The 113,844-nt window shown below is 69.1% G+C and carries 101 protein-coding genes (2 of these 101 only partly in view); 48 read left to right on the top strand and 53 right to left on the bottom strand.

Annotation, left to right across the window (positions count from 1 at the left end; all coding sequences use genetic code 11):
- Positions 1-507, bottom strand: the beginning of a protein-coding gene (gene holA / locus RIA68_12100) for a DNA polymerase III subunit delta (GenBank protein MEQ8318183.1). The gene continues 540 nt to the left of window position 1, outside the view; 507 of the gene's 1,047 nt are visible here — the first part of the coding sequence; it begins with the start codon at positions 505-507; its stop codon lies beyond the left edge, outside the window.
- 51 nt (positions 508-558) lie between these two features.
- Between holA and RIA68_12095 the strand changes: the two genes are divergently transcribed.
- Positions 559-2,235, top strand: a complete 1,677-nt coding sequence (locus RIA68_12095; protein ID MEQ8318182.1) for an ATP-binding protein — start codon at positions 559-561, stop codon at positions 2,233-2,235.
- Between the two features lie 3 nt (positions 2,236-2,238).
- Here the strand turns inward: RIA68_12095 and RIA68_12090 are convergent, their stop codons facing one another.
- Positions 2,239-2,940: a hypothetical protein gene (locus RIA68_12090; protein ID MEQ8318181.1), complete on the bottom strand. Its 702-nt coding sequence runs from the start codon at positions 2,938-2,940 to the stop codon at positions 2,239-2,241.
- 28 nt (positions 2,941-2,968) lie between these two features.
- Positions 2,969-3,883, bottom strand: coding sequence for a ParB/RepB/Spo0J family partition protein (locus RIA68_12085; GenBank protein ID MEQ8318180.1), 915 nt, complete (start codon positions 3,881-3,883; stop codon positions 2,969-2,971).
- 107 nt (positions 3,884-3,990) lie between these two features.
- Between RIA68_12085 and RIA68_12080 the strand changes: the two genes are divergently transcribed.
- A complete protein-coding gene (locus RIA68_12080; GenBank protein ID MEQ8318179.1) occupies positions 3,991-4,659 on the top strand; it encodes a HAMP domain-containing sensor histidine kinase in 669 nt (222 codons plus the stop codon).
- Here RIA68_12080 and RIA68_12075 read toward each other — a convergent pair.
- Entirely contained in the window at positions 4,656-5,726 is a 1,071-nt protein-coding gene (locus tag RIA68_12075) for an ABC transporter ATP-binding protein (protein MEQ8318178.1), read from the bottom strand. The two genes, RIA68_12080 and RIA68_12075, sit on opposite strands and share 4 nt — an antisense overlap.
- Before the next feature lie 116 nt (positions 5,727-5,842).
- Between RIA68_12075 and RIA68_12070 the strand changes: the two genes are divergently transcribed.
- A complete protein-coding gene (locus RIA68_12070; GenBank protein ID MEQ8318177.1) occupies positions 5,843-6,193 on the top strand; it encodes a hypothetical protein in 351 nt (116 codons plus the stop codon).
- Between the two features lie 9 nt (positions 6,194-6,202).
- On the opposite strand, the gene RIA68_12065 is transcribed toward RIA68_12070, so the two are convergent.
- Positions 6,203-7,723 (bottom strand): SLC13 family permease, encoded by a 1,521-nt coding sequence (locus RIA68_12065; protein ID MEQ8318176.1) that lies wholly within the window; start codon positions 7,721-7,723, stop codon positions 6,203-6,205.
- A 103-nt stretch (positions 7,724-7,826) separates the two neighbouring features.
- Between RIA68_12065 and RIA68_12060 the strand changes: the two genes are divergently transcribed.
- The 3 genes from RIA68_12060 to RIA68_12050 all read left to right on the top strand — a co-directional run bounded on the left by RIA68_12060 (position 7,827) and on the right by RIA68_12050 (position 12,808).
- Positions 7,827-10,172, top strand: coding sequence for a M14 family metallocarboxypeptidase (locus RIA68_12060; protein ID MEQ8318175.1), 2,346 nt, complete (start codon positions 7,827-7,829; stop codon positions 10,170-10,172).
- Positions 10,173-10,179: 7 nt separating this feature from the next.
- Positions 10,180-11,580: a M14 family metallocarboxypeptidase gene (locus tag RIA68_12055; GenBank protein MEQ8318174.1), complete on the top strand. Its 1,401-nt coding sequence runs from the start codon at positions 10,180-10,182 to the stop codon at positions 11,578-11,580.
- A 103-nt stretch (positions 11,581-11,683) separates the two neighbouring features.
- The gene (locus RIA68_12050) at positions 11,684-12,808 is read left to right on the top strand and encodes a GC-type dockerin domain-anchored protein (GenBank protein MEQ8318173.1); all 1,125 of its coding nucleotides are present in this window, start codon (positions 11,684-11,686) and stop codon (positions 12,806-12,808) included.
- Between the two features lie 80 nt (positions 12,809-12,888).
- Here RIA68_12050 and RIA68_12045 read toward each other — a convergent pair whose 3' ends face one another.
- The 3 genes from RIA68_12045 to RIA68_12035 all read right to left on the bottom strand — a co-directional run bounded on the left by RIA68_12045 (position 12,889) and on the right by RIA68_12035 (position 14,534).
- On the bottom strand, positions 12,889-13,107 hold the full coding sequence (locus tag RIA68_12045; GenBank protein MEQ8318172.1) for a GC-type dockerin domain-anchored protein: 219 nt from the start codon (positions 13,105-13,107) through the stop codon (positions 12,889-12,891).
- A gap of 624 nt (positions 13,108-13,731) precedes the next feature.
- A complete protein-coding gene (locus RIA68_12040; protein MEQ8318171.1) occupies positions 13,732-14,193 on the bottom strand; it encodes an STAS domain-containing protein in 462 nt (153 codons plus the stop codon).
- 53 nt (positions 14,194-14,246) lie between these two features.
- Positions 14,247-14,534, bottom strand: a complete 288-nt coding sequence (locus RIA68_12035) for a hypothetical protein (GenBank protein ID MEQ8318170.1) — start codon at positions 14,532-14,534, stop codon at positions 14,247-14,249.
- Positions 14,535-14,735: 201 nt separating this feature from the next.
- On the opposite strand from RIA68_12035, the gene RIA68_12030 reads away from it, so the two are divergent.
- Genes RIA68_12030 through argS form a run of 6 tightly spaced genes read left to right on the top strand, consistent with a single transcriptional unit; the run spans position 14,736 to position 21,464 of the window.
- A complete protein-coding gene (locus RIA68_12030) occupies positions 14,736-15,905 on the top strand; it encodes a hypothetical protein (GenBank protein MEQ8318169.1) in 1,170 nt (389 codons plus the stop codon).
- Positions 15,906-15,964: 59 nt separating this feature from the next.
- Positions 15,965-16,633, top strand: coding sequence for a hypothetical protein (locus RIA68_12025; protein MEQ8318168.1), 669 nt, complete (start codon positions 15,965-15,967; stop codon positions 16,631-16,633).
- A gap of 33 nt (positions 16,634-16,666) precedes the next feature.
- Entirely contained in the window at positions 16,667-17,392 is a 726-nt protein-coding gene (locus RIA68_12020; GenBank protein MEQ8318167.1) for a glycosyltransferase family 2 protein, read from the top strand.
- Positions 17,380-18,741, top strand: a complete 1,362-nt coding sequence (locus RIA68_12015; GenBank protein ID MEQ8318166.1) for a hypothetical protein — start codon at positions 17,380-17,382, stop codon at positions 18,739-18,741. Before RIA68_12020 ends, RIA68_12015 begins: the two co-directional genes overlap by 13 nt.
- Positions 18,738-19,574, top strand: a complete 837-nt coding sequence (locus RIA68_12010) for a hypothetical protein (protein ID MEQ8318165.1) — start codon at positions 18,738-18,740, stop codon at positions 19,572-19,574. The genes RIA68_12015 and RIA68_12010 overlap by 4 nt, the downstream gene beginning before the upstream one ends.
- Before the next feature lie 18 nt (positions 19,575-19,592).
- Complete coding sequence (gene argS, locus RIA68_12005) at positions 19,593-21,464, top strand: arginine--tRNA ligase (GenBank protein MEQ8318164.1); 1,872 nt, start codon at positions 19,593-19,595, stop codon at positions 21,462-21,464.
- 104 nt (positions 21,465-21,568) lie between these two features.
- On the opposite strand, the gene RIA68_12000 is transcribed toward argS, so the two are convergent.
- A complete protein-coding gene (locus RIA68_12000; protein ID MEQ8318163.1) occupies positions 21,569-22,777 on the bottom strand; it encodes a porin in 1,209 nt (402 codons plus the stop codon).
- A gap of 502 nt (positions 22,778-23,279) precedes the next feature.
- On the opposite strand from RIA68_12000, the gene RIA68_11995 reads away from it, so the two are divergent.
- Together RIA68_11995 and RIA68_11990 are read left to right on the top strand one after the other, a co-directional pair.
- Positions 23,280-24,074, top strand: a complete 795-nt coding sequence (locus RIA68_11995) for a response regulator transcription factor (protein MEQ8318162.1) — start codon at positions 23,280-23,282, stop codon at positions 24,072-24,074.
- Positions 24,055-25,419 (top strand): ATP-binding protein, encoded by a 1,365-nt coding sequence (locus RIA68_11990; GenBank protein MEQ8318161.1) that lies wholly within the window; start codon positions 24,055-24,057, stop codon positions 25,417-25,419. Before RIA68_11995 ends, RIA68_11990 begins: the two co-directional genes overlap by 20 nt.
- A gap of 3 nt (positions 25,420-25,422) precedes the next feature.
- Here RIA68_11990 and RIA68_11985 read toward each other — a convergent pair whose 3' ends face one another.
- Complete coding sequence (locus RIA68_11985; protein ID MEQ8318160.1) at positions 25,423-25,821, bottom strand: hypothetical protein; 399 nt, start codon at positions 25,819-25,821, stop codon at positions 25,423-25,425.
- A 42-nt stretch (positions 25,822-25,863) separates the two neighbouring features.
- Between RIA68_11985 and RIA68_11980 the strand changes: the two genes are divergently transcribed.
- Both RIA68_11980 and RIA68_11975 read left to right on the top strand, forming a co-directional pair.
- Positions 25,864-27,012, top strand: a complete 1,149-nt coding sequence (locus RIA68_11980; protein ID MEQ8318159.1) for a PhoH family protein — start codon at positions 25,864-25,866, stop codon at positions 27,010-27,012.
- The gene (locus RIA68_11975) at positions 27,012-29,399 is read left to right on the top strand and encodes an HDIG domain-containing protein (GenBank protein MEQ8318158.1); all 2,388 of its coding nucleotides are present in this window, start codon (positions 27,012-27,014) and stop codon (positions 29,397-29,399) included. The genes RIA68_11980 and RIA68_11975 overlap by 1 nt, the downstream gene beginning before the upstream one ends.
- 3 nt (positions 29,400-29,402) lie before the next feature.
- On the opposite strand, the gene RIA68_11970 is transcribed toward RIA68_11975, so the two are convergent.
- Together RIA68_11970 and RIA68_11965 are read right to left on the bottom strand one after the other, a co-directional pair.
- Complete coding sequence (locus tag RIA68_11970; GenBank protein MEQ8318157.1) at positions 29,403-29,969, bottom strand: DUF1572 family protein; 567 nt, start codon at positions 29,967-29,969, stop codon at positions 29,403-29,405.
- A complete protein-coding gene (locus RIA68_11965) occupies positions 29,966-31,192 on the bottom strand; it encodes a tRNA-dihydrouridine synthase family protein (protein ID MEQ8318156.1) in 1,227 nt (408 codons plus the stop codon). The genes RIA68_11970 and RIA68_11965 overlap by 4 nt, the downstream gene beginning before the upstream one ends.
- 50 nt (positions 31,193-31,242) lie before the next feature.
- Here RIA68_11965 and RIA68_11960 point away from each other — a divergent pair, with 50 nt between their 5' ends.
- A complete protein-coding gene (locus tag RIA68_11960) occupies positions 31,243-31,671 on the top strand; it encodes a hypothetical protein (protein MEQ8318155.1) in 429 nt (142 codons plus the stop codon).
- A 29-nt stretch (positions 31,672-31,700) separates the two neighbouring features.
- Positions 31,701-32,438 carry a PIG-L family deacetylase gene (locus RIA68_11955; protein MEQ8318154.1) on the top strand — a complete coding sequence of 246 codons (738 nt, stop codon included), beginning with the start codon at positions 31,701-31,703 and terminating at the stop codon, positions 32,436-32,438.
- On the opposite strand, the gene RIA68_11950 is transcribed toward RIA68_11955, so the two are convergent.
- Together RIA68_11950 and RIA68_11945 are read right to left on the bottom strand one after the other, a co-directional pair.
- Positions 32,435-32,740, bottom strand: a complete 306-nt coding sequence (locus tag RIA68_11950; protein ID MEQ8318153.1) for a hypothetical protein — start codon at positions 32,738-32,740, stop codon at positions 32,435-32,437. The genes RIA68_11955 and RIA68_11950 overlap by 4 nt on opposite strands.
- 8 nt (positions 32,741-32,748) lie before the next feature.
- Positions 32,749-34,161: a 3-deoxy-7-phosphoheptulonate synthase class II gene (locus RIA68_11945; protein ID MEQ8318152.1), complete on the bottom strand. Its 1,413-nt coding sequence runs from the start codon at positions 34,159-34,161 to the stop codon at positions 32,749-32,751.
- Between the two features lie 236 nt (positions 34,162-34,397).
- Here RIA68_11945 and RIA68_11940 point away from each other — a divergent pair, with 236 nt between their 5' ends.
- Positions 34,398-35,312, top strand: coding sequence for a hypothetical protein (locus tag RIA68_11940; protein MEQ8318151.1), 915 nt, complete (start codon positions 34,398-34,400; stop codon positions 35,310-35,312).
- Between the two features lie 189 nt (positions 35,313-35,501).
- Positions 35,502-36,050, top strand: coding sequence for a carboxymuconolactone decarboxylase family protein (locus tag RIA68_11935; protein MEQ8318150.1), 549 nt, complete (start codon positions 35,502-35,504; stop codon positions 36,048-36,050).
- Between the two features lie 7 nt (positions 36,051-36,057).
- Here RIA68_11935 and RIA68_11930 read toward each other — a convergent pair whose 3' ends face one another.
- Positions 36,058-36,300 carry a hypothetical protein gene (locus RIA68_11930; GenBank protein ID MEQ8318149.1) on the bottom strand — a complete coding sequence of 81 codons (243 nt, stop codon included), beginning with the start codon at positions 36,298-36,300 and terminating at the stop codon, positions 36,058-36,060.
- A gap of 126 nt (positions 36,301-36,426) precedes the next feature.
- On the opposite strand from RIA68_11930, the gene RIA68_11925 reads away from it, so the two are divergent.
- Entirely contained in the window at positions 36,427-37,386 is a 960-nt protein-coding gene (locus RIA68_11925) for a DNA methyltransferase (protein ID MEQ8318148.1), read from the top strand.
- A gap of 3 nt (positions 37,387-37,389) precedes the next feature.
- Here the strand turns inward: RIA68_11925 and RIA68_11920 are convergent, their stop codons facing one another.
- The gene (locus RIA68_11920; protein MEQ8318147.1) at positions 37,390-38,970 is read right to left on the bottom strand and encodes an FG-GAP-like repeat-containing protein; all 1,581 of its coding nucleotides are present in this window, start codon (positions 38,968-38,970) and stop codon (positions 37,390-37,392) included.
- 200 nt (positions 38,971-39,170) lie between these two features.
- Between RIA68_11920 and RIA68_11915 the strand changes: the two genes are divergently transcribed.
- Positions 39,171-40,418, top strand: a complete 1,248-nt coding sequence (locus RIA68_11915; GenBank protein ID MEQ8318146.1) for a hypothetical protein — start codon at positions 39,171-39,173, stop codon at positions 40,416-40,418.
- Positions 40,419-40,422: 4 nt separating this feature from the next.
- On the opposite strand, the gene RIA68_11910 is transcribed toward RIA68_11915, so the two are convergent.
- Together RIA68_11910 and rpsU are read right to left on the bottom strand one after the other, a co-directional pair.
- A complete protein-coding gene (locus RIA68_11910; GenBank protein MEQ8318145.1) occupies positions 40,423-40,698 on the bottom strand; it encodes a hypothetical protein in 276 nt (91 codons plus the stop codon).
- Positions 40,699-40,709: 11 nt separating this feature from the next.
- Positions 40,710-40,913 carry a 30S ribosomal protein S21 gene (gene rpsU / locus RIA68_11905; protein MEQ8318144.1) on the bottom strand — a complete coding sequence of 68 codons (204 nt, stop codon included), beginning with the start codon at positions 40,911-40,913 and terminating at the stop codon, positions 40,710-40,712.
- 294 nt (positions 40,914-41,207) lie between these two features.
- On the opposite strand from rpsU, the gene RIA68_11900 reads away from it, so the two are divergent.
- From RIA68_11900 to RIA68_11885, 4 genes are read left to right on the top strand one after another with little or no spacing between them, the layout of a single operon-like run.
- On the top strand, positions 41,208-41,792 hold the full coding sequence (locus RIA68_11900) for a hypothetical protein (GenBank protein ID MEQ8318143.1): 585 nt from the start codon (positions 41,208-41,210) through the stop codon (positions 41,790-41,792).
- A gap of 16 nt (positions 41,793-41,808) precedes the next feature.
- Positions 41,809-42,630, top strand: a complete 822-nt coding sequence (locus RIA68_11895) for a GIDE domain-containing protein (GenBank protein MEQ8318142.1) — start codon at positions 41,809-41,811, stop codon at positions 42,628-42,630.
- Between the two features lie 31 nt (positions 42,631-42,661).
- Positions 42,662-43,309, top strand: a complete 648-nt coding sequence (locus tag RIA68_11890; GenBank protein ID MEQ8318141.1) for a cyclase family protein — start codon at positions 42,662-42,664, stop codon at positions 43,307-43,309.
- A gap of 48 nt (positions 43,310-43,357) precedes the next feature.
- The gene (locus RIA68_11885) at positions 43,358-45,826 is read left to right on the top strand and encodes a hypothetical protein (protein ID MEQ8318140.1); all 2,469 of its coding nucleotides are present in this window, start codon (positions 43,358-43,360) and stop codon (positions 45,824-45,826) included.
- Here the strand turns inward: RIA68_11885 and lysS are convergent, their stop codons facing one another.
- From lysS to RIA68_11860, 5 genes are all read right to left on the bottom strand, one after another.
- Complete coding sequence (gene lysS / locus RIA68_11880) at positions 45,827-47,443, bottom strand: lysine--tRNA ligase (protein MEQ8318139.1); 1,617 nt, start codon at positions 47,441-47,443, stop codon at positions 45,827-45,829.
- Between the two features lie 25 nt (positions 47,444-47,468).
- Positions 47,469-48,299: a hypothetical protein gene (locus tag RIA68_11875; GenBank protein ID MEQ8318138.1), complete on the bottom strand. Its 831-nt coding sequence runs from the start codon at positions 48,297-48,299 to the stop codon at positions 47,469-47,471.
- A gap of 78 nt (positions 48,300-48,377) precedes the next feature.
- The gene (gene coaD / locus RIA68_11870; protein ID MEQ8318137.1) at positions 48,378-48,944 is read right to left on the bottom strand and encodes a pantetheine-phosphate adenylyltransferase; all 567 of its coding nucleotides are present in this window, start codon (positions 48,942-48,944) and stop codon (positions 48,378-48,380) included.
- Positions 48,945-49,173: 229 nt separating this feature from the next.
- Positions 49,174-49,623, bottom strand: a complete 450-nt coding sequence (locus RIA68_11865; protein ID MEQ8318136.1) for an SRPBCC family protein — start codon at positions 49,621-49,623, stop codon at positions 49,174-49,176.
- A 24-nt stretch (positions 49,624-49,647) separates the two neighbouring features.
- A complete protein-coding gene (locus tag RIA68_11860) occupies positions 49,648-50,799 on the bottom strand; it encodes a Nif3-like dinuclear metal center hexameric protein (GenBank protein MEQ8318135.1) in 1,152 nt (383 codons plus the stop codon).
- A 47-nt stretch (positions 50,800-50,846) separates the two neighbouring features.
- Here RIA68_11860 and RIA68_11855 point away from each other — a divergent pair, with 47 nt between their 5' ends.
- From RIA68_11855 to RIA68_11840, 4 genes are all read left to right on the top strand, one after another.
- The gene (locus tag RIA68_11855) at positions 50,847-51,722 is read left to right on the top strand and encodes a hypothetical protein (GenBank protein ID MEQ8318134.1); all 876 of its coding nucleotides are present in this window, start codon (positions 50,847-50,849) and stop codon (positions 51,720-51,722) included.
- Positions 51,719-52,633 carry an ROK family protein gene (locus RIA68_11850; protein MEQ8318133.1) on the top strand — a complete coding sequence of 305 codons (915 nt, stop codon included), beginning with the start codon at positions 51,719-51,721 and terminating at the stop codon, positions 52,631-52,633. The genes RIA68_11855 and RIA68_11850 overlap by 4 nt, the downstream gene beginning before the upstream one ends.
- Positions 52,630-53,859 carry an amidohydrolase gene (locus RIA68_11845; protein MEQ8318132.1) on the top strand — a complete coding sequence of 410 codons (1,230 nt, stop codon included), beginning with the start codon at positions 52,630-52,632 and terminating at the stop codon, positions 53,857-53,859. Before RIA68_11850 ends, RIA68_11845 begins: the two co-directional genes overlap by 4 nt.
- Positions 53,860-53,979: 120 nt before the next feature.
- Positions 53,980-54,684 carry a GC-type dockerin domain-anchored protein gene (locus RIA68_11840; GenBank protein MEQ8318131.1) on the top strand — a complete coding sequence of 235 codons (705 nt, stop codon included), beginning with the start codon at positions 53,980-53,982 and terminating at the stop codon, positions 54,682-54,684.
- A 4-nt stretch (positions 54,685-54,688) separates the two neighbouring features.
- On the opposite strand, the gene dnaE is transcribed toward RIA68_11840, so the two are convergent.
- A complete protein-coding gene (dnaE, locus tag RIA68_11835; GenBank protein ID MEQ8318130.1) occupies positions 54,689-58,774 on the bottom strand; it encodes a DNA polymerase III subunit alpha in 4,086 nt (1,361 codons plus the stop codon).
- 428 nt (positions 58,775-59,202) lie between these two features.
- On the opposite strand from dnaE, the gene RIA68_11830 reads away from it, so the two are divergent.
- From RIA68_11830 to RIA68_11820, 3 genes are all read left to right on the top strand, one after another.
- Positions 59,203-59,904 (top strand): hypothetical protein, encoded by a 702-nt coding sequence (locus tag RIA68_11830; protein ID MEQ8318129.1) that lies wholly within the window; start codon positions 59,203-59,205, stop codon positions 59,902-59,904.
- Between the two features lie 329 nt (positions 59,905-60,233).
- A complete protein-coding gene (locus RIA68_11825; GenBank protein MEQ8318128.1) occupies positions 60,234-60,935 on the top strand; it encodes a hypothetical protein in 702 nt (233 codons plus the stop codon).
- A 139-nt stretch (positions 60,936-61,074) separates the two neighbouring features.
- Positions 61,075-61,380, top strand: a complete 306-nt coding sequence (locus tag RIA68_11820; protein MEQ8318127.1) for a hypothetical protein — start codon at positions 61,075-61,077, stop codon at positions 61,378-61,380.
- A 3-nt stretch (positions 61,381-61,383) separates the two neighbouring features.
- Here RIA68_11820 and RIA68_11815 read toward each other — a convergent pair whose 3' ends face one another.
- Genes RIA68_11815 through RIA68_11800 form a run of 4 tightly spaced genes read right to left on the bottom strand, consistent with a single transcriptional unit; the run spans position 61,384 to position 66,601 of the window.
- Positions 61,384-62,322: an aminotransferase class IV gene (locus RIA68_11815; GenBank protein MEQ8318126.1), complete on the bottom strand. Its 939-nt coding sequence runs from the start codon at positions 62,320-62,322 to the stop codon at positions 61,384-61,386.
- Positions 62,279-63,172: a trypsin-like peptidase domain-containing protein gene (locus tag RIA68_11810; GenBank protein ID MEQ8318125.1), complete on the bottom strand. Its 894-nt coding sequence runs from the start codon at positions 63,170-63,172 to the stop codon at positions 62,279-62,281. The genes RIA68_11815 and RIA68_11810 overlap by 44 nt, the downstream gene beginning before the upstream one ends.
- Positions 63,169-64,908: a SpoIIE family protein phosphatase gene (locus RIA68_11805; GenBank protein ID MEQ8318124.1), complete on the bottom strand. Its 1,740-nt coding sequence runs from the start codon at positions 64,906-64,908 to the stop codon at positions 63,169-63,171. The genes RIA68_11810 and RIA68_11805 overlap by 4 nt, the downstream gene beginning before the upstream one ends.
- A 43-nt stretch (positions 64,909-64,951) precedes the next feature.
- Complete coding sequence (locus tag RIA68_11800) at positions 64,952-66,601, bottom strand: hypothetical protein (protein MEQ8318123.1); 1,650 nt, start codon at positions 66,599-66,601, stop codon at positions 64,952-64,954.
- Between the two features lie 373 nt (positions 66,602-66,974).
- Between RIA68_11800 and RIA68_11795 the strand changes: the two genes are divergently transcribed.
- The 3 genes from RIA68_11795 to RIA68_11785 all read left to right on the top strand — a co-directional run bounded on the left by RIA68_11795 (position 66,975) and on the right by RIA68_11785 (position 69,730).
- The gene (locus RIA68_11795) at positions 66,975-67,649 is read left to right on the top strand and encodes an OmpH family outer membrane protein (protein MEQ8318122.1); all 675 of its coding nucleotides are present in this window, start codon (positions 66,975-66,977) and stop codon (positions 67,647-67,649) included.
- A 75-nt stretch (positions 67,650-67,724) separates the two neighbouring features.
- Positions 67,725-68,831, top strand: a complete 1,107-nt coding sequence (lpxD, locus tag RIA68_11790) for a UDP-3-O-(3-hydroxymyristoyl)glucosamine N-acyltransferase (protein MEQ8318121.1) — start codon at positions 67,725-67,727, stop codon at positions 68,829-68,831.
- Complete coding sequence (locus RIA68_11785) at positions 68,828-69,730, top strand: UDP-3-O-acyl-N-acetylglucosamine deacetylase (GenBank protein ID MEQ8318120.1); 903 nt, start codon at positions 68,828-68,830, stop codon at positions 69,728-69,730. Before lpxD ends, RIA68_11785 begins: the two co-directional genes overlap by 4 nt.
- A gap of 12 nt (positions 69,731-69,742) precedes the next feature.
- Here the strand turns inward: RIA68_11785 and RIA68_11780 are convergent, their stop codons facing one another.
- The 5 genes from RIA68_11780 to dapA all read right to left on the bottom strand — a co-directional run bounded on the left by RIA68_11780 (position 69,743) and on the right by dapA (position 73,883).
- Entirely contained in the window at positions 69,743-70,462 is a 720-nt protein-coding gene (locus tag RIA68_11780) for an NAD(P)H-dependent oxidoreductase (GenBank protein MEQ8318119.1), read from the bottom strand.
- 67 nt (positions 70,463-70,529) lie between these two features.
- Positions 70,530-71,318 carry a hypothetical protein gene (locus RIA68_11775; protein MEQ8318118.1) on the bottom strand — a complete coding sequence of 263 codons (789 nt, stop codon included), beginning with the start codon at positions 71,316-71,318 and terminating at the stop codon, positions 70,530-70,532.
- Complete coding sequence (locus RIA68_11770) at positions 71,315-72,001, bottom strand: type II secretion system protein (protein ID MEQ8318117.1); 687 nt, start codon at positions 71,999-72,001, stop codon at positions 71,315-71,317. The genes RIA68_11775 and RIA68_11770 overlap by 4 nt, the downstream gene beginning before the upstream one ends.
- 22 nt (positions 72,002-72,023) lie before the next feature.
- Complete coding sequence (locus RIA68_11765; protein MEQ8318116.1) at positions 72,024-72,593, bottom strand: hypothetical protein; 570 nt, start codon at positions 72,591-72,593, stop codon at positions 72,024-72,026.
- A 369-nt stretch (positions 72,594-72,962) separates the two neighbouring features.
- Positions 72,963-73,883, bottom strand: a complete 921-nt coding sequence (gene dapA, locus RIA68_11760; GenBank protein MEQ8318115.1) for a 4-hydroxy-tetrahydrodipicolinate synthase — start codon at positions 73,881-73,883, stop codon at positions 72,963-72,965.
- Between the two features lie 160 nt (positions 73,884-74,043).
- Between dapA and gatA the strand changes: the two genes are divergently transcribed.
- Positions 74,044-75,519, top strand: coding sequence for an Asp-tRNA(Asn)/Glu-tRNA(Gln) amidotransferase subunit GatA (gatA, locus tag RIA68_11755; protein MEQ8318114.1), 1,476 nt, complete (start codon positions 74,044-74,046; stop codon positions 75,517-75,519).
- A 14-nt stretch (positions 75,520-75,533) separates the two neighbouring features.
- Here gatA and RIA68_11750 read toward each other — a convergent pair whose 3' ends face one another.
- Both RIA68_11750 and RIA68_11745 read right to left on the bottom strand, forming a co-directional pair.
- Positions 75,534-76,499, bottom strand: a complete 966-nt coding sequence (locus tag RIA68_11750; protein MEQ8318113.1) for a hypothetical protein — start codon at positions 76,497-76,499, stop codon at positions 75,534-75,536.
- Positions 76,500-76,638: 139 nt separating this feature from the next.
- Positions 76,639-77,232 carry a sigma-70 family RNA polymerase sigma factor gene (locus tag RIA68_11745; protein ID MEQ8318112.1) on the bottom strand — a complete coding sequence of 198 codons (594 nt, stop codon included), beginning with the start codon at positions 77,230-77,232 and terminating at the stop codon, positions 76,639-76,641.
- Positions 77,233-77,347: 115 nt separating this feature from the next.
- Here RIA68_11745 and mutM point away from each other — a divergent pair, with 115 nt between their 5' ends.
- Positions 77,348-78,295: a bifunctional DNA-formamidopyrimidine glycosylase/DNA-(apurinic or apyrimidinic site) lyase gene (gene mutM / locus RIA68_11740; GenBank protein MEQ8318111.1), complete on the top strand. Its 948-nt coding sequence runs from the start codon at positions 77,348-77,350 to the stop codon at positions 78,293-78,295.
- 314 nt (positions 78,296-78,609) lie between these two features.
- Here the strand turns inward: mutM and RIA68_11735 are convergent, their stop codons facing one another.
- Positions 78,610-79,419 carry a hypothetical protein gene (locus tag RIA68_11735; protein ID MEQ8318110.1) on the bottom strand — a complete coding sequence of 270 codons (810 nt, stop codon included), beginning with the start codon at positions 79,417-79,419 and terminating at the stop codon, positions 78,610-78,612.
- Between the two features lie 182 nt (positions 79,420-79,601).
- Positions 79,602-80,909, bottom strand: coding sequence for a Fic family protein (locus tag RIA68_11730; GenBank protein MEQ8318109.1), 1,308 nt, complete (start codon positions 80,907-80,909; stop codon positions 79,602-79,604).
- Positions 80,910-81,094: 185 nt separating this feature from the next.
- Here RIA68_11730 and mgtE point away from each other — a divergent pair, with 185 nt between their 5' ends.
- Positions 81,095-82,474, top strand: a complete 1,380-nt coding sequence (gene mgtE / locus RIA68_11725) for a magnesium transporter (protein ID MEQ8318108.1) — start codon at positions 81,095-81,097, stop codon at positions 82,472-82,474.
- On the opposite strand, the gene RIA68_11720 is transcribed toward mgtE, so the two are convergent.
- The 7 genes from RIA68_11720 to speA all read right to left on the bottom strand — a co-directional run bounded on the left by RIA68_11720 (position 82,471) and on the right by speA (position 89,204).
- Entirely contained in the window at positions 82,471-83,832 is a 1,362-nt protein-coding gene (locus RIA68_11720) for a GC-type dockerin domain-anchored protein (protein ID MEQ8318107.1), read from the bottom strand. The genes mgtE and RIA68_11720 overlap by 4 nt on opposite strands.
- A 169-nt stretch (positions 83,833-84,001) precedes the next feature.
- A complete protein-coding gene (locus RIA68_11715; GenBank protein MEQ8318106.1) occupies positions 84,002-84,445 on the bottom strand; it encodes a biopolymer transporter ExbD in 444 nt (147 codons plus the stop codon).
- 3 nt (positions 84,446-84,448) lie between these two features.
- A complete protein-coding gene (locus RIA68_11710) occupies positions 84,449-84,871 on the bottom strand; it encodes a biopolymer transporter ExbD (GenBank protein ID MEQ8318105.1) in 423 nt (140 codons plus the stop codon).
- The gene (locus tag RIA68_11705) at positions 84,868-85,581 is read right to left on the bottom strand and encodes a MotA/TolQ/ExbB proton channel family protein (protein ID MEQ8318104.1); all 714 of its coding nucleotides are present in this window, start codon (positions 85,579-85,581) and stop codon (positions 84,868-84,870) included. The genes RIA68_11710 and RIA68_11705 overlap by 4 nt, the downstream gene beginning before the upstream one ends.
- Before the next feature lie 85 nt (positions 85,582-85,666).
- The gene (tsaE, locus tag RIA68_11700; protein MEQ8318103.1) at positions 85,667-86,305 is read right to left on the bottom strand and encodes a tRNA (adenosine(37)-N6)-threonylcarbamoyltransferase complex ATPase subunit type 1 TsaE; all 639 of its coding nucleotides are present in this window, start codon (positions 86,303-86,305) and stop codon (positions 85,667-85,669) included.
- On the bottom strand, positions 86,298-87,185 hold the full coding sequence (gene thiL / locus RIA68_11695; protein MEQ8318102.1) for a thiamine-phosphate kinase: 888 nt from the start codon (positions 87,183-87,185) through the stop codon (positions 86,298-86,300). The genes tsaE and thiL overlap by 8 nt, the downstream gene beginning before the upstream one ends.
- A 30-nt stretch (positions 87,186-87,215) precedes the next feature.
- Complete coding sequence (speA, locus tag RIA68_11690) at positions 87,216-89,204, bottom strand: biosynthetic arginine decarboxylase (GenBank protein MEQ8318101.1); 1,989 nt, start codon at positions 89,202-89,204, stop codon at positions 87,216-87,218.
- 48 nt (positions 89,205-89,252) lie between these two features.
- On the opposite strand from speA, the gene RIA68_11685 reads away from it, so the two are divergent.
- Positions 89,253-90,566 carry a hypothetical protein gene (locus RIA68_11685; protein MEQ8318100.1) on the top strand — a complete coding sequence of 438 codons (1,314 nt, stop codon included), beginning with the start codon at positions 89,253-89,255 and terminating at the stop codon, positions 90,564-90,566.
- Here the strand turns inward: RIA68_11685 and RIA68_11680 are convergent.
- From RIA68_11680 to neuC, 5 genes are all read right to left on the bottom strand, one after another.
- Positions 90,563-91,276 carry an MBL fold metallo-hydrolase gene (locus tag RIA68_11680; protein MEQ8318099.1) on the bottom strand — a complete coding sequence of 238 codons (714 nt, stop codon included), beginning with the start codon at positions 91,274-91,276 and terminating at the stop codon, positions 90,563-90,565. The genes RIA68_11685 and RIA68_11680 overlap by 4 nt on opposite strands.
- On the bottom strand, positions 91,277-93,088 hold the full coding sequence (locus RIA68_11675; GenBank protein MEQ8318098.1) for a ComEC/Rec2 family competence protein: 1,812 nt from the start codon (positions 93,086-93,088) through the stop codon (positions 91,277-91,279). It abuts the gene before it with no gap.
- A 66-nt stretch (positions 93,089-93,154) separates the two neighbouring features.
- Complete coding sequence (locus tag RIA68_11670; protein MEQ8318097.1) at positions 93,155-94,210, bottom strand: prepilin-type N-terminal cleavage/methylation domain-containing protein; 1,056 nt, start codon at positions 94,208-94,210, stop codon at positions 93,155-93,157.
- 490 nt (positions 94,211-94,700) lie between these two features.
- Complete coding sequence (locus RIA68_11665) at positions 94,701-95,585, bottom strand: HDOD domain-containing protein (protein MEQ8318096.1); 885 nt, start codon at positions 95,583-95,585, stop codon at positions 94,701-94,703.
- A 114-nt stretch (positions 95,586-95,699) separates the two neighbouring features.
- On the bottom strand, positions 95,700-96,809 hold the full coding sequence (gene neuC, locus RIA68_11660; protein ID MEQ8318095.1) for a UDP-N-acetylglucosamine 2-epimerase: 1,110 nt from the start codon (positions 96,807-96,809) through the stop codon (positions 95,700-95,702).
- Between the two features lie 224 nt (positions 96,810-97,033).
- On the opposite strand from neuC, the gene dnaN reads away from it, so the two are divergent.
- Positions 97,034-98,200 (top strand): DNA polymerase III subunit beta, encoded by a 1,167-nt coding sequence (gene dnaN, locus RIA68_11655; protein ID MEQ8318094.1) that lies wholly within the window; start codon positions 97,034-97,036, stop codon positions 98,198-98,200.
- Positions 98,201-98,279: 79 nt separating this feature from the next.
- Entirely contained in the window at positions 98,280-99,533 is a 1,254-nt protein-coding gene (locus RIA68_11650) for a Fic family protein (protein MEQ8318093.1), read from the top strand.
- Here RIA68_11650 and RIA68_11645 read toward each other — a convergent pair whose 3' ends face one another.
- Entirely contained in the window at positions 99,534-100,205 is a 672-nt protein-coding gene (locus tag RIA68_11645) for a UbiX family flavin prenyltransferase (GenBank protein ID MEQ8318092.1), read from the bottom strand.
- Between the two features lie 164 nt (positions 100,206-100,369).
- On the opposite strand from RIA68_11645, the gene RIA68_11640 reads away from it, so the two are divergent.
- Positions 100,370-101,086 carry a hypothetical protein gene (locus RIA68_11640; protein MEQ8318091.1) on the top strand — a complete coding sequence of 239 codons (717 nt, stop codon included), beginning with the start codon at positions 100,370-100,372 and terminating at the stop codon, positions 101,084-101,086.
- A gap of 8 nt (positions 101,087-101,094) precedes the next feature.
- On the top strand, positions 101,095-102,114 hold the full coding sequence (locus RIA68_11635) for an aspartate carbamoyltransferase catalytic subunit (protein MEQ8318090.1): 1,020 nt from the start codon (positions 101,095-101,097) through the stop codon (positions 102,112-102,114).
- Here the strand turns inward: RIA68_11635 and RIA68_11630 are convergent.
- Complete coding sequence (locus RIA68_11630) at positions 102,098-102,625, bottom strand: DUF5658 family protein (protein ID MEQ8318089.1); 528 nt, start codon at positions 102,623-102,625, stop codon at positions 102,098-102,100. The two genes, RIA68_11635 and RIA68_11630, sit on opposite strands and share 17 nt — an antisense overlap.
- Before the next feature lie 181 nt (positions 102,626-102,806).
- Between RIA68_11630 and RIA68_11625 the strand changes: the two genes are divergently transcribed.
- Entirely contained in the window at positions 102,807-107,069 is a 4,263-nt protein-coding gene (locus tag RIA68_11625) for a PQQ-binding-like beta-propeller repeat protein (GenBank protein ID MEQ8318088.1), read from the top strand.
- 4 nt (positions 107,070-107,073) lie between these two features.
- Here the strand turns inward: RIA68_11625 and RIA68_11620 are convergent, their stop codons facing one another.
- Both RIA68_11620 and RIA68_11615 read right to left on the bottom strand, forming a co-directional pair.
- Positions 107,074-108,582: a potassium/proton antiporter gene (locus RIA68_11620; protein ID MEQ8318087.1), complete on the bottom strand. Its 1,509-nt coding sequence runs from the start codon at positions 108,580-108,582 to the stop codon at positions 107,074-107,076.
- A 3-nt stretch (positions 108,583-108,585) separates the two neighbouring features.
- Positions 108,586-109,314, bottom strand: coding sequence for an SDR family oxidoreductase (locus RIA68_11615; protein ID MEQ8318086.1), 729 nt, complete (start codon positions 109,312-109,314; stop codon positions 108,586-108,588).
- 22 nt (positions 109,315-109,336) lie between these two features.
- Here RIA68_11615 and RIA68_11610 point away from each other — a divergent pair, with 22 nt between their 5' ends.
- From RIA68_11610 to RIA68_11600, 3 genes are all read left to right on the top strand, one after another.
- Positions 109,337-110,893 (top strand): extracellular solute-binding protein, encoded by a 1,557-nt coding sequence (locus RIA68_11610; protein MEQ8318085.1) that lies wholly within the window; start codon positions 109,337-109,339, stop codon positions 110,891-110,893.
- Between the two features lie 21 nt (positions 110,894-110,914).
- Complete coding sequence (gene pyk / locus RIA68_11605; GenBank protein MEQ8318084.1) at positions 110,915-112,528, top strand: pyruvate kinase; 1,614 nt, start codon at positions 110,915-110,917, stop codon at positions 112,526-112,528.
- 240 nt (positions 112,529-112,768) lie between these two features.
- Positions 112,769-113,844, top strand: partial view of a S8 family serine peptidase gene (locus RIA68_11600; protein MEQ8318083.1) — the start only. Its footprint extends 1,159 nt past the window's final position; the window shows 1,076 of its 2,235 coding nt (coding positions 1-1,076); its start codon is at positions 112,769-112,771; its stop codon lies off the right edge, out of view.

The raw sequence follows: 113,844 nt of genomic DNA, 5'->3' as shown, positions 1-113,844 counted from the left end.
CAGCAGCCGCGCCGCGTCGGCCTGGAGGTTCACCTGATGGAAGCCCTTGGCCCGCGCCGTTGCCCACTGGGCCGCCTGCTGGGGCCCCACCGCCTCGCACGAGATGACCTTGCCGACCTTCTCGACGGCCTTGTCCAGCCGACCCGGCCGCCACGTCTCGGCCCGCAGCACCAGCGTCGCCCTTTCATCGGGCGCCTCGGCGTACTTCTCCAGGGCCGGCCGCGTCGCCTCCCGCACGAACTTGTCCGCGGCGTCGACCACGACCAGCTTGTGCACCGGCAGCAGCCCCGGGCTGCGACACTCGTCGAGCACATCCGCGAGCTCGGCCGATTCGCCGTCGAAGCGGATCGTGTGGACCTCCAGCCCTGTCGCCTCGCCCAGGGCCTCCCGGAGCTTGTCGAGGTAGTGCTGGCGCAGGAACGCCTCGCGGCCCTTGAGGATGGCCACCCGCTCGCTCCCGTCCGGGGCGGCGTGCTTGGCTGGCTTGCTCGTGGTTCGCTTGGCCATCGGCCGACACGATATGCGACCGGGCCGCCCCGGCGGGCGTATACCAAGGGCGTGCTGGTGCTGACCGTCATCGAGGGGCCCACCAAGGGCAAGCGATTCGAGCTGCCCGCCAACGAGCCGCAGATGCTCGGCCGCTCGAGCGAGGCCCTGCCCCTGGGCGACCAGGCCGTCAGCCGACGCCACGCGGAACTCACGCCCGACCGCGGCGAGTGGTACCTGCGAGACCTCGACAGCCAGAACGGCACGCTCGTCAACGGCAAGCAGATCGACGGCCGCATCCGCCTGCGCACGGGCGACACCATCACCGTGGGCCAGACCACCCTCGCCTTCGGGCGCTCGAGCATCGTCGACGAGTTCGACATGATCGAGCTGCTCAGGCCCGGCGAGATGGCCACGAGCGTCGACGCGACCCTCAAGCGACCGGCCGACGCCCCCACCGCCGCCAACGGCCAGAGCGGGCCCGCCGAGCAGCACGCGCTCGAGTACCTCCGCGTCGTCTACCAGATCACCGAGCTGGCGGCCAAGTCGGTCACGCGCGGCGCGCTCCTGCACGGCCTGCTCGAGCTCATCTTCGAGGAGTTCAAGCCCGAGCGGGGCGTCGTCATGCTCATTGATGAAAAGGGCAAGCTCGCGCCCGGCGCCGTCAAGAACCGCGCGCTCATCAAGGGCCGCGAAGACGATCGCATCCAGGTCAGCCGCACGATCCTGCTGCACGCCGTGCGCACGGGCGAGGCGGTGCTCTCGACCAATGCGATGATGGATCCGCGCTTCGCCGCGGGAGATTCGGTGCAGAACCTGCGCATCCGCAGCGCCATCTGCGTGCCCATCGAGCATCGCGCTACCGTGTTCGGCGCAATCTACATCGATACCTCGGCGACCGACCAGACCTTTACCGACGAGCAACTGCGATTGCTCCACGCCGTCGGGCAGCAGGCGGGCATCGCGCTCGCAAACCTGCAACTGCACCAGGGCAAGCTGCAGACCGAGCGCCTGGCCGCGATGGGCCAGACCGTTGCGAGCCTGAGCCACTCGATCAAGAACATCCTGCAGGGCCTCAGCGGCGGGGCCGACCTGGTCGAGATGGGCCTGGACCGCGAAGACCTCGCGATCTCGCGGCAGGGCTGGGGCATCCTCAGGCGCAACCTCGACCGCATCGCCGGACTGACGACCAACATGCTCGCCTTCAGCCGCCAGCGGCAGGTCGAGATCGAGTTCACGTTCCTACGGCCGCTGATCGAAGAGTGTGCGCAGCTCATCGAATCGGTGTGCGAGCAGCAGGGCGTGGCGCTGATCGTCGACGCCGAGGACGAGGTGCCCCCGGTGCCGATCGACGCCTCGCTCATCCACCAGGCGGTGATGAACCTGCTAACCAACGCGCTCGAAGCCGTCCCGCAGGGCAGCGGCTCCATCACCGTGCGCTTGCACTACGAAGAGCCCGACTCGCGCGGGCCGGGCAGCCCGGGAGAAGCGCACGTCATGGTGATCGACAACGGGCCGGGCATCCCCAAGGACCGCCACAAGTCGATCTTCGAGCCCTTCCAGACGAGCAAGGGCGTGCGCGGAACGGGCCTGGGACTGGCCGTGACCAAGCGCGTCGTCGAAGACCACCGCGGGCGCATCACGATCTCGAGCGAGCCCGGCAAGGGCTCGACCTTTACGATCGTGCTGCCAACGGATCCGGATCGAGACCACGATCCTGCGGCAACGCGCGGCCCGGCAGGACGCTGAGGACTACTTCGCGGTGTACTTGCCCCGGCTCTGCTTGGGGAAGGTCTTGGGGTGCTTGATCAGCGTCTGGTTGACGATGGTCCGGAAGTTCGGACTCGTCGTCTTGTAGCCCGCGGCCTGGACTGCCGCTGCGGCCTCGGTCACGCCCATCGTCTTGCCGCTGAGCACCTGCTGGAGCGCCTCGACGAGATTGGAATCGTTGCGATGGCGCTTCCGCGAGCCGCGCGGCTTGGTGGGCGCCTTGACGGTCGCCTTCTTCGCGGTCTTCCGAGTTGCCTTCTTCTTCGACGCCGTGCGCTTGCTCTTCTTCGTTGTGGTCCGCCCGCGACCGCCCCCGTGCGAGCGCGCCGAACCACTCTTGCTGGAACGTCCACGCGAGCGACCCGCACGCGGGGTCACGCCCAGCTCTGCGAGCAAGTCATCGATTTCGGCCACGCGCTCGACCAACTCGGCACGTTCTTCGGCGAGTTCGACCGCTTCTTCACGGCGGCGCTCAAGCTCGTCGTGGATGTCGGAGACCGAAATCTCTTGGAGCGAGGCGGCGGGCTTGCGGCTCACCGATCGCTTGGAGGTTTTCTTCTTACGTGGCATGCGTACTCCGAGGGAGGTCAATTCAAACAACGACGGCGGGCGCGGTACTGCCAGCCACAAATCCCCCGAGACGGAGATCTTATCAAGCAAATCGCGTGAAAGCGACAGACGCACGAATCAATGGTCTGGACTGGATCACGAGCTACGACGCCTCGAACCCCATCGAGCGCATCAACCCGTCGAAGTGCTCGAGATCGTAGAACTCGATGACGAGCTTTCCCTTATCACCCTTACCCGACACGTCGATGCGCACGCGTGTCTTCAGGTGCTCGCCGAGCTTGGTCTCGAGATCCCGGATGTTTGCGTCTCGATCGGTCGACTCCGTCGGGCTCGCGTCACTGCCGCCCTTCGCTCGTTGGGTAATCTCGCGCACGGCCTTCTCGGTCTGGCGGACCGAAAGGTGCTCGCCCATGATGCGCTCAACGAGCTCGCGCAGCCTTGCCTCGTCGGAAATGGAGGCCAGCATCTTACCATGACCGGCCGAAAGCACGCCATCGGAGATCATGTTGCGGACGTCTTCGGGCAACTCCAGCAGCCGCAAGAGATTGGCGACCGACGACCGATCGAGCCCCACGCGGTCGGCCACGTCGGACTGGGTCATCGAAAACTTGCCCATGAGCGCGCGGAACGCGTTGGCCCGCTCGATCGGATTGAGGTCCGAACGCTGGACGTTCTCGATGAGCGCGAGCTCCGCTGAATTGCGATCGTCGGCGACACGCACGATCGCAGGCACCGTCGCGAGCCCGGCCATGCGGCAGGCCCTCCACCGCCTCTCGCCGGCAATAAGCTCGAATGCACGATCGCCGACCTGGCGGACGACGATGGGTTGCATCAGCCCAGCGAGCTTGATCGACGCCGCGAGCTCGGCCAAGTGCCGATCGTCGAACTTGATCCTGGGCTGGAACGAGTTGGGCCTGATGTCGTCAATCGGGATTTCCCTGATTCTCTCCGCAGTGTCCGATAACTTTGTTCCCGGTGCGTCCACACGCTGGGGCGAAGCATCCTCGAGCAGGCTGGACAGTCCGCGGCCGAGCTTCCGGGGTCGTTGTGTTGCCATGGCAAAGTTTATCGGGCAAGCACGGGTGTTCCACGTGACACGGTTTGCTGGTACGACGTCACGAGGCAACCGATGCTACGTACATGGAGCGGGAACTGACGGAGCCGATGCGCGAAGCCGAAGCGGGCGAATGGATCGCCGCCGCGATCGCCCACGAGGTCAACAACCTGCTCACGCCCGTCGTCGGCCTGGCTGATCTACTCGAGCATACGGCTGGCGATGAGGAAGTACGAGATCAACTCATCGAGCGGGCCGTAGACCGATGCCAGCGGGCCGTTGCGATCTGCAGCCTCCTCGTCGATCTGACGAAGCACGGCCCCGGAGAGGAGCCGAAAGCATCACTCCAGGCCGCGCTGGACGCGGTCGTGGCTTCGGTCCAGGATCGAACGGTCGAAGAGGGCGTGTCGATACGCTCTTCGCATGATGGGCCTGGCCAGCTGGCCGTACCCGCCATCGTGGCCGAGCACATCGTACTGAATCTCGTACTGAATGCGATCTCGGCGTCGCCTCGAGGCTCCACGATCTCGATCTCGACCGGATACACGCCCGGATCGGCCTGGAGACCGTCGGCGTGGATGATCTGGGTCGAGGACCAGGGCCATGGTCTCGACGAGCGCAGCGTGGCCTCGATCAACCAGGGCGGTTTGCCGCACGGCTCGAAGGGCATCGGGCTGGTGGTCGTGCGGATGCTCTGCCAGCGGTGGGGCGGAAGGCTCCGGGTCTCTTCCGAGCCCGGTCGCGGCACCACGTTCCACGTGGAACTTCCGGCCGCCTAGTCCGCCAAGACGACGGCGTCCTGCGGCTCCACGTCGAGCCCCACATCGCCGGTAAAGGCACTCTGGGGCCCGGGCGCAAACTCCGAAACACTCAAGTACCCCCCACCGTTCGTCCGGACGCGGTGGTGGGCGACGTCGCCCAGATAGGTCGAGGCATCGACCGAGCCGCTGATGGCGCCCCGTTCTGCCGCACGCAGGCTCTCGGGGCGGATCGAAACCCTTACGCGTCGGCCGGCCTCCGCCACGGCGGACAGCGTCCCACGAATGCGCCCCACGTCGGTCGTGACCTCCACGATCGCGCCCGCCGCCCCGCCGCCCTCGAGCGTGCCTGCGATCAGATTGGTCTCGCCTAGGAACGCCGCGGCGAACGTCGTGGTGGGGCGACGGTAGAGTTCCATTGGCGAGCCCGCCTGCACCACGTTTCCGTCCTTCATGACGGCGATCCGGTCGGCCACGCTGAGTGCTTCCTTCTGGTCGTGCGTGACGTAGACGGTCGTGATGCCCGAGGACTTGCAGATGCGGCGGATCTCTTCACGCAGGTCGTTGCGGAGCCGAGCGTCAAGATTCGAGAGCGGCTCGTCGAGCAGGAGTACGTCGGGCCGGATGACCAGGGCCCGGGCCAAGGCCACGCGCTGCTGCTGGCCGCCGGAGAGCTCGCCGGGCTTGCGGTCGGCCAGGTGGGCGAGCTGCACGTCCTCCAGCGCCGCCTTCGCGCGCTCGAGCCGGTCCTCCTTCGAGATCTTCCGTACCTTGAGCCCGAACGCCACGTTCTCGGCGGCGGTCATGTGCGGCCAGAGGGCGTAGCTCTGGAACACCATTCCAGCATTGCGTTGGTTCGGGCTTCGTTTGGTAATATCTCGTTCGTTGAAGTGGATCGCGCCCGCAGTCGGCTCGATGAAGCCGGCGATCATCCGCAGCAGCGTCGTCTTGCCGCAGCCCGATGGGCCGAGCAGGAAGAAGATCTCGCCGGGCTCTATGACCAGATCGACCGCGTCGACGGCCTTGACCTGCCGGTCGGCCTTGCCGAAAGTCTTGGTCAGGCCCGCGATCGTGATTCGGGTAGGCATGGGCCGAGGATATGCCGGAGTGGTTCCCAGTTGGATTGGGACAAAAACCGGACAAAACAAGAATATTGTGCAGCCATGTCCGATCTTTGACCGAACATATGACCATGCAACCGAACATGAGCCACACAGAGAGCCTCGCCCAGATCGATCGCCTCCGCGGCTGGCGGACGCGATCGCCGCGGCTCGATCTCGAGAACGAGTTCCGGCAGGCAAGGCTCGGATTCGACGCCGTCGCACGGACGGGCCAGTCGATCCAGCAGGCCTGGGCGGGGCTGGCGCCGGGTGGACTTGGCGAGCGGGCAGCGGCCGACCGTGTGGCGCGCGGCGTGCTCGTGGTGCGAGTCTCGAGCGGGGCCGACCAGCATGCCGCAGCGCGGTGGCTGCGCAGTGGGGGAGCGCTCGAGCTCTCGCGGTCAGCGGGCGTGCCGATCCGCCGCTGGAAGTTCGAGCATCGGCCGCGCGCGTAATCGAGCCGCTCAGGTCAGCAGCCGCGGCGCGACGATCATCACCCACACCGTCACGACTCCGGCGAACAAGACGTTGAGCAGCACGCCCGTGCGCGCCATCTGCATGATGGTGGCGTGGCCGCTCGCGAAGGCGACCGCGTTCGGCGGCGTCGCCACCGGCAGCATGAATGCGCACGAGGCCGACACCGCCGCGGGCAGCAGCAGGTAAGCGTCGTCGATGCCCAGGGCCGGGCCGGCGGCCGCGAGCACGGGCAGGAGCGCGGTGGTCACGGCCGTGTTGCTGGTCAGCTCGGTCAGGAACGTCACGGTCAGGCACAGCCCCAGCACGATGAGCCAGATCGGCACGCCCTGCAGGCGAGCGAACTGCTGGCCGATGGCGGCGTCCAGGCCCGTCGCGCTGACGGCCGCGGCGAGGCTCAGCCCGCCACCGAACAGCAGCAGGATGCCGAAGGGCGCCTTACGCGCCGTTTCCCAGTCGAGGGCGAAGGTGGTCCACTGCTTATTGACTGGAACGACGAACAGGGCGACGGCCGCCAGCATCGCGATCTGGGCGTCGCTCAGGCTGATGCCCAGGTCCTCGAAGATCTGCAACCGAAGGACGAGGTCCTTGAAGATCCACAGGCTCGCAGTCACCGAGAAGATCGACAGCACCACCCATTCGCCCGGCTTCATCGGACCCAGGTCGCGCAGTTCGTCGCGCACGACGTCGCGGCTGCCGCCGATGGCGCCCTTGATGCGGAAGAGCGGGCCGACCAGCAGCAGGAAGGCGACCGGCAGCAGCACGGCGACGAGCGGCAATGCGTGCAGCATCCATCGACCGAAGCTGATGGTGTACTCCTCGCGGCCCTGCACGAAGCCGGCCAGCACGGCGTTGGGCGGCGTGCCGATGAGCGTGGCGATGCCGCCGATCGATGCGGCGTAGGCGATCGCGAGCACGAGGCACGTCGCGAAGCGGGCCCGGGCACCTTCGGGCGCATCAGGGTTCTCGGGTAGGGTCGCCAGCACGCTGGTGGCGATGGGGATGAGCATGATCACCGTCGCCGTGTTGGAGACGAAGGCGCTCAGCGCCGCCGTCGCCAGCATAAAGCCCGCGATGACCGAGCGCGGGCCCGTACCCACGGCCAGGATGGTGAGCAGCGCGATGCGCTTGTGCAGGCCCCACCTCTCCATGGCCAGGCCCAGCATGAAGCCGCCCAGGAAGAGGAAGATGACGGGCCGTGCATAGGGCGCCGTCGCCTCGCCGATGCTCGTGGCGCCGAGCATCGGCAGCAGCGCGATGGGCAAGAGGGCAGTGGCGCTCAGCGGCAGCGCCTCGGTGAGCCACCAGATGGCCATGAGCGACGCCACGGCGGCGGTGATGCGAGCCGCCCGGCCGAGCTCGATGGCGCCCTCGGCTCCGGGCACCGAGTCGGGCAGCAGCACGCCGACGAGGACGGCGACGACCGGGCCCAGCCCCAGACCGACCAGCGACGTCCACCGCTGGATGCCGCCGCCGGTGTCTCGATCGGGGATGCCCGCCTGCTCGGCCATGGTGGGCATGATACCGGCGGCTTGGGAAACGTCTGGAGCCACCCGGCCGTACCGATCTGCGGCGGGCGACCGGTCCGGCCTTCCCTATTAGGAGACGCTTCTCATGTCATTCGTTCCTGCCCGAGGTACACGCTCGCTCGTCGCATCGGTGTCGGCGCTCTCGCTGCTCACGGTTTCCGGACTGGCGATGGGCCAGGCCCTTACACCGGCGGCCGATGCCCTGGCCCAGCCCGAGCAGGGTGCCCGGCCGTACGTTGGTCACAAGCTCGTGCGGATCCCGGCGGCGACGCGCCGGGTGATGCAGGCGATCGAGCCGCTGGGCGTTGATGTCTGGACGCACACGATCATGCCGCTCCAGCCGGTCGAGCTGCGGCTGAGCCCGGACCAGTTCGCCCGCTTCGTCGATCTCGACCTGACGCATGAGGTGCTGGTCGACGACCTGCAGGTCGTGGTCGACGCCCAGATGGCGCGCATCCGCGATCGCAGCCAGCGCGACGACCTGACGTTCTACGACGAGTACCGCACGCTCGACGAGTTCTGGGTGCGCTGGCAGCAGATCTCGGACATCAATCCCGACGTCGCGGGCTTCCAGGTCATCGGCCAGTCGCTCGAGGGTCGCGACATGCCTGGGTTCGTGCTCAACGGCAACGGCGTCGACGGCAAGCCCGTCATGCTCATCAACGCCTGCCAGCACGCGCGAGAGTGGGTGAGCCCCGCCGCGGTGACGTACCTGATCGAGCAGCTCGTCGAGGGCTACGGCACCGATCCACGCATCACGAGCCTGCTGGACGACCTGGAGTGGGTCATCACGCCCATGGTGAACCCCGACGGCTTCGACTTCACGTGGACCGACGAGCGCTTCTGGCGCAAGAACCGCCGCGACATCGACGGCAGCGACGAGTTCGGCGTCGACCTCAACCGCAACTGGTCGGTCGCGTGGGGCGAGCCGGGCGCGAGCGCCGACCCGGGCAGCCAGACGTACCGCGGCACGGGCCCGTTCAGCGAGCCCGAACTGCAGGTCTTCACAGCGTTCGTGGGTGACCGCCGCGATCGAACCGTGATCCACCTCGACGTCCATACGTACGGCCAGCTCGTGCTGCACCCGCTGGGCTACACGTTCGATCCTTCCGAGGACGATTCGGTGTTCCAGGAGATCGGCGACACCATCGCCGGCGGCATCTTCGACACGTCGGGCGAGGTCTACACCGCGGCCCAGGGCAGCAGCGGGCTGTACCTGACCAGCGGATCAGCGAAGGACTGGGTGTACGGCGAGACCGCCGGCGAGGGCTTCGGCTGGACGATCGAGCTGCGGCCGGCCTCGCGCAGCGCGGGCGGATTCGACCCGGATCCGGACCAGATCCTGCCCACGGGCCGTGAGCTCCTCGAGGGCGTGCTTCGCGCCGCCGAGATGATGGCCCAGCCGCTGCGCTTCCACGTGGTGCCGCAGGTCGGGGGCGCGCCGGTGGGCGAGACCTCGATCCGGCTATTCGAAGTGCGCGACGGCCTGGACGAGCTCGACCCGGCCTCTGTCCGCGGCTTTGCCCGCGTGAACCCGGGCGATGACTTTGCCCCGGCATCGATCGTGAACGTCGACGGAGAGGACTACTCGATCGAGCTGCCCGCGCTGCAGTGCGGCCAGCTTGGTGAGTTCTACGTCGAGGCGGCCACGCTCGACGGCACGGTCTATCGCTATCCGGAGGCGGGCGTTTTCACCCAACGCTCGACCGATCCGACGGTCGTGTCGCGCGACGCGTGCGAAGTGGTGGGGGACTGGATCGCCGGCCTGCCGGACGACACCGCCAGCACGGGCCAATGGGCCAACGGCGATCCCGAAGAGACCAGCGCCCAGCCCGAGGACGACGCGTCGCCCGACGGCGTGAACGGCTGGTTCACCGATCCGCGCGCGGGCGACTCGGCGGGCACGTACGACGTTGATGATGGGTTCACATCGCTGGTGTCGCCGGTGTTCGATGCGACGGTCGTTGCGGGCAAGCCGAATCCCACGCCGTTCGTTTCGTTCGCGCTGTGGTACAGCAACAACCAGGGCGCCGCGGCGGGGCAGGACACGTTCGCCGTGTTCATCAGCAACGACGACGGCGTGTCGTGGGAGTTGCTCGACGCGACGAACCAGTCGACCAACGGCTGGGAGACGAGGCGCTATCGCATCGACGACGTCGTCGAGCCGACGGATCAGATGCGTCTGCTCTTCATCGCCGCCGACGAGGGCGACGGCTCGCTGGTCGAGGCAGGCATCGACGAGCTGGTGGTCGAGGTCGATTGCGGCCCGCCGCACCCGGCCGACTTCGATCGCGACGGCGCGTTGACCATCTTCGACTTCCTGCTGTTCCAGTCGCTGTGGGAAGCCGGCGATCCGACGGCGGACATCGACCGGGACGGCGCGTTCACGCTGTTCGACTTCCTCGCGTTCCAGACGCTGTTCGACGCGTGAGGCACGCGTGAGGCGACCGGCACTGGCAACGCTCGTCGTTCTCGCAACGCTGGGTGGTGCGCACGCGCAGGAGGGTGACGGGCCGTACGCCGGGCACAAGCACGTGCGCGTGCCGATGGCCACGCGTGCGGTGATGGAGGCCATCGAGCCGCTGTCGCCCGACGTCTGGACGCACCGGATCGTGCCGCTCGGCCCGGTGGACATGCGGCTCTCGCCCGAGCAGTACGCTCGCTTCCTCGAGCTGCGGATCGAGCACGACGTGCTCACGCCCGACCTGCAGGTGGTGGTCGACGCCGAGCGAGCCCGCATCGCGGCCCGATCGGAGCGCGACGACGTCGCGTGGTACGAGGAGTACCGCACGCTCGACGAGTATCGGGCGCGCTGGGCGGCGATCGCCCGTTCGGCACCGGGCGTGGCGACCATCGAGACCATCGGAACGTCGATCGAGGGCCGCGAGATACCGAGCATCGTGCTCGACGGAGACGGACGGCCCGACAAGCCCGTGTTCGTCATCAACGCCTGCCAGCACGCGCGCGAGTGGCTGAGCCCCGCGGCCACGACGTACGTGATCGAGAGCCTCGTCGAGGGGTATGGCGTCGATCCGCGCATCACGCACCTGCTCGACGAGCTCGAGTGGGTGTTCCTGCCGATGGTCAATCCCGACGGCTTCGACTACACCTGGACCGACCAGCGGTTTTGGCGGAAGAACAAACGTCGGATCAGCGATCGGCTCTTCGGCGTCGACCTGAATCGAAACTGGTCGTATGAGTGGGGCGGACGCGGCTCGAGCCCGGACCCCGGCAGCAGCAACTACCGCGGACCAGAGCCCTTCAGCGAGCCCGAGCTGATCGCGCTGACCGAGGCACTCGAGCCGATGCGCGATCGCATCGTCGGGCACCTCGACGTGCACACCTTCAGCCAGTTCGTGCTCAGCCCCTGGGGCTACACGCTCGAGGAACCGATCGATATCGCCGAGATGACCGAACTGGGCGACGCGTTCGCCGACGGCGTGCGCGAGGCGACCGGGGCCGAGTACGAGGTCGGCACGGGCGCGACCGTGCTCTACTTGTACAGCGGCAACGCGACCGACTGGTTCTACGGCGAACTCGATTCGCTGTCGTGGACCATCGAGCTCCGACCGACCGGGCCGATCACGCTGCCGGGCTTCGATCCGCCGCCCGACCAGATCCTGCTCGCGGGCGAAGAGCTGCTCGAGGGCACGCTGCGGCTGGCCGAAGAGTTCGTGCGTCATCCGGCCGACTTCGATCGCGATGGCTCATTGACCGTCTACGACTACCTGCGCTTCCAGTCCTTCTGGGAGGCGCGCGACCCTCGGGCCGACGTCGATCTCGACGGCGAGTTTACCCCGTTTGACTTGCTTTCCTTCCATGCACTCTTCAATGGCTAGATTCGCAAGAACTTGATGCTCAATGTCGGGACTTCGACGTGAGTCGCGTGGCAATCCTGCGCTTCCTGGTATGACTCCATTCTAAGCACGAAAGGACAGAGCTATGCGTACGCGCTCGTGGAAGAACGTTTTCATCGCGGCGGCCGCCACACTCGTGGCCGGCGTGGCCGCTCCCGCATTCGGACAGCCCGCCTGCCGGGCCGACCTCGATGGAGATGGGCAGCTGACCATCTTCGACTTCCTGGCGTTCCAGAACGCCTTCGTCACCGGCGATCCGGTCGCCGACTGGGACGGCGACGGCGTGCTGACGCTGTTCGACTTCCTCGCCTTCCAGAACGACTTCGATCGTGGCTGCGATCCGCTGCCGGGCTGCCGCGACTTTCAGGTGATCGATCCGGTCGAGGCCCAGTACGGCGAGAACATCGAGCTTGCCCTGTACAACCAGCTCCAGGTCGACGTGCCGGCGATCATTCCGCTCGGGCCCGACTTCACGCAGGTGCAGGCGCCGCGCAGCAGCCACCTGCCGTACCAGTACTTCGAGGACTTCCAGCTGGGCTTCTGCGGCGACCTGGGCGAGTTCCAGCTCGAGATCAACGAGCCGGGCGTGTACCACCTGGTGCGCTTCGGCCCGACGGGCCCGGACATTACCGCCGTGTTCGCCGGCGTCTCGGCCGAGGTCGAGAGCGATAAGGAGGCCAAGACTGGCACGAGCTCGACGCTCACGATCCACGAGCCCGATCTGGTGATTTCCGACAAGGTCGGCACGCACACGCTGCGGTGGAAGTACTACAAGGACCAGGAGGGCTACACCGTCGAGGAGGTCGACGACGTGTCCGACGCGACCATGGAGGTCTGCGACGCCAAGCCCGTGAAGAAGCTGATCATCGCCAACCACGGCACCGACGGCCAGATCTCGATGGGCGACGGCAACACCCGTCAGGACGGCAAGTGGATCGGCAAGGATGAGGACGGCGGCAAGCTCGGCGCCTACCAGACGTTCGTCGACGCGCTCAAGGAGGACGGCAAGTTCGCCAACGACGCGGAGATCTGCCTGATCGGCTGCAACGTGGGCGACGGCGACGAGGGCCAGCACCTGGTCGACTGCCTGGCCATGGACCTGGGCGTCAAGGTCCGCGCCACGAAGGGCACCGTGACCTACACCCAGCGAAAAGACGGCACGGTCGAGGTGAGCCAGTCGGGCGACGGGTGGGCGGAAGGCAACCCGTAACGCTCAACGCCAACCAGCCATGAAGCACGCCCGGGCGGCCTCGCCCGGGCGTGTTGCGTGTCGGCAGTCCGAGCACGAAGTCAGCAGCCCGCCTCGAACGCGTTCTGGAACGCCAGGAAGTCGAAGATCGTCAGCGTGCCGTCCTCGTCCAGGTCCGCCACCGGGCTGTCGCCCATGAAGAAGTTCTGGAACGCGAAGTAGTCGAAGAGGTCGAGCGCGCCGTTGCCGTCCTGGTCGGCAAGGCAGTCGGTGCGGACGACGATGGTGGCGATGCCGGGGTCGGGGGTTTGCCAGAACATGCGTCCGGTCAGGCCAGCCCAGCTGAAGCATCGCTCAGGCTCGGCGCGGATCTCGACGACGCGCGGCGTGAAGTCCGTGGTCGTCCATCGTGCAGTCCAGAGCGGCAGAGGGTTGTCAAGGCTCCCCGGAACAGAAGGCGGAAAGTGCAATTGCCCAGCACTGATTCCGGTAACCTCATCGCCCTGCGCTGACAGGACGCCATCGCTCCATGGGATACTTGTGCCGGACTCACATCGCGGTTGACCGTCGTAGCCACGCACGTAACTCGGATCCAGGAACGTCGAATGCGCGATGCCCAACGCCTTGACCCTGAATTCGCCGCCCTGATTAACCGCACGTTCGCCTGGGTGGGCAACGTGCCCGAGTAGAACTTCGATGCCAACCACGGGGTGCGACGGCGTGACAACGGCGGGTGCCCGGATCTCGAGAAAGAAATCATCTAGAACTGACTGGCCCGCCGCCTGCGAGCCCGTGATTAGACACGAGGTCAGTACGAGCGGCGGCGCGAGACTCGTGCAAAGGCGGTGCATGCGATCACCTCCCCGGGCCAGAAGAACCCCTAGGGAGAGTGTACACGAAACTTGGAGATATGCACGCCCGCCGGAGTGACGGACGGGTGGGCCCTACGCTGCGTGGCGTTCGACGGCCTCGATGGCGCGCATCACGTCGCGGCAGATGGGGAAGAGGCGGTCGAGGCGGGTGAGCTTGAAGAGGCACTCGACGTTGGCCGCGGCGTTGACCAGGGCCACGCGGCCGCCGGCCTTCTGCAGGCGGGTGAGCAGCTCGACGAGCACGCCGATGCAGGCCGAGTCCATGTACTCGACGTTCTGCAGGTCGAGCACGACGTGGCGCGCGGGCGTCTGCCCGGGGTCGGTGAGCTTGTCGGTGAGGGCGACGACCAGCGCGGCCGCCTCGTTGCCCGAGAGCGTGCGCTCGCGGAGCGTGGCGATGATGGTGCTGCCGAAGCGGTCGAACGTGGCCATGTCGGACGTGTCCGAAGCCTGGGCCGCCATCGATTCGACGTCGGGCCCCTGCTGGGGCTGCGGTCGCTTGGAGTTGTCCTTGCCGAAGAGGCGCGAGAGCATGGCGTCCCCCTTGTTGGCCGCGGTGCGGGTGCGGCGCGAGCGGTGCGTGGGGCTCAGCGAACCCAGCCGTGCGACGGCCCGGAATTCTCGGGGCGGTTGCGGCGGAGGGGCTTTGCCTTGAGTCGACCGGGCTGGGCCTCGGCCGGTTGATCGGAATCGGGGATCACGGCGGGCGCAGCCGGGACGGCCGGCGCGGGCGTGGGCTGCGGCGGCACGTGGGCCTGGGTGGGCGCGGGCGGCGTCGAGCCGTGCGTGCGCTTGTGCTGGGCCTCGTCGAGCGACCGATCGAGCTTCTTCAGGATGTTGCGGAGTTCTTCGAACTCCCGCTTGCCATTGTCCATAGTCGTGCCTCCCGCACCGTGGTTGCCTCTTGGCATCGGCGGGTTCCGGACGCCACTTTCTTCAAAGTGAAGATGGGCACGGAGTTTGAGCCCCATTCGTACCGAGGCGGCTCGGGGACGCCACGGACCGAAAAACGATTCGCGGGTTCGCGGACTCTCGGGTACCCTGATGGCGGAAGACCGACGCCGGGGGGTGCGGCCATGGGTGGTTTCCTCGACATTCGATGCCTCGGACGCGTGCTGGCGGGGGTTCTCGTGCTCGCGTGCTGTGCGTGCGTCCTGGGCCTGCAGCGTGAACCGGCGGCCGTGGTCTTGCACGTCCGGGTCGAAGGGCACGTCGATTCTGCGGCATTGGTCCGAGAACTCAAGACCCAGATCGACCGCGGGGCCGACCCGACGTACGCGGGCGTGCTGCTCGAGTTCAGCCCAGGCCGAGTACGCGACGACCTGGCGTGGGCGCTGGGCACGGCGATCGCGAACGCCCGGTCTCCCGTGTGGATCTGGTTGGCGGGGGACGGTGATGCCGCGGGCCCGGAGCAACTCGAGTTGGCCGTGCTTGGCTCTGGCGCGTGGATCGAACCCGGGCTCGCGACGTCGTGGGACGGGCCACCGGCGTTCTTGGAACTGATGCCCGAGGGAGTCGATCGAGATCGGATGTCGCGCGAGCGCTACTCGGCCCTGTGGGTGGCGCTCGAGCGTCGGGGGGCCAGCACGGGGCTGGCCGAGGGGCTGCTACGGCCGTCGAGGCCGGTCCGGGCGACGCGGCTGGTCGCCGGCGAGTGCGAGTTGATGACCGGGGCGGTGGCGCCCGGCGAGGATGCCGGGCTGCTGACCCTGGTCGAGCCTCGGGCCGACGGGGGGACGCGGGGGCGCGTGCCGGCGGACGTGGCGGCGGCCCTCAAGCTGGTCGACGGCGTCGAGGGGTCGGCCCGGCGCGTCCTGCGGCTCGCGCTCGGCGAGGACGCGGGACGCGGCGTTCGCACCGACCGCGTAAGCCTGAAGAGCGACCTGCCGGCCCAGATCGAAGAGGGGCATCGGCTGATGGGCGTGGCAAGGGCCGAGGCGGCGTTGGCCAAGGACCAACTCCGGGAACGCCTCGAGAGCGGCCTCGGGCGGGGTGCGTACGAGCGAGCCGTGCGGGAGCGTGCCCGCCGGGCCCTCGCGACGGTCGAGCGCGGCGAGAAGGCCCTGCGGGGGTTCGAGGCGATTGCAGCAAAGCATCCCGAGGTTCTGCGGACGCGGGCGCCGGTGCAGGCCGACCTGCCGGGCGTCGAAGAGACCTCGGCCCGGGCGTGGGCACGCGAGATCGAATACGTGCGGCGTGGACTGGCGGCGACGCGGGCCGAGGCGATGGCCGAGGCCGAGGGATAGTGACTACCCCGGAGGCGGGTGCCCGGCCGGCCTGATGCAAGGGTCGCTATTGTGCCTTGATGAGTGCGCAGAACGGAGAGAGGCCGCGGAGCGCCGGCGGAGACGTCGTGCACGGCGGAAGCCTGCGCGAGCGGCGGCAGGGCGGGTCGGTCCTCGGCTCGGCCAGCAGCGCCATAACGCTGCGCGAGGCGTTCTGGCACGACATGTGCCGCGAGATCCTGACCACGCTGTCGGCCGAAGGCATGCGGCGGCGAACGCAGTCGCCGGCGATGGAGCTGCCCGGTGGCGGCCAGCTCGTCAGCAGCGTGACGCCCACCGAGCCCGAACCAGAACTGTTCGACGGGCGGATGGCGGTGCTCACCCACGGCGGCGAGCGGATCGCCATCGGCGAGGTGCACCCGATGCTCGCGTGCGGCATCCAGGGCGACGAGGCGGACCGGGTCGTCTCGCAGGCGGTCGAGTGCAGCATCTTCCAGATCAAGACGCCCGCGGGCGAGTTGTACACCATTCCCGTGCACGAGATCCGGGCGTTCCACGCGCTCACGCCCGAGCTGATGCAGAAGATCGAGGAAGCCGGACGCCAGAACCGTTCGCAACGCCGGGGGAGCGAGGGGCGGGACATGCCCTTCGGCTTCGAGGCGTACACCTCGCTGGCTCGCGGCGAGCGCGAAGGCCAGGGCAGCGACCCGTACTACCCGGCCCCTGGAGCCGCGGCCGACGAGGAGTGATCGCTCCCCGAGAGCGACCGCGCAGGAGATTTCATGGCCCGGACGTTGCTTGCCATCCCCGTGTACAACGAAGAGAAGTACGTGCAGCGCGTGCTTGGCCGCGTGAGCGAGTACCTGCCCGACGTGCTCGTGCTCGACGACGGCTCGACCGACGCAACGCCCTCGCTGCTGGCGAAGTTCCCCGTCGAGGTGATCCGCCACGCGAACAACCGCGGGTACGGCCGGTCGCTGATGGATGCGTTCCGGTGGGCGGCAGTCGACAAGTTCGACTGGGTCATCACGATGGACTGCGACGAGCAGCACGAGCCCGCGTCGATCCCCGACTTCCTGCAGGCCATCGAGCGCGACGACCTGGACGTCGTCAGCGGCTCGAGATACCTCGACGTGCACCCCGAGAACGATGCACCGCCCGAAGAGCGCCGGCAGATCAACGGCCTCATTACCGAAGAGCTCAACCGTCGGTTGGGCCTGAAGCTCACAGACGCGTTCTGCGGCTTCAAGGCCTACCGCGTGTCGGCGCTGCAGCGGCTCGACCTGGACGTCGACGGCTACGCGTTCCCGATGCAGTTCTGGGTGCAGGCGGTCGCGGAGAACCTGCGCATCGGTGAGCTACCCGTGCGTTTGATCTACAACGACGCGACGCGCTCGTTCGGCGGACCGCTCGACGACCACGACCATCGGCTGGCGCACTACCGCGAGGTGCTCGCGCGCGAGCTGGCACGCTGCTCCGATCGGCTGGCGCGGCGATGTCCGGCGTGATGGAGCAGTTGCTCGCGTCGGTCACGGTGCGCGCCGAAGCAGGCACGGCGCTCGATACACTCGCGAAGCCTTCGGCGGCGAAGGCGGCGGCTCGGGCCGAACTCGGACTACCCATCGACAAGCCCATCGTGATGGTGGGGCACCAGGCCGAGGCGTGGCACGCGGGCATCCTCGCGAAGCTGATCGCGGCCGACGAGCTCGCGACGCGGCACGACGCGGCGCTCGTATGGCTGACGCCGGACCAGGACGCGAACGAGCCGACGATGATTCCCTATCCCGCGTGCACGCACGAGGGACGGCTGAAGCGGCGCGAGTGGCTGGTGGATGCCGGCGCATTCGTGCGGCCTGGCACGCCGACGGGCTCTCGGTTGACGATCGAGCCCGGCCAGACGCCGCGCGAGGCGCGCACGGAGTGGCCGCAGGAGGCTGCGAAGCAAGGCTTGGAGCGGTTGCACGCGGCGCTCTCGGCACGCCGGGGCGAACCGTCGCTCGCGCGGCAGTACACCGGCGCGATGCTGGACGTGGCGCAGGAAGTCCTAGGCATCGAGGTCGATGCGACGCTGATGGCCTCGGGCATGGCGCGTGGCGCCGCGTTTCGGATGTGGGTCGATCGCATGCATCGCGAGGCGCGCGGCTGCGTGCTGGCGTACAACGCGGCGACGCAGGCCCATGCGGACGCAGGCGTGCGTTCGCTCGACATGGGACCGTCGTGGGAGCTGCCGCTGTGGGCGCTCACGCCCGAGAAGCCGCGGCGGCCGGTGCACGGCAACGAGCCCCTGCCCGAGCAGATCGTACCGCGGGCGCTCGCGATGACGGGCTTCGCGCGCACGCTGCTGTGCGACGCGTGGGTGATGGGGACGGGTGGCGAGGCGTACGACGCCGTGACGCGGGAATGGCTCGGCGCGTGGATGGGCCGGGCCGACCTCGCGCCGGGCGTGATCGCGACGGCGACGCTGCGGCTGCCGCTGCGCGACGGCCCGCTGCCCGACGCCGAGCGCGCCGCCGACGCGGCGTGGCGGCTGCACCATGCTCGGCACCACCCTGAGATGCTCGACCAGGACGATCGACAGCGGAAACGCGATGAGATCGTGGAGGCCATCGCGGCCGCGCCGAGGCGTTCGATTGAACGAAGGCGGTTGTTCGGCGAGCTTCGGTCGGTGTTGCGCGAGGCTCGTGACGCCGGCGAGGCACGGCTCGACGCGATGCGAGACGACGCCGAGGCCGAGCGGGAACGCCTGCGCGACATGGAGCGGGTGCTCGATCGCACGTGGCCGTTTGCGTTGCACGATGGTGCGGCGCTCAAGGATTTGGACGCGCACGTGCGCGAGGCAACGGCGGTGCTGGCGTGAGGTGGCTGGCGTGCCCGGTCTTGCTCGTGCTGGCGGCGTGCGGCGAGGCGCCGAGCTCGCCGCCCACGAGCGGGCTGCGCATCGCGACGACGAGCCCGGCGGTGGGCATCATGCTGCGAGACTTCGGGGCCGATGACTTGGCCGTGGGGCGGTCGGGCTACGACGTCGCGCTCGACCCGGCGTTGCCAGTCGTGGGTGATGCGGCGGGCGTGGATCTCGAGCGGCTGTCGGGCCTGGGCGCGACGCACGTGTACTACGAGTCGGGCGCGTCGGCGGCGCCCGTGGGGCTGACGGAGCTGGCGGACGAGATCGGCTTCGAGCTGCGCGCATTCGAGCTGACGAGCCTGGAGCAGCTGGCCGATCTGGCCTCGAACGTGCACGCGTTGGTGTCGGAAGAAGTCAATCCGGGCCCGCCGCCGGCTGAGCGATTCGAGGCGGCGCTCGCAACCGACGCAGATCTCGCGGCCGCGGGCCGGGTGCTGCTGCTGATGCCCGGCACGCCGGCGGCGGCGTTGGGGCCCGGGTCGGTGCACCACGAGGTGCTCGTGCGCCTGGGGGGCGTGTCGGCGCTGGGTGGCGGGCGGCCCTACATGCCGCTAGACGTCGAGGACGTGCTGACGATCTCGCCCGACGCGATCGTGCTGCTGGCGCCGGGCAAGGACGACGACTGGCGGGCGCTGCTCGGGCCGATCGCCGAGCTGCCGATCCCCGCGGTCGAGCGCGGGCGCGTGGCGGTGCTGCGAGACGACGAGGTGCTGATGGCCTCGACCTCGACGCTGCGGTACGCCGACGAGCTGCGCGAGCGGCTGCGGGCGTGGGCGCGCGAGCCATAGGGCCCGTACGATGGCCCGATGAGCACGAGCCAGAGCCTGCCGGCAGCCCAACTCGACCCCGTGGCGATCCTCGACGAGCGGTTCCGCGCCGCGATCGATCGCGCGTTTCCGGAGGTCGCGGGCAAGGCCGACCCGCTGATTGCGCCCAGCAAGAAGGCGACGATGGGCGATTTCCAGTGCAACGCCGCGATGGCGCTGGGCAAGATGGTGAAGCGCAACCCACGCGAGGTGGCGGCCGCCATCGTCGAGGCGGTGGACGTGTCGGACGTCGCCGAGCCGCTGGACGAGGCGTCGATCGCCGGGCCTGGGTTCATCAACATCACGCTGCGCGGGCCGGCGCTCGCTGGCTTATTGGGCGAATTGGCCGGCGCCGACCTGGGCCTGCCGCCGGTCGCAACGCCGCAGAAGATCGTGGTCGACGTGTGTGGCGTGAACCTGGCCAAGCAGATGCACGTCGGGCACATCCGGGCGATCGTCATCGGCGACGCCATCGCGCGAGCATTCGAGCGACTGGGGCACGTGGTCATCCGCCAGAACCACGTGGGCGACTGGGGCCTGCCCATCGCGATGGTCGTCGACGAGCTGCACCGCGAGAGCCAGGCCGGGCGGCTCAATCTTGACGCCGTGACGCTCGACGACCTCGACGCAATCTACAAGGCCATGAAGAAGCGCACCGATGCGGGGCGCACGGGCCTTCGGCTTGCCCAGAAGTGGGACCTTGGCCCGAAGGTGATCGCCGAGCTCGAGGCCGAGGTCGCCGACGCCGACGAGGCGATGGCGCGAGCCAAGGCGACGCTGGTGGCATTGCAGGGCGGCGAGCAGTGGGCCGTCGACCTGTGGCAGCGCATCAGCGACGTGACGATGGGCGCGTGCATGGACGTGTGCCGGCGGATGCACACGCGGATCACGCTGGAAGCGAGCGCGGGCGAATCGAGCTATCGCGACGAGCTGGGGCCGATGGTCGACGACCTGATCGAGCGCAGCGTGGCGGAGGAAGACGGCGGAGCGCTCGTCGTGCGCGGCGAGGGCAAGGACCCGCCTGCGTTGGTGCGCAAGGGCGACGGCGGGTTCTTGTATGCGACGACCGACGTCGCGGCGATCCGCCGGCGCGTGCAAGACTTCGGCGCGAGCCGCGTGGTTTATTGCGTGGACGTGCGTCAGGCGATGCACTTCCGCCAGGTCTTCGCCGCGGCGCGCAAGGCCGGGTACGCGACGACGCCCGACGGCGTGGAAGCGAGCCTCGAGCACGCCGCGTTCGGCACGATCCTGGGAACGGATGGACGGCCCTTCAAGACGCGCTCGGGCGAGAGCGTGAAGCTGCAGGACCTACTGGACGAGGCGCACGATCGAGCCGAGCGCGTCGTGGCCGAGCGCAGCGATGGTCTCGATGAGGGCGAGCGTGCCAAGACGGCCGAGGTCGTAGCCATGGCGGCGCTCAAGTTCGCAGACCTGGCGAACGATCGAACGCGCGACTACGTGTTCGACTTCGACCGCATCCTCGCGTTCGAGGGTGATACCGGTCCGTACCTGTTGTACGCGCTCGTGCGGATTCGGAGCATGTTCCGCGAGGCGGCGTCGCGTGGCGTGGGTGAGTGCTGGAAGGATGCCACCGTGCGGATCGAGCATGAGGCGGAGAAGCAGCTCGCCATGGCGTTGCTCCGGTATCCGTCGGTCGTCCGCGCGGTGGGCGAGCATCTGGAGCCGCACCGCGTGTGCCAGCACATGCTCGAGATCGCCAATCGCTTCAGTTCGTTCTACCAGTCGTGCAAGGTGCTGGGGGCCGACGACGACGCGACGCGCGACGCACGGCTATGGCTGTGCGACCTGACCGCACGCGTGCTGGAGGACGGCCTGGGCGTGCTGGGCCTGCCGACGCTCGACCGGATGTAGGCACGCGACGAGTTCGAACGCGACGTGCGCAAGAAAAGAAGCGGGCGGCCCACACCGGGCCACCCGCTCTTTGATTCGATCGAGTCCTACTAGCTACTGAATGATCAGAAGCTCAGCTGGAACATCGTGCGGAGACCGGCCTGCGGGTCGCCGCTGTCGGGCAGCAGGGCGAGGCCCTCGCTACCGCCGGTGAGCGGAGTCATGTTGACCGTCTCGAAGACGAAGAAGACGTCGGCAACGAACTTGGCGCTGTTATCACCATAGACGTAGTGGGTGAAGCCGAAGGTCAGGGCGACGAAGTCATCGACGCCGTCGGCATCGGCCAGGATGTAATCGAAGCGGCCGGCGACCTCGTTGTTCTCGTCGAAGCGGTACGAGGCCTGAGCGACGAAGCCGATGTCGGAGACATCGCCCGCCATGCCCATGTCGGCGTCCTGGAAGATGAAGGCGCCGTAGACGCCCCAGCCGTTGCTCTCCCACTGGCCATCAGCGGTGATGCTCAGCAGGTCGAGCTCGGTGGTGGCACCGCTACCGAAGGCGTAGGTGCCGTCGCCCTGCTGGTAGAAGATCGCACCGCCGAAGCGGAGGGCCTGCTCCTGGCCCTGGGACGAGCCGAAGTCCTTGAAGTCGCTCCAGGCGCCCTGGACCTTGTAGTCGAAGCGGCCACCGATGGAGAAGTCGGCCTCGGCAGCACTGGCAAAGCCGGTGTTGGCCGAGCTGAAGCCGTCGGAGAAGTTCACCTCGACCTTGTAGTCGTCGTCCTCGTTGCCGGCGTAGATGAACGAGATGCCCTGGCTACGGCCCTGGCTGAAGCGGCTGTTGGTGAACGAGCGATCGACCAGCGGCTGGCTGCCCGAAGAGACCAGCTCCTCGTACAGGAACGGAGCCTTGAACTGACCAAACTTCAGCTTGGCGTCCTCTTCCATGCCGGGGACGGGCACCGAGATGTGGAAGTCGAGGAGGTCGAAACCGCCGCCGTTGCGGCCGAAGTTGCCCTGGACGTAGTACTCGAACTCGCCAACATCGCCCTTCGCGCCCAAGCGGGCACGACGGTTCTGGAAGCCGTTGGCGAAGTCCTCGCCGGTGGAGGGCACCGGCTCATCGATCAGGGTGACGTTGTACTGGAACTGCAGGCGGCCGAACAGGTTAGGACCGGTCGCCGCGCCCTGGCTGAGCGTAGCGCGCGAGGCGTCGCTGCGGGTTTCCGCGGCGAACGAGCGGGCTTCGTCCAGGCTCGAGGTCTGAGCGATCGCCGTGCCACCAAGGCCCATGGCGAGGCCCGCGAGCAGCACTGTGGCCTTCGTGTGACTCATCGTACGAGACTCCTTCTTCGAGATTCAGGGGCGGAAGATTGGCCGCCCGACTCCACCAGCGTGCCCGGCCGCACGTTGCATTGGCCGGTCGCACGTCGTTGCCGATGGACAAGGGTTCCACCCACGCCACCGACCCATCGGGCTCGACCATGAGCCCCCAAGCACGGCTGGCGTTGGCCCGTCCTGGGCCAGAGTCGTCAGCCAAGACCGGCATCCCCAAGATGCCGGAGGTAACCCGTCGTTCTGGCTTGCTCGGCTCGGCCCGTTGGAGGCCACGCCCTGGCAAGCCCGCGAATCGCTGCGGAGGCCGCTTTGAACGGCCTGGCTCCGCACGGCATCGGCCCGTCTCCGGGCGAGAAGCCGAGATCGTAGCAAGCAACTTAGCCCTTGCCAACTACGGGTCCGATCAGTTTTTCGGCCCGATGCATCTATGAACACCAGAATCTCCGTCTGAATGCGAAGATATGTTAAAGTCGTGTGTACCCTGCCCGGGAGCCATGCCATGACGCCCAAGAATCCTGCATACGACAGGGCCCGAGCTCGGGCCAAGCGGGACATCGAAGGGGACGAGGGCATGGTCGCACGCAGCCACACGGCCGACGAGAAGCTGATCCTGATCGTGGAGGACGAGCGCGACCTCTCGGATCTGCTCGAGTACAACCTGCAAACTAATGGTTATCGGACATCAACGGCCCACACCGGGCCCGATGGCGTCTCGAAGGCCCGGGCCCTGGGGCCCGACCTGGTGCTCCTGGACCTGATGCTGCCCGATCTCTCGGGCACGGAGGTTGCCCGGCAGATCCGGGCGGACAAGAGCATCAGCCACGTGCCCATCATCATGCTGACGGCCAAGGCCGACGAGGTCGACCAGGTGGTGGGTCTCACCGTCGGGGCCGACGACTACGTCACCAAGCCGTTCTCGATGAAGGTCTTGATGGCGCGGGTCGAGGCGGTGTTCCGCCGGACGCAGGGCCGCGGCCGCGTGAGCGAGCAGGTGCTCCGCCTGGGCGGGGTCGCGCTCGATCTGGAGACGCACGAGGCGACTCTGGAGGGCGAGACGATTCCCTTCACGCTCACCGAGTTCAGGCTGCTCTCGGCGCTGATCGAGGCCGACGGCAAGGTGCTTTCGCGCAGCGCACTCATGAACCACGCCATGGGCCCGGGCGTGACGGTGACCGAGCGGACCATCGACGTCCACATCACGAGCATCCGCCGCAAGATGGGTCAGTGGGGCCGGCACATCAAGACGGTTCGCGGCGTGGGCTACCGTGCGGTGCATGAGCTCGCGCCCGCTTAACGACCCCGAAGCGCAAGAAGCCGTGGCACGCACGCACGGCCAACGCTGGTTGATGCTCTCGGGCGCGGCGGCGGGCACGGCGCTCGTGCTGGTGCTGGTCGATGTGCCCGGGTGGCTCTCGGCGATCGTCATCGTTATTGCGGTCGCCGGCGTCTGGCGCGCCTTGGACGCTCGGCTCGGAACGCTGCGTGCCGCGGAGCGTCGGGCGGACGAAGCCCGGGAATCTTCGTCTTCGCTCCGCTCGGCGTACGAGGATCTCTCGACGGTTCTCGCGGCACTCGACGTTCCCGTGCTGGTGTGCGACGGCCGTCAGACGGTGGTGCGTGCGAACGAAGCGAGCGCGCAGTGGCTCGACATGTCACGCGACGATCTTCTCGGGCGACCGATCGATGAGGTGTTTACCAACGCCGAGGCGTTGTCGATGCACGCCCGCGCGTCGCGCGGCGAGGCCAATCGACGGCGCGTGACGTTCGCCAGCGAGCAAGGCTCGAAGGTCGCGGACATGTCGGCGGTGCCGATCCTGCCGGTCGGAAGCGCGCCGGGGCGCGGCGTGGTGCTCGTGCTGCGCGACGTGAGCGAGCTGGCGCGAGCGCTCGAGATCCGCACCGACTTTGCGGCCAATGCCTCGCACGAGCTGCGCACGCCCATCGCAGCGCTCCGCGGCGCCGTCGACACGCTGCAAGGACCGGCGAGCGAAGACCAAGCCATGCGTGCCCGGCTCTTGTCGATGCTCGACGAGAACGTGCTGCGTCTGGAAGATCTGATCCGCGACCTGCTGGATCTCTCTCGCCTGGAAGCACTCGAGGGCGCGGTGCGGCTGTCGCTCGTGCCGGCCAGCGAGCTGGCGCGCGTGCTGACCAAGAGCTTCGAGCCCATGTGCGAGCGCGGCGGCGTGGTGCTGCGGTTCGATCTCGATCCCGCGCTCGAGCAGCTCCGCACCGACCGAAACCTGCTGACGATCATCCTGCGGAACCTGATCGAGAATGCCGTGAAGTTCAGCAAGGACGGCGACGAGGTGCTCGTCTCGGGCCGCATCGAGCCGGGCGACGATGCCGACGGTCCGCGAACCTGCGTGTTCGAGGTGATCGACCACGGCGTGGGCATTCCGCTGCCGATGCAGCAGCGCATCTTCGAGCGGTTCTACCAGGTCGATGCGTCGCGTGATGGCAGCAAGATTGCGCGCGGCACGGGGCTGGGCCTGGCGATCGTCAAGCACGCCGTGCGCACGCTTGGCGGCACCATCCGAGTGAAGAGCGTGTGGAAGCGCGGGACCACGATGACGGTCGAACTCGCGGGCGCCGTCCCACCCGGACCGCCGCGTGGTCGCTCGGAAGAGGCGACGTGAAGGTTACCGTGGCGCCCACTCGACGCCGTTGAGCTGGCTCAGGCGGAGAGCCCATGCGTCGAGCAGGACCTCTTGGGTCGTGCGATCGCCCTCGGGCTCGACGAACGCCCGCAGGGTGAACGTGCCGTCGCGGTGATCGATGGCGGTCACGGTGCCCTCGAGGCTCTCGACGATGAGGAACGAGGCGCCGTAGGTGTCGCCGTCCCAGCTGCCGACCAGCATGGCGCCCTGGGCCGCCTCGAGGCCCACGAGCAGCGCACGCGGGACGTCTTCGCGTTCGCCCTCGACGGGTCCGAGAACACTCGGGCCACCTGTGGCCACCAGGTCCCGGTCTGGGCCCACGCGGCAGGCGGCGGCGGGTAGCACCAGGACGAGCGCTATGAGGTAGGATATTGTTCGCATTTCGCTCCGCCCGGCGATTGGGGCTCAGGTAGGATTGGGCTCGTGACGAAACTGACCACGAGGGCCGCAGGTGGCACCGGGCCCGGAGGCCGGCGTTTGGAACTGACCATCGAGTTTCCCATCGGCCCCGATCCGGTTCGGGTGCTCGGGGTTCATGACCGAAACGTACGCCTGCTCCGCGAGGGGCTCGGTGTATCGGTCACGCCCCGGGGCGGGATCGTGCGCATCAGCGGCCAGGAAGAGGGCGTACGGGCGGCCGAACGATTCCTGCGCGCGGTGCTGCGCCGCGGCGGGCGGGCCTCGACGCCCGACGTGCTGCAGATGCTGGCCGAAGCCGCGTCGGGCGGGCTGATGTCTGCGAGCGACTCGAACTACCCAGACGTATCGACCACGCCGGGCGTGGAGGCGCTCGGGCGGCAGGCCGGTCGTGGCCCGACGCGCGTGCCGCCGCGCGAGGGCGAGGCCTGGGAAGGCCCGCTCGCGGTCTACAGCGGTGGACGACAGATCCGCGCGCGCACGCCCGGTCAGGCGCATTACCTCGAAGCCATCCGCACGCACGAACTGGTGTTCGGCATGGGGCCGGCGGGCACGGGCAAGACGTACCTGGCTGTAGCGGCGGCCGTGCACCTGCTGAGGACCGACCGCGTGCGCAAGCTGGTGCTGGTTCGCCCGGCCGTCGAGGCGGGTGAGCGGCTGGGCTTCCTGCCGGGCGACATGCAGGCCAAGGTGCACCCGTACCTGCGGCCGCTGCTGGACGCGCTGTACGACATGATGGACGTTGGCACGATGGAGCGGTTCATGGAGAGCGGAGTGATCGAGATCGCGCCGCTGGCGTTCATGCGCGGGCGCACGCTCAACCAGGCGGCTATCTTGCTCGACGAGGCGCAGAACAGCACGATCGGGCAGATGCAGATGTTCCTGACGCGCATGGGCGAGGGCTCGCGGATGATCGTCACGGGCGACCCGACGCAGGTCGACATCGACGAGCCGGCGGGCAGCGGGCTGGTCGACGCGGCAAGGCGGCTGCGACGCGTGCGCGGCGTGGCCTTTGCGACCCTCACGCGTGAGGACGTCGTCCGGCACGCGCTCGTGCAGAGGATCATCGACGCGTACGGCGGCGACGAGCCGCGCACGAACGCGCCAACGCGTGATGCGGCGACCGAACCGGTGGCATCGGAAGGAGACGCCTGATGCGCTGGCCTTGGCAGAAGTCCAAGAACTCGGGTCGTCGCATAACGCTCCGGCGCGAGCGGTCGACGCCCGCCGAGCGCTTCAAGCGGCTGCTGACCAACCCGCGCACCGGATACGCGGTCATCATCGCCGTGGGTGCGGCGGGGCTGCTGACGATGCTGACGTGGTCGGCCAGCGGTCAACCGCTGCTGCCGATGGGCCGCCTGTCGGACGAGACGGTGGTGGCGCGCGAAGCGTTCAGCATGCCCGACCCTGCGCGCACGGACGAGCAGCGCACGCTGGCGCGCGATCGAGCCGCAAGGATCTTCGCGCCCCGGCCCGAGCTTCGCAGCACGGTCGACGGGCTCGCGCAGCTCCCGCTGACGCTGAAGGATGCGGCCACGCTCGACCAGGTGGCGCCCGAGATCCGAACACGGTTCGACCTCGACGCCGAGGAGCTCACCGCAGTTCGTGCGCTCGTGACCGAAGACGCCGTCGCACCAAGCTGGACCGAAGCGATGACGCGTCTGCGGACGAGCTTCGAGCGGCGGCCGTTCGTCGAGCCGGCAACGTGGCAGACCGAGCGGCAGCGCAGCGCCCAGCTCGGTGGCAGCGAGGCGGGCGAGACGGCGATCATCTGGCTCAGCAGTGATCAGGGCGGCTCGACCATCCATACCACGGCTGCCAACCTCGTCAACAGCGGCAGCCCCGAGGCCCGGCGCGAGGCCGCCGAACGGCTGGCGGACGCGGCCCAGTTCAGCGACGCGGCCTTGCGCTCGCTCGTCGTCGGGAGGCTGGCCAACCAGACCGAGCCGACCTACCGCATGGACGAGGCGGCGTCGGCGGCGCGCCAGACGCAGGCCGTCGAGGGCGTCGCCGAGGCGTTCGTCGAGGTACAGGCCGGTCAGGTCATCGTGCGGCGCGGCGAGCCGGTGGGCCTGGAGACCATCGGCCTGCTGCGGAGCGAGCGGGAGGCCGTGTCTCGGGCGCGAGGCGTGTTTTCGCTGGGTTCGCGATTGCTCGGGTCGGCGGCGGTGTGCGTACTGGTGGTGCTGGGGCTGACGGTGTATCTCGCGTGGTACTGCCCGCGTGTGGCGCGGAATCCTGAGCGCATGCTGGGCATTGCCGGCCTGTTCGTCTGTTGCTTTGCGCTCGCGGTATGGTCGACGGCGCTGGAGCCCCGGCTGCTGATGCTGCTTGCGGTCGCGCCGACGCTGCTTCTGGCGATGTTGCTCGCGATCGCGTACGACGCACGCATCGCGCTGGCGATCTCGGCCGGCCACGCGGTGCTGGTGACGGTGGCCCTGTCGCGGCCTTCGTGGTTCGTGCTGATCCCGCTGGCGGGCGCGGCGACGGCGGCGTGGCAGCTCAGCGAGATCCGTGATCGGCGCGCGTTCGTGCGGGCGGGGCTGGCGACGGCGCTGGCGCTTGCGGCTGCGGCACTCGGCGGCGGGCTGCTCGGCCGGCCGTTGTCGGGGCGCGGCCTGCTCGAGCTGACGTGGGATATGGGTTTTGCCGCCAGCGGCGGGCTGGCGACGGCGGGCATCGTGCTGTTCATCCTGCCCAGCGTCGAGAAGGCCTTCGACATCACGACGGGCATGAAGCTGATCGAGCTGCGCGACCCCAAGCACCCGCTGCTGAAGGAGTTGCAGCGCCGAGCGCCGGGCACGTACAACCACTCGATGAACGTGGCGTCGATCGCCGAGGCCGCGGCCGACGCTATTGGGGCCGACGCGCTGCAGACCTACGTGGGCGCGCTGTACCACGACGTGGGCAAGATGAACAAGCCCGAGTACTTCGTCGAGAATCAGGCGGGCGGACCCAACAAGCACGACAAGCTGAGCCCAGCCATGAGCCTGCTGGTGATCGTGGGGCACGTGAAGGACGGCGTGGAGCTGGCCCGCGAGTTCGGCCTGCCGCGCACGCTGCACCACTACATCGAGGCGCACCACGGCACGACGCTCGTGGAGTACTTCTACCACCGGGCCAAGAAGAAGGCCGCCGACGAGGCCGAGGCGGCGCGCGAGAGCCGGGCCGTGAGCAAGGCCGCGTCGGCCGAGGCCGGCACGGTGAGCAAGCGCGAGGCCCGCGAGGGCGACCTCGTGAGCGAGCCCAGCGAGATGGAGTATCGCTACCCGGGCCCGAAGCCTCGCACGAAGGAGTGCGCCATCCTCATGCTGGCCGACGCCGTCGAGAGCGCGACACGCACGATGGCCGATCCGACGCCGAGCCGCATCGACCAGCTCGTGCGGCGGCTCGCCCAGAAGCGGCTGACGGACGGTCAGTTCGACGACTGCGACCTGACGCTCAAGGAGCTGGACGCGGTGGGCGATTCGATCAGCAAGACGGTGGCGAGTATTTACCACGGTCGGATTGCGTATCCGGGTGGGGGGGAGAAGCGGGCTTAACGCCTACGCGTTCCGCCTGCGCATCGCGTCGTTGAAGTCCTTTGTGCCGCCCGGCGGGATCGTGAACCAACGCCATCGATCAGCGCCGACGTGCATACGCGCAATGACGTTGATCTGGCCGATGTGGAATCCGTAGTGGTCGAGTTGGCGGGCGACGGCCGCGTGGACGGCGTGCGGTGCGCCACGGATTGTGATCGTCTTGTCGAGGTCTGCTGGCGTAAGCGGCCTTACGGCCTCGAAGAGCGTCCGCCAGCCCAATTCCCACTCTTGCATGAGTGTTGATCGGCCTTCGGCGGTCGGGGCAGGCGGCACGAACTCCGCGTCACGATCGCGCCATTCCTTCTCGCCGTCGCTGGTGAGGAAATCGGTCCAGCGGCTCTTGAGATTACCCGCCAGGTGCTGGGCGATGATGGCGACGCTGTTGAGGCCCTCGCCCGGCGACGCGAAGAACCCGGCATCATCGAGCTGGTCGAACGCATGCTCGGCGAAGGCCTTCTGGCGCTCGAAGACCTCGAGCCAGGATCGGACCAGACCGCCGGCTAGGCCATCGCTGTAGGTTGCGTCGGTCATGTCGAGATGCTCGCGGGCTGGTAGAACGCATCGAGTACGCTTCGCCAATCTTCCAACCCCTTCACCCCGATGAACCGCTTGCGCACCTCGTCCCCCGCCGGGTGGTGCTGGGCGAAGCGGATCGCGAACTTGCGCATGGTCTTGCCGGTGTGGTGCTCGGGGTCGCGGACGTGGGCGTTGACGCGCAGGGCGAGCTCGAAGTGGTCTTCGAGGACTTGTCGCTGCTCGGTGATAGTGGGGGGGCGGGGCTCGTCGCCGGCCATCAGGTCTCGGGCCTGGCGGAAGATCCAGGGGTTGCCGATGCAGCCGCGGGCGATGCTGACGCCGGCGACGCCGGTGTAGCCGATCATGCGGAAGACGTCGTCGACGTTCCAGATGTCGCCCGAGCCGAAGACGACGCGGCCGGGGCGCTGGTGCACGATGTCGCGGAGCAGGTCCCACCGGCTCGGGCCGACGTACTTCTGCTGCACGGTGCGCGCGTGCACGGTGGCCCATGCGTAGCCCAGGTCGTACGCGGCGTCGAAGATGCGCATGAAGTTGCGCGCCATCTCGGGCGTGTCGTCGAAGCTGCGGCGGATCTTGAGCGTCACGGGCATGCTCTCGGGCAGCGCGTCGCGCACCGCCTTCAAGATATCGATGGCGCCCCCGGGCTCGGCGAGCCAGTGCCCGCCACGGGCCTTCTTGGCAATCTTCTTGACCGGGCAGGCGAGGTTGATGTCGATGGCCTGGAAGGACGACTCGCTCACGTGCTCGATGGATAGCTCGCCGCCCTCGGCAAGCTTGCGATACTCCTTCGGTCGACGGCTGCCTTGCTCGACCATCTTGATCGCCGCAGCGGCCATCTCGCCGGGGTCGCTGCCCATGATCTGGCCGACGAGTGGGTGGTCGTCTTCGCCGCCGGGGACGTTGTCGTGCAGCTCGCCCAGGTCGGCCTTGGCAAAGCCTCGGCCGCCGGCCAGCAGGGTGCGGTCGAGTAGGGCCTCGGTGACGCACAGGGGGCAGCCGTGGCGGCGGGCGATGATCCGCATGGCGGCGTCGGAGTAGCCCGCCAGCCCGGCCTGATAGAACGGGGCGTCCATGCCGGGGATGGTCGCGGGCAGGTGCGGGTGCACGCCGGTGCGGCCGATCTCGCGGGCGATGGCGCGCGCGTCGAGCCCCTCGCCGCCGGGGGCGATGCCCGGCGCGGGTGCGGTGGCGTTGCGTGAGGCGGTCTCGCACGACATGGGTCGTCAATGGTAGTGGACGCGGCGGCATGGCCGGGGCACCATTGGCGATGCGGCGGAGCGTTGTCATCGTGATCCTGGGCGTCGCGTGCGTCCTGACCGGCTGTGCGTCGACGGGCGAGCTCGACAGCGGGCCGGTCTATCCGCAGGCCAGCGACCGCGTCGAGACGCTGGACATCCACGCGTTTCGCTCCGGAACCAGGCTGCGGCTGACCAACACCACCGGACGCAGCTTCGGCCCGGGCACGCTCTGGCTCAACGGGCGGTATGGCTACGCGATCGACGGGCTGGCGATCGGCCAGACGCTGGAGCTCCCGCTCACGCGTTTCGTCGACGAGCAGGGTCGGCGTTTCGGCGCGGGCGGCTTCTTCGCGGCCGAGCGACCCGAGCTGCTGGCGCTGGTCGAGCTGACGGTCGACCAGGCCGACGGCGAGCCGCCGGTGAAGTACGGGCTGGTGGCGGTGGGGCAGCGGCGGTAGCGAGAGATTCCGGGCCGTACCCTCCGCCCATGGCCAACATCCTCGTCGTCGGACCGCATCCTGATGATCAAGAGCTCGGCATGGGCGGGGCGATCGCCAAGCTGGCCGAGCAGGGGCACGACGTGCTGCTGCTGGACGTCACCAACGGCGAGCCCACGCCGTATGGAGATCCGGTGACACGGGCCGAAGAGGCGAAGAAGGCGGCGGACATCCTGTCGCCTGACGTTGCGAAGTTTCCGAACGCGAAGCCGGTACGGCGCGTGCTGTTGGGACTGCCCAACCGGTTCGTCGAGCACACGATCGAGAACCGGCACGCCATCGCCGGGGTCATCCGGGCCCACCAGGCGAGCATCGTGTTCACGCCGTTCTTCGAGGATGCGCACCCGGACCATCGAGCCGTGACGCGGATCGTCGAGGACGCGCGGTTCGACGCGAAGCTGACGGGCATCGACATGCCCGTGCCCGAGGGGATGGCGGCGGGCGAGCCCATCTACCCCAAGTGGCTGTTCTACTACTACGCCACGCACCTGCGCTGGGTGGCCAACCCGAGCTTCGTGCTCGACATCACTGGGTATGTGCAGCGCAAGATCGAGTCGATCCGCGCGTACCACACGCAGTTCGTGCTGCCCGAGAAGAACCGCAGGGTCGTCGACTGGGTCGAGGCGAGCGCGACGTATCTCGGCAGTCGGATTGGCGTCGAAGCGGGGGAGGGGTTCTTTACGAAGGAGCCGGTAGGGCTGAGCGGGCTGGACGGGCTCGTGGACTAGAGGTAGTCGTCCGCGTTAATCGTCTTCGGCCCCTCGTTTCCTGCGGTCCGCTCGTAGTAGCCGTCGCCCTTCTTCTCGAACTTGGTGAAGCCGAGCTCGCCCAGGCGCTTGTTGCTCATCTGGGTCTTGTTGAGGTCGCTCCACTTGCCGGCGATGGCGGGCGCGGAGATCGCCCGGCGGCAGGGCTTGCCGGTCTCGGGGTGCTTGGTCAGCGGCTCGTCGGCCATTCGCTGGACGTACTCGAAGGTCTCGCCCGTGGGCTCGCCGTTCTTGTCCAGGATCTCGTAGTCGTACGTGGGCATTGCTTATTTTACGCCGGAAGATCGCCGGCCGTTCGCTCCGAGTCCTGGCTGAGCGCTCCGGACAGGATGAACGCCAGTTCGAGCGCCTGCGCGTAGTTCAATCGCGGATCGCACGCGGTGGCGTAGTTTTCGGACAGTCGCTCCTGCGTCACGCCCGACGCGCCACCGATGACCTCGGTCACGTCGTGCCCGGTCACCTCGACGTGCACGCCGCCGAGCACGGTGCCGGCCTGCTTGTGGGCGGCCATGGTGCTGCGAAGCTCGGCGACGATGGCGTCGAAGTGACGCGTCTTGCGGCCGTCGTCGGTCACCTGGCCATTGCCGTGCATTGGGTCGCTCAGCCAGACGACCGGCTCGCCCGACTTCTCGACGGCGTGCAGGATGGGCGGCAGGGCGTCGACCTTGGTGGCGCCCATGCGCGAGATGAGCACGATCTTGCCCGGCTCGCGCTTGGGGTTGAGCGTGCGCAGCAAGGCGACGGCCTCGTCGGGGTCGATGCTGGGGCCGATCTTGACGCCCACGGGGTTGGCGATGCCTCGGAAGAACTCGACGTGGGCGCCGTCGAGGGCGCGCGTGCGCTCGCCGATCCAGGGCAGGTGGGTGGTGAGGCAGTAGTAGCCGTCGCGCCGGGGCACGCGGCGTGTCTGGGCGCTCTCGTACTCGAGGTTGAGCCCCTCGTGGCTGGCAAAGAAGTCGACGCGGTTGAGTTCATCCATGGAGCCCGCACTGATGAGTTCGGCGAAGCGAATTGCACTTCGCACCTCCTGGCTCATGCGTTGGTAGCGCTCGCGCAGCTCGGCCGAGAGCTGGGCGTTCGTCAGGAAGCGCAGGTCCCATTGCTCGGCGTGGTGCAGGTCGGCGAAGCCGCCCGTCGCCAGCGAGCGGATGAAGTTGAGCGTCATGGCCGCGTGGTGGTAGCCGGCGAGCATGAGCTCGGGGTCGGGCCGGCGGGCGCCGGGCTCGAACTCGGCGTGGTTGACCAGGTCGCCGAAGTAGCTGGGCAGTTCGCAGGCCTGGCCATCGACGGTCTTGGTCTCGGTGGGCTTGGAGCGCGGCTTGGCGTACTGACCGGCGAGGCGCCCGATGCGGACCACCGGCTTCTGCGAGCCGTGGATGAGCACGAGGCTCATCTGCAGGAGGATCTTGAGCGTGGCGGTGATGGTGGCCGGGCTGCACTCGTCGAGGGTCTCGGCGCAGTCGCCGCCGTGGATGATCAGGCGCTTGCCGAGCTGCGCGTCGGCGAGGTTGGCCTTGAGGCGTTCGATCTCCCACGAGGTGACCAGGGGCGGCAGGCTCGCGAGGCGATCGACGGCGCGGCGGAGTGCGGCGGGATCTTCGTATGCGACGGCCTGGGCGCGCGGGCGCTCGTGCCAGCTCGTGGGCGACCAGGGCGAGTGCGTTTGAGCGGTGGATGGGGGCACGTCGGGCTTTCTTATGCGCGGGTTTTGCGCGAATGGGGTCGGTTTTACTTTTTTTCGTCGGATTCGCTCATGGGCGTGTGATGTTGCGTCGATGGACCCAGCGTTCGGGGTTATCCGCCACTGACGGCGACCGGACGAACTGGAACAGGCCGCACGAACCATATCGCCCGGCTGTGCAGGACCACATCGGTCCTCCCGGGAGCAACCTGAAGGCGGCCCGCTTGGAGATTCACGCAATGAAGAGGACATCTTCGACTCGCCGCCGCACGACCGGCAAGACCGCCAGCCGCACGCACGCGGCCCGGACGGCCCCGTCGCGCCGCACCCGCGCTACCGGCAGCAAGACCGCCGCCAAGCGCACCACCGGCCGGACCGGCGCCCGCAAGAGCACCACCCGGAAGACCACCCGCACCTCGGGCTCGACCGCCAAGCGGACCACCGCCCGCAAGAGCCCGACCCGCAAGACGGCCAAACCGGCCGCCAAGCGGACGACCGCTCGCAAGACCGGCACCACCGCCAAGCGCACCACGCGCAAGACCGGCACCACCGCCAAGCGCACCACGCGCAAGACCGGTACCGCCGCCAAGCGGACCACGGCGCGCAAGACCGCCACCCGCAAGCCCGCCGCTCGCAAGAGCACGGCTCGCAAGACCTCGACCCGCGCCGCCGCCAAGCGGACTACGGCGCGGAAGACCGGCACCACCGCCAAGCGCACCACGCGCAAGACCGGTACCGCCGCCAAGCGGACCACGGCGCGCAAGACCGCCACCCGCAAGCCTGCCGCTCGCAAGAGCACGGCTCGCAAGGCCTCGACCCGCACGACCGCCAAGCGGACCACCGCGCGGAAGTCCGCCGCCCGCAAGCCCGCCGCTCGGAAGAGCACGGCTCGCAAGGCGTCGACCCGCACGACCGCCAAGCGCACGACCAAGGCACGCACCTCGAAGGCCCGGACCACCAAGGCCCGGACCACCAAGCCGGCCGCGAAGCGTTCGACGGCTAAGCGCACCACGACCAAGGCTCGCAGCACCGGTCGCAAGACGGCCGCCCGCAAGCCCAGCGCTCGCAAGGGCACGGTCCGCCGCGCTGCCTCGACGACCCGCAGCTACACGCTCGCGTCGCGTCGCTCGGGCCCGCGTCGCCGCGCCGCCTGAGTCACGTTGCCGGGCCGCTCAAGGCTCGACGACCCGAACGAAGCCGGTCCCTCGTGGGCCGGCTTTTTGCGTGGCCAAAGTTAGGACGGCGAAAAATTAAATGCAGATACATGAATAGGCCTCCATGGGCCGTGGTTCGCCCCGGCACGGAGTCTGAACCAGCACGCTTCAAAGCCAAAGGAGACCACGATGCCACGCCTGAACACGATCGATCCGAGCACCGCCACCGGGAAGGCCAAGGAGCTGTTCGACGGCCCGCTGAAGGGCAAGCACCTGAACATCTTCAAGGGCATGGCTAACTCGCCCGCCGGCCTCCAGGCCTACCTGGGGATGAGCGGAGCCCTGGCCGAGGGCAGCCTGACCGCCGCCGAGCGCGAGATCGTCGCCCTGGTGACGGCCCAGCAGAACGACTGCGAGTACTGCCTGGCGGCCCATACGCACATCGGCAAGGGCGCGGGCCTCAGCGAGGCCCAGACCATCGCCGCCCGCCGCGGCGACCTCGACGACGCGAAGCTCGGCGCCCTGGTGACGTTCACGCGGTCCCTGCTCGAGAAGAAGGGCTTCGCCGACGAGGGCGACCTGCGGGCGTTCAAGGACGCCGGCTACGACGACGGCGACGTGGTCGAGGTCATCGCCGCAGTGGCGCTGAACTTCTTCACGAACTACTTCAACCACGTGAACGGCACCGACGTCGACCTGCCGCAGGCCCCCGCCCTCGAGACGGCCGGCGCGAGCTGAGGCCCGCCTAGCCCCGGCCCAGGCGCACCGCCCGATGGATGGCGAGGGCGCCGAGCGCCAGGCCGGGGAGCACGAGCAGCGCCAGGCTGGCCTTGCCCGCGGAAGCCGTGGGCTGGCGCACGACGAGGGCTCCGGCGGCCATGAGGCCCGCCGCCGCGACAACGCACAACCCGCCGAGACGGATGGCACGAACGGCCGGGCTCGACCAGAGCCCGGCCGTGCTCTTGCGCGGATTGTCCTGCACGGCCACGACCTCTCTCTTCGGTGCGCGTTGGCCCGGGCAACATCGATCGGGCCGGGGAGAACGTATCGGCGCACATGCTCCTTGTCCATCACGCGCGGTGGCGCAATCCGCAAGAGCGCGGTACACTCTTCGATGCCCGCCTCAGCGACCACGAAACCCACGACGCGATCCAAGTCGAAGCTGCCGAAGCCCTTGCGCCCGAGCGGCGGAGAATTGCCAGACTGCCGGGTGTTCGTGGGCGATTGTCGAGAGCTCTTGCCGCAGATTCCCGAGTGCGCGAAGGGCCAGGTCGACCTTGTCTTCGCCGACCCGCCCTTCAACTGGGCCCGCGGCTACGACAAGTGGGACGACTCGATGCCCGACGAGGAGTACTGCGACGTGTCGCAGAGCTTCGGCGAGCCTGGCGAGGTGACGGCGTTTACGCAGCGCTGGATCGACCTGTGCATCCAGGCACTCAAGCCCACGGGCAGCCTGTGGATCAACATCCCCGACGACTGGGCCGCCGAGATCGTGGTGCACCTCAAGCAGCGCGGCCTGCACATGGTCAACTGGTGCGTGTGGCACTACCGCTTCGGACAGAACACGACGGGCCGGTTCATCAACAGCAAGGTGCACGTGCTGTACTTCTGCAAGGACCCCAAGAACCGCACCTGGAACCCCGAAGAGGTGCTGGAGCCCAGCGACCGCGCGACGACGTACTTCGACCCGCGCACGATGGACAAGAAGGACGGCATGCCCGCCGGCATGCGCCTGCCGATGGACGTGTGGTACGGCCAGTACTGGGGCCGCATCCAGGGCAACAACGCCGAACGCCGCGGCAGGCACGACAACCAGCTTCCCGAGCTCTACCTCGCTCGCGTCGTGCGCGCCACGAGCAACGAAGGCGACCTCGTGCTCGACCCCTTCACCGGGAGCGGTACCACCGCCGTCGCGGCCACGGCCCTGGGCCGGCGGTACGTCGGCTGCGAGTATTCGTCCGACATGGCGAAGAGCGCGATGGAGCGCGTGAGCAACGGGCCGGTCCGCGATCTCCGCGCACCGGCCCAGGCAACGGCAATCTTCAAGCCACGGCGACGGCGAGCCAAGGCGTAGTGCTCACTCGCAGCCGGCGTCGAACTCGTTCTGGAAGGCGAGGAAGTCGAACAGCGTGAGCGAGCCGTCGCCGTCGAAATCGGCCGCGAGGTCGCCCGCGTCGAAGGCGTTCTGGAACGCAAGAAAGTCGAAGATGGTGAGCACACCGTCGCCGTCGAAGTCGGGCCGGCAGGGGGTTGCTTCGATGCTGTCGGCTACGCCGTCGCGACGGACGTTGTATTGGTACGTGCGGACGGGCGCGAGGTCAGGATCGTAGATGACGGTGTCCGAGGCGAGCTGGAACAAGTATGTCTGGTTGTCGACCAGGTCGTTGCCGCTCACGCTGAGGTCCATGAATCCATCGCCGTCGAAGTCGCCGATCGTGGGCGACTGCTGGAACGAGGATGCCGAGCCGACGGGCAATGGCCACCCGTCGATCTGCGTGCCGTCGTGGTTGAAGCCGTAGAGCGGGGTGACGGCGGTGTTGTCGTCGACGAGCAGCTCGACAAACCCGTCGGCGTCGACGTCGGCGATCATGATCTGCGCGTGCACCGCGCCGACGACGCCCGTGACGGGCCAGCCCGGCAGCGGCACGCCGTCGCGGTCCCATACCTGGATGCTGGCGAGCGGAGTGGGCGAGAGCGTGCGATCGCCGATGGCCACGTCGAGGTTGCCGTCCCCGTCGACATCGGCGATGCTGGGCGGCGTGAAGATCGAGAACTCGGTGGTGGTGGGCCAGCCCGGGCGCAGGTTGCCGGCGAAGTCGAGCACGTAGATGCGGCCGGTGAATGGATCGACCTCGTTGGTGGTGGCGAAGACGATCTCGCGCGCGCCGTCGCCGTCGAGGTCGGCCAGGCCCGCCGAGTTATAGTTCAGCGTCTGGATCGTGCCGCCCTCGCTGGGCGTGTACGGGAAGCCCGAGAGCGTGTTGCCGTCGGCATCGAACGCGTACACGGTGTAGAACGAGGAGACGACGATCTCGGGTACGCCGTCGCCGTTGATGTCGCCGACGGCCGGTGAACCGCCGCTCGAGATGTTGTCGAGCACGACGGGGAAGCCAGCGCGCTGCGTACCGTCGCCCTCGATCGCGGAGAGTTGCGCCTCGCCGCCCGAGTTGGCGTTGACGAGGATCTCGAGGTCACCATCGCCGTCGAGGTCGGCCAGGGCCGGGCTCTTGAACGGGCCGCCGACCGAGACCGGAAACCCCGGCACGGTCGAGCCGTCCTTGTTGATGGCGAAGACGTTGCCGCGGATGCCGAAGAAGAACGTCTGGACGACGATTTCTTCCTCGCCGTCGCCGTCGACGTCGCCGAATGCCGGCGCGCCGAACGTGCCCTGGCCCGGCGTCAGGACGCGCGGAAAGCCGGGCACGTTCGTCCCGTCGAGGTTGAGCGCGTACAGGCGATCCTGCACCACGTGGACCATCTCCAGCTCGGGGTCGGCGTCCATGTTGACCATCATGCCGCCGTCGACCGACGGGCCCGGGCCGAAGATCAGCGGCCAGCCGTCGCGGGTGTCGAAGCCGGGCACCTGGGCCACAGCCGGAGCGGTGAGGCCAGCGCAGGCCAGTAGCGTGGTACAACCGAAGATCGCGTTCTTGGGCATCGTGTTCCTTCCTCTCCGAGCCGCCCGGGGGCAGTGTGCATGGTGTTCGCCCTGGTGCCACTGCGCAGCAAGACGCGTGCGGCGTGTGAACGTGGCACTCTAACGGATCCGGACGATCGGCACAAGAGGTTTTCTAAATATTTCTAGAAATATTGCAAGTCTGCCTCGGCGTTGTGCGAAATCAGGCTATAAATGCAATCATGTCCGCCGCCGATCCCAGCCCAGCCTCCGTCGACGTGCTCGATGCGTCGGTGGTTGAGGCCATCACGGGCGTGCGATCGGCGTATGCCGAGCTGTTATCGGCCGTACCCCGCGAGGGCCCCGGGGCCATCGGCGTCGAGCGGGCGTTGGGGATCAGCAAGAAGCTGGCATGGCAGGTCTATCGGGTCGCGACGTCGGAGAATCCGCTGGGCTCGGGTGCCCGCGTGCCCGGTAAGGCGGCGACCAGGCAGGTGCTGCTGGCGGCAACGAAGGCGGGCGTGCCCGCCGAAATCACCGATCGCGTGCAGGCGGCGACCGATCTGTTCCACGGGGCCGTGAGCGACCACGCCGACGACCGCAGCAGCTTCGACCTGATGGTGCGGTCGGTGAGCGGCGACGGCATCGCCGGGCACGACGCCGAGCTGAAGCGGACGGCGTACCGCGTGAACCGCGAGCTCGTCGGGCGTTGCTGCGACGTCGACCTCTTTACGCTGCTGGTCCGCCGATCGCAGACGCCGGGCTTCATCGAGATGTGCTCGCTGCGCGGGCTGGAGGGGCTGCGACGCCTGCGGCCCGACGTGCCGCTGGAGATCTCCCGGCACCGCTTCGATCAGGGTGAGGGCAACGTGCGCACGCGCGAGCCGGTGTTTGGTGATGCTGCACCGCACGGACCCGTTGGCCTGGTCGAGGCGTTCTCGACCGAGCCACTGCCGTCGATCTCGGCGATCGTTGGCAAGGACGGCTACACGAGGTTCGTGGCCGAGGTCGATCGGCTGGGCACGACGTCGGCGGTGAGCTGCTACCTGTGCGACATGACGCGCGGGCTGCCGATCCGCTCGCCCGACGGCACCGCCGCCATCGGCAACATCCACGAGGTTGCCACTCCGGCGCAGGTGCTGTACCAGGACATGCTCGTCGATCCGAGCCTGCTGGCCGAGGACGCGTTCGGCCCGGCCCACCCGAGCCTGCGCGTGCTGTCGCGTCGGCCCGAGACCACGGCCTGGCCGGGTGACGATGCCGGGCTGTTGCTGCCGGTAGCCGAGCGACTGGTGCGCGGCGGTCGCGGGAGCGGCGCGGTGAGTGCGCCGGAGATGCCGGCCTACCCGGGCATGGTTCGGCGCGTGGGCGATCGGCTGGGTTGGGACGTGGAGGAGATGGTGCTCTTCCGCGTGCGCATCGAGCACCCCGTGCTGCACTCGGTCGTGTGGGTGCGGCTCGATCTCGAGGGCCGGCTCGGAGACGCGTGACTGGCTATCGCGAGACGCGGCCTGCCAGCGCGGCGAGGGCCTCGAGGTCCTGCTCGTCGACGATGCGATCGATCTGGGCCTGGGCCACGCCCTTTTGCTTGAGCGCGGCGCGGGCGCTGTTCCACAGGCGCTTGAGCGCGGCCTGCTTGCCCTCGGCGGTGGCAATGTAAAGCTCGGACACGACCTCGCCGAGGCGTGTCTCGATGATGGCGTCCTTGTTGGCGTAGTAGCGCCCGACGATCTTCTGCTGGTTGGCCGTCAGGTCGGGGCGCTTGGCCATGGGGCGGCTGCTCAGCCGCGGCGCGGGCCGCTGGTCTCGCGGATGCGCTTGTTGACGGCCTTGCGAGCGGCACGGCGGCGGCGCTCGCTGGGCTTCTCGAAGAATTCCTTGCGCTTGATGTCCTTCGTCAGCCCTTCCTTCTCGCAGAGCTTCTTGAAGCGCTTCATCATCTGTTCGACGGACTCGCCGCCGCGGGCCTTGATTCGGATCGCCATGAGAGCGTTTTCCTCCGGGTCCCGCCGCCGACCGTTTTCCACCAGGGCCGATCGCGGGAACAGGAAGGGTTGCGGCGGCGATGGTCCAAGTCAAGCCAGCGCCTCCTCGGCCGCAGGGGGGCCCGGGCGCTCTCCGAACGTGCGACGGGGGGCTCGATAACCATGCCCGCCCGTACGACCGTCACGGCTTCCTGCCCCCGGCGGGATCTCCGGGCCGGCGATGCAGGGTGTCCCGAATCCGGCCGATGCCGTCTCAGCGGGCGGATGGTCGCCCGTCTCTGGGGAGGGCGTGCCATGGTGCGGGTTCGTGGAGTTGCAAGCGTTCGGCGTGGAGCCATCAAGCCGGTCGTGATCGTCGCGTTGGTGCTCGTCGTCGTCGTTGGCGCCGTCGTGGTCAAGGGCATGGTGGGCGCGGTATCGGCGTTCGCGGCCGAGGAGCGCGGGCGGGACGAGATCTCTGCCGTCGCGCAGTCCCTGAGCCAGGAGGGTGCGCTGACCGAGCGGCTCGGCGCCGAGGCCGTACCCGGCGGCGGGCTGGCGATCGCCGACTGGCAGACCGGCGACATCAAGTACGTGTTCGAGTCGAAGATCCCCGTCGACCTGCGCGCAACCGGCGAGGCCGACCTGGGCGTGCTGCTCCTGGTGGAGCGCGAGAAGGTGAAGGTTGGTTCGTACGTCGATGGTGCCACCGGAGAGACGACCGGCGACGCCTATCGCTGGGTCTGGGACGCGAGGCTGATCGACGTGGCCGCGCGGGCCGTGGTGGCGCGACGCGAATTCGTCGGCAAGGACCCGCCGCAGACCACGTCGCTCGACTGGAACTGGGGCGCCGAGCCGGCCGAGGAGGCCATCGCCTGGGCCGTCGAGAAGATGCGCTAGCCGAAGAGGAGCCACCATGCTTGCGATCATCGTCAACCTGCTGCTGGTCGGGCTCGGCGTGCTCGGGCTGGCGTTGCCATTCTGCGGCTGGAAGATGCTGCGACGCCGCGCCGACATCTGCCGGACGCCCGTGCGCACCGTCAGCATGCTCGACCGCGGGTGGACGGCCGTCGAGGGCAAGGCGGCTCCGGCGACGGAACTCCTCGGTCCGTTCTCGGCCCGGCCCTGCGTGTACGTCGAGGCGATCGTCGAGGAGCTCGCGATCTTCCAGGTCGGCAATCGCCGAACGCACAAGCACCAGGCGCCCGTGTGGACGCGCGTGGACTCGGTCACGACGAGCCACCCGTTCTACGTGGAAGACAGCACCGGTCGCGTGCTGGTGTCGGCCGTCGAGGACGACGTGCACCTCGACGTATCCGAGAGCTTCACGTTCCAGAACGTGGACGAGAAGACCGGCGCCTTTACGCAACCACTCCCGCCGCACATCGTCGAATCGCTGGAGCGCCTCGGGATCGATCTGCTCGACGATTCCGGCCAGCCGCGGCGGTTGCGGTACGTCGAGCACGCCATCGAGGCGGGCCGGGAGGTCTTCGTCACCGGCAACCACTCGCACCACGGCGAGGACCTGACGCGGGCGATGCCCGGCGAGCCGCTGCAGGGCGTGCGGTCGGTCATCACCAGCGAGGGCGGCAAGCGTGCGTACGTCTCGACGGGCACGGCGGCCGACACGGCCAAGCGGCTGCTGTGGCAGGGGCTGGGCTGCATCGCGGGCGGTCCGGCGCTCACGGCCGCCTGCTGCGGCTGCCTGTACCTGATCTACGGGTTCGATTGGGGCTGACGGGTCCGACCGGGCCGGCGTAGCCTCGGCCATGCTGGTCGACGTCTCGCCGCCCTTGTCGCCTCGCACGGCCGTCTTCCCGGGTGATACGCCGCTGAGCCGGAAGGTCCTGATGGACACGGCGCGCGGCGACCACCTGACGCTCAGCACCCTCACCAGCACCGTACACGTCGGCGCGCACGCCGACGCCGAGAGCCACTACAAGCCGGCCGGGCGAACGATCGACCAGCACCCGCTGGATCTGTATCTCGGTCCGTGCGTGGTCGCGCCCGTGCGCGCGACGCGCGGCGAGCGCTTCGGCATCGACGCGATCGACGAGGCGTGGCTCGACGCCGTGCGCGGGCTGACCGAGCACGGGCAGCCCGGAAGGCTGCTGCTGCAGACCGGCACGGGCGCCGACCCCGAGACATTCCCCAGCGACCTCGCGGCGCCGACGCCCGAGATGATCGAGGCGCTCGCGGCACGCGAGGTGCGGCTTTTGGGCGTGGATACCCCGAGCGTCGACCTCGCGGACGCGAAGGACCTCATCGGCCACGCGGCGTGCGCTCGATCGGGCGTATCGATCCTCGAGGGGCTGGTGCTGGGAGGGGTCGACCCGGGCATCTGGGAGCTGATCGCGCTGCCGCTACGGCTGGTGGGGTTCGACGCAAGCCCCGTGCGTGCGGTGCTGCGACGATAATTGCCGATACGTCAGCGAGTGCGGATGCCAAGGAAGAAGGAGCGAGGCATGCCTGTTCGGGAGACCCTGTTCGACTCGCCGATCGCGTGCGAATCGCTGGAGCCGCGCGTGCTGCTCAGCGTCAGCATCGAGGTCGACTACACCTACGACACCAACGGGTTCTTCGATGATCCGGCGCGGCGGGTAGTCATGGAGGCCGCGGCGGACTACGTCAGCTCGCTGTTCAACGACTCGCTCAACGCGATCATCCCCGGTGGCGGCAACAACTGGCGCATCCAGTTCACCAATCCCGCGACGGGCTCGGTCGCGGAGATCGACGATCCGGTGATCGACGAGGACGAGGTGCTGCTGTTCGTGGGCGGCCGCGACATCGCGGGCGACACGCTGGGGCTCGGCGGCGCGGGCGGCTGGCAGGCCAGCGGCAGCGCGGCCTTCCTCCAGAACGTCGAGGGCCGCGGCCAGAGCGGGGCGACCGGGCCCGAGGCCGGCCAGAGCGATACGAGCCTCTGGGGCGGCACGATCACCTTCGACAACGACACCAACTGGCACTTCGGGATCACGACCGCGGGCCTCGAGGGCAGCGAGCACGACTTCTACTCGGTCGCGCTGCACGAGATGATGCACGTGCTCGGGTTCACCGACGGGACGCCGGCGTTCCTGAACCTCGTCTCGCCCAGCAGCGAATTCATGGGCCCGCGCGCGATGGCCGTGAGCGCCGACACGCAGCTCATGGCGTCCGACCTGGCGCACTGGCGCGAGGGGCTGACCAGTGGCGGGCAAGAAACGCTGATGGACCCGACGTTCACCCGTGGCACGCGCAAGCTCGCCACGCCGCTGGACTTCGCCGCGATGGAGGACATCGGCTGGGAGATCGACCCGATGCGCTGGCCCGGCCGCGGCGCGTTCCTCGCGACCAGCCCCTTCACGGGCGAGGGCGTCGCGTCGGGCAACACCACCAATGCGAGCTCGGGGCTGCACTGGGTCACCGTGCGCGAGGACGGCCTGCTCGACTTCCGCGTGACGAGCGACCAGCCCGTGACGCTGCGGCTGTGGGACTCGCAAGGCCTGCTCGTCGCCGAAAACGCAACGGCCGATACCGTCACGGGGCTGGGCTTCGCCGCGACCGAGCAGTTCTACACCCTCGAGGTCATCGGCTCGGCGCCGGCCAGCTACGACATGGCCGTCGCGACGGGCGGCTTCGACGAGGTGGCCTACTACCCCGAAGGCTTTGCCTCGAACGACATCGACCAGGCGGTGTACGTGTCGAACCCCACCGACAGCGCCCAGCTCTTCACGCTCACGCTGCGGTACGAGCGCGACGACCTGGGCCGCGACGGCGACGCGATCGTGGTCGACCGCGTGATCGAACCGGGCGCGACGATGATGATCGACGTCGCGCGCGACGGCGCCTTCGCCGTCGAACAGGCCAGCGGTCGGCAGATCCTGCCCAACGAGCCGTACGCGATCGTGCTGGGCTCGACCGCGCCGCTGGGCGTGGCGCTCGAGCACGCCGACGTGTTCGGCGGCCAACGCATCACGACGAGCGAGAGCTTCACGCGTCAGACCGCCGACACGTGGCACTTCCCGCGTGTCGAGGCGCTCACGGGCATCTCGGACTTCCTCGTGTTCTACAACGCCAACGATCACGACGCGCTCGTCGAGGTGACGTTCGTCTCGACGGCGGGCCAGGTCTCGCTGACCCAGGTCGTGCGGGCCGAGGCGCGTGGGGGGTGGAGCATCGGCGACATCGCGGCGCTCTCGGGCAACGCGTTCGGCGTCATCCTCACGAGCGAAGCGGTCGACGCGGCCGACCAGAGCGGGCACGTTGGCATCGTGGCGGCCGCCACGCACTTCGACGCAACGTCGGGCGTGGGCTGGACGGCGCTGGGCACGCCCGGCTCGCTGCCAGCGATCAACTTCGCGCCAGTCGCCGAGATCCCTGGCTCGACGACCGAGCTGCTGGTCTTCAACCCCGGCGTCTCGGTGGCACGGCTGAACGTCATCGCGACGACGACGATGGGAGACGAGACCCTCGCCGAGCGTTTCGTGCCCGCGGGCACCAGCGCCGCGCTGGCGGTGCCCAACGCCCTGGGCTATCGCTACGAGTTCACGTCGGGCGTGGGCGTCGTGCAGTTCGTCCAGTCGACGACCGAGGAGGCCTTCAGCAGCGCACCCCCCGGCGCGGCGAGCACCGACCTCGCTTTCTCGCTGGGCGCGTTCGACCCCAGCGACGCGGGCTCGTTCCTGCGGCTGGGCGTCTACAACGCATCGAGCTCGAACACGAACGTCACCGTGCGGTTCCTATTCCTGAGCGGCGACGAACTGGTGCAGAGCGTCTCGGTCGACGCCGGCGACTTCCGCACGGTGGTGATCGACACCATCACGGCCGTGCGCGATCGTGCGGGCGACCTGCCGCTGTCGATCGTGCTGGAGTCTCCCGAGCCGATTACCGGTCTGCTGCTGTCGATCGACGGCCAGGTGGGCTGGGGCGTGGGCGGGCTGCCGCTGCCGGCGTGATCAGGCCTCGGGCCGCATGAACGGGAACGGGATCACTTCCCGCAGGCTCGCGCCGCCGGTCAGGAGCATCGCCAGGCGGTCGATGCCCAGGCCGATGCCGCCGGCGGGGGGCATGCCCACGCGCAGGGCGCGGAGGAAGTCTTCATCCAGCGTGCGGAACGTGTCGTCGTCGGCCTTGGCGCCCTCGAGCTGCTGGCGGAACTTGGCTTCCTGCACCTCTGGGTCGTTGAGTTCGGTGTAGGCCGGGCCGATCTCCATGCCGGCGATGAACAGGTCCCACCGGCCGGCCAGCTCGGGCCGGTCGTCGAGCGGACGCGTGAGCGGGCTCGTGGCGCTGGGGTAGTGCAACACGAACGTCGGGCGCGTCGTGTCGATCAACTCTTCGGCCTTGTCTTCGAAGAGCCGATCGACGAGCAGCCAGTGGTCGGTGGTCTTCGCATCGTCGTAGCCGGCATCGACCGCAGCGCCGCGCACGGCCTCCTCGTCGAACATCGAGCAACCCACGGCCTTCTCGAACAAGTCACCGTACTCGACCTGCACGAACGGGTCGGCGTAGTTGATCTCCATGCCTTCCCATGGCATCGCCTTCGTGGTCGCGTCGGGGTAGAGCGATTGGTACGCCGGATCGGCGCAGACCATCTCGGCCAGGCGGCGCACCATGCTCTCGGCCAGCTCCAGCATCGTGTGGGCATCGCCGAACGCCTGGTACGCCTCCATCGAGGTAAACTCGGGGTTGTGCCGGCGGCTGAGGCCCTCGTTCCTGAAGTTTCGGCTCATCTCGAACACGCGGGGCATCCCGGCGACGAGGAGGCGCTTCAGGTACAGCTCGGGCGCGATGCGCAGCGAGAGGTCCATGTCGAGCGCGTTGAGGTGCGTGATGAACGGCCGAGCCGCCGCACCGCCGGCCTGGGCCTGGAGCACGGGCGTCTCGACCTCGGCGAAGCCGCGCTCTTCCATGAACGCGCGCACGTCGCGCACGATCTTGCCGCGCAAGACCAGCCTTGCCATGGCCTCGGGGTTGCTCCACAGGTCGACGTAGCGCCGGCGGAAGCGTGCCTCGGGGTCGCTCAGGCCGGCGTGCTTCTCGGGCGGGGGCTCGACGCTCTTGGCCCCGGGCCGCAGGTCGCTCGCCCAGATGGTTAGCTCGCCCGCCCGCGTCTTCATCAGCGGCCCCTCGGCCACGACGACGTCGGCCAGGTCGGTGAGCTTGGCGAGGTTGAACCCGGCCTCGCTGCAATCGCGCTTGCTGACGGCGATCTGCAGGTCGCCGGTCGAATCGCGCAGGTTGAGCCAGACGAGCTTGCCGTTGTCGCGATGCAGCACGACGCGGCCGGCGACACGCACGCGGGTGCGGTCGTCCGTCGCGGGCGGGACGTCGGCGTTCGGATCTTGCTTGAGCGCCGCCTTGCGGTCGGCCTCGGCCTGCTGGTGCGCGGCGTCGGCATCGGCGTCGTACAGCTCGTGGGCGCGGGCGAGCTCGACCAGTCCGTCCTCGCGCACGCCGTAGGGCTTCATGCCCAGGCTCGCGACGGCCTCGCGGTTGGCGAGGCGCTGGCGCACGAACTCGTTGTCGGCGTTGGGGTGGGCGGGCGTCTGGTCGGTCGCGGCGTCACTCATGGGCCGCGATTGTAGGAAAAGCCGCTCAGCCCGGATCCTGCTGCTCTCGCTGGACGGCCATGGCGGCGGGGCTCTGGGCCCGCACGCGGCGGAGGTCGTCGCCGTCGTCGGGGTCAGCGTCCTGGGAAGTCATGCACCAGAGCTCCAGGCGTGCGCCCACGGGCCGCATCGCGATCAGGCTCACGCGACGGCCGTCGCCCAGCGACTGCGAGGCGTCCTCGATCAGCGGGGCGTTGCCCTCCAGGGCGCTGAAGATGGCCTTGGTCTCTGGCAGCGTCAGCAGCGCGGGCGGCACGTACTCCTCCTGGTTGCGGCGGAGGTAGTCCAGCAGCACGCCGGCGGGCAGGGTCAGGCGGCCCACGCTGACGGTGCGTGCGGGCAGCCACAGGGCGCCGTCCTCGTCGATGATGGGCTCGACGACCGCCGAGATGTAGCGCACGCCATCGGGCATGCCCACGCGCAGGCCGATGGCGATGAACCCGTCCATGAATTCGACCTGGACCTCTTCGAGCTCCTGCGGCCAGCCGACGAGCTCCCACTGGGCGGCGACCCAGTCTCGCATGGTGGTATTGAGCCAGGCGTTGGCGTCGTTAGCGCCCACCCACACGTGCCAGCGCTCCTGGCCCGGCTCGCGGCGCTGGTAGAGCGCGTTCCACAGGCCGTTCTCGATGGCGATGGCCGTCTGCTCGGTGCGCGGGTCGTCTCGGCGGACGGTGCGCCACCACGCCGGCGCCTGCTCGGAGAGCGAGAAGGCGACCACGCCCGCGAGCGAAAAGATCGCGATGGCGGACAGCGCGCCGATGATCAGCCATCGGCGCAGACCGCTGATCTTGAAGCTCCTCGGCCGCCAGGGCATCGGTGGTATGGTGGCGCACCGACGGGCACCGATCAAGCCGCCCGGACCATCAACGCCCCTGGAACGCTCCGGGGCGCGTCAGCCCTCGTCGTTGGCCGGGTCGTGGTCGGCCCGCAGCCGCGCGAGCAGCGGGTGGTCTCGCTTGGCCCACATGGCCTCGATGACCGCCTCGGGCACCATGCTCTTGAGCACGTCGGGGTCGCTGCCCATCGCGGCGATCTGCTTGATGAGGCTGCTGCTGATGTACGCGAAGCTCTCGCCGGCGACCATGAAGGCCGTCTCCAGGCCGGCGAGCTGTCGGTTGGTGACCGCCTGCTGGACCTCGTACTGCAGGTCCGAGAGGTTGCGCACGCCGCGGAGCAGGGCCGCCGCCCCGCGGGCCTTGGCGAAGTCGACCGTCAGCCCCGTGAAGACCTCGACCTTCACGGGCGCGTGGCTCGGCTCCTGCTCGCACATCTCGGCGACGAGGTCGCTGGCCATGGCGGCCCGCTCGTCGGCGGTGAAGAGCTGGGGCTTGCTGGGGTTGTTCCCGATGGCCACGACCAGCTCGTCGAAGAGCGTCCGGCCCCGTCGGATGACGTCCAGGTGGCCGAAGGTTATGGGGTCGAACGAGCCCGGATAGATGGCAACGTGGGGGCCAGGCATCGCCCATGGTACCAGAACCGCCCGCTGGCGGCACCGCGTGGGGGGGTCGTGCGGGCCTCGGAGCGGCCCGGGCCGGCATCGCACGCCGCGACCGGTGGGCGGGCGGCTGGGTGGAATGGACAATTCAGGTGTTCGGCCATCGGCCTAAAGGCCGTGCCCAGCGTCTGGGCAATCGTGGCCGCATCCCCCTGCACCGGCCCCGCGTCGTGTTCTCACGGCGCGGGGCTTTTCACGCGCCGTCGGGAATCTCGGCTTCCACGAGATTGGCGAGCAGCGTCAACGACTCCTGCCAGCCCAGGCTGCACGCCTCGACGGGGATGACGTCCGGAAGGCCGTCCTGAACGATCGTGAGCTCCGTGCCGCAAGAGACTGCCCTGAAGGTCACGGTGACGTCCATCTCGCCGGGCAGGTTCGGGTCGTCGAACGCGTCCTTGTAGCGCAACCGCTCGTTCGGCAGCACCTCGACGTAAGTGCCGCCGAACGCGTGGCTCTGGCCCGTCGAGAAGTTCGTGAACGACATCTGGTACGAGCCGCCGACCTTGGGCTCCATGTGGTGCACGGTGCCGGTAAATCCGTTGGGCGGCATCCACTTGGTCATGGCGGCGGGATCGATGAACGCGCGGTACACACGATCGGCGGGTGCGCGCAAGACTCGGTGCAGACTGACGGTTCCGGGCATCGGTGTCCTCGCTTCAGGCTCTTGCTACATCCACGTAAACGGCGTGCGGTCCCGCGTCGAGACCATGCAGTCGGTCTGGGGCAGGAGGTCGACCAGGCGGTCGCGCAGGCGGGGGAGGTAGCCGCGCTCGGTGTTGGTGTGGCCGGCCAGCAGCACGCCGCAGTCCTTGCGGAGCAGTTCGAGCGCCTCGTGGTGGGTCATCTCGCCGGTGACGAAGAAGTCGCAGCCGGCCGCCAGCGCGTGGTTGCGCAGCGACGCGCCCGCGCCCGGGCACACGCCCACCGTGCGCACGGGCTTGTGCACGTCGCCGTCGACGGCGGCGACCTTGACGGCGGGGATGCCTAGGAACGTCTTGAGCCGATCGGCGATCTCAGCGGGGGCGGCGGGGCGGTCGAGCACCAGCCGGCGGCCCGCGCCGGCGTGGCGCACGGGCTCGGGGAGGAGCTCGTAGAGGTCGACCGCGGGTTCTTCGTAGGGGTGGAACTGTCGGAGCGTCTCCATCGCGATGGGCAGCGCGGCCTTGCTGCACACCATCTCGAGGCGCAGCTCCTCGACGCGTTCGAGTTGGCCCGTCTCGCCGACCGCGGGGTTGGCGCCCTCGTTGGCGAAGAACGTGCCGCTGCCCTCGACGCCGAAGGAGCAAGCGGTGTAGGCGCCGATGATGCCCGCGCCGGCGGAGGCCAGGGCGTTGCGGACCTGGTCGGCGTCCTTGTGCGGCACGAAGGTCACGATCTTGATCTCGCGGCTGCCGGGGCGCTCCATGTGGGGCATGAGGGCGCGGACGTCGCCGGCGATCGAGCCCTCGGTCTTCGAGCCGCTGATGGCCTCGCACAGCCAGTCGCACATGCCGCCGGGGGCCGCGTCGAGGCTGCTGTGCGGGCTGACGACCGACATGCCCGCCGTCACGGCTTCGAGCAGCATCTTGCCCATGGCGTGGTCGTCGGTCAGGCTCTTGATTGGGTGGAAGATCGGCGGGTGGTACGCGAGGATGGCCGACGCGCCCGCGGTCCGTGCTTCCTCGAGCACGCCGGGAGCGAGGTCGATGGTCAGCAGCACGGGGCCCTTGAGGGCCTGGCTGCGCGAGCCGACGATGAGGCCCACGTTGTCCCAATCGCCCGCGTACCGCATGGGCGCGAAGGTCTCGAGGGCGTCGACGAGTTCTCCAACGGTTGCCATGGGCCATCGTACGTATCGATCGCCCCGATCGGTCGATAGGGTTGGCGATGGAGTCGATGCGGCTGAGAGCCTTCGCGAAGCTGAACCTGGCCCTGGCGGTCGCCCCGCCCGAGGGCGATGGTCCGCGCCGGGGCTGGCATCGCATCTGCTCGTGGATGCACGCCATCGATTTGCACGACGACGTCGAGGTCCGCGTCGATCGCTCGCTGGATGGGCCGACGCTCGACGCTCGCTGGGCCGACGACGCGCCGCTGCACGCGGGCGAACCGCTGGGGTGGGAGGCGCCACAAGACTTGGCCCTTCGTGCCGCCAAGAAGCTCGATGTGGGCGCACCGCTGCGCATCACGCTCCGCAAGCGCATCCCAGACGGCGGCGGGCTGGGCGGCGGCAGCAGCGACGCCGCGGCGGTGCTGCGCGCGGGCAACGCGCTGCTCGGCCTGGGCCACGCCCCCGACGCGCTCCGCGAGATCGCCATGACGCTCGGCAGCGACGTGGCGTTCTTCATCGACGATGCCGATCCGAGCCTCGATGCCCCGCCCAGGCCGGCGGTCGTGGGCGGCTTCGGCGACGAAGTCGAGCGGCTTGCCGCACCGAGCGAAGCGCTGGCCGTGACGCTGGCCGTGCCGCCGTTCGGATGCTCGACGAAGGACGTGTACGCGGCGTTCGATGGTTTCGAGCCAGGACCGCTTCGCGAGGCAGAGGTGCGCTCGCTTGCGATGCAGTCGCCAGCGGTGGCCAAGCTCTTCAACGACCTCGCGCGACCTGCCATGTCTGTTCAACCCGAGCTTGCCACGCTCAGAGACGCACTCATGCATCAATGGCAAGCGCCCGTACACGTCACCGGCAGCGGCTCGACGTTGTTCGCGGTCGCCGAGCACGCGCGAAGCGATGCGTGCACGACGCTCGGAGCCTACCTGGTATGACGCACACGCACCTCATCGGCGTCGACGTCGGTGCGACCGGATTGCGTGCCGGCGTCGTCGATGATGCGGGACGCGTCATCGCGCGACACAAGGTCGCGACCCCGCGCGATCCGCAGGATGCCGCGCGTGCGATCGCCGAAGCCGTGCGAGAGGTCATTTCGCGGGCCAGCGTCGAGATGCCCCGCGTCATCGGCGTCGGCGTGCCCGGGCCGGTCGTGGGCAACACCATCACCGCGGCGATTAACCTCGGCTGGCGTGACGTGGCGCTCGGCGATCTCATCTCGGCACAACTCGGCGTCCAGGCGATGCTCATCAACGACGTCAACGCCGCGGCTCTGGCCGAACAACGCCTGGGTGCCGCGCGCGGCGAGGCGGACATGATCGCCCTGTGGATCGGCACCGGCGTCGGCGGCGGGGCGGTGCTGGGCGGGCAGGTCTACCTGGGCATCGACGGCGTCGCGGTCGAGGCCGGGCACATCATCGTCAACGCCGACGGGCCGGCGGACGCGCGCACCGTCGAGCAGTGCTGCTCTCGGCGGGCGATCGTGGAAGCCGTACGCATCGCGCTCGAACGGGGACGTGCGAGCACCGTGCGCGAGGCGACGCCCGAAGCGATTGCCGACGCCTATCGGAGGGGCGATGCGTTGTGCACCGAAGTCGTCGACGCCGCCCTCAGGCTCGTCGGCTCAGCGGCCGCCAGCGCGTGCGCGTTGCTGGGCCCGAGCGTGGTCGTGGTGGGGGGCGCCCTGGTCGAGGGCATCGGGCCCGCGGTCGCCCAGGTCGTGGATCGAGCCGCGAACGCCGACGCATTCCCGCCGGGCCGGAGGCTGTCCGTCCACCAGAGCGTGTTCGGCGACGACGCGGGCCTGCTCGGGGCCGCGCTCTTCGCCGCCGATACAATGCGGCGATGACGACGACCTCGACCAGCGCCTCGAACACGATCGAACACGCCATCGCCGCCGACCACGAGCGACTGGCGTCGCTTCGACGAGACCTGCACCGCAACCCAGAGCTGAGCAACCGCGAGCACGAGACGTCGGCGCGCATCGAGCTCGAGCTGCGCGAGCTGGGGCTCGAGATCAAGACGGGGCTAGCCAGCAAGGGCACCGGCGTCATCGCCTACCTGCCCGCCACGACGGAAGCGAGCGAGACCATCGCGTTGCGGGCCGACATCGATGCGCTGCCGATCACCGAGGCAACGGGTAAGCCGTACGCCTCGACCAACCCGGGCGTCATGCACGCGTGCGGGCACGACGGGCACACGGCCATCCTGCTCGGCGCGGCCCGGGCGCTCGCGTCGCTCGATGCGCGGCCGCACAACGTGCTGTTCCTCTTCCAGCCCGCCGAGGAGGATGGCGGCGGGGCCGAAGTGATGTGCGAGCAGGGCGTGCTGCGCGGCTCGGCCGGCGGCGGGCTGGGCGAGCCGGTCACGCGCATCTTCGGCCTGCACGGCTGGCCGCGCATGCCGCTGGGCAGCCTCGGCACGCGGCCAGGACCGCTCATGGCCAGCACCGACGACTTCGACGTGCGCATCGTGGGCAAGGGCGGGCACGCGGCGATGCCGCACCTGGCGACCGACCCCATCGTGGCCGCGAGCGCCGTCGTCACGGCCCTGCAGACGCTCGCGTCGCGCAGCGTGAACCCCTGCGACGCCGGCGTGGTCACCGTCGGGCAGTTCGAGGCCGGCACGGCCAACAACATCATCCCCGAGAGCGCTCGCCTGGTCGGCACGATCCGTGCGCTCACCGACGAGACGCGGGCGATCCTGGCGGATCGATTCCGCACGGTCGTCGAGTCCACCGCCGCCGCCCACGGCTGCACCGCCGAGATCGACTGGCTGCCGGGCTACCCGGTCACGAGCAACGACGAAGCGTGCGCCGCGCACGTGCTCGAGGTCGCGCGGCGGACGCTGGGCGACTCAGACGTCGAGGTCGTGCCCGAGGCGAGCATGGGCGGCGAGGACTTCAGCTACTACGGCCGCCACGTGCCGGCGTGCTTCTTCCTGCTGGGGCTCGCGCCGAAGGGCGCCGACGTCGAGGCGCTGCCGCTGCTGCACCAGCCGGGCTTCGATTTCAACGACGACGCGCTGCCGGTGGGCGTGCGCATGATGTGCGCGCTCGCGCTGTCGGACGTTTGAGAGAAGTTCGGCTTCCCATACTCCAAACGAACACCGAAAATTTTGCTTGCAATCGGTTCCGACTTGCGGTAGTCTGACTCTCGACGGGCACACCGAAGACCGCCCGAAGGGAGAAAGAACATGACTCGCACCTGGATCTCCGCGGCCACGATCGCACTCGGCTGCGCGGCCCTCGCCCACGCCAACAACGAGCGCCGCATCACGCCCGACGACCCGCTCTTCATCGAGTTCCGCGTCGACCCGGGCGTCACCGTGACCCCCGACACGTTCGTGGTGTACCTGGGCCAGCCCGAGGCGACCGGTCCCGGGACGGGCGAGCGCACAACGCGGCTCTCGAACCGGGGCATCGGCATCTCCTTTCATCAGACGTCGGTGTTCGGCGACGTTGTCGGACCGATCGACATGGACCCCGGCGCGACGTTCGCCGACCTCGGCACGCCGTACACGCTGCTCGACCCCGGCGTCATCGACGCGGGCGCGCTGAGCGCAATGGCGATGGGCACCGAGAGCGGACGCGTCGAACTCCGCATTACGAGCGGCGTGCTGATCGTCGACCTCGACGACGTGCGCATCGAGTGGGGCGAGGGTACCGGGCCCGATACGTACACGCCCGGCGACGTGCAGCCCGAGATCACCGCGATGTACGTCGGCACGCCGTGCTATCCCGACTTCGACCGCAATGGCACGCTCGACGTGTTCGACTTCCTGGCGTACCAGAACGCGTTCGCCGTGGGCGACTACCGGGCCGACTGCGACGGCTGCGGCTCGCTCGACATCTTCGATTTCCTGTGCTTCCTGACGCAGTTCGACGACGGCTGCCCGTAGGGCGTCAGCGCCGCATCGATCGGCCGCTGCCGTTGCCGCCGCCGCCATAACCGTTTCGTCGCTTGTCCTGCATCTCGACGGCCACGCCCTCGAAGAGCCTGGCCGACATCGGCCCGAGCACGCCTTCGACGCCCGAGACGAAGGCCGGCTCGAGCCGGATCCGCGAGGGGTTGGTCGACGGCACCGCGACGGGCTCGTGCCCGCCGATGCACACGACCACCTCGAGGGGAGAGGACGGCGCGTCCACGGGCGCGCCGTTCTTCTTCGAAGCATCGTGCTCGCGGGCGAGCTCGTGCACCTGCTCGAGCGCCGTCGGCCCGTTGCCGTTCAGCCGGCTGTCGCGCACGTACAGACGCAGCTTGCCGCCCTCGAGCGGCACGGCCTCGATGGGCGTCATCTGCTCGACGATGATCTGGGCGTCGCCACGCGAGCGGTCGAGCCTGCCCAGCACGAACTTGGGCGAGTCGTCCTCGAGCAGGTGCGCGTAGCGCTGGTACGCATCAGTAAAGAGCACGGCATCGGCGGTCCCGGTGGTATCCTCGATCGTGAGGATGCCCATCTTCTGCCCTGCGCTGCGGCCGCTGCGCGCCACGATGACGCGGGTGCTCTGCACCATGACGCCGGCGATCACGCGGCGACCCTGCTCCGCCTCGGCAAGCTGGCCCAGCTCGTGGCTCGCGAACGCACGGATCCACGGGCCCCATTGCTCGAGCGGATGGCTGGAAACGTAGAAACCCAGCGTGTCCTTCTCGTTCCGGAGCGTCTCCTGCTCGCCCCAGGGCTCGACGTTGACCAGGGCGGGTGACGGAGCTTCTTCTGCAGCCCCGCCGCCACCGAACAGGCCGCCCTGCCCCGCTGCGCGATCGGCCGCGGCGCTCTGGCCCGCGCTGACCGCGCTCTCGATGGAGGCGACCATCGCCGCGCGCTGCTCGCGCGAGTGCACGGCATCGAACGCACCGGCCTTGACGAGGCTTTCGATCGTCGCCTTGTTCACGCTGCGCAGCGGGATGCGCTCACAGAAATCGAAGAGGTCGCGGAAGGGCTCGGGCCCGTCCTCGCCCGCCCGCGCGTTCACGATGGCCTCGATCGCGCCGCCGCCGGCACCCTTGATGGCCTTCATGCCGAAACGGATATGGCCGTGCTGCGCATCGTGCGGCTCGTCGTCGCGGTATACCACCTCGAAGTCCTGCCCGGACAGGTTGACGTCCGGCGGGGCCACCTCGATGCCGGTGCGCAGGACCTCACCCGTCTTGGGGTCGATGACGCGGGTGCGTTTGCAGTCCTCGAGGTACGGCAGCCAATCGGCGACCTTCTGGGCCTGGCTCTCGAAGCTCAGGAACGCGGCCATGTAGGGCGCCGGGAAGTACGTCTTCAGGTACGCCGTCTGGTACGCGACGATCGCGTAGCCGGTCGAGTGGCTCTTGTTGAAGCCGTAGCCGGCGAACTTCAGGATGAGCTCGAACAGCTCCTCGGCCGCGTCGCGCGTCAGGCCCTGCTTGGCGGCGCCGTCGACGAACTTGGGTCGCTCGGCGTTGATGATCTTGGCCTTCTTCTTGCTGATCGCCTTGATGAGCGAGTACGCGGCACGCAGCGGGATGCCGCCCAGCTCGTGGACGATCTGCATCACCTGTTCCTGGTACACCATCACGCCGTAGGTCTCGGCCGTGAAGCGATCGACGATCTCGTGCACCGTTGGCACGGGTTCGTGCCCATGCTTGCGCTTGTTGTACGCGGGGATCAGGTCCATCGGCCCGGGCCTAAAGAGCGCGTTGGCGGCGATGAGGTCCTCGAGGCGGTCGGGCTTCATCTCCATGAGCAGCCGTCGCATGCCGCCCGATTCGAACTGGAACACGCCGGTCGTGTCGCCCCGAGAAAACATCTCGAACACGGTCGGGTCGTCGTAGGTCAATCGATCGAGGTCGAGCGGGTGCGGCCCGTCGTCGCCCTTCTCGCGACCCACCGCTTCGTAGATCGCTTCCTCATCCATCGCTGTGGTGATGAGCGACCTTGCACGCTCGATGACGCTCAGGGTGCGCAGCCCGAGGAAGTCCATCTTGAGCAAGCCCATCTTCTCGCAGGTCGGGCCGTCCCACTGCGTGATGGCCTCGTCCTCAGCGCCGCCGCTCTGCTTGTAGAGCGGCACGAGCTCGTGCAGCGGCCTCGTGGCCACGATGACGCCCGCCGCGTGCACGCTGGCGTGTCGCGCCTGGCCCTCCATCACCTTCGCGTTGGCGATGAGCCGCTGGATGGTCTCCTTGTCGGCGTGCTGTTCGGCGGGCAGCTTGTCGTTCAGCTTCGCCAGCGCCGCGGGCTTGCCGGCGGCGATGTCGGCCCACTCGGGGTCCTCCGCCTCGGCCTTGTCCAGCGTCATGCCGAGCTGATCTGGGATGGCCTTGGCCAGCCGATCCGCCGCGGGCAGGCTCACGGCCAGCACGCGCGCCACGTCGCGCACGGCCGCCCGCGCCTTGAGCGTCCCGAACGTGATGATCTGCGCCACGTGCCCGTACTTCTCGCGGACGTAGCGGATGACGTCGCCGCGCCCGTCCTGGCACAGGTCGATATCGATATCGGGATACTCGCTGCGATCCGGATCGGTGAATCGTTCGAACAGCAACCCGTACTTCACCGGGCAGGCGTTCGAGAGACCCAGCACGTAGCCCGCCATCGTGCCTACGCCCGAACCGCGGGCCAGCGCCGGGATGCCCCGCGCGCGGCCCCAGTTCACGAAGTCCCACACGATGAGGAAGTACGCGCTGATGCTCTTGTCGGCCAGGATCTTCAGCTCGCGATTGAGCCGGGCCCACTTGTCGAAGGCGTCGCCGTCGACCCCTTCGTCGCTCCGTCGCTCCGTCGCTACGTCGCTTCCCTCCACGTACGCGTGCTTGTGGGCCATGATGCTCGGCCCATACCGCCACACCATGCCACCCTCGGCCAGCAGACGCAGCGCCTCATCGCACTGGACGTTCAGCTCGTCGTGATCCAGCCCGGCGTCGGCCGCCGGCTCGAGCTCGAAGCGCGAGCAATAGTCCTTGTACCACGCCGTCAGATCGCCGTCGTAGCTCGCGTCTTCGCTCTGGGGAAGCTCGTCGGGCGTTCGAACCACCACGACCGGTGCGTGGTTGGCGCCGATGGGCAGCTCGACGTCGCACCGCGCCGCGATGCGCAGCGTGTTGTCGCAGGCCTCGACGCCGTCCTCGCCGTACTCGCCCTCGAACAACTCGCGCATTTGCTGCGGGCTCTTGACGTACAGCTCGGGCGTGTAGCGCAGGCGTTCCTGGTCGTGCTTGTTCTTGCCCATCGAGATGCAGATGAGCGTGTCGTGTGCGTCGTGGTCCTCGGCCCGCAGGAAGTGCGAGTCGTTGTCGCACACCAGCGGCACGCCGTGCTTCCTGGCGAGCTCGATCACGTGCGGATTGATCGACACCTGCTCGGGCACGTGGTGCTGCATCTCGCAGTAGAACCGCGGGCCCGTCCCCTCGTCGGCGAACACCCGCTTGTGCCACTCGATGCTCTCTTCGGCGGCCTCCAGGTCGGCCTTCGCGTTGCTGCGCACGTATCGCAGCAGGTGCTCGCCCAGCTCGCTGCCCAGGTGACCGTTGATGGCGATGAGCCCGCTGGCGTGCTGCTCGAGCAATTCGCGATCGATCCGGGGCTTGAAGTAGAACCCCGTCAGGTATGCCTGGCTGCAGAGCAGCATCAGGTTGTTCCAGCCCGTGATGTTCTCTGCAAGCAAGACGAGGTGGTACCCGCCATCGCTGACGCCGGTGTAAGTCCGGTCCTGACGCGGACGGCCCGGCGGGCACACGTACGCCTCCACGCCCAGGATGGGCCGGATGCCCCGCTTGCGGCACGCCTCGTAGAAGGCGACCGCCCCGAACATGTTGCCGTGGTCGGTTACGGCGACGGCGGGGGTGCCTAGGTCCTTGATCCGATCGGCCAGGCGATCGATCCGGTTGCCGCCGTCCAGCAGCGAGTACTCGGTGTGCAGGTGCAGGTGGGCGAACCCCGTGCCGAGCTGGCCCTCGAGCGTTGCCGCGATGTCCTCTGTCCCGTGCGCGTTCGGGTCGTGCTTGGCCTTCTCCCCTGCCATGGTGCCGCCATCCTCCGTGATCAGCGTGGGTCGGATGGGACGGTAGCCGGCGAGCCGGCGGATCGGAATGAGGCAGAGCGCGCGTCGCGTTGCGCCCGATAATCGCCTCCATGTCGGTTATGGGAGAGATTGACCACAAATTCTTGTCTTTTCAGAGGATCCGACCTCGCGTTGACTCTCGTATCCGGTATGGTTCCAGGGAGGGAAACGCCGAAAGGCCGTTCCGGCCGGACTGCGTTCAAGGACAACCGAAGGGAAGCGGTGGGTGCCGCGGCGGACCGGTTCGCGGCATGCCTCGTCGTTGCCGTGTCGCTCCAGGGCGGCACGGGCGACGGATCCATCGTTTCAACTGCGTCGAGAGAGCGTCGCAGAGAGAGAAAGAACACGACCCGAGAGAAGCGCCCGGGGAGAAAAAGGGAGATTTGAAGATGCGTTCCGCGATTGCAATCACCGCCATGCTCGCCCTGAGCGGCGTCGCCGTGGCCGACTCCGTCGACCTGGCCTACACGGGCCCGGGCAACGGAAAGTCGTTCGACGTGCTCGCCAACGGCACCGCCACGAGCGTCTTTGCCGGCCAGCTGACGTTCAACGTCGCCAACGGCTCGGGCGCGGGTGCCCAGCTCAACGGCCCGCTGCTCACCTACTGCATCGACGTCCTCGAGGGCGTTGGTCCGGGCCTGAACACCTACGACCTCGACGATCTGGCCGACGCGCCGGTGACCGCCGGCGGCGATCCCGCCATGGGCGTCGAGAAGGCCAAGGCCATCGGCCGCCTGTACACCGCCGCGGGCGGCGACCAGTTCGGCAGCGACAACGACTTTGCCGCCGCCTTCCAGCTGGCCGTGTGGGAGGTCATCGCCGACTTCGGTGGCGATAACGACCTGGACATCAGCGACGGCGACTTCCGCGTCACCAGCAGCATCAACGCCGGCACCCAGTCGGTGCTCAACGGCCTGCTGGCCGCCGCCGCCGACGACTCGGTGTTCAGCTTCTCGGGCCTGGGCGCCCTGACCAACGAGGGCTTCCAGGACCAGCTCTACAGCGTGGCCATCCCGCTGCCGGGCGCCATGGGCCTCGCAGCCGCGGGCCTGGCCGGCGTGGGCTTCGTCACCCGCCGCCGCCGCATGTAATCCGGCGTCAGACTGGGTCGCCCCGAGCGGCCAACGGATCGACTTCGCCCGCCCTCGTGGCGGGCGTTTTTGTGCGCCCGCGGCGGGCCACGTCCCACAACTCGACGGCAGCGTCCGAGTAGCTCAAAATCGCTACAACCCATTGCCATAACTCGACTTAGGCCTCGACAACGGCCCCGTTTCGAGTATGCTACTCGTGGATCGACGCCGGGCGTGGCGGGAGGGGGAGAGTCGTCCCGCCCGGCCTCGGTCCGACGCCGCCCGACCGGCCCACGCTCGTGGGCGACCGTGCGGAGGACTCGACAGGAATCCAAGAGAGGGAGAGAGCCATGAAGGCTGCCATGCTTGCTTCTGCCGCCGTGCTCGCGACCGCTTCGCTGGCCGCGGCCGATACCGTCACCATGAACTTCGTCGGTGCGGGCCAGGGCCGCACGGCCACCATCCGCGTCGACGGCGACCGCTACACGGTGCACGCGGGCCAGCTCGTCCATGACGTGACCGCTCGCTCGGGCCCGAGCGGCCCGGGCCTCGGCCTGCTGACGACGTACTGCGTCGACGTGGCCGAGTGGGTCAGCTACCAGAGCCGCGCCTACGACGTCAACGAGCTCACCGACGCGCCCGTCGCGCACGGCAACGCCGGCATGGACCAGCACAAGGCCGACGCCATCGGACGCCTCTACACCTACGCAAACGGCCAGCAGTACGGATCGAGCAACAACTTTGCTGCCGCGTTCCAGATCGCCATCTGGGAGGTCGTCAGCGACCTCGACACGGCAACGACCACGCTGAGCGTTTCCAACGGCGACTTCCGCGCCTGGAACCTCAACGGCGGAACCACCGACTTCCTCGACACGCTCCTGGGCGTCGCCGTCGACGACGGCATCGGCATCAGCGATCGCGTGCTTGCCCTGACCAACGACGGGTCGCAGGACCAGATGTTCGAGGTCGCCGTCCCGCTGCCAACCACCGGCGCCATGGCCGCCGTGGGCCTCGCCGGGGCCGGGTTCTTCGGCCGCCGCCGCCGCGCCTGATCCGGGCCAGCCAAGCCACCACGCCGATTCCGCATCGGCTCCATCTCCCGCGGCCCGGACACCGCTCCACCGCGTCACACCACCGCCCGCCGGCCCCCGGCGGGTGTGTTTTCGTTTCGTAATCTCCTACCCTTTGTCGGTGGCAACGCGCACGTACACCTACACCCTCGGCGGCGGCGAGGCACCCGCCCCCGGCCCGATGACGCGGCTCAAGGTCGCGCTCATGATGGGCGTGCTCGTCGTCGTCGGCGCCGTCGTGCTCGCGGGCATCATCGCCCTGGGCTTGGTGCTGCTGCCCTTCGCCCTCATTGCCGGCATCGTTGGCTGGCTGGTCATCCGCCACCGCATCCGCCAGGCCCTGCGCGCGATGGAGCAGCCCACGGGCGAGGACGCAGGCCGCGAGAACGTCCGAGTCCGCCGGCCCTCCCACGACGCCCAGCCCTAGCCGTCAGCCGCCGTCGCGCTCGCGCAGAGCCTCACGAAGCGACGTGCTCACCGGCCCAACACTGCCGTCCCCGATCTCGCGCCCCTCGATGCGCGTCATCGCCAGCAGGCCAAAGCTTGCGTTGGTGCAGAACACCTCGTCGGCGTCCAGCAGGTCGCCGATCGCCAGCAGGCGCTTGTTGACCGCCATGCCTCGCTCTTCGGCCAGCTCGATCACGGCCGCCCGCGTCACGCCCGGCAGCACGGCGCTGGGCATCGCACCACCCTGTCCGGCCACGCCCGCTTCCTCGCCGCGCGCGATCGGCGTCATGAGTTCGCCGTCCTTCACGGCAAACACGTTGCTCACGCTCCCGCCACAGACGTGGTTGGTGACGCTGAAGATGAGCGCTTCGGTTCCGCCCTTGGCGAGCGCACCCTGCAGCTCGCGCAAGCGCCACCAGTAGTCCAACGTCTTATGTCCCGACGTCGGATCGAACGGATTGGCCTTGGCGTCGGCGACGACCATCATGCCGCCCTGCTCGTACAGCGCGGGCGGGTACAGCGTCGCCGGCTGCGCCACGATCGCCACCGTCGGCGTCTGCACGCCCGCGCCGACGCGCTCGGCCTCACGCCTCACGAGGTTCAGGTCGCCGCCGGTCACCGTCAGGCGGAGACGTGCCGCGTCGCGCTCGTGCTGCTCGAAGTAGGCTTGGGCCGTGTGCTCGACGGCCTCGGCCAGCGGCCCGGCGCGCAGCGACGACGCGAGGCCCAGGTGCCGAGCCGAGTCCACGAGCCGGTGCACGTGCTCGTCGACGCGCACGACGCGGATCTCCGCCTCGGTGCGCCGCGCCGTCATGGTCTCGAACAGACCGACCGCGTGCATGAAACCCGCGTCCGAGAGCGAGACGCTCGCGGCGGGGTCATCGTCCCGAAGCAGCCTGCCGTTGAGGAACACGGTTGCCATCGCCGCTCAGCGTAGCGCCGACCTGCACAAGCATCGCGTCGCGATCCGTGCGGTCGGGCAGCGCGTCGAGCGCCCCGGTCGCCGCCAGGTAGGCCTGCGGCGGCAGGCGGTGCGCCACGATGGCCCGCCCGCGACGCCAGAACCCGCGGTACTCGACCCGCCCGAGCAAGATGCCGGAGACGCCCGGACGCCCGGCCTCGTCGTACGAAACGACCGGCCCGCCAGAGGCGCCGCCAAGCTTCGACCATCCGGGCACCATCCGAAAGTACCGCAACGCCGCACTCGGATCATCATCGCTCGCGAGCAGCGTCGGATTGGTCGACGCCGGCGCATCGCTCCGCAGCACCATCAGCTCGCGCGGCGTGAAGGGGCTCGAACCGTCCGGCTCGAGCGTGGGGAAGCCAACGAGCACGGCACGGGCCGCCTCGAACCTGCCGTCGAGCAGCCGTGCGGGCGGAGATCCCAGGCCGTCAACGATCTCGGGGAAGCGCACGAGCGCCCAGTCTCCCGACTCGACGGGTTCTCCACCGCCGGTCATGACGATCTCGACGGGCATCACCACGCCGAGTCCCGCGTCGGCTTCGGCCGACGAGATCCACGCATACTGCGCGTCGTCGGGTACCACGTGCGCCGCCGTCAACAGCCAGCGGTCCGACACGAACACGCCCGAGCCGCTGCCACGGATGCGTCCACCGAAGAAGTCGACGATCACGGGCGTGCAGCCGAACACCGCCTCGGCGTCCGCGGGCCACGCCTGACGCGTCGCGGTCTCCTCCAGGCCGGTGATCGTGCACCCGCCCATGGCCGACACGACGCACGCCAGCGCGAGCGCGTGCCACAAGCGTCTCACGGCCGCACCCGCAGCGCCACGATCGTCTGATCGTCGGTCATGTGTGCCAAGCCGGCAAACCGGCGCACGCACCAGACCACTTCCTTCACCAGCGCCGCCGCCGACACGTCCGGGTCGCGGCTCACCGTCTCGTACACCGACCGCGTCAATCGCGGCCGGCCGTAGCGGACGCCCTCGAAGTTCCGCGCGTCGGTCATGCCATCGGTGAACATTACGATCGTGTCGTCGGCAAACAGCGGCACCCGCTCCTCGCCAAACGTCTGGTTGGGCAGCACGCCCGCGAGCATGCCGCTGCTCCGCATCGCGCGTGCGTCGGCACCAGCGACCTCCGAGTTCTCCGGCGGCACGCCGTCGACGACGGGCCGCAGAAGCAACGGGGGATCGTGCCCCGCGCTCGCGTAGACGAGCTCAAGGTTGACCGGGTCGACGACCGCGTACCACAGCGTGACGAACTCGTTGGGCAGCGAGTCGCGGCACAGGTCGTTGTTGACGGCCGCCAGCACGGTGCCGGGCGAGGGATCGCGCGAGACGTGCGCCAGCAGGCTGGCGCGCACGTGGCTCATCAACAAGGCCGCGGCCACGCCCTTTCCCACGACGTCGCCCACCACGATGCCGATGCGCCGCTCGCCCGGCTCGCGCGTGTCGGCATCCAGCTCGATGAAGTCGAAGAAGTCGCCGCTGAGCTCGAGGCTCGGCTCCCAACTCGCGCCCAGGTCGAGCCGCTCGCTCGTGGGCGGCCGCTTGGGCAGCATGCGCCGCTGCACATCGCTGGCGAGCCTGAGCTGCCGCTGCAACCGCCGCTCCTCGCGCTGCAGCCGCAGCAGTCGCGCCTGGCCGATCGCTACCGCCGCCTGGTGGGCGATGGTCCGCAGCACGCGATGCTCGGCCGGCGTGAACTGCCGCACACGCGAGCCGTACAGCCGGATCACGCCCAGCGGCTTGCCGTGGAAGATCATGCCGGCGTGCAGAGCACTGGCCAAGCCCTCCGCCTTGGTACGCTCCTTGAGTTGCACGCGCGGGTCCCGCAACAGGTCGGGCACCGACACGACCTCGCCCGCCAACGCACGCTTGTCGAACTCGCGATTCACCGAGAGCGGCAGCGGATTCGAGAGCCAGCTCTCGCTCAGGTTCCGGCTCACGCGATGCTCGACGTCGCGCTCTTCGGGCGCGAGCCCCTTGTCGCCCGCGTCGACGAACAGCACGAGCGAGCCCGCCCACAGCCCCAGCAGTTCAATGGCGCTGTCCAGCGCGATGCCCAGCACCTCGTCCTCGCTCTGGGCGGCGGCCAGCAGCGCGCTCAGGCGCTGCGTCGCGCTCAATTCGCGCAGCCGGGCGCGCAGCTCGAGCTCGCGGTCGCACACCTGGTCGGCCACATCCACAACAAGCGCCACGGCCTGCTCGATGGCGTGCGCCAGCGGGCCCTCGGTCGAGGGGCTCTTGCCAACGTGCACCCAGCCGATGACCCGGCCGTGGGCGCGCATGGGCACGGTGAAGGCGCGCTCGGCCGCCAGCGCCGCCGGGTCGGGGCTCGTCTCGGCCAGCTTCCACGCCGCCGAGGCATCTTCACCGGGGAGGATCTCGCGCCCTTCGGCGTCGAGCAGCCGGACCGGCGCATCGAGCAGCGTCGAGAGCGTCGCGCACAGCTGCACGAATCCGCCGTCGCTCAGGAAGTCGGTGATCGAGAGACCGGGATCGTCCGTCGCCCGGGCGGCGCGGCGGGCGGATTGTGTCGTCATGCCGTCTGCCATCCTGCTCCGCCCGCCGAGTCCGCCGGCGAAATCACCCGCCGCCATCGCCTTGGGGCGCTTCCTCTTCGGAGCCCATACCAGCCGGGTCGCTCGCCCCGCCGCCCTCTTCGAGCCACACCGCACGCACCAGTGGCGCAAGCGGGTCGCGCCGGCCTGCCTCGCCCTCGCCCAGTCGTTCGAGGCCCAGGATGGTCGACACGCGATCGCCCGCGTGGAAGGAAACGTACGCCAGCAGCAGCGCACTCTCCCGCGTCCGGCGGGTACCGGCCTCGCCGCGCACCTGCTCGATCAAGCGGTCGATAGCCGTCCGCATGCGTTGCTCTTGCGGCAACATCGACGGCTCGTACCGAGCGCCGACGAACTCCGGATGCTCGACCAGGAACGACCGGAGATTGACCGCGGCCGACAGGTCGAGGCCCGCGCCGATCTGCGCGTGCACGCGTCCGACGGCGGCGATCGCGTCACGCGGCCGGGCCGCCAGCGCCATCGTGAACCGCTGCTCGGCCTCGAAGTACCGCCCCTCGAGCATCATCGCCTGGGCCCGCTCGACGTGCAGGTCGTATGCCGACGCGCGGTCGAGCTTCGGCGAAGGCACCTCCACCGTGCCGACGCCCTGCTTGAGGGTGACGACGAGGTCTCGCCAGCCGCTCACCCGCTGCTCCATCGCATCCTGCGGCGACGGGGGCCCCGCCAGCTCGCCAGGCATGCCCTCGGCCGCCCCGTCGGTATCCATGAGCGTGCCATCGCGCAACACCTGCTGCAGCGCGGCCAATTGCTCGAGGAACGGGTCGCCTGTGCCCGGCGTTGTAGCCTCGCCGTCGGCCGGCGCCTGGCCGCTCCGATCCACGCGAGATACGTAATCGTTCGAAAGACGATCGCGGATCTCGCCCACCGCGCCGAGCCCGGTCGCCGGCTCGCGCTCCCCGATGGGCGGGGGCGTCTCGGCAGGGTCTCGGCTCATGCGATCGCCCGCCATCGGGTCGCGCCGCTCGGCCGGCGCCTCGGCATCGCCCACGAGGTCCTCGCGCGCCAGCCCGCGCAGCGGCGAGGCAACCAGCCCCAGCGACTGCCCGCCCTCGCTCTCCTGCATGTACAGCATGGACGGGTTCAGGCTGCGCTGGGCGGCGTACGCAGACGTCGAACGCAACGCCAACGCCGTTCCGGGTTCGAACTCGCCCAATTCGGCAGGCGTCGCCTGGCGGAGATCCGTCGCACCACTCACCGATTCGAGCGGATACGACGGGAGGTTTGCCGTCACCCGGTCGCCCGTGCGTGACGTCAGCAGGCTGCCGCGAAGGTTGCGTGGAAGCTCGTTGCCCACCGTCAGCGCGAACTGGTACTGCAGCGCCTCGGTCCCGCGGATGCCCGTGCCAGCCAGGCCGCTGGTGAACGAGTCCCGCCGGAAGCTGAACAGGTCGTCCGAGCCCACGCGCTGGCGGAAGTCATACTCCAGCCCATAGCCGGTCACGCCGCGGAAGCCGGCTCCGCCCGGCACGTTGCCCGTCACGAGGGCGTTGCGGAAGCGCATCTCGGCCAGGTAGTCGCGGGTCGGGCTGTTCACGCCCTGCCCGCCCACGCGGGTGTTTCGGTCGAGGGCCCGCCCGTCGCCCAGCGCGTTCTGGCCGAAGCACAGCCCCGCCGTCAGCAACAACGCCCCAGCACTCGCTCCCACTCGTCGCATCGCGCGCCTCCGTTCGACCGTTGCCGGTCTTGGACGACCAGCCTGGACGATGTTTGTAAGGATAGCCCCGGGGCCCTCCGACTACACGTACGACATCGGCCCCCGCCGGGGTTCTGGTCAATCCAACACCGCCACGACCTGAGACCGATAATGTAAGTAAGTAATCACAAGCTTTTTGCTGGTGGATGCCAGCGAACGGCCCCGGCGGCATCCATGCGGGGCGTAGAATCCCTCGCAGCGGTCGCGAAGCGTCCGCCGCGGCTCACCGAGCCGATACCGTTCCCGTCCGGTTCCTGGATGCGCGGCACGTTCGGCTTGCACGCACCGATCGCGGAGCGATCGCACTCTCCCTGACGAGCAGGAGGCCTCGACCATGCCGATGTCCATGAACCGACACGCCATTGCAAGCAACCCGAAGGCCAACGCCGGCCTGGGCCTGCTCGCCCTCGTCGCCATCGCGATCTCGACCGTCGCCCTGCTCAGGCCGCAAGCCGACGCTTCCGCCGCCGCCAAGACCGCGCCGACCTCGGTTGCCACGGTCGACCTGGTGACCCTCATCACCCAGCTCGACGAGTTCAAGATCGTGGACGAGCGGATCAAGGGCGAAGCCGAAGGCGTGCGCGCCGAGATCAAGCAGCTCACCGAGAAGATCGATGGCCTCACCGCCGATCTCGAGCGCCTCGACCCCGCCAGCGACGCCTACGACCAGATCTTCCGCGAACGAAACATGGAAGTCGGCCTCCGCGAGGTTCGCGGGTCGATGCTCATCAAGTGGCAGCAGGAAGACACCGCCCGGGTCTTGACCGACCTGTACGAAAAGGCCCTGGAAGCCGTCGAGACGGTCGCCAAGCGTGACGGCTGGGAGGTCGTCATCCACGCCGGACAGCCCTTGTTCGTGCCGCGGAACCCCAACGTGCGGGCCGAGGCCGCCGTGGACTTTGTGGAGAACTTCATCCAAACTCGCCGAGTCATCTACGCCGGCGATAGCGTGGACATCACCAACAGCGTGGTGCAGCACATGAACAACCAGTTCGCCAGGGGAGGCTGACCGCCCCATCGCCACTTCGGCCACGTCTACCCGCCCCGCGGCCCTCCCGACGTCCCATTCCGCAAAGGCATGCCCGTGCGTACATCCGCGACCGCCCAGCAATCCAAGCCAGAGGCCAGATCTGAGGCCGCCACGAGCGCGATGAACGACGCGAGGCCCCAGGCCACCACCACGGGCACGCTGGCCGAAATCCTCGGCGCCCGCCTGGTGGGCCCGGCCGACGTCCCCCTTGCCGACATCGCCCCGCTCGACAAGGCCACGCCGGGCGCGCTCACCTTCATCCGCGACCAGCGCCACGCCTCGGCCTGGAACACCTCCAACGCCTCGGCGGCGCTCGTGACCGAGGGCGTCCGCCTCGACGAGTCCGACGCCGACCGCGCGATCCTCTACGTTCCTGATGCCGATCGCGCGTTGCTCACGCTGCTCGAAGCCTTCGCCGAGCACGCCGCCCCGCCGCCGGTCGAGCCGGGCGTCGACGCCACCGCCCAGGTCGATCCATCCGCCGCCGTCGAGGGCGCCTCGATCGGGCCCATGTGCGTGGTCGGCCCGGGCTGCCGCGTCGCGCCCGGGGCCGTGCTCGTCGCCCGCGTTACGCTCGGCCCGAACGTCTCGGTGGGCGCCGAGTCGGTGCTGCACCCAGGCGTCGTCGTCCAGCACGGTTGCAGCGTGGGCGAGCGCTGCACGCTGCACCCCGGCGTCGTCGTCGGGGCCGACGGCTTCGGCTACCTGCCCGGGCCCAAGGGCGCCATCAAGATCCCACACCTTGGCGCCGTGGTCATCGAGGACGAGGCCGAGATCGGCGCCAATACCTGCATCGACCGCGGCAAGCTGGCCGACACGCGCGTCGGCCGCGGTACCAAGATCGACAACCTCTGCCAGATCGGCCACAACGGCGACATCGGCGAGCACGTCATCATCTGCGGCTGCTGCTCCATCGCCGGCAGCGTCACGATCGGTGACGGCGCGACCATCGCCGGCTCGGTCGCCGTGAGCGACGGTGTCAAGATCGGCAAGGGCGCCACCATCGGCGCGCGCAGCGGCGTCATCAACGACGTACCCGCCGGCGAGACGTGGCTCGGCGCGCCCGCCATGCCAGCGCGCGAGGCCGCGGCCAACTACGCCCAGTTCCGCACGCTCTCGAAGGACCTTCGCCAGCTTCGGAAGCGCCTCCGCGACGCATGACGGCGACGACGCCACACCCCGTCGTACGCAAGACCCTGGCCGGCGACGCGACGCTCGACGGGCGAGGCCTCTTCTCGGGCAAGCACGCCACCATCACCTTCAAGCCCAGCGACCGCGGGCTCACGATAACCCGGGCCGACATCGCCGCGTCGATTCCCGTGCGATCCGACGCCGTCACCAGCACGGCCGTACATGGCGGACACCTGAGCGGCCCGCCGCGCAGCACGAACCTGGCGCGCGGGCACGCCTACGTCGCCACCGTCGAGCACGCGCTCTCGGCCCTCTCCGGCCTTGGCATCACCGACTGCGAGATCGAGATCGATGGCCTGGAGGTCCCCATCTTTGACGGCTCAGCCCGGCCATTCGTCGAGGCGATCGAAAAGGCCGGCGTGCGCAGCGTCGAGGGCGAGCTCGAGCCCGTCACGATCGAGCAGCCCATCAAGCTCGAGCACCTGAACACGTCGATCGTCGCAGAGCCCCGCGAGAAGCCGGGCTGGTCGGTCACGTACAACCTCGACTACGGCGCGAGCGCCTCCATCGCCGCCCAGACCGCGACGTGGGACGGCTCGGCCGAGGCCTATATCCGCGAGATTGCGCCCGCGCGCACGTTCTGCCTGGAGCACGAGGCCAACGCCCTGCAGCGCGCCGGGCTCTTCGAGGGCCTGACGCCCGCCGACATGCTCGTCATCGGCCCCGAAGGCCCGATCGACAATGCCTACCGCTTCGAACTCGAGCCCGCCGGCCACAAGCTGCTCGACGTCATCGGCGACCTCGCGCTCGCGGGCCGGCCTATCCAGGCCGACATTATCGCGACGCGATCGGGCCACCAGATGAACCAGCGCCTCGCAAGCGCCCTCGTCAACCGGTTCCCCCGGCACGCCATCGAGCCCCGAGCCTGAGACTACCTCGCGCTACTTTTCGAAGCCGAAGCGCTCGCCGTCCTTCCACTTGTCGCGTTGGTTGCCAAAGGCCGGCACGCCGCCGGCGTCCTTGAGCAAACGCGCGAAATGGATCAGGTTCCACGTCATGATCGTCAGGTTGCGATTCGTGAAGTCGTTGTCCTCGGAGTTCGACTCTTCGTCGAGATAACTCGGCCCCGGTCCCGCCTCGCCGATCCAGCCCGCGTCGGCCTGCGGCGGAATCGTGAAGCCGACGTGCGAGAGGCCGTACAGGACGCTCATGGAGCAATGCTTCACGCCGTCCTCGTTGCCCGTGATGACGCAGCCGCCCACGCGGCCGTAGAAGTCAGACTGGCCGTGGTCATTCAGATCGCCCGAGTTACTATAGAGCCGCTCGATGAGCTTCGTGCACACCGAGCTCTTCTCGCCCAGCCAGATGGGCGTGCCGACGACGAGGATGTTCGCCTCCATGATCTTCTCGTGGATCGCGGGCCACTCGTCGGCGTCGTAGCCGTCCTTGGTCATGTCGGGCTGCACGCCCGGAGGCACCTCGTGGTCGACCAGGCGGATGCTCTCGACCGAGACGCACGCCTTCTGCATGAGGCGGATCGACTTGTCCATGAGGCCCTGCGTGTGGCTCGTACTCGGCGACTTCTTGAGCGTGCAGTTGACGAAGACGGCGCGGAGGTCGTCGTACGTCGCCGGCGCGCGATCGATGAGCTTCTGGTCCATGAAAAAGCCTCCTTCTCGGAGGCAGTCTACCCAGTCACCATCGCGCCATATCGCGTGGCACGAACCCTTAACCGCCGCCGGGACTGCGCAGGAACCGGGTCATGTCCCGCATGAGCAGCTCACCACGGCGGCGCTCCAGCGGGCTGGCGTGCTGCCCGATGTTGTTGTTCATCACGTCGAACATCCGGCCCATGATGCGCGCGGGCGGGCCGCGGCCGTCCTTGATGGCCTGCTCGTCTCGCTGGGCCTGCCGGCGGGCGCGTTCGAGTCGCTCCTCGGGCGTGCGGTCGCGCACCTCGCCGCCCATCATCTCCAGCGTCGTTTCGAATCGCACGAACGCTTCGGCCAGGTACTCGTCACGCTGCTCTTCGGGTACGCCCTGGTACTCGACGGCCATCGAGTCCCACAGCTCGATCGCGAGGCGGCTGGCGTTCTCTTCGAGCTGCTCGCGCGCCTTGCCGCGGATCGAGCCCGCGAACGCCGCCAGCATGAGCGAATCGCTCGAGTTCATGCTCTCCATCCGCTGGATCAGCATGCCCACGAGCTCGAGCCTGCGCTCCAGTGGCAGCTCGTTGAACTCGCTCTGCAGGAGCGTGAAGTTCATGATGGTGTCGATGCGCGCGTTCTCGTAGTCGGGCACCGGCGTCGGCCGGAACACGAAGTACGCCGACACGCCGACGAGCACGAACAAGCCCGCCGCGAAAGGCCAGTACTTGCGCGACCAGCGCCGCCAGTTCTCACCGTCGCGGAGGGTGTTTCGCTCGAAGTCGGCCAGGCGTTCACGCAGGGCGCCAACCTTGATCCGCCGGCCCTCCAGGCGGCCGAGCGTCTTGAGCATGTCGTCGTGCGTGCTCATCTGCCGATCCCCAGGATGCGACCAATCTCGGCGAAGAGCGCCTCGCCGTCCTCGGGCTCGAGTTCTTCGAGCCAGTCGGCCCGCATCGACGGAAAGTACACGGCGTTGCGTGCCGGCGCACCGGCGCGGAGCACGTGCCAATCGCCCGCGCAGTTGAGCAGCGGCAGCGGCGTGCCCCGCTCGCTCTGGGTCTCGATGGCCGTCGTCACCGCCCGCTCGATGCGCGGGCTCTCGGCCGCAAAGGCCAGCTCGGTCGCGGTCATGACCAGGCCCGGGAAGTACTCGTAGCTCGTGCCCGCGCTGGCCCACAGCGGCGCTTCCTTGCCGCCGTTGTCGCTCGGGCAGCGGTAGCACGAGTTCTTGCCCAGCACGAACTCTTCGTCGGGCGAGGCGCGGCGGGGCACCGGCGTGTCGAGGTACTGGCTCAAGACGTCCAGCAGGCTCGGATCACTGCCGCCGCCCGGCTCGCCCTCGTGGAACGGCCGGACGATCGGCAGCACGCCGTCGGACTCGGTGTCCATGTAGAGCTGGGTGCCCACGCCGATCTGGGCGAGGTTGGCCAGGCACGCCGTGCGGCGGGCGCTCTCGCGCGCGCTGCCCAGCGTGGGAATCAGGATGCCGATGAGCACGCTGATGATCGCGATGACCGCCAGCAGCTCGATGAGCGTGAATCCCTTCCGCATCCCGGCACTTCCTTCCTGGGCGTTAGATGGGAAGCGCGGTGCGCTTGCCCTTGGCCTCGGCGACGAGCCGTCGCGCGAGGGGTGGCTGCTCGGCCCGGACGGCATCGGCGTGTTGGGCAAAGCCGGTCGCGAGTTGCGGATCGGCATCGAGGGCTCGCTGGACGCCGCGGGCGATCGCCCGACCGGCCCGGCGGAGCTGAACCCCGCGAGCGAGCGATGCCGCGAGCCCGGCGCCAAGGACGAGCGGCAGTCGATAGGGCTCGGGCACGAACGGCGCGACCGTGCCGATCGCCCGGGTGACGGCTCCACCTGCAGGGTCGCGGTCGAAGTCGGCCGAGGCGTCGATGGCGTGCTCGGCCGCGGCGAGCTGGTCCTCGACCACCACGAGCTGGGCTCGCCAGCCATGGGCAAGATCGGCAGGGGCCGACGGATCCGCCAGGGCCTCGCGGAGGGCATGCTGGCGGGCGGCCAGTGCATCGCGCAGCGCGCCAAGGTCCTGTCGCGCTGCATCGATCTGGTTGCGCATGGCGGCCTGGTCAACACAGCCCCCCGTCAGGCCCGCGGCAACGACGCACGCGAGCACGGCTCCCAATACCCAGGCTCCCGGAACGCGGACACGGTCCCCGAGCAGCCGGCGAAGCCTCCAGAAGGGTACTCCTCCCAGCGGCTTACGCGTTACGAACGAACCCCGGTGCGACGCGTCGCCCACATCTGTGTGAATGCTCGGATCATCGGTCGATTGCGGCTTGACGAACATGGAAAACCCCCATCGCGGGCCCGCGGCGATCGTCACCGCCGCGCAATCGGGCTCGAGGGGCGCGGCCGGTGGTGGGGGTGGGTGGCGACTCGAGCATACCGCCGATTTCCGGCCGTCCAAGCCGAATCCGTCGCAGCACCGGCAGAAAGCGCGCGGCCGTGGTGCTGCATGCAAGTTCGCAGGTGATCAGGGCCCGATAGCGACTCAGCAGGTCGCCGCTTCGAGCAACCGGGCCCGGTCGAGCGCCTCGTGGATCAATCGGCGCGTTGTCTCGATGGGCTGGGTCATGGGCAGGCGGAGCTGCCCGCTGTCGAGGTTCATCATCGCCATGGCCGCCTTCACGCAGATCGGGTTGGTCTCGATGAACATGGCGCGGGCAAGCTCGAAGAGCGCCGCATGGTGCTCACGAGCGGCCGCCAGATCGCCCTCGAGCGCCGACCGGCACAGCGCGGCCGTGTGCTGCGGGGCGATGTTGCTGACCACCGACACGCAGCCCACGCCGCCGATGGCCATGAACGGCAGGGTCATGCCGTCGTCGCCGCTCAGCAGCGCGATGCCCGGACACCGCAGCAGGATGTCGGTGGCCGAGTCGGTCGACCCCGTTGCCTCCTTGATGCTCACGACCCAGGGGCTCTCGTACAGCCGTTCGACCGTCGTCGGCGCGAGCGACACGCCTGTTCGGCCCGGGATGTTGTAGAGCATGATGGGCAGCTCGACGCTCTCGGCAATCGTCGCAAAGTGGGCGTAGAGCCCTTCCTGCGTGGGCTTGTTGTAGTACGGATTCACGCTTAGCCCCGCGTCGGCGCCAAGGTCCATCGCGATGCGCTGCTGCTCGACGGCGTGGGCCGTGCTGTTGCTGCCCGTGCCGGCAACGACGACCAGGTCGTGGCTCTTGCCGACCTCGACGCAGCGGCGGACGAGCGTGCGATACTCGTGCTCGTTGAGCGTGGGACTCTCGCCGGTCGTTCCGGCGACGACGATGCCCGAGATGCCCTGGTCGGCCTGCCGCGCGATCTGCGCGTCGAGGCGATCCAGGTCAATGGCCCGGCCATCCGGCGTGAACGGCGTGATGATCGCCGTGAAGGCGCCGGCGAATCGATCGTCTCTCAGGTGGCTGGTCGGCATGGCATCGGCCCTTGCGTTCGGTCGGTGTCGGGTTCTGCTCGAGGCGTTGGTCACGCCGGTGCGGCCTAGCCTCGCGTCTGTTATTCGTCGGCCGGGGCCGATGGGTTTTGTGGCACGTCGTCCCCGGTTCTTCGTCGGGGACCCGAGGGAGCATCGACCGATGGCCCGGTCGGACATGATCGAGACCGCCGCCCGGCTCGCGCGGGGCGAGCAATCGGCCCGCGAGGCGGCCGAGCAGGCGCTCGCGCGCATCGATCGGGTCCAGGGCGAGCTCAACGCCTTCGTCCACGTGCGCCGCGACGAGGCGCTCCGCGAGGCGAGCGACCTCGACGAGCGGCGGGCGGCGGGCGAAGTGCTCGGGCCCCTCGCCGGCGTGCCGGTGGTGGTCAAGGACAACATCTGCCTGGGCCGAACGACCTGCGCCAGCCGGATGCTCGAGCACTACGACAGCCCCTACGAGGCGACGGTGGTGCACAAGCTCCGCGAGGCCGGCGCGATCATCGTCGCCAAGGCCAACCTCGACGAGTTCGCCATGGGCGGCAGCGGCGAGCACTCGGCGCTCGGCCCCACGCGCAACCCGTGGGACACCGATCGCGTGCCCGGCGGCAGCAGCAGCGGCAGCGCGGCGGCGGTCGCGGCCGGGTGCGTGAGCATGGCGCTGGGCAGCGACACCGGCGGCAGCGTGCGCCAGCCCGCGGCGCTGTGCGGGCTGGTCGGGCTCAAGCCGACGTACGGCCGCGTCTCTCGATACGGGCTCGTCGCCTTCGCCAGCAGCCTCGACCAGATCGGCACGTTCACGCACTCGGTCGAGGACGCGGCCGCCGCGCTGTCGGTCATCGCCGGACACGACCCCCACGACGCGACGAGCGCGCCGCGAGAGGTCGAGGACTTCCGCGCCGCACTCGAACACGACGAACCGGGCCAGCGCGTCGCGGTCGTTGCGCTCGAAGCCGGCGTGCACCCGGGTATCGCAGCAGCGCTCCAGCGGGCGGCGAAGGTACTGGAAGACGCGGGCGTCGGCATCGACGAGGGCGCGCTCGCCAATACCTCGCATGGCATCGCCGCGTACTACCTCATCGCGCCGGCCGAGGCCTCGAGCAACCTCGCGCGCTACGACGGCGTGCGCTACGGCCGCCGCGCCGAGCTGCGCGAGGGCGAGGGGCTCGAGGCGCTCTACACACGCTCCCGCAGCGAGGGATTCGGCGACGAGGTCAAGCGACGCATCCTGCTCGGCACGCACGCGCTCAGCAGCGGGTACTACGACCAGTTCTACGGCAAGGCCCAGCGCACGCGTCGGCTCATCAAGCAGGACTTCGAGCGCCTGTTCGACGCCGGCGCCCGCGCGGTGCTCATGCCCACGACGCCCAGCCCCGCGTTCAAGCTGGGCGAGAAGCTCGGCGACCCGCTCGAGATGTACCTGGAAGACGCGTTCACCGTCGGTGCGAGCCTGGCGGGCCTGCCGGCGATCAGCGTGCCGGCGGATCTCGTCGAGGTCGACGGCGTGCGACTGCCCATCGGCGTGCAGCTCGTCGGGCGGCCGTTCGACGAGGCGGGCATGCTGCGCTTGGCGCGCACGGTCGAGCGCGGGCTGGGGTTCGACGCCCGCAGCCCGCTCGCTTCAAGCATGCAGACTTGATCGGTTGATTGAGGTCAGATCGCGCCGGCGATGGCCGGGGCCTTCAGCTTCGACGCCAGGCTGCGGGTCGTCTCGGGCGACGTGGTGACCATGTAGTACACGAGCCCGCCGTGCCGCCAGCCGATGACGCTCGCCGCATCGGTCGACTCCGAGCCGATGGCGTAGGCCTTGCCGGCCTCGAACCGCTTGTCCTTGCAGCGCTGGATGTAGAGGCTGACTTCGACCGGCTCGCCCTGCGGGTTGGTCGTCAGGAACACGGCGTGCATGGACGGGCCCCTGCCGGGAACCCGGCACCTGCCGGCGGCAACGAACCTTGCCCCGTCGATCGACATCTCGTCGGCGTCGAACTTGTCACCCAAGATCTCGCGGAAGGCCTCGGGAACGGTCTGGAGGTCGACCTCGGTGAACTTCTCGATGCTCTTCGGGTGGCTCGCGCAGCGCGAGTGCTCCTTGTTCATGAAGCTGGCAAGCTGCAGGCCGGTGGGCACCTCCCCCGCCTGCGCGACGCTGCCGCTGATGGGCTGCGTCGGTGCGTTGCCGCGGAAGTACGCCGACACCGCCACGATGATCACGATCGAGGCGGCCAGCGCCGCGAATCGTTGCCACGTCGGAAACCGAACCGCCGGCGCCTCGGCGGGGTCGGCGGTGCTGGGGTCGATCTTGAGCGCGGGGTTGCCACTCGCCTCTACGCGGATGTCGCTCGTCATCGAGACGATGCGGCTCCGCAGCGCATCGGGGCACTCGCAGCCTTCGCACATGCAGCGATCGACGGCAGCACGCAGGCTGCGTTCGGCCGCTTCCTGCTTCGCGAGCTCGGGGCGGTCGGCCCGGGCCTTTGCGTACGCGGTGGCCTCGTCGGCCGACAGCTCGTCGTCGGCAGCCAGTCGGACCAGGCGGTCCAGCGTCGCTCGATCCAGCGAGCCGAGCACGCGGTCGTTGGGCTCGTTGCTGTCGTGGCTCTGTTGAGGCTCGTGGCTCATCGGTGACGCTCCAAAAAACCGCTCCAAGGGCAGGCCGGGATTCGCGGACGGCGGGCTTGAACGGAGCGGCCTGTCGGGGGGCGAAGAGCCAGTACGGGAATCGCCCAATGAGATGACTGAAATCGGCCGCTCGGGTTTCCTAACTGTCGTCGCTGCGGGATTCATCCCCGGACAAGCGATCAATTCCAAGTCTTTCTGCCACAGATGGATCGGACGCCAGTGCCTCTGCCACGAGCTTGCGGGCACGATGCAATCGAGACATCACGGTACCGATAGGGACTTCCAGGATTTCGGCGATCTCGCGGTACTTCAGGTTCTCGACCCCCCAGAGCAGCAGGATCTCGCGAAACTCCGGCTTGAGCTGCTCGATCGCCGCCTTGAGCGATTCGTCGACCTGCTCCCAGTCGAAGCTGGCAAGGTCCCAGGCGGGGGCGGCCTCGCCGGGGGTCAGCTCGCCGTCCGACTCCTCGAAGAACTCACCCACCGGAGTCGGGCGGCGGCCCTGCTTCTTGAGGTCCGAGTAGAAGGCGTTGTGGGCGATCGTGAAGAGCCAGGCCCGCATGCCGCCGCCGCGCTCCTCGAACTTCTCCCACGTCTCGCTCTTGAGGGCCCGCAGGTACACGTTCTGGACCAGCTCGTCGGCTCGCTCGGGGTTCCGCGTCAGGTGGTACGCCAGGCGGTACACCGAATCGAGGTGTTCCAGGGCCATGGCTTCGAATGCCTGACGTTCCATCGGAGCGTTCCTTCGGGCCGCCACGGCGTCGGGGCGGCGATTGCAGGCGAGGGTACACCCCCCGGCTCGGCCCGACCGCGTGCGGGGCGCGGCCGCCGGCTGATACGCTTGGGCCGTGCCCGAGTTGCCCGAGGTCGAACACCTGCGCCGCACGCTCGAGCCCAGGCTGCTGGGCCGATCCGTCGTCCGGGCCACCCTGCACCGCCGAGACGTGGCCGTCGGTCCCAACGACCCGCCCGGCGGGTTCGCCCGGCAGCGCACGCCGGCGCGCCCGAGTCGCCTTCGATCGACCCAGATGCTCGAGGGGGTTCGGGTCGTCCGGATCGACCGGCGAGGCAAGCTGCTGGCCGTCATCGGCGAAGATGGTCGCGCACTCGGGGTCCACCTCGGCATGACCGGGCAGCTGCTCTGGGCCCCGGCCGGCGGTCGGCTGCCGACCGACCACGTGCACGCCACCTGGCGGCTCGGTGACGGCTCGCGGCTGGTATTCCGGGATCCTCGTCGCTTCGGCGGCCTGTGGCTCGCGCCCTCGCGCGGCGACCTCCCGCCGTGGCAGGGCCTGGGCCCCGACGCCCTGACGCTTGAGCCCGAGGCGCTGCCGGCCATCCTTGCCAAGGCTCGGCGGCCCATGAAGGCAGCGCTGCTCGACCAGAGATTGCTTGCGGGCGTGGGCAACATCTATGCCGACGAGTCGCTGCACCGCGCCGGGATCCACCCCGGCGAACTGGCCTGCGACGTCGAGGCAGGCCGGCTGGTCCGGCTCGGGCGTGAACTGGCGGCGCTGCTCGCGCGGGCCGTCCGGGCGGGCGGCTCGACGCTGCGGGACTATCGCGGGGCCGAGGGGCAGGCCGGGGCGTTCCAGCTCCAGCACGCGGTGTATGGGCGGGCGGGCGAGCCCTGCCGGACGTGCGGGCGGGTGCTGGCCAGCGGTCTGCTGGCCCAGCGGACGACGGTCTGGTGCGACGCCTGCCAGCGTCCCCAATCGACCAACGAGTTGTCCACAATGGCCAGGGCCCGGGCGGGCGGGCCGATGGCCCCCTCTCTTTCTACCCACTCTATATAAGAACCAGTCGTCGTAATCGTTACGCATGTCGGCTTGTGGATGAGTGACGGCCTACGTCGTGCAAGTGGCTGCCTTTCCAGGTACTTACGGGCTCGGAGGAGTGGGCGGTTGCCTGTCGCATCGCGCTCGGCACGCGTGGGTATCGCGCGTGCCGCTCGGCTGGCCGGGCCCGGGGCTGCGGCGGTCGACGCCCGGCGAGCGCCAGTAACAGGTTGTCCACAGCGGTTCCGACAGGGTCTGGCGCAAAAGAAAACGGCTCCCATCGGGAGCCGCATCGATCGATCGGGGCAGGATTCGTCGGAGCGAGCGGCTGCTCAGCTGGTCATCTTGCCGACGAGGTAGCCGATGATGGCCAGCACGACGACCACGCCCGCCATGGCGCCGGCCAGGATCGGGATGGTCAGCCCGCCGACGAGGTCCATCATGACGCCCGCGCCGGTGGTGATCGAAACGATCATCGCGAAGGCGAAGGCCAGCACGAGGAACAGCCCGAAGCAGGCAAACATCGTGGCCATCGAGGGGCCGGGGTCGAGGGTTTCTTCGGCGTAGACGACCGCGGCCGGCTGGCTGGCGGTGGTGCCGGCCTCTTCGAAGAGCGCACCGCCGCCGGCGTCGACGTTCTCGCCCACGGTCGAGCCCTCGCCGTCCATGTCGAAGTCGCTCAGCAGGTCGGCGCCCAGCGACGTGTCGTCGGCCTCGCGGGTCATGTCGAGCAGGCCGCTGCCCGAGGCCGCGGGGTCGGCGGCGGTCTCCATCCCGAAGCTGGGGGCGCTGGTGATCTGGGTCTGGGCGGCGGCGTCGGCCTCTTCGACCTCGTCGGCGTCGAAGATGCTGATGCCGGTCTGCTCCTTGGGCTCCTCGACGGCCGGGGCGTCGTCGTCGGCAAAGCCGATGGCCGAGTCGTCGGCCTCGAGCCCGATGCCCGAATCGTCGGCGAAGCCCGGCAGGTCGTCGTCTTCTCCGTCGCCGTCAGCGAGCATGTCGACCTGGTCGACCTTGAAGATGAGCTTGTCACCGTCGACGAACTTGCTCAGTCGGTTGGATTCGACGAGCTCCAGGACCTCTTCCTCGCTCTTGTTGAGCTTCTGGCAGGTCTCTTCCATCGAGTAGAACAGCTTGGCCATGACGCGTCGCTCCAGCGTTGGGACGGGGCAGAACCGATCGGGCCCCATTCGGGGTAGCCCTCAGGCCCGGATGATACCACGATTCGGCTCCCGACGGGGAACCTCGGCACGGGGCCGATCCGCACGCCACCACGCGGCGGATGCGTGGGCGGAGAGGATAGGCCCAGAGGGTAGTGGGTGTTTCAGGGGGCGGGTGGCTTGGCGTCCTTGAGATTGGGGCCGGCGGTGAACTCGAAGCGGTTGCCCTGCTGGTGTTTCACGAGGTAGCCCCATTCCGCCAATTCCAGCAAATCCGATCGAGCGGTGCCGTACGCGACTTTCTGGCGTCCTTTGTGGCCAGCGATCGTGATCATCTGATCGGGATTCCTCGAGATCCTCAAGATCAGCGATCGCTGCCGGTGGTTTAGCCGGCCGTCATGCTCCAATACTCGGCGCGCGAGCGAAGCTTCGCTTTGCTTTCGTGCGATGTATGCACGCAGATCTTGGCGCGCCTGACGTAGGAGGCGAGCCTTGTAAACGAAAAAGTGCGTCAGATCGAAGTCTTCGACCTCAGTGTACAAGAATGCTCTTCCGTATCGGGCGGGTCCGGCGTAGATAAATCGTGAAATCGGCAGGTACTCGAAGAGCCAGTATCCAGCGCGAAGCATGGACCAATAAAACACAGCACGAGCCGTCCGACCGTTTCCGTCGCAAAACGGATGATCAAAGCCGATCTGAAAGTGCAGCGCGCTGGCGCGCAACACCGGATGCAGGAACGGCCCATCGTCTGCATTGGCGAAATCACACAGGTGTTTCAGGCGCTGGGGAAGCTCCGTGGCTCGTGGTGGATCGTGCAAGATTTGGTCGTCATGATCGACAACTTGCACAGATTCGCCAGTCGTTCGGAGTCGACCCGCTTCCCCAGGGTCGTCGAGTGTTCCCTCTGTGATGATCTTCTGGATCTCAAGCAGGAATTCCTGGCTCAGCGGTACATCTCTGTTGTCGCGGATGAACGCGATGGCTTTGTAGTTGTTGAACACCATTTGCTCACCCCGCGTTCGCGGCAGCCGCTTCTGGTCGAGCATTTTCTTGGCGTCTCTTCTGGTTGTGGCGGCTCCTTCGAGCATGCTGGACGCGATCGCCTCTTCGCGTAGAGCGTTGATGATGAACCTTTCGCGATGTGTCGCACTCAACGGCTGCTCGTCCTCGGCCGCCAACCTACCGGCGAGTTGCTGGTCGATGTGCATCAACTCTTCGAGCACGATGTCCGCCACGTTGTAGGTCATTGATTGGCCGGTTGGCCCTTGCAGCGGAAGCCGCTTGGCCCGGCTGTTACGGCCAAATTTCACCATCGCCCAAAGCAGCTTCGCATCGACCCCTCGCTGGTTCGCGATAAACCGGATCCTGTCCCACGGGTAGTACTTGGACTCGATTACGGCAACCAACTCGCTATAGGCGTCCGTTTCACTGGCACGGAAGAACTCGTCAGGTCGAGTTCGTAGGGCATCCATGTAGTCTGGTGGTTGTCTGGGTATACGCATATCAAGTATCTATCAATTTGACTGATATTGATAGACTCTCGATATGTATCGGTCAACTATCACTGTCAATCAAATTGATAGACAATTGACACACCCACACACCGTGCATTTTCGCCGGCTTGCTATCCGCATCCGCCCGGGCTCCCATTGCGGCGATGAACCCCACCGCCGAGCTGCTCAACGTCGAGGTCCGGGAACTGATCGAGGCCAAGCGCTACCGAGAGCTGCGCGAGGCCCTGGCGCCGTTGCCGCCCTTCGACGTGGCGGCCGTGCTCGACGTGCTGGAGCCGGCCGAGGCGGCAGTGGCCTTCCGGCTGCTGCCGCGGGAGCTGGCCGGCGAGTCGTTCGCCGATCTCACGAGCGATCGGCAGCAGGCGATCATCGAGGCACTGGGCGATCGGTCGGCCCGCACCATGCTCCAGGCGATGGACCCCGACGACCGTGCCGCGCTGCTCGACGAGATGCCCACCGACGCGGCCACGCGGCTGATCAACCAGCTTCGGCCCGAGGATCGCACGATCACCCAGCAGATCCTGGGGTACCCGGAAGACTCCGTGGGCCGACTCATGACGCCCGACTACGTGCGATTGCGTCCGGACTGGACGATCGAGCAGGCGCTCGAGCACATCCGCCGGTACGGGCGCGACGCCGAGACGGTGCACTGGGTGTACGTGATCGACGCGCGGGGCGTGCTGATCGACGACCTGCACATCCGCTCGATCCTGCTAGCCGAGCCTGGCAAAACGGTTCGCGACGTCATGGACGACGCGTACCAGGCGCTGAGCGCCCACGACGACCAGGAGCACGCCGTCCGCGCCATGCTCGATTACGACCGCACGGTGCTGCCCGTGGTCGACAGCAGGGGCGTGCTGCTGGGGATCGTAACGATCGACGACGTGGCCGACGTGGTCGAGGAAGAGGCCACCGAGGACATCCACCTGTTGGGCGGTCTCGAAGCACTCGACGATCCGTACATCAAGACGACGCTGCTGTCGATGCTGCGCAAGCGTGGCATCGCGCTTGCGATCCTGTTCGTCGTGCAGGTGGTCACCATCGCGATCCTCGGGCGCTTCGAGGGGGCACTCGAGACGCACCTGATCCTGGCGATGCTCGTGCCGCTGATGATCTCGTGCGGCGGCAACACCGGGACGCAGGCTTCCAGCCTGCTCATCCGCGCGGTCTCGCTGCGGGAGGTCGCGCCCCGCGACTGGCGGCGCGTGGCGCGCAAGGAGCTCGTCACGGGCGCCATTCTCGGGCTGGCGCTGGGCGTCATGGGCGTGGGCATCGTGCTGCTGGTCGACGCCGTGGGCCTGGCAAGCACGGACGAGCCGCTGCGGGTGGGCGTCGCGGTCGGGCTCGCCGTCGTGGGCATCGTGACGTGGGCGGCGCTGCTGGGCGGGCTCCTGCCGCTGGTGCTCGAGAAGCTCAAGCTCGACCCGGCCACGATCAGCAGCCCATTGGTGGCGACGCTGATGGACATCAGCGGCATCCTGATCTACCTCGGCGTGGCGACGGCGGTGCTGGCGGGGACCTAAGCGCAGCCCGCGTCGAAGGCGTTCTGGAACGCCAGGAAGTCGAAGATCGTCAGCTCGCCGTCGCCGTCGAAGTCGGCGGTTGGATCGCCCGCGTCGAAGCGGTTCTGGAACTCGAGGAAGTCGAAGATGGTGAGCTCGCCATCGCCGTCGAGGTCGGCGCGGCAAGGAGCGCTGCCGCCCAGGCGTTGCGTTGTGACATGGATTGCCTGCTCGTCGGGGCGGTAGTACTGCCCCATGGCCCACACGTCGCCGCTGGGCGTGACCGACATGGTTCGGAACCACTGATCGCTGCCGTCGGGCGGCGTCGGTACGTCCATGCGCGTCCATGCACTGCCGTCGTACTTGAGGATGAGCGCCCGCGGCGTGCCGTCGGCGTCGGCGTCGGTGCCTGAGGCGTAGATCTCCGTGGGCGAGCGGGCGGCGATGGCGCGTAGCTCGGCCCGGCCGCCGGGGATGACGGGCGTGTCGACGACTGCCCAAGCGCTGCCGTCGAAGTGGATGATGAGCGGCTGTGTGCCGATGTCGTCGTGGAACCGCGAGCCAACGGCCCAGACGTCGTCGGACGCCAGGGCGATGACGTCGCCGAGAAAGCCAAAGTCGCGCAGGCCGATGTCGACCAGTTCCCATCTGTCACCGTTCCAATGATTCAGGAACGCCGTAGGCGGAAAACCGGCGGTGCCGGTCTGCTCTCCTTGACCCACGGCCCAGGCGTCGTCTTCGGTGGCGCCGCTAATGGCGCGGAAGCTGTTGATGGCGCGCCCGCCCGTGCCGAGGGCCTCGGCCTCATAGCGCACCCATCGGTCGCCTTCCCATCGCGCGGCAAGCGGCTGACCGGTAGCCGAGGGCGGCGGCTCGAGGGTCGTCTGCCCGCCGACGGCCCAGACGTCGTCGCCCGCGCGACCGATGGCCTGAAAGATCGACCCGCCGCGGCGGGTGGGGCTGTCGTCAAGGGTCCAAGAGTCGCCGTCGTAGCGGAGGAAGAGCGTCTGGCTCGAAGGACCGGACGGCTCATACGCGCCGACGACCCAGACCTCGCCGTCGGGCATCTTCATGACGCCGTAGAGCGATGACCCCCGGATCTCGGGTGTTTCAACGAAGTTCCATTGCGTTCCGTCGAATCGCATGGCGAAGGTGAAGTCGAAAGAGATCGGGAAGGGATCGAAGAAGAAGCTATTGCCCACGATCCACACCTCGTCGTTGGCGGGCGCGTCGCTGCCTTGCGGGATGTTCTGCGGATAGGGGCTGGTGGTTGGGATGAACTGCCATTCGGTGGATTGGGCGCTGGTAGTGCTGCCGGCAAGGACGAGCGCCACGAACAACGCGGCGGTCCGCGTCGGGGCTGGTGCGTGATTGATCATCTTCTCTCCTCTTCGAACCGCCGTCTGGGGCTCTCGAGAGCCTGAACGGGCCACCTCTGGCCCGAACTGGGTTCGCCGATTCTGCGACGGCCGACCGAGGCGTGCCCGGGCGGAAGTGCGGTGCCCAATAGCAACACTCGTACCAGGATGTTCGCCGAGCGGGGCACCGTCAGCGAGACGGGGTATCCAGCGCGATCTGGCGCACGCCAACGCGCGTGAGCACGTCTTGGGCCGTGACGACGTGCTGCCACACAACGCCGGCCTCGGCTCCCAGGCGGACCTTGATGGCCGAGGGATCGAGCCCGGTAAGCTGCGTGCGCGCGTGGGGCTCGAAGTCGTCCAGCGAGACCCGTCCTGCGCCCAGGCCCGAGACCACGGGTGCGCCGTCGACGAGCGAGACGCGCACGTTCAGCGTCGGGTCGGGCAGTGCGAAGGGGTCGGGCGTTGCTTGCTCGGCCTGGGTGCGCTGGCCGGGGATGGCCGCAGGCAGGAACCACTCGGGCCCGACGAACACGATGGACGCCATGAAGAAGATGAGGATGACGAGCACCACGTCGACCATGGGCGCGAGGTTTGGACCGTAGACGTGCTTGGGGTCTCGTGCGCGTCGCATGGGTCAGGACCCACCGGCAAAGGGTGTGATGGTGGTCTGCTCGGTCGCGACGCGCACGGACCGCACGCCTGCGCGGCGCAGCTCGCCAAGCACGGGCGAGAGACGCTCGTAGGGCAGCGCCGCATCGGCGCGTAGGTGGACCGACGGCGCGGCGCGCACCGTGCGGCCGAGCTGTGCTAGGGGCACCGGCGCGCCGTCGACGTCGAGCGCGAGGCGGTCGTCGTCGAGGCGGACGTTCACGAACGCGGCCTGAGCTTCCTGGGCCTCGTCGCCCGTGCCCGAGCGCGGCAGCGTGAGGTCGCTGCGCTGGTCGCTGGCGAGCTGGCCCACGAGCAGGTAGAAGACGATCAGGCACATGACCACGTCGATCATGGGCGTGAGGTTCGGGTGCCCGGCGCCGTTGCTGCTGTGCCGGCGGCGCCTCATGCGTCGGATCCGTGGGGTTGGTCGTTTTCGCCGATTCGCCGGGCGACGCGCTCGACCAGCGGCGTGGTGACGCTCGTGGCCCGATCGCACAGCCGGTCGACGCGCGCGCGGAGGATGCTGTATGCAACGAGCGCGGGGACGGCCAGGCACAGGCCCAGCAGCGTGTGGAACAGCGCCTTGCTGATGCCCAGCGAAAGCTGGGCCGGACCGGCGGCGCCGCCCTCGGCCCCGATGGTGGTGAACGCGAGGATCATGCCCCAGACCGTGCCGGCCAGGCCGACAAGCGGCGCCAGGTTGCCGATGGTCGCCAGCGGCTCGATGCGCCGCAACCAGCGGGCGCACTGGGCGTCCGCCTCGAGCTGGGCGGCCTCCCGCGCGGCGGCGCTGCTGAGGTTGGCCTGGCCCGCGGCGTCTTCGGCGCTCAGCATGCTCTTGAGCACCAGGGCGGGGAACGAGGTGCGCGTCCGGAGGTAGCTGACGAGTTCGGATCGTGGGCCCGATGCCGTCAGCGTGTCGAGCCGCCCGACCTCGCTCTCGGGCAGGAGGTTGTCACGGCGGATCTCGAGCACGCACTGCACGAGCAGGGCTACGCCCGCGACGGAACCGACGACCAGGATGAGCGTGAAGACGTCGATCGACTGGACGAAGAGCGACCACGCGCTCGCGGTCGGGGCGTCGGTCTGGGCGAGCAGATGGAGGGTTGCGAGCATTCGGGGAGGGTACGGCGGTTCTTTCCGAGCCGCGAGCGTGAGCTTGCGGACCAGGCCCGTGGGCGCTTCGGGAAGGTCCGCGTGCTTACGACCGAGGCTCGGCCTCGTCGCCGGGCGCGTGGGGGATATCCGAAAGGTCGTCGCGTTCGGGATCGACCGGGCGGCTGATCGTGTGCTTGCCGGCGAACCAGCCGTGGAGGTCCGCCAGCTGGGCCCGCTCGTCGACGAAGGGCCAGGTGGGGCTGTCGGGTGGCACACGCCTTCCGGTGGTCGGGCAGGTCGCCCAGCCGCGCTTGGGCGTCACGGTGATGGATCGCTCGCCGTCACCAACGTGCTCCAGAGCGATCGTCGTGGTTCGATGGGGCGGCAGCGAGCCCTCGACGCGGCTTGGCCACTCCAAGGCGATGACGACCGAGGGATCTTCGAGCAGGCGATCCCAGCCCAGGCCGGCGAGCTCTTCGGGCCCGGTCATGCGGTAGGCGTCGATGTGCACGAGCGTGAGCCGCCCTCCCTCGTACTCGTTCATGAGCGCGAAGGTCGGGCTCGAGACGAGCCCGGGGTCGATGCCCAGGCCCTTGGCCAGGCCGCGCACGAGCGTGGTCTTGCCCGCCCCCAAGTCGCCCTCGAGCGCGAGCAGGTCGCCGGCGGCGAGGGTCGCCGCGAACGCGGCCGCCCAGGCCTCGGTCTCTTGGGGCGAGTTGGTCTCGAGCGCGTGCTCAGCCATGCTCGAATCCTTGGGCCGAGACGTCGCGACGGGAGCCGTCGGGCATGACCAGGATCGCGGCCGGCTCACCCGAGACGGCGCGGCCGATGCGCGTGATGGGCGTGCCCTCGAATTCGGCTGGGATGGGTGCGTCCTCGGGAGCCGTGAAGAGCAGCTCGTAGTCCTCGCCGTCGCCGAGTGCGGCTTCGAGGCCGTCGGCGTCTGGATGCACGGGGATTGCATCCGCATCGAGCTCGAGGCGGACGTTCGAGGCTCTCGCGATGCGCGCGGCGTCGATGCCCAGGCCGTCGGAGAGGTCGATCATGGCGGTGAGGTGTCCGGCTACGTGTTGCGCGAGCGCGACGCGGGGCTCGGCCTTGGCGTGTCGCTGGTTGCGCAGTGAGCCACCGAGCACGCCGGTGGCGTACACGGCGTCGCCCGCGCGTACGCCGCTCCGCAGGACGGGTCGCGCCGCGTGGCCGCCGACGGTGACGGTGAGGGAGATCGGGCCGTTGCTCTCGGGCGGCAGGCTGGCGATGTCGCCGCCCACCAGGGGGCAACCGAACTCACGCGCAAACCGGGCCATGTGGTCGAACAGCTCGTCTGCGTGCGCATAGCCGACGGGCAGCAGGGCCGTCGCGAGCGCCCAGGCCGGCGCACCGGCCATGGCGGCGATGTCGCTGACCGAGCGCAGCATCGCCTTCCGCGCGACGAGCTCGAGCGGCAGGTCGTCGTCGAAGTGGCGGTGCTGCACTAGGTGGTCGGTCGTCAGCAGCAGCGGGTGTGGGTCGGCCGCGATGACGGCGCAGTCGTCGCCCGGGCCGACGAGCACGCGGCCGAAGCTGGCGGGCAGGTCGGCCGAACGGCTGGCGATGCGTTGGAGCAGCTCTCGCTCTCGCACGGCTCTTCGGGGCTCCTTTTCGAGCGGCTCCTATTCGAGATACGTGTAGCCGGCTAGGCCGTTCTCGTAGTAACGCATGAGGGCGGCGCCGTCGGCGACGGTGAGCGTGCCCGTGCGCACGGCCTTCTCCACGTCCTTGCGCATGGCCCGGCGGAGCTCGTTGTCGTCGTACTGCAGGTAGCCCAGCACTTCCTTGACGGTGTCACCCTCGACCACCTCGGCGATGGCCCACGAGCCGCGATCGTCGTCGAGCTCGATGTGCACGGCATGGGTATCGCCGAAGAGGTTGTGCAGGTCTCCCAGAACTTCCTGGTAGGCGCCGACGAGGAAGATGCCGACCTCGTAGTGCTCGTCGTCCTTGATGTCGTGCAGCAGCAGGGCGTCGTCGTAGGGGCCGCCGTCGGTCGCGGGGAAGCGCTTGATGGCGCCGTCGCTGTCGCAGGTCATGTCGGCCAGGATGCCGCGGCGCGTCGGCCGCTCGTTGAGCCTGCGGATGGGCGCGACGGGGAAGAGCTGGTCGATGGCCCACGCGTCGGGCATCGACTGGAACAGGCTGAAGTTGCAGAAGAACGTCTCGCGCACCACGCCGGCCAGCGGGCGCACGTCCTCGACCAGGATCTCGTCGTCGTCGACGGCGTCGGGCCTGACCAACAGGCCGGCGGCGATGGACTTGAACAGCCGCTCGGCGGTGGCGCGCATGTCAAGGCTCAGGCGGCCGTACTGGAACAGTGCGATGGCCTCGTCGCGTGCGGCGAGCGCATCGTGGCACAGCTCGCCGATGCGGCCTCCTTCCATCGCCTCGTAGGTGTTGAGCAGGTCGACGACCGGGCGCGGCGCGTCGTCCATCGCGTCGAGCTGCGTACGCACGACCTGCACGTCGACGGGGCCGGGCAGGCCGCTGGAGGCAAGGACGTCGACGACCAGCATGCTGCCGTGGGCGACCATGGCGCGACCGCTCTCGCTGAAGATGTTGGGGTGTGGCTGGTCGGCCTCGTCGCAGACGACCTTGATGCGGTACACGATGTCGGCGGCGTACTCGCGCAGGTCGTAGTTCACGCTGCTGTCGCTGGCGCTGCGGCTGCCGTCGTAGTCGACGCCAAGCCCGCCGCCGACGTTGATGTGCGTGACGCCCGCGCCCATGCGGCGCAGCTCGGCGTAGGTCCACGCGAGCTCGGTGATGGCCGCCTTGAAGCTGATGATGTCGCACACCTGGCTTCCGATGTGGAAGTGCACGACCTGCAGGCACTCGAGCATGCTTGCGTCGCGCAGCTTGTCGAGCGCTTCCATGAGCTGGGCGGCGGTCAGGCCGAACTTGGCCGCCTCGCCGGCCGAGCCCTGCCAGCGGCCCATGCCCTTGGCGCTGGGCTTGATGCGCACGCCGATGCGGGGCGTCACGCCGTGCTCGCGTGCGATGCGGATGATCAGGTCGAGGTCGCTGGGCCGCTCGACGATCGGGTAGATGCGCTCGCGGATGCGGCTGGCCAGAACGACCGTCTCGATGTACTCCTCGTCCTTGAAGCCATTGCAGACGATCGGGATGTTCGGGCTGTCGGCCGTGAGGGCGAGGACGGCGAGGAGTTCGGGCTTGCTGCCGGCCTCGAGTCCGAATCCGTAGGTGTTCGCGGCCTGCTTGATCTGCTCGCAGACGCTGCGCTGCTGGTTGACCTTGATGGGGTAGACGGCCTCATAGCTGCCCTGGTAGCCCTCGTCCTTGATCGCGGCGTCGAACGCCTCGCGGAGGCGGCCCATGCGGTGGTCCATCACGTCGTTGAAGCGCAGCAGCACCGGCGCCCACAGCCCTCGCTCGCGCAGGCCCGCGACCACCTCGCCCAGGTCGATGCTCGGGCCGTCGGGCCCCCGGGGGGTCACGCGCATCCGGCCGTCCTCGCCCGCGGCGAAGTAGCCCGCGCCCCAGCGATCGATGCCATAGAGATCGGTCGAGTCGGCGATGGTCCAGTCGCCGCTCGCGGCTTGGGGCGGACGGGTGGCAGCGGTTGCTTTGGTCGGAGTCTGTGTCACCAACAAGGATATGGAGGGCGTGGCTCCCGTGTCGGTTAGACTCCGGGCATGTCCCGCCGATCGAGGATGCCACTCTGGCCGGTGCTGCTGCTGATGCTCGGCGCCGTCGTCTGGCTGGCGCTGCCGGCGGCGTGGGTGGGCGGCGGCAGTCGGCGGTGGGCGTGGCCCGTGATCGTCGTCGTCCTCGGGCTTTGGGTCTACGCGTGCTCGGTAGCCAAGCACTGGCTCGCGAGCGACCGGGACACGCCCGGTCGGCAGCGGGTCCTGAACACGCTCGCGCGAACGCCGGTCCGCATTGGTCTGGCGATGCTGGCCTTCCCATTCGTCGTCGGCTGGATGGTTGCGTTCACCGGCCTGTCGACCGGGCGGAGCGGCAGCGTGCTGGTCGGCATCATCTCGAATTCGCACATGGGATTGATGGTCACCGGCATGGTGCTCATGGGGCTCTCCGTGGTACGGCGTGGCGAGGAGCCCCGCTGCCGGGCGTGCCAGTACGACCTCGCCGGCGCGCCCGATGGTGGCTATGAAGCGTGTCCCGAGTGCGGTGCGGACCTGCGTGCATCGACGTCCATCATCAAGGGCACGCGCCGCGTCATCGTGCCCATGATCGTGGCGGGGGCGGCGATCGTCGTCGTGTCGTTCGCCAGCATCGGTCTGCTCTCGCGAGGCTCGGCGAAGTACATGCCCTACCTGCCGACCGGAGCGCTGGTGAAGGAGGTCATTGCCGCGCCGCGGGGCTTCACGCGTCACGAGTGGGCCGAGCTGCTGACACGCACGCTGACGCCGGCAGAGACCGAGGCGCTCTTCCGAGGCATGCTCGACCAGCGCGAGGCCAACGGCTACATGGCCAGCGAGGCCGAGGGCTGGCTCGACGTGACGGCGCTCGCCGGACGCGTGCCCGCCAACGCCATCGAGCGGTACTACGCGGGCATGCTCGACGCGTGGCTGGCAGCGCCCGCGGTCGTGAGCCGCCGCGAGGGTGGCTCGTTCCGCTTCGGCTTCGGGGCCGACCACCGCGGCAACATCAGCGTGCCGAGCCCTGCAGTGCTCCGGGTGTGGTTCCAGCCCGAGTCGCTCACGGTGGACGGGGTGCCCGCGGACATGGTGCACGATCCACGGGGCCCCATCGCGGGCGTCTCGATGAACACGACCAACCAGCGCACCCGCGGCGCGCCGCGGGACGAGCAGACGTACTCGAGCAACGGCCCCGTTGGGCGGGTCGATGCCACGGGCATCGCCGCGGACGAGGTCGAGCTCCGCGGGACGGGCTGGATCGCCATCGTTCCCCACGGCTCGCCGATGACCGGCGCCGTGTGGCGGAGGCGCGTCGACGTCCGCAAGACCGTGCGCATCGTCGACTAGTTGCCGAGCAGTTCGCCCCGGCGCGTCGTCGACGCCGCGAGCGCGTCGCCCGAGCCGATACGGATCGCGCCGTCGCGGCCGGTGACGAGCCAGAGGCCCTGCGAGCGATAGTCGCGCCATGGGTCTCGGCGGACGCGCTTGGTGCCCGCCGACTGGATCACGACGCGGGCCTGCGACATCGCGACGAGGCGTCGCGCATCATCGTCGTCGGCCCCGTGGTGGGGAAGCTCGAGCACGTCGACGCGGAGTAGCTCGGGGTCGGTCTCGTCGATGAGCCGGCCCAGGGCCGCGCCGCCGATGTCGCCGGTCAGCAGGATGCTGTGCCCGCTCGGGCTCTCCCACCGCACGACCATGGATGAGCTGTTGGCGTCGTCGAAGCGTTCGTGGGCGGGCGGCCAGAGCACGAGCCCGGTGGCATCGCCGAGCGCCAGGGCGTCGCCGGCGGTCACGGTCTGGATGGCGACGCCCTGCGCGCGGATGGCGTCGAAGACGTCGCGCATCACGCCGCCGCCATTGGCGGCCTCGAGCGCCTGCGGCGTGGTGTACATCGTGGCGATGCCGAGCCGTTCGATCGCGCGGGGCAGACCATTGGCGTGGTCGAGGTTGGCATGCGTCAGCACCGCGACGCTGGTGCGCCCGCCGTGGACCTCCTCGGCCGCGCGCACGGCGATGCGGCCGGCGGTGGGGCCGAGCGAGCCGCAGTCCCACAGCTACGCCTCGTCCCCCGAAAGCAGCAGGTGGGCGGTGCCGTCGCCGATGGCCAGCGTGTCGAGCTGGAGCGCGACGGCCTCGCGCGACCAGGGGCGGACGATCTCGACGGTTGCCCAGCCGGCGACGACGAGGAGCGCCAGCAAGTGGTTCCATCGGATCCGCCGGCCCGCGTGGGTGATCGCCGCCAGTGTGAGGGTCGCGGTGATGGCGAGCGCCGCGCTCACGGTGGGGGCCCCGAGGCTCGAGAAGGGCAGCGAGTCGAACCACGCGACGACGGCGAGGTTGAGCTCGGCAAGCGCGTGCAGCACGATCGACAGCGGCTCGGCCAGCGGCGGCGCGATGGTGCCGATCAGCAGCGATGCATACGCGGCGATGAGCAGGACGGCGATGAGCGGCGTCGCGACGATCGTGGCGGGCACGGTGAGCGGCGCGACCAGGCCCGTACGCCAGGCGATCCACGGCAGGCTCACGATCCAGCACAAGAGCGTAGCGCTGAAGAGCTGGCCCACGGCGTTCGCGCCGTAGTCCACGCCCAGCCGCCAGTTCGGCGGCGGCTTCTCGATGACGCCGCGGATCGGGGCGCGCCGCTCGAACAGCACGGCATGCGTGCGTGGCGCGAGCGCGAGCAGCGTGGCGACGAGGCCGAAGCTGAGCTGGTAGCCCAGGTCGAAGACCTGGTACGGGTTCCACAGCGCGATGCCCAGGGCCGTCCATGCCAAGACCGCCAGCGGGTCGTGGCGCCGCCCGAGTGCGCGCGCGCCCAGCAGCGCCAGCACCATGACCCCCGCGCGCACGATGGGCGTGCGCGCGGGCACGATGACAAGCAGCAGCCCGACGGCCACCGCGACGCCGATGGCTTCCACGCGCCAGCCCGGGCCGATGGCGCGCAGCGCCCACGCGGCCGCGGCGGCCAGGATCGCCAGGTGCAGCCCCGAGATGGCCAACAGGTGCGCCAGCCCCACGCGGCGGAAGGGGTCGTACGCCTCTTCGTAGCCCGGGTCGCGCTGGCCAAGCACCAGGGCGGCGAGCAGCGCGCTGGCGGGGTCGGCGCTCTCGGCATCGTCGAGCCGCAGCACGCGTCGCGCGCCACCCTGCAACGCGTACTGCGCACGCCGGGGGGGCGCAAGCAACGAGCCATGATCGGACTCGGCAACGAGCGCCCAGCCGTCGGTGTCGATGGTGCAGATCGGCTCGCGCGGCGGCCGGGCGGGGCCGGGGTTCATCGGTTCGGTCGGCGGGCGGATCCAGCCGGTGATCTCGATGGCCATGCCAGGAACGAGCGCGGGCGCCGCGTCCAGCCCCTCGCTCACGCTGACGCGCACGCGGCCGCGTGCGGGCAGCGCGCCATCGCCCGTATCGATCGAGATTGCGTTGCCCAGCAGCACCGATCGCTCGCTCTGGAACACGCCGCGCTCGAAGGAGGGCACGCCGACGTCGGGGTTGATGGGCGCGTCCGTGACGACCGCCGTCAGGCGCACCAGCCCGCGCTGCCGGCCGGCATCGTCGTAGGGCAGTGCGCTCAATCGGTGCAGCAGGTGGTCGGCCGACGGCGCGGTCTCGGCGGCCATCCGCCCGGCGCCGATGCACGCGACGGCGAGCACGAGCAGCACCCGCCCGCCGACGCCGCGCAGCGCGAGCGACAGCCCCGAGCAGGCGACGGCCGCGGAGAACAGCAACGTGGGATGCTGCAGCCCGATCGCATGCGCCGCGACCATGCCCGCGAGGCCCGCGGCGAGCGCGACCAGAGCCCGCGTTCGCGCGGGGCGGCGGCCGGGCCTGGGGGCGACGGGGTGATCAGGAAGGGGCTGCACGCCGACATAGCCTGACAGGAACAGGCCGCCGGGTCAAGCCAATCTGGCCGCGTGGGCCGAAATCGGTCAGTTGCCGATCGACTCGAGCTGGTCGTCGAAGCGGTCCAGCAGGTCGACGGACTCGACCTTGCCGTCGTTGTCGGTGAGGCGCGTGCCATCGGGCATGTCCGACCAAAAGCTCTGCCAGAACGCGACCTCGCTGGCGCGACCGCCCTTGTCCTTCGAGCCCATGTACATCGCGTCGATGCCGGCGGCATGGAAGACCAGGTTGCCGCGGGCGCTCGAAGGCACGGCCCCGTTGATCGTGTTGGGAATGGTCGGCGAGCCCAGCAGCACGGCCAGGTGCATGGCCAGGTCGGGCTCGCTATTGCCGATGAGGCTGTGCTCCCGGGCGGCGGTCGAAGCGGAGAAGGTCGGGTTCTTGCCGCGCTTGCCGAGTTCCTCGGTCTTCAGGAATCCGGCGTTCGACGCCCAGTAGAAGCGAGCGGGTTCGCCGTTGCTGTTGAAGGCGGAGAAGTCGCCGATCTCTTCGAGGTCCTGGATGGCCGTGCCATCCTGCTGCCACGCGAGGATCGGCGTGCCGAAGGGATCGACGACGGAGCGCAGCTCCCGGTGATCTTGGACCGTCGTCTCCAGAACGCCGAGCCCCGAACCAACTTCTTGCGGAATATAGCGGGTGTCTTCCGGCGTGTAGTAGCCGCCGCCGGCTTCCTTCGTGCCGACGAGGGTGAGGTCGATGTCGATCTCTTGGCCGCTGATCGGGCCGACGGACACGATGTTCGTGGGATCGCTTGAAGCGGTGGCGAATCCACCCGCGAGGTCGAGCATGACGTTCTGCATGCCGGTGAAGCCGCGGTCTTCGTTGGTCCTGTCGCCCATCTGCCTGGCGGTGAAGTAGCCGGGCAGGCGGGTCTTATCGGTGTAGAACTGCTGCGAGGCGGCGCCGATGGCGGTGAGCTGGGCCTGGCTGGCGGCCGCCTTGGCCGTATTGCGAGCGCCGCCCAGCGTGGGCACGATGATCGCGATGACGATCGCGATGACCGCCATGGTGACCAGGAGCTCGATGAGCGAGAACGCCCGCCGGGCGCGTCGAGTGCGAGTGCCGTTCGTATGCATGTTCATGTCCCCGAAACCTTCCCAACCGCCGAGCCCGAATGCGGGCCCATCCGTCCACCCCGTGCCCGCGTCTCGGCGACCCCGCCGCGTGCCGCTGGGCACCCAGTTGTTCGTGCCGCGGGGCCTTGGAGTTGCCGCGGCGTCGGGGGAGGGCTCCGACGGATAAGTGTACCGAGCCGCGGCGGTTCGGTTGGGCCTGTGCCGATTGCTCCGAACAACCTGCGAAAAAAAGGCGGCCGCACACGTATGTGCGACCGCCCGGAGGGAGAAAGAGAGAGCTTGTTGCAGGCGCGGGCCGGGTGGTCCGCGCCGAAATTTCCTGCTTGAATGCTGTAATCGGGAATTTAGGCAATCTCACGCCAGCCTTCCCGCCAATTCAGGAAACGAAATCGATATTCGCGTTCGGTCTTTCCAGCACGAACCAAACAAAAAGGGCCCAAAAGGGCCCAGCTTGTAAGAACTTTGGGTAGAAATAACCCGGTAGAACCCCGAATGCTCAGCCGAGCAGGCCGGCGGCGGCCGAGATCTCCTCGGCGGTCCGCTCACGCAGGCTGGCCAAAGCGGTGTCGCTCAGGCCCAGGATTTCGAGGACGGCCGGGTCGATGTCCAGGCTCGGCAGGTCGAGGCGGAACTGGCCCTCGATCTCGCCCACCAGGCGCGTGGCGACGTAGACCATCGCCGGGAGGCGGCGGTTGTCGGCGGGCGCCTTCATGGGGTCGTGGTGGTAGCCGGTGACCATCGCGAAGTTGCTTGGGAACTTCCACTTCTCGCAGAGGCCCTTGCCGAAGTCCTGGTGGTCGGCGCCGAAGATCTGGGCCTCGACGTCGGTCATGGCGTTGATGGGCACGCCGTTGCCGTCGACGCCCAGCGTCTGCACGACCTCGATGAGCTTGTTGCGATCGAACTGCATCTCGACCATGAGGCCGATGTTGTGCATCAGGCCGGCGAGGAAGGCTTCGTCGGCCATGCCGACCTTCGCGGCATCGGCGACCATCTTGGTCACGGCGCCGGTGGCCACAGCGTGTTCCCACACGGCCTTGGCGCTGAAGCCGTGGCTGAGGTCGCCGCCGCGGAAGAGCTTGGCCAGGCTGGCGGCGATGGCGATGTTCTTCACCGCGTTGAGGCCCAGCATGACGATCGCGCGGTTGATCGAGCCGATCTGGCCGGGCAAGCCGTAGAACGACGAGTTGACGACCTTGAGGATGCGGCTGGAGAGCGCCGGATCGTTCGAGATGACGTTGTGCAGGTCTTGCGCGGTCGAGGACGGATCTTCGACGAGCTCGACGATCTTGAGGGTGACCTCGGGGAGGGTGGCGATGTGGCTGATCTCGCGGATCGCGACGTTGACGGTCTGCTCTCGTTCCTGCGTGCCGGTGCTCATGGCCTGATCTCCTGCCGGTTGGGTTCCTTCGGTCGGCTTCCCAGGAGATCGACCCGTTGCAGAGGAGACTTTGATGGTCGTGCCGATCGGGAGCAAAAAAAGTCCCGAGTGGGCTCAGTAGGCGTTGAGCTTGGCCAGCAGGCCGCGGTTATTCGGATCTACCGAGGCGAGCAGGCCCGCCGACCGCTCGCCCGCGCGGCCATCGCCGTAGGGATGGGCCGCGCGGTCGCAGGGCGGCGCCGCGAGCGCATCGAGGATGGCGCGCTCGATGGATGCCCTGGATTGGTCGTCGGCGTGCAGGACGCCCGGCGGCCGCTCGCGACCGTGCTGCCGCGGTCCGATATCGACCACGCGGCACCCGAGCGCGGGGGCCTCGATCAGGCCGGCCGACGAGTTGCCAACGAGCACGCCACCGTTGGCCGCGAGCGTCTTGAGCAAGCCCACGAACTGCTCGCGGCGCATGTGCGGGTGCGGGTGGCCCAGGCGATCGGTCAAAGTGCGCAGCACGCCGGCGCGGCCGGGGTCGTGGTTGGGCGCGAGCGCGAGCGGCGTGATGCTGAGTGCTGAGAGCGCATCGAGCAGCGTCGCGGTCACGTGCTCTTCGGCCTCGACGGCCCGGCCGGTGGGGTGCAGCAGCACGAGCGCCCTGGGCGCGCCCAGGGCCTCGAACCCCTCGGTAGACATGGGATTGATTGCTTCGAGGTCGTCGATGGCGGGCGAGCCGACGACGTGCACGTGCTCGGGCTTCTCACCCATGCGCACGAGCCGGTCGGCCGAGGCCTGCGTCGCGGCCAGGTGCAGGTTGGCCAGCTTGCTGATGGCATGCCGCATCGATTCGTCGGCCACGCCCTCGGCCCGGTCTCCGCCGTGCAGGTGCGCCAGGGCCCATCCACCGACGCTCGCGACGCTCGCGGCGGCAAAAGCCTCGACGCGGTCACCCAGCACGACGACCCAGTCTGGCTCGAGCGCCCGGAAGCTGCGCGTCAGCCGGCTGATGCCCGTGCCGAGCGCTTCGGCGTCGTCGGGGCGCGTCGTCCGGCCGGGCTTCTGCATGGGCACGCTGTCGGCGATGGGGAAGGCGGCCTTGACGTCGCGGAAGCTGTCGGCCGGGGGGATGAGGTGGGCCCCCGCGGCGATGACGAGCAGCTCGAGCTCGGCATGGGCGTCGACGGCCGCCATCACCGGCTTGAGCAAGCCAAAGTCTGCACGAGAACCCGTGACCACGGCGACGCGGCGCTTGCGGGCGGCCCGAGCATGGGTGCGTGCGGGCCGGGGATCTCCGGCCCAACCGGGGCCGATCACGAGGGCCGCTCTGCGGTGGTTCTCGGGGTCATGGGCGATGGTAGAGGGGTTCGCGGGCGTGCTACAGTGGCTGTCTATAAGGAGCCCCTGAAGACGGGGGCGTGTTTCGATTGGCCCGGGAAGCGGGCTGCAAGGAGTGGGCTTCCATGCGAGTGGTGTGCGATCGTGGCGCCTTGTTGGACGCGGTGAACGTGGTGTCGTCGGTGGCGGCCTCGCGCACGCCCAAGCCCCAGCTGACCTGCGTCAAGCTCACGGCGACGCGCGAGGGCGACGCGGGCGAGCTGACCCTGGCGGCGACGGACGGCGAGATCGGCCTGCGCCTGCGCACCGCACGCGTCGACGTGCAGGAGCCCGGCGAGGCGCTCGTGCCCGCCGACAAGCTCAAGCAGATCGTTGCCGCCGAGGACCACGAGCCCACGCTGACCCTCGAGAACGAGGAGCGCACGCTGCACGTCAAGGGCGAGGACGCCAGCTACACGCTGCTGGGCTACGAGCCGGGCGACCTGCCGCGCGTGGCCGACCGCAGCGACTTCGGGGCCGAGGGCCTCAAGTCTCGCTTCGACTTCCCCAGCGACTCGCTGGGCGACATGATCGGCATGACGCTCTTCGCCACGGCGCGCGAGACGACGCGCTACGCCATCAACGGCGTGCTCGTTCGGCGCAAGGGCAAGACGCTCGAGATGGTCGCGACCGACGGCCGCCGCCTGGCGATGGCCAAGGGCACCGTGCCCGGCGCCAGCAAGGACGACCCGGACGTCTCGTGCATCGTGCCCACCAAGGCCCTCTCGCTGCTGCAGCGCCTGGTCGATAGCGAGGACGAGACGGTGACCGTCGCCATCGGCGACCAGAAGGCCCTGTTCGCGCTGGGCGGGGGCGACGACGACGCGCCGCGGGCCGTGCTCAGCAGCTCGCTGGTCGACGGCCAGTTCCCGCCGTACGAGGAAGCCATCCCCAGCGACCAGAGCGTGAAGGCGACCTTCGACAAGGACATGCTGCACAGCGCCGTCCGGCGCGCAGCGCTCCTGACCAACGAGGAGAGCAAGGGCGTCCGCCTGGCCTTCCGCGGCGAGCACAAGCAGCTCGAGCTCTCGAGCCACGCCCCGGAGATGGGCGAGGCCCGCGTCAACGTCGAGCTGAAGGGCTACGACGGCGCCGACGTGGAGATCGGCTTCAACCCCGGCTTCATCACCGACGCCCTCCGCGTGATGCACGACGCCGAGGTGACCATGGAGCTCAAGGACGGCCGCCACGCCGGGCTGATCCGCACGAGCGGGAACGGCTTCCTGTACGTGGTGATGCCGGTGACGATCTGAGGCTGGGCTCGCCGGGAAACCCAAAGTTCTTTTGGATCGCGGGTTGACATTTAAAGCATATGGCTGTTTGCTTTAAATCATGGATGCAGATTCCAAGTCGCCTCCCAATCCGCCGTGGGACCTGAAATCGAGGTTCTCGGACGTCAGTCCGGGCATGCTCGTGCCCGTGACCATGCGCAAGCGGGCGGTGGGGGCGTCGGGCTCTGGTGAGTGGCAGGAGGTCGAGACGTGGGCCTTCGTGCCCGACGACCTGCCGCCGCGGCTCGACTGGAAGGCGGTCAAGGGTGAGCTCTTCGACGCATTCGCCGGCGCCCATGCGGCCCTCGGGCGCGTGAATGGGCTGGTGCACGCGGTGCCGAACGCCGAGATCCTCCGGCAGGCGCTGTGGCTTCGTGAGGCGAGGCTGAGCTCGAAGATCGAGGGCATCGAGACCACGGCCCTCGACATGGTGCTGGCCGGCGAGGAGGGCGGCAAGCCCAACCCCGGCCGCGAGGCGCTCAACGCCGTGCGGGCCGTGCAGCTCGGCATCGAGAAGGACCAGCCGTTCGGCGGGGACCTCGTGCGCGACATGCACCGGCGTTTGCTCGACGGCGTGCGGGGCGAGGAGCTTCAACCCGGCGAGTTCCGCGACGTGCCGGTCTTCATCGGCGTCGCGGGACGGCCCGATCGGGCGCGTTTCGTGCCGCCGGCCGATGGCGGTGCGGTCGCGCGGTGCATGGCGTCGCTCGAGACCTTCGTCAACGGCGATTGGCCCCAGATCCCCGAGCTCGCGCAGGTCGCGCTCGCGCACTACCAGTTCGAGGCGGTGCACCCGTTCCGAGACGGCAACGGACGCATCGGCCGCGCGCTCGTGCTGCACCAGATGTGCGCGCTGGGACTGCTCGACATGCCGATCGTCTCGCCGAGCGGCTACTTCCAGCGGCATCGCCAGGAGTACGTCGACCGCATGCGCGCCGTCAGCGAGCGGGGCGCGTGGGTCGAATGGCTGCGGTTCTTCGTCGAGGCCGTGGCCGAAGAAGCGGTGTCGACGCGGTTGCTCGCCGAGCGCATCGTTGCGGCGCACGGTCGGTATGCGGCGCAGCTCCGCGACCACGCGGCCGCGGGCCGGCTGCTGCGCCTGCTCGACCACGTATTCGGCTGGCCGCTCGTGACGGCAGCAACGGCGGCACAAGTGTTGGACGTGACCGACCCGACGGCGCGCAAGGACCTGGCGTTGTTCGAAGAGCACGGCATCCTCGCGCGCACCGACGAGAGCACCTACGGCAAGACCTGGTACGCGCCGGCCGTGCTTGACGTGGCCGAAGCGGAGTACGCCGAGTTTCCCGATGGATGACTACTTCGAGCCGTGGACGTCTTCCCACCGCGTCTTCAAGTCATGCTCGACCTCGAGCAGGTCCAGCACCTTGCCCGCGACGAAGTCGATCATCTCGCCGACGGTGGTGGGCAGCAGGTAGAGCCCGGGGTTGGTGGGGCAGACGATGGCGCCCGCGAGCGCGAGCGTTCGCATGTTCTCGATGTCGATGAGGTTCAGCGGCGTCTCGCGGTGGCAGATGATCAGCGGGCGGCGCTCCTTGAGCGTCACCATCGCGGCCCGGGTCAGCAGGTTGCTGCCCGCGCTGGTGGCGATCGCGCCCAGGCTGGTGCTCGAGCAGGGCAGCACGGCCATGCCGTCGTGGCGGAAGCTGCCGCTGGCGATGACGGCGCCGACGTCCTTGTTGGGGTGGCAGATCAGCCGGTCCTTCATGGCCGGCGCGTGGTCGTGTTGGGTCAAGTGGGGCAGCAGGTCGTCGAACTCGACCTTCTTGATGCCCGATTCGTCGCCCAGGAGGCGGCGGCCGTACTCGCTGACGACCAGGTGCACGGTGCCGCCGGCCAGCAAGAGCTGCTCGAGGGCGCGCAGGGCGTACCACGCGCCCGACGCGCCCGAGACGCCCAGCACGAAGGTCCGGCCCTCGGCGGCGTCGGTGGCTGCGGCGTCTGGCGTGGCGTGTGGGAAGGTGGGCAATCGGGGCTCCCGCAGATGGTTGGCGCGAATAGAGTGTCGGCCTACGGACGGACCGAGTTCGGGTTTTCGATCGGGCTATCCCAACCACACGGTCATAGCCCCAGCGGACGGAGGGCATCGTGGCAGGACGAGCACGAGTCGGGCAAGCGAGGACGAGGCGCGGGATGGCGAAGGGGGGCCTGCTGGTCGGGCTGCTCGTGGGCGTGGCAGCGGCCCTGCCGGGCTGCGCCGGCTGGGATACCTGGCCGCCCACCGACCCGGTCGACCGCGTGCCCAACCGCGACGACGCCGCCATCGGCCAGACCATGACCCTCGCCCTGGCGCGCGTCATCGCCGACTATCCGCCCGGGGGCGGCGAGAACCAGCGCGTGGCCATCAACCTGCCCGGCCCGCTCGTCGGCCAGGCGGTCTACCGCCGGGTGGCCCGCGACGTCGAGGCCGAGCCGGGCGTCGAGCGCTTGGTCCAGCCGCTGTCCGAGGAATCCATGTCGCTGCCGGTGTACCACGTTGCCGGGGTGCGCATCCGCACGGGCAAGGCCGAGATCGACGTACTGCGGCCGATCTTCGGGGCGGGCCAGCTCGAGCGCGCCGAGCTGACCAATGACGAGGCATACGAGGGCTACACGGTCCGGCTCGTCGGCGGATTCCGGCCGTGGCGCGTGGAGTGGGTCGAGCGCTTCACGCCGGGCGTGATCCCGACGCCCGCGCTCAACCCCATCGAGCAGGTGCGGCCCAGCGGCCTGCCGCCCACCGCGCCGGCACCAAGCGAGGAAGAGTCGCCGGACATGTCGGGCGATACCGAAGAGACCGCCGAAGATCCGGCAGCAGATCCGGCTGACGACCCGACCGCCGACCCTACCGAAGATCCGGGCGAGGGCTGAGCAAGGCCATGGGCAGGGTGCGTGCGAGCGGCTCGGGGGAACCGACGTCGGGCATCGTCGGCGCGCACGCGCTCTCGGGCGTCATGCCCGGCAAGGACCTGATCCGGCTTCGAGACCTGCGTCCGGACGTGCTGCGGCGGCTGCTCTCGCGTGCCCGACAGCACGCCTGGGCGCTCGACGAGGATCCGTTCGACGTCGGGCAGACGCTCCGCGGACAGGTCATCGGGCTGCTGTTCTTCGAGGACTCGACGCGCACGCGGCTGAGCTTTGCCATGGCGGTGCATCGGCTCGGCGGGCGCATCATCGAGCTGACGGACCGTGGCAGTTCGCTGAGCAAGGGCGAGACGCTGGCCGACACGGCGCGCACGGTCGAGGCAATGGGCGTCAGCCGCCTGGTGGTGCGTGCGAAGCAGACCGAGGACGTGCTCGAGGTGGCGCAGGCCGTGCGCATCCCGGTGCTCAACGCCGGTGCGGGCGACGGCGAGCACCCGACGCAGGGGTTGCTCGACACGCTGGCGCTGGCCGAGGCGCACAAGCGGCTGGATTCGCTCGACCTCGACGGGCTGGCGGTGCTGATCGTGGGCGACGTGGCGCGGTCACGCGTCGCGCGCTCGAGCGGGCCGTGCATGGCGGCACTGGGCGCGCGCTTGCTCGTTGCGGGGCCCAGCGTCGACGCCGACGTCGCAGCGTCCGCCGGTGGATCGATCGTCGAGAGCTTCGAGGGTGCGCTGCGGGAGGTCGACGCCGTGATGGCCCTGCGCATCCAGCACGAGCGCGGCGGCAGCGACCTCGATGCATCTGGCGCCAACGCGGCCTACCGCCAGGAATTCGGATTGACGGCCGAGCGTACGAACCTGCTCAAGCCCGGTGCGATCGTGATGCACCCCGGGCCGGCCAACCCGGGCGTCGAGATCGACGCCGACGTCATGGGCTCGCCGCGATCGATCATCACGCGGCAGGTGTCGCTGGGCGTTGCGGTGCGGATGGCGTGCCTGGAGGCCCGCGGGGCGGTCACGGGTCGGACGTGATGGCGACCCAGCTGTCGCTGTTGTAGACCTGGATCTCGGCCAGGTGCGGGGTCAGCGCGGCCATCTCGGTGCTGTAGTGGTTCCAGCGGAACATGAGCCACGTCAGCACGACCATGCACAGGATGGCGCCGATCTCGCTGGCCACGCTTCGACGCGTGCGCCAGAGCAGCCACGTGCCCAGCAGGAGCGTCATGCACTTGAACATCGCCAGCGTGGCGGGTGTGCCGAACTGCAGGATGAAGCGAGCCAGCGGGTTGCTCTCGTACATGCCCGGCCCCACCATGTGGTCGAGCGTCATGACGAGGTCGGCCAGGCTGAGGAACACGATGGCCAGGAGGAACAGGTTGACGCGACGGGCGCGCAACTGCGGGCTCGTCCACTGCTCGCGCAGGGGCATTCTGATCCATCGCGGCTTGAGTCGTGCCCACGTCGCGGTGGGAATCCCCGCGTTGGCGAGCGCGTCCGAGAAGCGAGGCGAAGGCGTCGCCGGCACCGCTGCGGATTGTGTCATCGAAAGTGCCCCCGTCCCTGCGATGGCTGGCATCGGACCGGGACGAGTTGCGGTGCAGGGCCTGCGGGCCGTGGCGCATCGAATTGGGTCGGCCTGGGCGGGTTAGACTGGCCCGCCCGGTGGGCTGAGCCGATCAGGCAGAGGCTGCGGTGCGTATGGACGGTGTTGGAGGTCCGGTACGGTGAGCGCTCATACCCAGCGGCGACGTGCATGGTGGCCCGCGATGGCGGCGGGGCTCGCGGCCTCGCTCTGCGCCGCGGCTGCTCTCGGCCAGGCCGAGACCAGCAGCATCTACGTCGATGACTCGACGGCCACGCAAAGCACGCTGCGGTCGCTGCCCTCGCTCCTGCGGGCGGGGAACGAGGCCGAGGCGGTGCGCTCCCTGCAGGCATCCCTCGAAACGGGGCCCGATCGCCTGGTGCCCAGCGATACCGACGAGGACCTGTTCGTCTCGGTGCGCGACGCGATCCACGCGCGGCTGCTGGCCGAGCCCACGCTGCTGGAGCGGTACCGCATCGAGTTCTCGGCCCGTGCAGAGCGGCTGGCGGCGCAGGGCCGGTTCCGCGAGGTCGAGCACGGCTACTTGCTGACGCCCGCTGGCTATCAGTCGGCGCTCGTCGTGGCTCGAGAGCGTTTCGGCTTGGCTCGCTTCTGGGCGGCGGCGCACGCCCTGCTGCAGCTCGAGGGCCACCCCGACCGAGCGGGCGACGCAGAGGCCGCCGAATTGCTGACGCTCATCGCCGCGCAGCTCGACGACGAGGAGCTCCGCGCGCACGCCGGCCGGTGGCGCGAGGGCGCGGGGCTGGGGCCGGCTGAGTTTGCAGGGTTGCAGATTCCCAAGCCCGCGTCGGTCACGCGGCAAGACGCCAGCACGCTCGAGGGCGGCGCACGTCCGCCGCACCTGCCGGGCGAAGTCCCGTGGTCGCAGGCGATCGACCGCGATCTTGCGCCGGGCCCCGACGAGCGATTGCCCGAGCCGCCGCCGATCGAGCCCAAGGGCGGCGGATTCTGGTTGTTGCCCACGGTCGCCGGCGACTCGATCCTCATCAACGATGGCCCGACGCTGTCGGCGTGGGATCGCTACTCGCTCCGACTGCGCTGGCGGGCCTCGCTGCTCGACGATGAGGACTCGAAGCGCACGATGGCAAACGATCGTCGCGAGCCGCAGAAGTGGCGGTCGATCGAGTCTCCCAACACGGTCGCGGTCGATGCGCGGGCGGCGTACGCGTCGATGGGCTTGCACCAGAGCGCCGCGCCCGACATGTCGGCGGGCATCCTGGCGGTCTCGCTCGAGAGCGGCGAGAAGCTGTGGGTGGCCGATACGCGCAGCATCGACCCGCGCTACGCGCTGGCGAACGTCCGCGGCGGTCCCATCGCGGGCGAGGGACGCGTGATCTTCGGATTGCGCGAGGACAACCGCTCGGGCCGGCAGGTGGCCACGGCGCTGGTCGGGCTCGACGCGCTGACGGGCGAGCCGGCGTGGATGCGCACGCTGGGCAGCGCGGGCACGGGCTGGAGCCGCTCGAACAAGACCGTCGGCGCCGGCGGCGTGCTCCACCGCGGCATCGTGTACTGGTACGACCCGATGGGCGTCGTTGCCGCCGTCGATGCGCACGACGGGCGACCGGTGTGGCTGCGTCGATTCGATACGCGGCAGGCGTTCGCTCGCCGGGCATCCATCGGTGCGTGGCTGGTGCGCCCGCCGGTGGTCATCGGCGATTCGGTGCTGGCGCTGGTCGATCAGCAAGAGATGGTCTTCCACCTCGACCGTCGCACGGGCGAGCAGATCGGCCGCGTGGCGACCGCCGCGCTAGGCGACGCGGACTACCTCGTGGGCGTGGGCGATCACGTGGCCGCGATCGGCGGCGATACGGCATGGTTCTTCGAGCCGGGCGACGTTCGCTCGGGGCAGAACACGCTGGACGCCTTTGAGCTCGCCGACGGGTTCGACGCGTCCATCACCGGGCGCGCGATGGCGGCGGGCGACCTGCTGCTCGTGCCGTCGTTCGACCGGGCCGTGCTGCTCGATCCGACCGACGGCGAGGTCGCCGGGCCCATCATCTCGCTTCCGCGGCCGGGAAGCCTGGTAACGACCGACGATCAGATCGTGGTGGTCGACACGGGCGTCATGCAGAGTGTGATGAGCGCCGACGTTGCGGCCATGGCGCTCACCGATCGGCTCCGGAGCAACCCGAATGACGTCGCATCGCTGGTGAGCCTCGTGCTGCTGGCCGACCGGCGCGACGTGCCCGAGGCCGTGCCGGGTGCAGCCGAGCGCGCGCTCGAGGCAATATCGAGCGCCGGGGACGGCGGCGAGAATGCGCTGCGTATAGCCCGCGGCGAGCAACGCCGCTTGTTCGAAGCGCTGCTGTCGATGACGCTGCGGATGAGCGGCCGCGATGCAGCGTCGCGCAATGATGAACTGGCCGACGACCTGGCCCGGCTGACGCTCGCGGCGGCGATCGAGGCCAAGGGCCGGGCCCGCGCTCTGCTCGTCATCGCGGAACTGCGTGATCGCCAGGACAGGCCGCGGGAGTCGGCTCGAACGTACCTGGACGTACTCGCCGACGCATCGCTGCGCACGGCCGTGATCGGCGCCGATGCCGACCCCGCGGGCGTCATCGCGACGCGCCGGCTGCAGAACCTGCTGCCGATGCACGGGTACGCGGTCATCGAGCCGCTCGAAGCCGAGGCCGCCGAGGCGCTCGCGGCGGCGGCCGAGGGGCTCGAAGGCGATGCCGATCGGCTCGCGCTCGCGACGCGGTTGCCCGTCACGCTCGCGGCGATGCGGGCGTACGAGCAGGTCGCCCGCCACGCCGAGCAGCAGGGCGATCGGACGCGGGCGGCCCGGGCGTGGCGTCGCGCGCTCGACGTGGCGCGGCTGATCCGCACCAGCAACGGCCCGGTGAGCGGGCTCGACGTCGCGTCGATCGGTGCTCGGCTTGCCCGGGCGCTGGCCGAGAGCGATCACGTCGCTGCGGCGGGGCGCGTGGTCCGCCAGCTCCGTGCCGTGTCGCCCATCGAGACGCTCGATGCTCCCGACATGGACACGCTGGCGGCGCGCTTCGCCGGCCGAGACCGCGGGCCGCGCCTGGGCGCCAGGCCCGTCGAGGTCAGCCAGCGTTTGGATGGCTGGTACCTCATGACGCCGGTTGCCTCGGTCGTCGAGACGGCGGTGCCCGAGCACGTGGTGATGAACGCCGGGCATCTCGTCGGCGTGTGGGCGCTCGCGCCCGACCTCGGGCCCATCGAGGGCGAGCCCTTCGAGGCCGATCCGGCCGGCCCGCTGGAAATGATCTGGACGTCGGCGTTCGACCCGGCGCGGCCGCCGTCGCTCTTGCGGCAGGATCGCCGGCAGGCTTTGTTCGTGTGGCAGACGCTGGGCGGCCCAGAGCTGCGCTCCGTGTCCCTCTTCGATGCGTCGGACTGGCGAAGCGGCCCGATGGTCGAATTCTTTGCCGAAGGTGATCGAGTCGCAAAACTCGGTGGCGACGGCACGCGTGTCGCGGCGCTCATGGCCACGGGGCAGCGCGCCGATCCGCTCGGTTGGATCGTCGCGAGCGACGGCGAACACGTGGCCGTCGCGCGGCGCGACGGACTGCTCGCGGTGCTCGACGCGACGACCGGCCAGAGGCTGTACGCCGGCCGGCCGGGCATCGGCACCGTCATGGACGTCGCCGTGGGCGGCGGTCGCATCTGGGTGATGGGCTCGACCGAGGCGCCGGGGTCCGAGCGCGCCGGAGCCGCCGAGTCGCTGGCGCTCTGGGCGTTCGGGCCGCAGGGTGCCATGCAAGTCCGACGCGAGGGCCTCGACGAGCCGCCGCGCTGGCTCGCGGCGGTAGAAGATGGCTCGATCGTCGTCGGGATGCAGAGCTCGGTGATGGCCTTCGATGTCGACGCTGACGCACCCGAGGGACGCAAGCTGTGGACGAGCGCCGACGACGCGGCCCTGAACGCCGCCCTGGGCTGGGTGCTGGGAGACGCGGTCGTCGTCATGACGCCCCGGGGCGACCTGTCGATGGGGTCGGTCGCGACCGGCGACTTCGACGGCCGACCGCTGATGCTCTCGCTGGGCGACGGCGAGGTCCCAAGGCTTGCGCGGCAGGGCGACCGCATCGTCGTGATGACGACCGGCGGCGTGACGGTGCTCGACGGCGAGGGCCAGATCGTCGGCCGCGATGCGCTGCGTGGCGCGAGCGGCCGAAGCAACGAGAAGCTGCCGCCCGCACTGGGCCAGGATCGCGTGCTGCTCGTCCCCCGGCGGAGCTTCTCGATCAACAACGACCAGGGCGAGTACATCGTTTCGACCGTCGATACCGCGTCGGCCAAGGTCACCGGTACGCGCTCCATCCTGCTGCGGGACCCGCCGCGAGACGTTCGCCTGGTCGACGGCTACGGTGTGATCTCGACCACGCAGCAGACGGTGGTGCTGCGATTCGAGTGATCGCTTACGTCGAGCCGAGCGGCGTACCGAGCAGGAGGCCGATGGCCGGCTCGTCGCCCTCCTTGCAGAACACGTAGACGAAGTCACCCTCTGCGATGCGCGTGTTGCCGCGCGCGGGGACGAGGTGTTCGCCCCGCACGATGAGCGCTACCGAGGCCTTTTCGGGGAATCGCACCTGCGAGAGCAGCGCGCCGCAGGCTGCGACCGTCGGGCTGACGTGGTAGACGTGGAAGCCGCCGTTGAGCCGGCCCAGCGAGTGGACCTCGAGCGCGGCGGCGGGCTCGGGCAATTCCGGGCCGTCGAGCTTGAGCCAGCGTGTGAGCGGCACGATGGTTGCCCCGGGCACGATCGCGCTGACGACGACGATGAAGAACACGAGGTGGAACACGCCTTGCGCGTTCTCGAGGCCGGCGATGACCGGGAAGCTCGCAAGGATGATCGGCACGGCGCCGCGGATGCCGACCCACGAGACGTAGAACCGCTCGGCGTGCGAGAACTTGAACGGCAGCAGGCACAGCCACACGACCGCCGGTCGGGCGACGACGGCCAGGGCGAGTCCGAGCGTGAGCCCGACGCCGGCAATCGGGAGGAGCTGGCTCGGAAAGACGAGCAGCCCGAGCATCACGAACATGCCCACCTGGCACAGCCACGCGATGGCGTCGTGCACGCGGCGCAGCCCCGCGCGGTAGGGCGGCGAGCCCACGCCCAGCACGACGGCCGCCGCGTAGACGGCCAGGAAGCCCGAGCCACCGATGAGCGTGGCGCCGCCGAACGCGATGAACGCGCCGGCGAGCGTCAGCACCGGGTGCAGCCCGCTGGTGGCGAAGCGCACGCGCGTGAGCGCCAGGCGCGTCAGCCCGCCCGCGAGCAGGCCGAACAGCCCGCCGACGACGAGCTGCAGCGGCACGAGGAACAGCAGCGACCAGCCGGGTGGATCGGTGGCGGCGAGCGTCTCGACGACGGCGACGGTCAGGATGACGGCGGTGGGGTCGTTCACGCACGACTCGACCTCGAGCGTGGTGCGCACGTTTTCTTTCACGCGCAGGCGGCCGCCGCGGAGCACGGCGAACACGGCCGCCGCGTCGGTCGAGCTCACGATGGCGCCCACGAGCACGGCCTCGGCCCAGCTCAGTCCCAGGATTCGGCCGACGAGCGCCATCAGGCCGGCCGTTCCCGCGACGCCGACGGTGGCCAGCACGCTGGCGGGCGCGATGCCCCTGCGGATGGCGCCCAGCGACGAATTGAGCCCGCCGTCGAACAAGATGAGTATGAGCGCGACCATGCCGGCGCGGAGCGCGAATTGGTGGTCGTCGAACTCGATGCCGCCAAGGCCCTCCGAGCCGCCGAACATGCCCAGCAGCAGGAAGCCCAGCACGATGGGCACGCCGAATCGGCGGAGCGCGCGAGCGAAGACCAGGCTCAGGGTCATCAGCAGCCCGAGCACGAGCAAGAGGCCGGCGATGGCGCCCGGTTCGGCCAGCGCGAGCAGCGGCGGGCTGGGTGTAACGGCCATGGCTTACCCGTCCGGCACGATCTCGATGGCCTTGCCGTTGTCTTCGTCGCGCTGGCCCGTCGCGCAGTCGGCGATGAGGGCCGCGACGGCGGCCGGGTCGAGCACGTCCTTGCGCGGCACGGCGGACTCGTCGAAGATGGCGCGAAACATGGCGGTCTCGGTCGCACCCGGCGCGACGGCGAACGCCTTGACGCCCGCAGCCTTGCCCTCGTTGGCGATGCTCTTGACCATGAGCTCGACGCCCGCCTTGCTCGCGGCGTATCCGAAGAAGCCGGGGTAGGGGTCGCGCGTGGCCATCGACGAGACGTTGACGACGCGCCCCTTGGTGACCGAGAGGTGCGGCCATGCCGCCAGGATGAGCTTGGCCGGCCCGATGGCGTTGGTGGCAAAGCACTGGTCGATGAGGCCGGGCGTGTGCTGGGCCAGGGGCACCAGGGGCGCCACGCCGGCGTTGTTGATGAGCGCGTCCATGCGGCCGAAGGCCTTCATGCAGGCGGCGACGATGGCTCCCGGGCCGTCGGGCTTGCCGACGTCGGCGCTGGTTCCCTGGGCCCGGCCCCCCAGGGCGTCGAGGGCCTCGCCCAGGCGCTTGGGGTCTCGCCCGACGATGAGCACCCGCCAGCCGCGCTTGATGAGAGCCCTCGCCGTGGCCAGGCCGATGCCGGCGGTGCCGCCGGTGACGACGGCGGCCTTGGTGGTGTTGTCGGGCGTCGGTCGGGATGGGCTGGTCATCGCCTCAGCGTAGACTGGCCCCATGCGATGGACGGTCGGAACCCTGGGCGTGCTGCTCGCCGGACTGCTGGTCCTGCCCTGGCTGGTGCGGCCGGCGAGCAACGACGCGCCCGATGGCGAGGGCGTGCTGCTGGTCATCATCACGCCGCACACCGAGCAGATCCGCTTCGAGTACGAGCGGGCCTTCAACGAGTGGCACCAGGCCAACTACGGGCAGCCGGTCACCATCGACTGGCGCGCCCCGGGCGGCACGAGCGAGATCCGGCGCCTGCTGATCGACCAGTACCAGGCGGCCATCCGCAACAACGAATACCAGCTCGTCGACGGCGAGGTCGTCATCGAGCCCGGGCGCATGGGCTTCGACCTGCTCTTCGGCGGCGGCAGCTACGAGCACGGGGAGATGCGCGATGGGTTCACGGCGACCATCGAGGGCGAAGAGATCGACGTGCCCGTCAGCGTGCCCGCGGGCTTCTCGCAGCAGCAGCTCGATGACTGGTTCGGCGAGAACAAGATCGGCAACCAGCTGCTCTACGACGAGGAGCAATACTGGATCGGCACCGCGCTCTCGGGCTTCGGCATCATCTTCAACAAGGACCTGTACGCCGAGGCGGGCATGGAGACGCCCACGGGCTTCAAGGACCTGACCGATCCGCGGCTCATGGGCCTGGTGGCGCTGGCCGACCCGCGGCAGAGCGGCTCGATCACCACGACGTTCGAGTCGATCCAGAACGCGTATGGATGGGACGAGGGCTGGCGCATCCTGCGCGAGATGGCCGCCAACACGCGCTACTTCACGAGCGCCGCCACCAAGCCGCCGCTCGACGTGGCCGCGGGCGAGGCCATGGCCGGGCTGGCGATCGACTTCTACGGGCGCACGCAATCGCAGGCCGTGACGGCACCGGGCGCGCCGCCCGAGTCGAGCCGGGTGGGCTACGTCGACCCCGTTGGTGCGGTATACGTCGATGCCGACCCGGTCTCGATCCTCCGCGGCGGGCCGCACCCCGAGATCGCGCGAAGATTCGTTGAGTTCTGCATGACCGAGCAGGCCCAGAGCCTGTGGCAGTTCCCGGCCAACCCCGACCAGACCGGGCCCATGCCGACCGGACCCGTGCGCTACGAGCTCCGCCGCGCGCCCGTGCGCCGCGTGATGTACGAGAAGTACGCCGACCGCTTCATCGATCCGGTGGACCCGTTCACCGCCGCGGCCGACGTGCCGTCGCGCGGCTGGCGGTCGGCCATCCCGGTGATGATGGGCGCCTTCGGCGTGGACAGCGATGACGAGCTGCAGGAAGCCTGGGCCGCGCTCTGGCGGCTGCGCGAGCGTGCCGCGGACGATCCGTCGTGGGCGCCCGTGCTGGCGCAGGCCGAGGCGGCCTTCTACGCCTTCCCGACCCAGGTGGTGGTGGGCGAGGACGGGCAGGCGGTCGAGCTGCTGTTCAGCGAAGAGCACTACCGGCCCGTCCGCAACGTCTGGCGAGATCCCGAGGCGGCGGCCGAGGCCAGAATCGCCTATACCCGGTTCTTCCGCGACCGATACAAGGAGGTGGTGGAGCTCGAGGCTCGCTCCCAGCCGGACTGACTTATCGGAAGGACGGAACCCGTGCCAACGCAGCTCGACCAAGCGCCCATGGCCCACAGCCCGCTCGCCCACTCCGCCGGCGCCACCGACCACCCGTCGCTGCGCACCGAGCGGCCCGCGCTCACCAAGATCGTCGCGACCATCGGCCCGGCCTCCGAGAGCCAGGCCATGCTCGAGCGCCTCATCGACGCAGGGGCCAGCGTATTCCGACTGAACTTCTCCCACGGCACCACCGACGAGCACGAGAAGCGGCTCCGGACCATCCGCAAGGCCGCCTCGGCCAAGGGCGTGTGCGTGGGAGTCTTCGGCGACCTGCCGGGCCCCAAGATCCGCGTCGGTACCGTGCCCGACATCGACGAGGGCGGCGGCATCGACCTGATCCCAGGCCAGAACGTGCTGTTCGACAAGACGATCGACACCGCTGAGATCCGCGAGGAGCGCGACGGCGAGCACTGCGAGATCGTGCCCGCCCTGCCGCTGACCTACGCCGACCTCGTGCACGAGGTGCAGCCCGGCCAGCGTGTGCTGATCAACGACGGCGCGATCCGCATGCTGGCGGTGGGGGCCGAGCCGGATGGCAATGCCGTGCGCTGCGTGGTGACGGTGGGCGGCAAGGTGACGACGCGCAAGGGCATCAACCTGCCCGAGACCGACATGAAGGTGCCCGCGCTGACCGAGCGCGATCGCGAGCTGGTGAAGTGGGCCGTGGCGCACGAGCTCGACTACCTCGCGCTCTCCTTCGTGCGCAGCGCGAAAGAAATCGAGGAGCTGCGAGACCTGATCGTGGCCGAGGCGCCCGATCGCGAGCCCATCCCGATCATCGCGAAGATCGAGAAGCCCCAGGCGCTGGCGTGCATCGACGAGATCGCCGAGGTGAGCGACGCCATCATGGTGGCGCGCGGCGACTTGGGCGTCGAGATGGATATCCCCGAGGTCCCGCCCGCGCAGAAGCGGATCATCCAGGCCGCGGGCGACTGGGGCAAGCCGTGCATCGTCGCGACGCAGATGCTCGAGACGATGATCGACAGCACGATCCCGACCCGCGCCGAGGCGAGCGACGTGGCCAACGCCATCTTCGATCGCGCCGGCGCGGTCATGCTCTCGGGCGAGACCGCCGTCGGCAAGCACCCGGCGCTGGTGGTCGAGATGATGTCGCGTATCGCGCGCGCGACCGAGTGCGCACTCGCGCGATCCGAGAGCAAGGCAAGCCCGCCCCAGCGGCTCAAGCAGACGCGGTACCGAACCGCCGCGCTCGCGCACGGCGCGTGGCACCTGGCCGAGGACCTCGACGCCAAGGCCATCGTGTGCTGGAGCCAGCTCGGCGGCACGGCCCGGTACCTGAGCCAGAACGGCTTCGACATCCCCATCCTCGCGTGGTCATGCGACGCCGCCGCGACCCAGCGGATGGCGCTGCTGCGTGGCGTGTGGCCCGTGCTGCAGCAGCCGCCCGAGAGCGGCCGTCTGGCGGACTGGACCGACGTGGTCGAGTCGTACCTGCTCGAGCACCACTGGGCCCAGGCGGGCGATCAGGTGCTGCTGGTTGCGGGCCGGCCGCTCGGCGTGGCCCGGGTCGTGAATTCGATCTCGGTGCTGGAGGTCGGCGACCCGAGCGGCGGGTATCGCGACCACCACTGAGCCGCCCACGCGTGCCGGGCTGGCCGGGATTCCCCCGAGAAATCGCGCGGATCGGGCGATGGTCCGGTCTCTATCGGACGTTTTGCTAACGCTGTCCGTCCCCGATCGGTATTGGAGGTGAACGGAAGGTGGCCGGGCGTCGTCCGCGCCGTTCATTCGTTCGTAGAGAACACCAAGGCCGGCGTGGTCTGCCCAGGGCGCCGGTCGTTCGAACCATCCAAGCGAATAGGGGAGCACAACATGGGTTATCAGCACGTCTCGCGTCGGTCCGTCGGCGCCATGTCGATCCTTCTTGCGGTGGGCCTGGCGACGCCGGCCCTGGCCGACGACGCCATCGGCCTTGGCGCCGAGTTCTTCGGGCCGTTCGTCGAGACCGCCAACCAGCGGACGTTCAGCGGGCAGATGCTGGTGGCGCCCAAGCGCATCGTCGACTGGCAGCGCGCGGGGCTGACGTACGAGCAGGCCGTGGCGCGCCGCCGCGCGGCCGAGGCGCGCCTCGAGCCATTCGTCGTCGAGCACGACCGCGGCCCCGATCGCTACACGCTCTCCATCCCCGATGGCATGGACGAGTCGACGATGGGCGCATGGCTCGGTGCGACCGATGACTACCGCTTCGCGCACCCCAACTGGATCGTGTACACCATGATCGAGCCCGGCGATCCGCGGTATAGCCAGCAGTGGCACCACCCGGTGATCTCGTCGCCGCAGGCGTGGGACATCACGACGGGCTCGTCGTCGATCATCACCGCGTACGTCGACACCGGCACGATGCTGACCCACGAAGACCTGGCCGACGCGCTGGTCGAGGGGTACAACTCGGGCGACCGCCTGCGCGAGAGCGAGGGCGGCGTGGTCTTCGATCAGAACGGTCACGGCACGCACGTGGCCGGTTGCGGTGCCGCCATCGGCGACAACGGCGTCGGCGTCGCCGGCGCGGGCTGGAACCTGCAGATCCTCGGCGTCCGCGCGCCAACCGCTTCGGCCGGCGGCGCGGGCAGCGCCTCGCTCAACGCCATCCTGCACGGCTCGGAGTGGGCCGTCGAGAACGGCGCCAAGACCGCGAGCTGCTCGTGGACGGGCGTGCAGACGCCGGCGGTGGGCGACTCGGGCACGTACATCAAGAGCATCGGCGGGCTGCTGCTGTACGCCGCCGACAACTTCGACCAGGACCACAGCGGCTTCTCGTGGGCCGACACCATCGTGGTGGGCGCCAGCAACCGCTCGGACGGCAAGGCCGGCTTCTCGAGCTATGGCCGCGGCGTCGACATCTTCACGCCGGGCGTGGACATCCTCGCGCCGGTGCTCGGCGGTGGATA

The sequence above is a fragment of the Phycisphaerales bacterium genome, from assembly GCA_040217175.1.
Lineage (GTDB): Bacteria > Planctomycetota > Phycisphaerae > Phycisphaerales > UBA1924 > JAHCJI01.
The sequence above is the reverse complement of the archived record's forward strand: the minus strand, read 5'-3'. Positions and strand labels throughout refer to the sequence as shown.

Excerpts from the sequence above, each read along its gene's own strand:
- RIA68_11715 (MEQ8318106.1), bottom strand. The coding sequence starts at position 84,445 with ATGCGACGCGCACGAGACCCCAAGCACGTCTACGGTCCAAACCTCGCG.
- RIA68_11735 (MEQ8318110.1), bottom strand. The coding sequence starts at position 79,419 with ATGGCCAAGCTGTTCTACTCGATGGAAGAGACCTGCCAGAAGCTCAAC.
- RIA68_11915 (MEQ8318146.1), top strand. The coding sequence starts at position 39,171 with ATGTCCGCCGCCGATCCCAGCCCAGCCTCCGTCGACGTGCTCGATGCG.
- RIA68_11830 (MEQ8318129.1), top strand. The coding sequence starts at position 59,203 with ATGCGTTCCGCGATTGCAATCACCGCCATGCTCGCCCTGAGCGGCGTC.
- RIA68_12060 (MEQ8318175.1), top strand. The coding sequence starts at position 7,827 with ATGTCATTCGTTCCTGCCCGAGGTACACGCTCGCTCGTCGCATCGGTG.
- RIA68_12065 (MEQ8318176.1), bottom strand. The coding sequence starts at position 7,723 with ATGGCCGAGCAGGCGGGCATCCCCGATCGAGACACCGGCGGCGGCATC.
- RIA68_11775 (MEQ8318118.1), bottom strand. The coding sequence starts at position 71,318 with ATGAGCACGCACGACGACATGCTCAAGACGCTCGGCCGCCTGGAGGGC.
- RIA68_11900 (MEQ8318143.1), top strand. The coding sequence starts at position 41,208 with ATGGTGCGGGTTCGTGGAGTTGCAAGCGTTCGGCGTGGAGCCATCAAG.
- RIA68_11805 (MEQ8318124.1), bottom strand. The coding sequence starts at position 64,908 with ATGACGACACAATCCGCCCGCCGCGCCGCCCGGGCGACGGACGATCCC.
- RIA68_11630 (MEQ8318089.1), bottom strand. The coding sequence starts at position 102,625 with ATGACACAATCCGCAGCGGTGCCGGCGACGCCTTCGCCTCGCTTCTCG.
- RIA68_11995 (MEQ8318162.1), top strand. The coding sequence starts at position 23,280 with ATGACGCCCAAGAATCCTGCATACGACAGGGCCCGAGCTCGGGCCAAG.
- RIA68_11650 (MEQ8318093.1), top strand. The coding sequence starts at position 98,280 with ATGGATGCAGATTCCAAGTCGCCTCCCAATCCGCCGTGGGACCTGAAA.
- RIA68_11910 (MEQ8318145.1), bottom strand. The coding sequence starts at position 40,698 with ATGGCCAAGCGCCCCGACCTGACGGCCAACCAGCAGAAGATCGTCGGG.
- RIA68_12030 (MEQ8318169.1), top strand. The coding sequence starts at position 14,736 with ATGGGTGGTTTCCTCGACATTCGATGCCTCGGACGCGTGCTGGCGGGG.
- RIA68_11850 (MEQ8318133.1), top strand. The coding sequence starts at position 51,719 with ATGACGCACACGCACCTCATCGGCGTCGACGTCGGTGCGACCGGATTG.
- RIA68_11960 (MEQ8318155.1), top strand. The coding sequence starts at position 31,243 with ATGCGGCGGAGCGTTGTCATCGTGATCCTGGGCGTCGCGTGCGTCCTG.
- RIA68_11895 (MEQ8318142.1), top strand. The coding sequence starts at position 41,809 with ATGCTTGCGATCATCGTCAACCTGCTGCTGGTCGGGCTCGGCGTGCTC.
- coaD (MEQ8318137.1), bottom strand. The coding sequence starts at position 48,944 with ATGCCTGGCCCCCACGTTGCCATCTATCCGGGCTCGTTCGACCCCATA.
- RIA68_11840 (MEQ8318131.1), top strand. The coding sequence starts at position 53,980 with ATGACTCGCACCTGGATCTCCGCGGCCACGATCGCACTCGGCTGCGCG.
- RIA68_11940 (MEQ8318151.1), top strand. The coding sequence starts at position 34,398 with ATGAAGAGGACATCTTCGACTCGCCGCCGCACGACCGGCAAGACCGCC.
- RIA68_12075 (MEQ8318178.1), bottom strand. The coding sequence starts at position 5,726 with ATGCCTACCCGAATCACGATCGCGGGCCTGACCAAGACTTTCGGCAAG.
- RIA68_11975 (MEQ8318158.1), top strand. The coding sequence starts at position 27,012 with ATGCGCTGGCCTTGGCAGAAGTCCAAGAACTCGGGTCGTCGCATAACG.
- RIA68_11825 (MEQ8318128.1), top strand. The coding sequence starts at position 60,234 with ATGAAGGCTGCCATGCTTGCTTCTGCCGCCGTGCTCGCGACCGCTTCG.
- RIA68_11785 (MEQ8318120.1), top strand. The coding sequence starts at position 68,828 with ATGACGGCGACGACGCCACACCCCGTCGTACGCAAGACCCTGGCCGGC.
- RIA68_11990 (MEQ8318161.1), top strand. The coding sequence starts at position 24,055 with ATGAGCTCGCGCCCGCTTAACGACCCCGAAGCGCAAGAAGCCGTGGCA.
- RIA68_11795 (MEQ8318122.1), top strand. The coding sequence starts at position 66,975 with ATGCCGATGTCCATGAACCGACACGCCATTGCAAGCAACCCGAAGGCC.
- dapA (MEQ8318115.1), bottom strand. The coding sequence starts at position 73,883 with ATGCCGACCAGCCACCTGAGAGACGATCGATTCGCCGGCGCCTTCACG.
- RIA68_11615 (MEQ8318086.1), bottom strand. The coding sequence starts at position 109,314 with ATGACCAGCCCATCCCGACCGACGCCCGACAACACCACCAAGGCCGCC.
- RIA68_11920 (MEQ8318147.1), bottom strand. The coding sequence starts at position 38,970 with ATGCCCAAGAACGCGATCTTCGGTTGTACCACGCTACTGGCCTGCGCT.
- RIA68_12015 (MEQ8318166.1), top strand. The coding sequence starts at position 17,380 with ATGTCCGGCGTGATGGAGCAGTTGCTCGCGTCGGTCACGGTGCGCGCC.
- RIA68_12000 (MEQ8318163.1), bottom strand. The coding sequence starts at position 22,777 with ATGAGTCACACGAAGGCCACAGTGCTGCTCGCGGGCCTCGCCATGGGC.
- rpsU (MEQ8318144.1), bottom strand. The coding sequence starts at position 40,913 with ATGGCGATCCGAATCAAGGCCCGCGGCGGCGAGTCCGTCGAACAGATG.
- RIA68_11770 (MEQ8318117.1), bottom strand. The coding sequence starts at position 72,001 with ATGCGGAAGGGATTCACGCTCATCGAGCTGCTGGCGGTCATCGCGATC.
- RIA68_11780 (MEQ8318119.1), bottom strand. The coding sequence starts at position 70,462 with ATGGACCAGAAGCTCATCGATCGCGCGCCGGCGACGTACGACGACCTC.
- RIA68_12045 (MEQ8318172.1), bottom strand. The coding sequence starts at position 13,107 with ATGTTCTGGCAAACCCCCGACCCCGGCATCGCCACCATCGTCGTCCGC.
- RIA68_11815 (MEQ8318126.1), bottom strand. The coding sequence starts at position 62,322 with ATGGCAACCGTGTTCCTCAACGGCAGGCTGCTTCGGGACGATGACCCC.
- RIA68_11875 (MEQ8318138.1), bottom strand. The coding sequence starts at position 48,299 with ATGCCCTGGCGGCCGAGGAGCTTCAAGATCAGCGGTCTGCGCCGATGG.
- RIA68_11705 (MEQ8318104.1), bottom strand. The coding sequence starts at position 85,581 with ATGCTCGCAACCCTCCATCTGCTCGCCCAGACCGACGCCCCGACCGCG.
- RIA68_11745 (MEQ8318112.1), bottom strand. The coding sequence starts at position 77,232 with ATGGAACGTCAGGCATTCGAAGCCATGGCCCTGGAACACCTCGATTCG.
- dnaE (MEQ8318130.1), bottom strand. The coding sequence starts at position 58,774 with ATGGCAGGGGAGAAGGCCAAGCACGACCCGAACGCGCACGGGACAGAG.
- RIA68_11865 (MEQ8318136.1), bottom strand. The coding sequence starts at position 49,623 with ATGCCCGGAACCGTCAGTCTGCACCGAGTCTTGCGCGCACCCGCCGAT.
- mgtE (MEQ8318108.1), top strand. The coding sequence starts at position 81,095 with ATGAACCCCACCGCCGAGCTGCTCAACGTCGAGGTCCGGGAACTGATC.
- RIA68_11925 (MEQ8318148.1), top strand. The coding sequence starts at position 36,427 with ATGCCCGCCTCAGCGACCACGAAACCCACGACGCGATCCAAGTCGAAG.
- RIA68_11720 (MEQ8318107.1), bottom strand. The coding sequence starts at position 83,832 with ATGATCAATCACGCACCAGCCCCGACGCGGACCGCCGCGTTGTTCGTG.
- RIA68_11890 (MEQ8318141.1), top strand. The coding sequence starts at position 42,662 with ATGCTGGTCGACGTCTCGCCGCCCTTGTCGCCTCGCACGGCCGTCTTC.
- RIA68_11710 (MEQ8318105.1), bottom strand. The coding sequence starts at position 84,871 with ATGAGGCGCCGCCGGCACAGCAGCAACGGCGCCGGGCACCCGAACCTC.
- RIA68_11860 (MEQ8318135.1), bottom strand. The coding sequence starts at position 50,799 with ATGGCAACCGTTGGAGAACTCGTCGACGCCCTCGAGACCTTCGCGCCC.
- RIA68_11970 (MEQ8318157.1), bottom strand. The coding sequence starts at position 29,969 with ATGACCGACGCAACCTACAGCGATGGCCTAGCCGGCGGTCTGGTCCGA.
- RIA68_11935 (MEQ8318150.1), top strand. The coding sequence starts at position 35,502 with ATGCCACGCCTGAACACGATCGATCCGAGCACCGCCACCGGGAAGGCC.
- RIA68_11665 (MEQ8318096.1), bottom strand. The coding sequence starts at position 95,585 with ATGAGCACCGGCACGCAGGAACGAGAGCAGACCGTCAACGTCGCGATC.
- RIA68_11845 (MEQ8318132.1), top strand. The coding sequence starts at position 52,630 with ATGACGACGACCTCGACCAGCGCCTCGAACACGATCGAACACGCCATC.
- tsaE (MEQ8318103.1), bottom strand. The coding sequence starts at position 86,305 with ATGGCTGAGCACGCGCTCGAGACCAACTCGCCCCAAGAGACCGAGGCC.
- RIA68_11800 (MEQ8318123.1), bottom strand. The coding sequence starts at position 66,601 with ATGCGACGAGTGGGAGCGAGTGCTGGGGCGTTGTTGCTGACGGCGGGG.
- RIA68_11950 (MEQ8318153.1), bottom strand. The coding sequence starts at position 32,740 with ATGCCCACGTACGACTACGAGATCCTGGACAAGAACGGCGAGCCCACG.
- argS (MEQ8318164.1), top strand. The coding sequence starts at position 19,593 with ATGAGCACGAGCCAGAGCCTGCCGGCAGCCCAACTCGACCCCGTGGCG.
- dnaN (MEQ8318094.1), top strand. The coding sequence starts at position 97,034 with ATGCGAGTGGTGTGCGATCGTGGCGCCTTGTTGGACGCGGTGAACGTG.
- lysS (MEQ8318139.1), bottom strand. The coding sequence starts at position 47,443 with ATGAGTGACGCCGCGACCGACCAGACGCCCGCCCACCCCAACGCCGAC.
- RIA68_12070 (MEQ8318177.1), top strand. The coding sequence starts at position 5,843 with ATGAGCCACACAGAGAGCCTCGCCCAGATCGATCGCCTCCGCGGCTGG.
- RIA68_11640 (MEQ8318091.1), top strand. The coding sequence starts at position 100,370 with ATGGCGAAGGGGGGCCTGCTGGTCGGGCTGCTCGTGGGCGTGGCAGCG.
- RIA68_11955 (MEQ8318154.1), top strand. The coding sequence starts at position 31,701 with ATGGCCAACATCCTCGTCGTCGGACCGCATCCTGATGATCAAGAGCTC.
- gatA (MEQ8318114.1), top strand. The coding sequence starts at position 74,044 with ATGGCCCGGTCGGACATGATCGAGACCGCCGCCCGGCTCGCGCGGGGC.
- RIA68_11670 (MEQ8318097.1), bottom strand. The coding sequence starts at position 94,210 with ATGAACATGCATACGAACGGCACTCGCACTCGACGCGCCCGGCGGGCG.
- RIA68_12080 (MEQ8318179.1), top strand. The coding sequence starts at position 3,991 with ATGCGCGAAGCCGAAGCGGGCGAATGGATCGCCGCCGCGATCGCCCAC.
- RIA68_11985 (MEQ8318160.1), bottom strand. The coding sequence starts at position 25,821 with ATGCGAACAATATCCTACCTCATAGCGCTCGTCCTGGTGCTACCCGCC.
- RIA68_11965 (MEQ8318156.1), bottom strand. The coding sequence starts at position 31,192 with ATGTCGTGCGAGACCGCCTCACGCAACGCCACCGCACCCGCGCCGGGC.
- RIA68_11885 (MEQ8318140.1), top strand. The coding sequence starts at position 43,358 with ATGCCTGTTCGGGAGACCCTGTTCGACTCGCCGATCGCGTGCGAATCG.
- RIA68_12085 (MEQ8318180.1), bottom strand. The coding sequence starts at position 3,883 with ATGGCAACACAACGACCCCGGAAGCTCGGCCGCGGACTGTCCAGCCTG.
- RIA68_11610 (MEQ8318085.1), top strand. The coding sequence starts at position 109,337 with ATGCGATGGACGGTCGGAACCCTGGGCGTGCTGCTCGCCGGACTGCTG.
- RIA68_12040 (MEQ8318171.1), bottom strand. The coding sequence starts at position 14,193 with ATGCTCTCGCGCCTCTTCGGCAAGGACAACTCCAAGCGACCGCAGCCC.
- RIA68_11635 (MEQ8318090.1), top strand. The coding sequence starts at position 101,095 with ATGGGCAGGGTGCGTGCGAGCGGCTCGGGGGAACCGACGTCGGGCATC.
- RIA68_11620 (MEQ8318087.1), bottom strand. The coding sequence starts at position 108,582 with ATGGCCGTTACACCCAGCCCGCCGCTGCTCGCGCTGGCCGAACCGGGC.
- RIA68_12025 (MEQ8318168.1), top strand. The coding sequence starts at position 15,965 with ATGAGTGCGCAGAACGGAGAGAGGCCGCGGAGCGCCGGCGGAGACGTC.
- RIA68_12035 (MEQ8318170.1), bottom strand. The coding sequence starts at position 14,534 with ATGGACAATGGCAAGCGGGAGTTCGAAGAACTCCGCAACATCCTGAAG.
- RIA68_11750 (MEQ8318113.1), bottom strand. The coding sequence starts at position 76,499 with ATGAGCCACGAGCCTCAACAGAGCCACGACAGCAACGAGCCCAACGAC.
- RIA68_11730 (MEQ8318109.1), bottom strand. The coding sequence starts at position 80,909 with ATGGATGCCCTACGAACTCGACCTGACGAGTTCTTCCGTGCCAGTGAA.
- RIA68_11685 (MEQ8318100.1), top strand. The coding sequence starts at position 89,253 with ATGTCCCGCCGATCGAGGATGCCACTCTGGCCGGTGCTGCTGCTGATG.
- RIA68_11855 (MEQ8318134.1), top strand. The coding sequence starts at position 50,847 with ATGGAGTCGATGCGGCTGAGAGCCTTCGCGAAGCTGAACCTGGCCCTG.
- RIA68_12020 (MEQ8318167.1), top strand. The coding sequence starts at position 16,667 with ATGGCCCGGACGTTGCTTGCCATCCCCGTGTACAACGAAGAGAAGTAC.
- RIA68_12050 (MEQ8318173.1), top strand. The coding sequence starts at position 11,684 with ATGCGTACGCGCTCGTGGAAGAACGTTTTCATCGCGGCGGCCGCCACA.